This is a genomic window from Aquitalea aquatica, assembly GCF_013911085.1.
GTDB lineage: Bacteria > Pseudomonadota > Gammaproteobacteria > Burkholderiales > Chromobacteriaceae > Aquitalea > Aquitalea aquatica.
The window spans coordinates 168686-281621 of record NZ_JACERN010000030.1; the positions used below are offsets into that span (position 1 = coordinate 168686).

The 112936-nt window shown below is 59.5% G+C and carries 110 protein-coding genes and 5 tRNA genes (2 of these 115 cut by a window edge); 66 read left to right on the forward strand and 49 right to left on the reverse strand.

The features are described 5' to 3' along the window. The 3 genes from hflK to H2Z84_RS11075 form a co-directional block, all read right to left on the reverse strand. A protein-coding gene (gene hflK / locus H2Z84_RS11065; protein WP_309545469.1) for an FtsH protease activity modulator HflK crosses the window boundary here: on the reverse strand, positions 1 to 616 show its 5' portion. It extends 437 nt beyond the left edge of the window; only the first 616 of its 1053 coding nucleotides appear in the window; the start codon lies at positions 614 to 616; the stop codon falls past the left edge of the window. Positions 617 to 755: 139 nt separating this feature from the next. Further along, positions 756 to 1427, reverse strand: a complete 672-nt coding sequence (locus H2Z84_RS11070; protein ID WP_181836024.1) for a DUF4337 domain-containing protein — start codon at positions 1425 to 1427, stop codon at positions 756 to 758. A gap of 206 nt (positions 1428 to 1633) precedes the next feature. Further along, on the reverse strand, positions 1634 to 2923 hold the full coding sequence (locus tag H2Z84_RS11075; protein ID WP_181836025.1) for an NAD(P)/FAD-dependent oxidoreductase: 1290 nt from the start codon (positions 2921 to 2923) through the stop codon (positions 1634 to 1636). 467 nt (positions 2924 to 3390) lie between these two features. Here H2Z84_RS11075 and H2Z84_RS11080 point away from each other — a divergent pair. Then, positions 3391 to 3464 (forward strand) — tRNA-Gly (locus tag H2Z84_RS11080). Positions 3465 to 3713: 249 nt separating this feature from the next. Here the strand turns inward: H2Z84_RS11080 and H2Z84_RS11085 are convergent. From H2Z84_RS11085 to H2Z84_RS11100, 4 genes are read right to left on the reverse strand one after another with little or no spacing between them, the layout of a single operon-like run. Next, positions 3714 to 4820: an agmatine deiminase family protein gene (locus tag H2Z84_RS11085; RefSeq protein WP_181836026.1), complete on the reverse strand. Its 1107-nt coding sequence runs from the start codon at positions 4818 to 4820 to the stop codon at positions 3714 to 3716. Between the two features lie 55 nt (positions 4821 to 4875). Further along, positions 4876 to 5973, reverse strand: a complete 1098-nt coding sequence (locus tag H2Z84_RS11090) for a polyamine ABC transporter substrate-binding protein (RefSeq protein WP_181836027.1) — start codon at positions 5971 to 5973, stop codon at positions 4876 to 4878. After that, a complete protein-coding gene (gene aguB, locus H2Z84_RS11095; RefSeq protein ID WP_181836028.1) occupies positions 5970 to 6902 on the reverse strand; it encodes an N-carbamoylputrescine amidase in 933 nt (310 codons plus the stop codon). The genes H2Z84_RS11090 and aguB overlap by 4 nt, the downstream gene beginning before the upstream one ends. 16 nt (positions 6903 to 6918) lie before the next feature. Beyond that, the gene (locus tag H2Z84_RS11100) at positions 6919 to 8052 is read right to left on the reverse strand and encodes an agmatine deiminase family protein (protein ID WP_220272791.1); all 1134 of its coding nucleotides are present in this window, start codon (positions 8050 to 8052) and stop codon (positions 6919 to 6921) included. 21 nt (positions 8053 to 8073) lie between these two features. On the opposite strand from H2Z84_RS11100, the gene H2Z84_RS11105 reads away from it, so the two are divergent. After that, the gene (locus H2Z84_RS11105) at positions 8074 to 8967 is read left to right on the forward strand and encodes a LysR family transcriptional regulator (protein WP_181836029.1); all 894 of its coding nucleotides are present in this window, start codon (positions 8074 to 8076) and stop codon (positions 8965 to 8967) included. Positions 8968 to 9204: 237 nt separating this feature from the next. Here H2Z84_RS11105 and H2Z84_RS11110 read toward each other — a convergent pair whose 3' ends face one another. The 4 genes from H2Z84_RS11110 to H2Z84_RS11125 form a co-directional block, all read right to left on the reverse strand. Further along, on the reverse strand, positions 9205 to 9822 hold the full coding sequence (locus H2Z84_RS11110; protein ID WP_181836030.1) for an alpha/beta fold hydrolase: 618 nt from the start codon (positions 9820 to 9822) through the stop codon (positions 9205 to 9207). Between the two features lie 208 nt (positions 9823 to 10030). Further along, positions 10031 to 10456, reverse strand: a complete 426-nt coding sequence (locus H2Z84_RS11115; RefSeq protein ID WP_181836031.1) for a J domain-containing protein — start codon at positions 10454 to 10456, stop codon at positions 10031 to 10033. Continuing rightward, positions 10435 to 11103 carry a hypothetical protein gene (locus H2Z84_RS11120; protein ID WP_181836032.1) on the reverse strand — a complete coding sequence of 223 codons (669 nt, stop codon included), beginning with the start codon at positions 11101 to 11103 and terminating at the stop codon, positions 10435 to 10437. The genes H2Z84_RS11115 and H2Z84_RS11120 overlap by 22 nt, the downstream gene beginning before the upstream one ends. A gap of 83 nt (positions 11104 to 11186) precedes the next feature. Continuing rightward, complete coding sequence (locus H2Z84_RS11125) at positions 11187 to 12041, reverse strand: DUF2167 domain-containing protein (RefSeq protein ID WP_181836033.1); 855 nt, start codon at positions 12039 to 12041, stop codon at positions 11187 to 11189. 995 nt (positions 12042 to 13036) lie between these two features. On the opposite strand from H2Z84_RS11125, the gene H2Z84_RS11130 reads away from it, so the two are divergent. Next, positions 13037 to 13474 carry a DUF411 domain-containing protein gene (locus H2Z84_RS11130; protein ID WP_181836034.1) on the forward strand — a complete coding sequence of 146 codons (438 nt, stop codon included), beginning with the start codon at positions 13037 to 13039 and terminating at the stop codon, positions 13472 to 13474. A gap of 319 nt (positions 13475 to 13793) precedes the next feature. On the opposite strand, the gene H2Z84_RS11135 is transcribed toward H2Z84_RS11130, so the two are convergent. Beyond that, positions 13794 to 15038 carry an ammonium transporter gene (locus tag H2Z84_RS11135; RefSeq protein ID WP_220272792.1) on the reverse strand — a complete coding sequence of 415 codons (1245 nt, stop codon included), beginning with the start codon at positions 15036 to 15038 and terminating at the stop codon, positions 13794 to 13796. Positions 15039 to 15743: 705 nt separating this feature from the next. On the opposite strand from H2Z84_RS11135, the gene H2Z84_RS11140 reads away from it, so the two are divergent. Beyond that, the gene (locus tag H2Z84_RS11140; RefSeq protein ID WP_181836035.1) at positions 15744 to 17894 is read left to right on the forward strand and encodes an AsmA family protein; all 2151 of its coding nucleotides are present in this window, start codon (positions 15744 to 15746) and stop codon (positions 17892 to 17894) included. A gap of 78 nt (positions 17895 to 17972) precedes the next feature. Here H2Z84_RS11140 and H2Z84_RS11145 read toward each other — a convergent pair whose 3' ends face one another. Then, positions 17973 to 19940 carry a monovalent cation:proton antiporter family protein gene (locus H2Z84_RS11145; RefSeq protein WP_137009337.1) on the reverse strand — a complete coding sequence of 656 codons (1968 nt, stop codon included), beginning with the start codon at positions 19938 to 19940 and terminating at the stop codon, positions 17973 to 17975. Positions 19941 to 20160: 220 nt separating this feature from the next. Between H2Z84_RS11145 and H2Z84_RS11150 the strand changes: the two genes are divergently transcribed. The 15 genes from H2Z84_RS11150 to H2Z84_RS11220 all read left to right on the forward strand — a co-directional run bounded on the left by H2Z84_RS11150 (position 20161) and on the right by H2Z84_RS11220 (position 34238). Continuing rightward, positions 20161 to 21141, forward strand: a complete 981-nt coding sequence (locus tag H2Z84_RS11150) for a KpsF/GutQ family sugar-phosphate isomerase (protein ID WP_181836036.1) — start codon at positions 20161 to 20163, stop codon at positions 21139 to 21141. 28 nt (positions 21142 to 21169) lie between these two features. After that, the gene (locus H2Z84_RS11155) at positions 21170 to 21694 is read left to right on the forward strand and encodes a KdsC family phosphatase (RefSeq protein ID WP_181836037.1); all 525 of its coding nucleotides are present in this window, start codon (positions 21170 to 21172) and stop codon (positions 21692 to 21694) included. After that, positions 21691 to 22251 carry an LPS export ABC transporter periplasmic protein LptC gene (gene lptC, locus H2Z84_RS11160; protein WP_181836038.1) on the forward strand — a complete coding sequence of 187 codons (561 nt, stop codon included), beginning with the start codon at positions 21691 to 21693 and terminating at the stop codon, positions 22249 to 22251. Before H2Z84_RS11155 ends, lptC begins: the two co-directional genes overlap by 4 nt. Next, positions 22241 to 22798, forward strand: coding sequence for a lipopolysaccharide transport periplasmic protein LptA (lptA, locus tag H2Z84_RS11165; RefSeq protein WP_181836039.1), 558 nt, complete (start codon positions 22241 to 22243; stop codon positions 22796 to 22798). The genes lptC and lptA overlap by 11 nt, the downstream gene beginning before the upstream one ends. Further along, positions 22795 to 23526, forward strand: a complete 732-nt coding sequence (gene lptB, locus H2Z84_RS11170) for an LPS export ABC transporter ATP-binding protein (RefSeq protein WP_124643064.1) — start codon at positions 22795 to 22797, stop codon at positions 23524 to 23526. Before lptA ends, lptB begins: the two co-directional genes overlap by 4 nt. Positions 23527 to 23529: 3 nt before the next feature. Further along, positions 23530 to 24954, forward strand: coding sequence for an RNA polymerase factor sigma-54 (locus H2Z84_RS11175; protein ID WP_181836040.1), 1425 nt, complete (start codon positions 23530 to 23532; stop codon positions 24952 to 24954). Positions 24955 to 25023: 69 nt separating this feature from the next. Next, entirely contained in the window at positions 25024 to 25347 is a 324-nt protein-coding gene (hpf, locus tag H2Z84_RS11180) for a ribosome hibernation-promoting factor, HPF/YfiA family (protein ID WP_103524906.1), read from the forward strand. Between the two features lie 121 nt (positions 25348 to 25468). Then, on the forward strand, positions 25469 to 25933 hold the full coding sequence (gene ptsN, locus H2Z84_RS11185; RefSeq protein WP_181836041.1) for a PTS IIA-like nitrogen regulatory protein PtsN: 465 nt from the start codon (positions 25469 to 25471) through the stop codon (positions 25931 to 25933). Beyond that, positions 25926 to 26882 carry an HPr(Ser) kinase/phosphatase gene (gene hprK / locus H2Z84_RS11190; protein ID WP_059287117.1) on the forward strand — a complete coding sequence of 319 codons (957 nt, stop codon included), beginning with the start codon at positions 25926 to 25928 and terminating at the stop codon, positions 26880 to 26882. The genes ptsN and hprK overlap by 8 nt, the downstream gene beginning before the upstream one ends. Continuing rightward, entirely contained in the window at positions 26863 to 27705 is an 843-nt protein-coding gene (gene rapZ / locus H2Z84_RS11195; RefSeq protein ID WP_181836042.1) for an RNase adapter RapZ, read from the forward strand. Before hprK ends, rapZ begins: the two co-directional genes overlap by 20 nt. An 88-nt stretch (positions 27706 to 27793) precedes the next feature. After that, positions 27794 to 28414 (forward strand): flavin prenyltransferase UbiX, encoded by a 621-nt coding sequence (locus tag H2Z84_RS11200; RefSeq protein WP_181836043.1) that lies wholly within the window; start codon positions 27794 to 27796, stop codon positions 28412 to 28414. Positions 28415 to 28417: 3 nt separating this feature from the next. Next, the gene (locus tag H2Z84_RS11205; RefSeq protein ID WP_181836044.1) at positions 28418 to 29875 is read left to right on the forward strand and encodes an NAD(P)H-hydrate dehydratase; all 1458 of its coding nucleotides are present in this window, start codon (positions 28418 to 28420) and stop codon (positions 29873 to 29875) included. Positions 29876 to 29955: 80 nt separating this feature from the next. Continuing rightward, positions 29956 to 30855, forward strand: a complete 900-nt coding sequence (locus H2Z84_RS11210) for a DMT family transporter (protein ID WP_258869374.1) — start codon at positions 29956 to 29958, stop codon at positions 30853 to 30855. Positions 30856 to 31113: 258 nt separating this feature from the next. Continuing rightward, positions 31114 to 32658 (forward strand): sensor histidine kinase, encoded by a 1545-nt coding sequence (locus tag H2Z84_RS11215; protein ID WP_181836046.1) that lies wholly within the window; start codon positions 31114 to 31116, stop codon positions 32656 to 32658. Continuing rightward, entirely contained in the window at positions 32655 to 34238 is a 1584-nt protein-coding gene (locus tag H2Z84_RS11220) for a DUF3369 domain-containing protein (RefSeq protein WP_181836047.1), read from the forward strand. Before H2Z84_RS11215 ends, H2Z84_RS11220 begins: the two co-directional genes overlap by 4 nt. A gap of 71 nt (positions 34239 to 34309) precedes the next feature. Here the strand turns inward: H2Z84_RS11220 and trhA are convergent, their stop codons facing one another. The 7 genes from trhA to H2Z84_RS11255 form a co-directional block, all read right to left on the reverse strand. After that, positions 34310 to 34927, reverse strand: a complete 618-nt coding sequence (gene trhA, locus H2Z84_RS11225) for a PAQR family membrane homeostasis protein TrhA (protein WP_103524899.1) — start codon at positions 34925 to 34927, stop codon at positions 34310 to 34312. A 217-nt stretch (positions 34928 to 35144) separates the two neighbouring features. Then, the gene (adk, locus tag H2Z84_RS11230; protein ID WP_181836048.1) at positions 35145 to 35801 is read right to left on the reverse strand and encodes an adenylate kinase; all 657 of its coding nucleotides are present in this window, start codon (positions 35799 to 35801) and stop codon (positions 35145 to 35147) included. A 79-nt stretch (positions 35802 to 35880) separates the two neighbouring features. Further along, entirely contained in the window at positions 35881 to 36642 is a 762-nt protein-coding gene (gene kdsB / locus H2Z84_RS11235; RefSeq protein ID WP_181836049.1) for a 3-deoxy-manno-octulosonate cytidylyltransferase, read from the reverse strand. Next, positions 36639 to 36821, reverse strand: a complete 183-nt coding sequence (locus H2Z84_RS11240; protein ID WP_103524896.1) for a Trm112 family protein — start codon at positions 36819 to 36821, stop codon at positions 36639 to 36641. Before H2Z84_RS11240 ends, kdsB begins: the two co-directional genes overlap by 4 nt. Continuing rightward, positions 36811 to 37842, reverse strand: coding sequence for a tetraacyldisaccharide 4'-kinase (gene lpxK / locus H2Z84_RS11245; protein ID WP_181836050.1), 1032 nt, complete (start codon positions 37840 to 37842; stop codon positions 36811 to 36813). Before lpxK ends, H2Z84_RS11240 begins: the two co-directional genes overlap by 11 nt. Next, positions 37839 to 38258, reverse strand: coding sequence for an ExbD/TolR family protein (locus tag H2Z84_RS11250; RefSeq protein WP_181836051.1), 420 nt, complete (start codon positions 38256 to 38258; stop codon positions 37839 to 37841). The genes lpxK and H2Z84_RS11250 overlap by 4 nt, the downstream gene beginning before the upstream one ends. Further along, positions 38255 to 38878 (reverse strand): MotA/TolQ/ExbB proton channel family protein, encoded by a 624-nt coding sequence (locus H2Z84_RS11255; protein ID WP_181836052.1) that lies wholly within the window; start codon positions 38876 to 38878, stop codon positions 38255 to 38257. Before H2Z84_RS11255 ends, H2Z84_RS11250 begins: the two co-directional genes overlap by 4 nt. 382 nt (positions 38879 to 39260) lie before the next feature. Here H2Z84_RS11255 and xseA point away from each other — a divergent pair, with 382 nt between their 5' ends. Further along, entirely contained in the window at positions 39261 to 40616 is a 1356-nt protein-coding gene (gene xseA / locus H2Z84_RS11260; RefSeq protein ID WP_181836053.1) for an exodeoxyribonuclease VII large subunit, read from the forward strand. Between the two features lie 85 nt (positions 40617 to 40701). Continuing rightward, positions 40702 to 41160: a DUF4442 domain-containing protein gene (locus tag H2Z84_RS11265; protein ID WP_181836054.1), complete on the forward strand. Its 459-nt coding sequence runs from the start codon at positions 40702 to 40704 to the stop codon at positions 41158 to 41160. Between the two features lie 36 nt (positions 41161 to 41196). On the opposite strand, the gene H2Z84_RS11270 is transcribed toward H2Z84_RS11265, so the two are convergent. Further along, positions 41197 to 41493 carry an ArsR/SmtB family transcription factor gene (locus tag H2Z84_RS11270; RefSeq protein WP_045845528.1) on the reverse strand — a complete coding sequence of 99 codons (297 nt, stop codon included), beginning with the start codon at positions 41491 to 41493 and terminating at the stop codon, positions 41197 to 41199. A gap of 113 nt (positions 41494 to 41606) precedes the next feature. On the opposite strand from H2Z84_RS11270, the gene gpmI reads away from it, so the two are divergent. From gpmI to ettA, 8 genes are all read left to right on the forward strand, one after another. Then, the gene (gene gpmI / locus H2Z84_RS11275) at positions 41607 to 43127 is read left to right on the forward strand and encodes a 2,3-bisphosphoglycerate-independent phosphoglycerate mutase (protein ID WP_181836055.1); all 1521 of its coding nucleotides are present in this window, start codon (positions 41607 to 41609) and stop codon (positions 43125 to 43127) included. Positions 43128 to 43233: 106 nt separating this feature from the next. Then, positions 43234 to 44562, forward strand: a complete 1329-nt coding sequence (locus tag H2Z84_RS11280) for a murein hydrolase activator EnvC family protein (RefSeq protein WP_181836056.1) — start codon at positions 43234 to 43236, stop codon at positions 44560 to 44562. A 47-nt stretch (positions 44563 to 44609) separates the two neighbouring features. Then, positions 44610 to 46022: a S41 family peptidase gene (locus tag H2Z84_RS11285; protein WP_181836057.1), complete on the forward strand. Its 1413-nt coding sequence runs from the start codon at positions 44610 to 44612 to the stop codon at positions 46020 to 46022. A gap of 152 nt (positions 46023 to 46174) precedes the next feature. Then, entirely contained in the window at positions 46175 to 47482 is a 1308-nt protein-coding gene (gene argA, locus H2Z84_RS11290; protein WP_181836058.1) for an amino-acid N-acetyltransferase, read from the forward strand. A 97-nt stretch (positions 47483 to 47579) separates the two neighbouring features. Further along, positions 47580 to 47852 carry an oxidative damage protection protein gene (locus tag H2Z84_RS11295; RefSeq protein WP_059286551.1) on the forward strand — a complete coding sequence of 91 codons (273 nt, stop codon included), beginning with the start codon at positions 47580 to 47582 and terminating at the stop codon, positions 47850 to 47852. A gap of 70 nt (positions 47853 to 47922) precedes the next feature. Next, entirely contained in the window at positions 47923 to 49980 is a 2058-nt protein-coding gene (gene ppk1, locus H2Z84_RS11300) for a polyphosphate kinase 1 (RefSeq protein ID WP_124643103.1), read from the forward strand. A gap of 99 nt (positions 49981 to 50079) precedes the next feature. Beyond that, a complete protein-coding gene (locus H2Z84_RS11305; RefSeq protein WP_181836059.1) occupies positions 50080 to 50559 on the forward strand; it encodes a DUF456 domain-containing protein in 480 nt (159 codons plus the stop codon). Positions 50560 to 50642: 83 nt separating this feature from the next. After that, positions 50643 to 52310, forward strand: coding sequence for an energy-dependent translational throttle protein EttA (gene ettA / locus H2Z84_RS11310; RefSeq protein ID WP_103524884.1), 1668 nt, complete (start codon positions 50643 to 50645; stop codon positions 52308 to 52310). A gap of 63 nt (positions 52311 to 52373) precedes the next feature. Here ettA and H2Z84_RS11315 read toward each other — a convergent pair whose 3' ends face one another. Next, entirely contained in the window at positions 52374 to 52622 is a 249-nt protein-coding gene (locus H2Z84_RS11315) for a CDGSH iron-sulfur domain-containing protein (RefSeq protein WP_220272793.1), read from the reverse strand. A gap of 102 nt (positions 52623 to 52724) precedes the next feature. On the opposite strand from H2Z84_RS11315, the gene H2Z84_RS11320 reads away from it, so the two are divergent. Further along, positions 52725 to 53396, forward strand: coding sequence for a peptidoglycan DD-metalloendopeptidase family protein (locus H2Z84_RS11320; protein ID WP_181836060.1), 672 nt, complete (start codon positions 52725 to 52727; stop codon positions 53394 to 53396). Here H2Z84_RS11320 and H2Z84_RS11325 read toward each other — a convergent pair. Further along, complete coding sequence (locus H2Z84_RS11325) at positions 53390 to 54313, reverse strand: 2-hydroxyacid dehydrogenase (protein WP_181836061.1); 924 nt, start codon at positions 54311 to 54313, stop codon at positions 53390 to 53392. The two genes, H2Z84_RS11320 and H2Z84_RS11325, sit on opposite strands and share 7 nt — an antisense overlap. Before the next feature lie 198 nt (positions 54314 to 54511). Between H2Z84_RS11325 and H2Z84_RS11330 the strand changes: the two genes are divergently transcribed. Next, complete coding sequence (locus tag H2Z84_RS11330) at positions 54512 to 55726, forward strand: DUF1615 domain-containing protein (protein ID WP_181836062.1); 1215 nt, start codon at positions 54512 to 54514, stop codon at positions 55724 to 55726. A 129-nt stretch (positions 55727 to 55855) separates the two neighbouring features. On the opposite strand, the gene H2Z84_RS11335 is transcribed toward H2Z84_RS11330, so the two are convergent. From H2Z84_RS11335 to fdhD, 5 genes are all read right to left on the reverse strand, one after another. After that, a tRNA-Glu gene (locus tag H2Z84_RS11335) sits at positions 55856 to 55930 on the reverse strand. 2 nt (positions 55931 to 55932) lie between these two features. Next, positions 55933 to 56009: transfer RNA gene (locus H2Z84_RS11340), tRNA-Arg, on the reverse strand. 6 nt (positions 56010 to 56015) lie between these two features. After that, positions 56016 to 56109 (reverse strand) — tRNA-Ser (locus tag H2Z84_RS11345). 59 nt (positions 56110 to 56168) lie between these two features. Continuing rightward, the gene (locus H2Z84_RS11350; protein WP_059286973.1) at positions 56169 to 57395 is read right to left on the reverse strand and encodes an aspartate kinase; all 1227 of its coding nucleotides are present in this window, start codon (positions 57393 to 57395) and stop codon (positions 56169 to 56171) included. Positions 57396 to 57591: 196 nt separating this feature from the next. Continuing rightward, positions 57592 to 58335 (reverse strand): formate dehydrogenase accessory sulfurtransferase FdhD, encoded by a 744-nt coding sequence (gene fdhD, locus H2Z84_RS11355; RefSeq protein WP_220272794.1) that lies wholly within the window; start codon positions 58333 to 58335, stop codon positions 57592 to 57594. Between the two features lie 274 nt (positions 58336 to 58609). Here fdhD and fdnG point away from each other — a divergent pair, with 274 nt between their 5' ends. From fdnG to H2Z84_RS11420, 13 genes are all read left to right on the forward strand, one after another. Further along, positions 58610 to 61666, forward strand: a complete 3057-nt coding sequence (gene fdnG, locus H2Z84_RS11360) for a formate dehydrogenase-N subunit alpha (RefSeq protein ID WP_181836064.1) — start codon at positions 58610 to 58612, stop codon at positions 61664 to 61666. A gap of 9 nt (positions 61667 to 61675) precedes the next feature. Then, positions 61676 to 62551, forward strand: a complete 876-nt coding sequence (gene fdxH, locus H2Z84_RS11365) for a formate dehydrogenase subunit beta (RefSeq protein ID WP_181836065.1) — start codon at positions 61676 to 61678, stop codon at positions 62549 to 62551. Continuing rightward, on the forward strand, positions 62548 to 63177 hold the full coding sequence (locus H2Z84_RS11370) for a formate dehydrogenase subunit gamma (RefSeq protein WP_181836066.1): 630 nt from the start codon (positions 62548 to 62550) through the stop codon (positions 63175 to 63177). The genes fdxH and H2Z84_RS11370 overlap by 4 nt, the downstream gene beginning before the upstream one ends. Beyond that, complete coding sequence (gene fdhE / locus H2Z84_RS11375; protein WP_181836067.1) at positions 63174 to 64094, forward strand: formate dehydrogenase accessory protein FdhE; 921 nt, start codon at positions 63174 to 63176, stop codon at positions 64092 to 64094. The genes H2Z84_RS11370 and fdhE overlap by 4 nt, the downstream gene beginning before the upstream one ends. A gap of 275 nt (positions 64095 to 64369) precedes the next feature. After that, positions 64370 to 64738, forward strand: coding sequence for a response regulator (locus tag H2Z84_RS11380; protein ID WP_181836068.1), 369 nt, complete (start codon positions 64370 to 64372; stop codon positions 64736 to 64738). A gap of 9 nt (positions 64739 to 64747) precedes the next feature. Next, positions 64748 to 65038, forward strand: a complete 291-nt coding sequence (locus H2Z84_RS11385) for an STAS domain-containing protein (protein WP_181836069.1) — start codon at positions 64748 to 64750, stop codon at positions 65036 to 65038. Beyond that, positions 65028 to 67166 carry a chemotaxis protein CheA gene (locus H2Z84_RS11390; protein WP_181836070.1) on the forward strand — a complete coding sequence of 713 codons (2139 nt, stop codon included), beginning with the start codon at positions 65028 to 65030 and terminating at the stop codon, positions 67164 to 67166. The genes H2Z84_RS11385 and H2Z84_RS11390 overlap by 11 nt, the downstream gene beginning before the upstream one ends. Before the next feature lie 2 nt (positions 67167 to 67168). After that, positions 67169 to 68812, forward strand: a complete 1644-nt coding sequence (locus H2Z84_RS11395; RefSeq protein ID WP_220272795.1) for a methyl-accepting chemotaxis protein — start codon at positions 67169 to 67171, stop codon at positions 68810 to 68812. Between the two features lie 10 nt (positions 68813 to 68822). After that, positions 68823 to 69395 carry a chemotaxis protein CheW gene (locus H2Z84_RS11400; RefSeq protein ID WP_181836071.1) on the forward strand — a complete coding sequence of 191 codons (573 nt, stop codon included), beginning with the start codon at positions 68823 to 68825 and terminating at the stop codon, positions 69393 to 69395. After that, positions 69388 to 69903 carry a chemotaxis protein CheW gene (locus H2Z84_RS11405; protein WP_258869375.1) on the forward strand — a complete coding sequence of 172 codons (516 nt, stop codon included), beginning with the start codon at positions 69388 to 69390 and terminating at the stop codon, positions 69901 to 69903. The genes H2Z84_RS11400 and H2Z84_RS11405 overlap by 8 nt, the downstream gene beginning before the upstream one ends. A gap of 69 nt (positions 69904 to 69972) precedes the next feature. Beyond that, complete coding sequence (locus H2Z84_RS11410) at positions 69973 to 70500, forward strand: chemotaxis protein CheD (protein WP_181836073.1); 528 nt, start codon at positions 69973 to 69975, stop codon at positions 70498 to 70500. Further along, positions 70497 to 71558, forward strand: a complete 1062-nt coding sequence (locus tag H2Z84_RS11415; protein WP_181836074.1) for a protein-glutamate methylesterase/protein-glutamine glutaminase — start codon at positions 70497 to 70499, stop codon at positions 71556 to 71558. The genes H2Z84_RS11410 and H2Z84_RS11415 overlap by 4 nt, the downstream gene beginning before the upstream one ends. Positions 71559 to 71571: 13 nt before the next feature. Next, positions 71572 to 72783, forward strand: coding sequence for an EAL domain-containing response regulator (locus H2Z84_RS11420; RefSeq protein ID WP_181836075.1), 1212 nt, complete (start codon positions 71572 to 71574; stop codon positions 72781 to 72783). 16 nt (positions 72784 to 72799) lie between these two features. On the opposite strand, the gene H2Z84_RS11425 is transcribed toward H2Z84_RS11420, so the two are convergent. Then, the gene (locus H2Z84_RS11425) at positions 72800 to 73792 is read right to left on the reverse strand and encodes a serine/threonine protein kinase (protein WP_181836076.1); all 993 of its coding nucleotides are present in this window, start codon (positions 73790 to 73792) and stop codon (positions 72800 to 72802) included. A 100-nt stretch (positions 73793 to 73892) separates the two neighbouring features. On the opposite strand from H2Z84_RS11425, the gene H2Z84_RS11430 reads away from it, so the two are divergent. Both H2Z84_RS11430 and selA read left to right on the forward strand, forming a co-directional pair. Next, positions 73893 to 74120, forward strand: a complete 228-nt coding sequence (locus tag H2Z84_RS11430) for a hypothetical protein (protein WP_181836077.1) — start codon at positions 73893 to 73895, stop codon at positions 74118 to 74120. 9 nt (positions 74121 to 74129) lie between these two features. After that, positions 74130 to 75539 (forward strand): L-seryl-tRNA(Sec) selenium transferase, encoded by a 1410-nt coding sequence (gene selA, locus H2Z84_RS11435; protein ID WP_181836078.1) that lies wholly within the window; start codon positions 74130 to 74132, stop codon positions 75537 to 75539. On the opposite strand, the gene H2Z84_RS11440 is transcribed toward selA, so the two are convergent. Further along, complete coding sequence (locus tag H2Z84_RS11440) at positions 75536 to 75880, reverse strand: GlpM family protein (protein WP_226034197.1); 345 nt, start codon at positions 75878 to 75880, stop codon at positions 75536 to 75538. The two genes, selA and H2Z84_RS11440, sit on opposite strands and share 4 nt — an antisense overlap. Positions 75881 to 76053: 173 nt before the next feature. Between H2Z84_RS11440 and H2Z84_RS11445 the strand changes: the two genes are divergently transcribed. The 3 genes from H2Z84_RS11445 to H2Z84_RS11455 all read left to right on the forward strand — a co-directional run bounded on the left by H2Z84_RS11445 (position 76054) and on the right by H2Z84_RS11455 (position 79031). Beyond that, on the forward strand, positions 76054 to 76992 hold the full coding sequence (locus H2Z84_RS11445) for a cation diffusion facilitator family transporter (RefSeq protein WP_181836079.1): 939 nt from the start codon (positions 76054 to 76056) through the stop codon (positions 76990 to 76992). Next, entirely contained in the window at positions 76989 to 78914 is a 1926-nt protein-coding gene (gene selB / locus H2Z84_RS11450; protein ID WP_181836080.1) for a selenocysteine-specific translation elongation factor, read from the forward strand. Before H2Z84_RS11445 ends, selB begins: the two co-directional genes overlap by 4 nt. A gap of 22 nt (positions 78915 to 78936) precedes the next feature. Further along, positions 78937 to 79031, forward strand: a tRNA-Sec gene (locus H2Z84_RS11455). 926 nt (positions 79032 to 79957) lie between these two features. Here the strand turns inward: H2Z84_RS11455 and H2Z84_RS11460 are convergent. Together H2Z84_RS11460 and H2Z84_RS11465 are read right to left on the reverse strand one after the other, a co-directional pair. Further along, a complete protein-coding gene (locus H2Z84_RS11460; RefSeq protein WP_181836081.1) occupies positions 79958 to 80317 on the reverse strand; it encodes a hypothetical protein in 360 nt (119 codons plus the stop codon). 392 nt (positions 80318 to 80709) lie between these two features. Then, positions 80710 to 81468, reverse strand: coding sequence for an SDR family NAD(P)-dependent oxidoreductase (locus tag H2Z84_RS11465; RefSeq protein ID WP_181836082.1), 759 nt, complete (start codon positions 81466 to 81468; stop codon positions 80710 to 80712). Positions 81469 to 81600: 132 nt separating this feature from the next. Here H2Z84_RS11465 and H2Z84_RS11470 point away from each other — a divergent pair, with 132 nt between their 5' ends. The 5 genes from H2Z84_RS11470 (at position 81601) to H2Z84_RS11490 (ending at position 86737) form a co-directional block, all read left to right on the forward strand. Continuing rightward, on the forward strand, positions 81601 to 82548 hold the full coding sequence (locus tag H2Z84_RS11470) for a LysR family transcriptional regulator (protein ID WP_181836083.1): 948 nt from the start codon (positions 81601 to 81603) through the stop codon (positions 82546 to 82548). Between the two features lie 31 nt (positions 82549 to 82579). Further along, a complete protein-coding gene (locus H2Z84_RS11475) occupies positions 82580 to 83914 on the forward strand; it encodes a methyl-accepting chemotaxis protein (RefSeq protein WP_181836084.1) in 1335 nt (444 codons plus the stop codon). A 62-nt stretch (positions 83915 to 83976) separates the two neighbouring features. Continuing rightward, positions 83977 to 84777, forward strand: a complete 801-nt coding sequence (locus H2Z84_RS11480; RefSeq protein WP_258869376.1) for a (Fe-S)-binding protein — start codon at positions 83977 to 83979, stop codon at positions 84775 to 84777. Then, positions 84774 to 86174, forward strand: a complete 1401-nt coding sequence (locus tag H2Z84_RS11485) for a lactate utilization protein B (protein ID WP_103526166.1) — start codon at positions 84774 to 84776, stop codon at positions 86172 to 86174. The genes H2Z84_RS11480 and H2Z84_RS11485 overlap by 4 nt, the downstream gene beginning before the upstream one ends. Further along, positions 86171 to 86737 (forward strand): LutC/YkgG family protein, encoded by a 567-nt coding sequence (locus H2Z84_RS11490; protein ID WP_181836085.1) that lies wholly within the window; start codon positions 86171 to 86173, stop codon positions 86735 to 86737. The genes H2Z84_RS11485 and H2Z84_RS11490 overlap by 4 nt, the downstream gene beginning before the upstream one ends. Before the next feature lie 141 nt (positions 86738 to 86878). Here the strand turns inward: H2Z84_RS11490 and H2Z84_RS11495 are convergent, their stop codons facing one another. The 10 genes from H2Z84_RS11495 to H2Z84_RS11540 all read right to left on the reverse strand — a co-directional run bounded on the left by H2Z84_RS11495 (position 86879) and on the right by H2Z84_RS11540 (position 96082). Beyond that, positions 86879 to 88318: a DEAD/DEAH box helicase gene (locus tag H2Z84_RS11495; RefSeq protein ID WP_181836086.1), complete on the reverse strand. Its 1440-nt coding sequence runs from the start codon at positions 88316 to 88318 to the stop codon at positions 86879 to 86881. Positions 88319 to 88439: 121 nt separating this feature from the next. Then, positions 88440 to 89360, reverse strand: coding sequence for a CobD/CbiB family protein (locus H2Z84_RS11500; RefSeq protein WP_124643175.1), 921 nt, complete (start codon positions 89358 to 89360; stop codon positions 88440 to 88442). A 111-nt stretch (positions 89361 to 89471) separates the two neighbouring features. Beyond that, on the reverse strand, positions 89472 to 89936 hold the full coding sequence (locus H2Z84_RS11505; protein WP_158604737.1) for a flagella synthesis protein FlgN: 465 nt from the start codon (positions 89934 to 89936) through the stop codon (positions 89472 to 89474). A 25-nt stretch (positions 89937 to 89961) separates the two neighbouring features. Then, positions 89962 to 90264, reverse strand: coding sequence for a flagellar biosynthesis anti-sigma factor FlgM (gene flgM, locus H2Z84_RS11510; protein ID WP_181836087.1), 303 nt, complete (start codon positions 90262 to 90264; stop codon positions 89962 to 89964). A gap of 71 nt (positions 90265 to 90335) precedes the next feature. Next, positions 90336 to 91010 carry a flagellar basal body P-ring formation chaperone FlgA gene (flgA, locus tag H2Z84_RS11515; RefSeq protein ID WP_258869377.1) on the reverse strand — a complete coding sequence of 225 codons (675 nt, stop codon included), beginning with the start codon at positions 91008 to 91010 and terminating at the stop codon, positions 90336 to 90338. Between the two features lie 140 nt (positions 91011 to 91150). Continuing rightward, complete coding sequence (thrC, locus tag H2Z84_RS11520; RefSeq protein ID WP_181836147.1) at positions 91151 to 92560, reverse strand: threonine synthase; 1410 nt, start codon at positions 92558 to 92560, stop codon at positions 91151 to 91153. 2 nt (positions 92561 to 92562) lie between these two features. Beyond that, a complete protein-coding gene (locus H2Z84_RS11525) occupies positions 92563 to 92982 on the reverse strand; it encodes a hypothetical protein (RefSeq protein ID WP_181836088.1) in 420 nt (139 codons plus the stop codon). 27 nt (positions 92983 to 93009) lie between these two features. Next, positions 93010 to 93357 carry a hypothetical protein gene (locus H2Z84_RS11530; protein WP_147456247.1) on the reverse strand — a complete coding sequence of 116 codons (348 nt, stop codon included), beginning with the start codon at positions 93355 to 93357 and terminating at the stop codon, positions 93010 to 93012. 47 nt (positions 93358 to 93404) lie between these two features. Continuing rightward, positions 93405 to 94715, reverse strand: coding sequence for a homoserine dehydrogenase (locus tag H2Z84_RS11535; protein WP_181836089.1), 1311 nt, complete (start codon positions 94713 to 94715; stop codon positions 93405 to 93407). A 137-nt stretch (positions 94716 to 94852) separates the two neighbouring features. After that, positions 94853 to 96082 carry a pyridoxal phosphate-dependent aminotransferase gene (locus H2Z84_RS11540; protein WP_181836148.1) on the reverse strand — a complete coding sequence of 410 codons (1230 nt, stop codon included), beginning with the start codon at positions 96080 to 96082 and terminating at the stop codon, positions 94853 to 94855. Positions 96083 to 96329: 247 nt separating this feature from the next. Between H2Z84_RS11540 and H2Z84_RS11545 the strand changes: the two genes are divergently transcribed. Then, positions 96330 to 96698 (forward strand): Mth938-like domain-containing protein, encoded by a 369-nt coding sequence (locus H2Z84_RS11545; protein ID WP_181836090.1) that lies wholly within the window; start codon positions 96330 to 96332, stop codon positions 96696 to 96698. Between the two features lie 70 nt (positions 96699 to 96768). Here H2Z84_RS11545 and H2Z84_RS11550 read toward each other — a convergent pair whose 3' ends face one another. After that, positions 96769 to 97128 (reverse strand): carboxymuconolactone decarboxylase family protein, encoded by a 360-nt coding sequence (locus H2Z84_RS11550; protein ID WP_181836091.1) that lies wholly within the window; start codon positions 97126 to 97128, stop codon positions 96769 to 96771. Positions 97129 to 97263: 135 nt separating this feature from the next. Between H2Z84_RS11550 and H2Z84_RS11555 the strand changes: the two genes are divergently transcribed. The 5 genes from H2Z84_RS11555 (at position 97264) to H2Z84_RS11575 (ending at position 102591) form a co-directional block, all read left to right on the forward strand. Next, on the forward strand, positions 97264 to 98673 hold the full coding sequence (locus H2Z84_RS11555; RefSeq protein WP_309545471.1) for a sigma-54 interaction domain-containing protein: 1410 nt from the start codon (positions 97264 to 97266) through the stop codon (positions 98671 to 98673). Between the two features lie 276 nt (positions 98674 to 98949). Next, positions 98950 to 100341, forward strand: coding sequence for a GntP family permease (locus tag H2Z84_RS11560; protein ID WP_181836093.1), 1392 nt, complete (start codon positions 98950 to 98952; stop codon positions 100339 to 100341). 54 nt (positions 100342 to 100395) lie between these two features. After that, positions 100396 to 101172, forward strand: a complete 777-nt coding sequence (locus H2Z84_RS11565) for a 3-hydroxybutyrate dehydrogenase (protein WP_181836094.1) — start codon at positions 100396 to 100398, stop codon at positions 101170 to 101172. A 22-nt stretch (positions 101173 to 101194) separates the two neighbouring features. Continuing rightward, on the forward strand, positions 101195 to 101908 hold the full coding sequence (locus tag H2Z84_RS11570; RefSeq protein WP_181836095.1) for a CoA transferase subunit A: 714 nt from the start codon (positions 101195 to 101197) through the stop codon (positions 101906 to 101908). Between the two features lie 2 nt (positions 101909 to 101910). Further along, positions 101911 to 102591 carry a CoA transferase subunit B gene (locus H2Z84_RS11575; protein WP_181836096.1) on the forward strand — a complete coding sequence of 227 codons (681 nt, stop codon included), beginning with the start codon at positions 101911 to 101913 and terminating at the stop codon, positions 102589 to 102591. A 113-nt stretch (positions 102592 to 102704) separates the two neighbouring features. Here the strand turns inward: H2Z84_RS11575 and ubiB are convergent, their stop codons facing one another. The 6 genes from ubiB to queA are packed head-to-tail and all read right to left on the reverse strand — an operon-like array spanning position 102705 to position 107703. Continuing rightward, entirely contained in the window at positions 102705 to 104231 is a 1527-nt protein-coding gene (ubiB, locus tag H2Z84_RS11580; protein WP_181836097.1) for a ubiquinone biosynthesis regulatory protein kinase UbiB, read from the reverse strand. 17 nt (positions 104232 to 104248) lie between these two features. After that, positions 104249 to 104827: a ubiquinone biosynthesis accessory factor UbiJ gene (locus tag H2Z84_RS11585; RefSeq protein ID WP_181836098.1), complete on the reverse strand. Its 579-nt coding sequence runs from the start codon at positions 104825 to 104827 to the stop codon at positions 104249 to 104251. Positions 104828 to 104858: 31 nt separating this feature from the next. Further along, on the reverse strand, positions 104859 to 105488 hold the full coding sequence (locus H2Z84_RS11590) for a LysE family translocator (RefSeq protein ID WP_103524648.1): 630 nt from the start codon (positions 105486 to 105488) through the stop codon (positions 104859 to 104861). A 46-nt stretch (positions 105489 to 105534) separates the two neighbouring features. Beyond that, positions 105535 to 106269 carry a bifunctional demethylmenaquinone methyltransferase/2-methoxy-6-polyprenyl-1,4-benzoquinol methylase UbiE gene (gene ubiE, locus H2Z84_RS11595; RefSeq protein ID WP_103524647.1) on the reverse strand — a complete coding sequence of 245 codons (735 nt, stop codon included), beginning with the start codon at positions 106267 to 106269 and terminating at the stop codon, positions 105535 to 105537. Between the two features lie 2 nt (positions 106270 to 106271). Then, positions 106272 to 106643 (reverse strand): gamma-butyrobetaine hydroxylase family protein, encoded by a 372-nt coding sequence (locus H2Z84_RS11600; protein WP_103524646.1) that lies wholly within the window; start codon positions 106641 to 106643, stop codon positions 106272 to 106274. Between the two features lie 28 nt (positions 106644 to 106671). After that, a complete protein-coding gene (gene queA / locus H2Z84_RS11605) occupies positions 106672 to 107703 on the reverse strand; it encodes a tRNA preQ1(34) S-adenosylmethionine ribosyltransferase-isomerase QueA (RefSeq protein ID WP_181836099.1) in 1032 nt (343 codons plus the stop codon). Between the two features lie 300 nt (positions 107704 to 108003). Between queA and aroQ the strand changes: the two genes are divergently transcribed. The 6 genes from aroQ to H2Z84_RS11635 all read left to right on the forward strand — a co-directional run. Next, positions 108004 to 108453, forward strand: coding sequence for a type II 3-dehydroquinate dehydratase (gene aroQ, locus H2Z84_RS11610; protein WP_059287045.1), 450 nt, complete (start codon positions 108004 to 108006; stop codon positions 108451 to 108453). A gap of 34 nt (positions 108454 to 108487) precedes the next feature. Further along, positions 108488 to 108946 carry an acetyl-CoA carboxylase biotin carboxyl carrier protein gene (gene accB, locus H2Z84_RS11615; protein ID WP_181836100.1) on the forward strand — a complete coding sequence of 153 codons (459 nt, stop codon included), beginning with the start codon at positions 108488 to 108490 and terminating at the stop codon, positions 108944 to 108946. A gap of 100 nt (positions 108947 to 109046) precedes the next feature. After that, the gene (gene accC, locus H2Z84_RS11620; RefSeq protein WP_124643216.1) at positions 109047 to 110405 is read left to right on the forward strand and encodes an acetyl-CoA carboxylase biotin carboxylase subunit; all 1359 of its coding nucleotides are present in this window, start codon (positions 109047 to 109049) and stop codon (positions 110403 to 110405) included. Then, positions 110405 to 111301: a 50S ribosomal protein L11 methyltransferase gene (gene prmA / locus H2Z84_RS11625; protein ID WP_103524642.1), complete on the forward strand. Its 897-nt coding sequence runs from the start codon at positions 110405 to 110407 to the stop codon at positions 111299 to 111301. Before accC ends, prmA begins: the two co-directional genes overlap by 1 nt. Continuing rightward, positions 111298 to 112461, forward strand: coding sequence for a DUF3426 domain-containing protein (locus H2Z84_RS11630; RefSeq protein WP_181836101.1), 1164 nt, complete (start codon positions 111298 to 111300; stop codon positions 112459 to 112461). Before prmA ends, H2Z84_RS11630 begins: the two co-directional genes overlap by 4 nt. A 124-nt stretch (positions 112462 to 112585) precedes the next feature. Continuing rightward, positions 112586 to 112936, forward strand: the 5' portion of a protein-coding gene (locus H2Z84_RS11635; RefSeq protein WP_181836102.1) for a thioredoxin domain-containing protein. The gene runs 222 nt beyond the window's last position; the window shows 351 of its 573 coding nt (coding positions 1-351); its start codon is at positions 112586 to 112588; its stop codon lies off the right edge, out of view.

The following is a 112936-nucleotide window of genomic DNA, read 5'->3' on the forward strand; positions in this document are numbered from 1 at the left end:
TTTCGGCTTCATCCAGCCGGCTTTGCAGCAGGGCACGGGTTTCTTCGGCCACTTGCTGGCGGCGGTTGGACATCACCGCCTGAATCGGCGTGCGCGACACCACCTCGCGCATGGCGCTTTCTGCAGCAATGCGTAGCGAGGTTTCCGGGTTGTTCACCTTGAACAAAAACTGCCCGGCATCCTTGATGCGCCAGAACACCGCACAATCGGCCTCGACGATGTTTTCATCGCCGGTCAGCATCTGTTTTTCACGCGGGTCGCTGGAGTCGGTGGCCGCACCGTCATACAGATTGGCCAGCTTCAATTGCTTGACCTGGGTGACCTTGGGCAGCAGCACGGTTTCAATCGGCCATGGCAGGTGATAATGCAATCCGGCCTGAGTGGTATCCACCCAGCGGCCCAGGCGCAATACCACGCCCTGCTCGTCCGGCTGCACCTTGTAAATGCCGGCCATGATCCAGCCGGTAGCCAGCAGGCCGCCCAGCAGCAGCAGGCCCTTGCCACGCATGCCCATTACGTCCAGATAGTAATCCAGCCGCTGCGACCAGCCATGCTGGCGCGGGGCGCTATCCGCTACTGCGGCCGGAGTGTTTTGTCCGGCTTCATCTTGTTGCACAGCCTTGCCTCTCTCACTATCGGGCGACTAGCGCCCTCGCTTGCCCACCAAGCGATCCGGATGCCGGCCCCTGCCCTGCACCCGTCATTGTCTACAACGCAGCAGGGTTATTGTGGATGACACACCGCCCCGTCATGGCTCAAAACCAGCTGCTAACTGCCAGCCCGATACCGCCCAGCGCCGACAATATCGACACCGCCAGCAGCCAGCGGCGTTGGGTCAGCACGGTGATGGAGGCCATGGCCACCGCGATCTGGATCAGCGTCATCGCCAGTGCCATGCGCTCGTGCGGACGCAATACCCGCTCCGATTCCTCGCTCAGCCGGCGTGACTCTTCCTGCAAGGCTTCCGCTTTTTTCTGTTGCTCCAGCTTCTGCTTTTCCTGCTTTTGCAGATCGGCCTGGAACTGGGCTTTTTGCGCCGGATCGGTCACCAGCACCAGCGCCAGTTGATCCAGATGGGCCTTGGTCGATTTGGCCTGGTAATAGCCCCAGGCGTCCGACGCTTCCGACTGCTTGAGAATGCTCTGATTCTTCAGGAACAGCGCCTCATTCTGTTTGGCACCGCTCTGATAACTGAACACCGCACCAATAGTGGCCAGAATGGCCGTCAGCAAGGCAATCTTCTGTGCCAGCTGGCCTTTTTCCGCCTCTTCCTCCAGCAGCTTTTCGTGCAGACCCGCGATTTCGTATTCTTCTTCCGCCATCACCACCCTCCCTTGCTCGACACGGCTGCCCACCGACGCAAGCGCGCCGATATCCCACAGGCATCGTGCGGAATACTCGCCTGCGCGCAGGGGTAAAACAAGCATAGTTTTGTGCAGATTTTGTATGGCAGACCGTGGGCATGAACCACGGCAGACACGGCGGGCAGCCCCAAATGAGCCACCCGCCGCAGGCAGGACTTAGTGCGACTGACAAAATAGCGGAGCCTATCCGAGCCAGGTGCGCCGCCACAGACAGCACCAAGGTAGGGGCGGCAGGCGCCAGGCCGTAGCAGGGGTGTTGTCAGTGGCTTTTAATGCAGTTTTTCCAGTAGCTGGTAGTAGCACATGCCCAGCGCCAGCAAGCTCTGACCCAGCTTGTCCCCCAGCGGCAGCCGTACATGGCGGAAGTGCTGGAACACATCAAACTGCTCCATGCTGCCGCAGATAGCCTTGGCCATCACCTCGCCCACGATATGCGAAGTAGCCACCCCATGGCCGGAATAGCCCTGGGCATACCAGACATTGGGCGACAGCTTGCCCAGCTGCGGAATGCGGTTGATAACGATGCCCATATTGCAGCTCCACTGGTAATCGATTTTCACGCCCTTGAGCTGCGGGAAAGTACGCTCGATGCAGGGACGCAACTCCGCTGCGATATCACGCGAGGCCTTGCCCGAGTAATTGGCACCACCGCCAAACAGCAGCCGGCCATCGGCCGTCATGCGGTAGTAGTCCAGCACAAAGCGGCAGTCGTAGACCGCGACATCCAGCGGATTGAGCTGACGCGCCAGCGCCCCCAGCGGCTCGGTGGTCACAATGCCGCCAGCGGCAGGAAAAATCATGCCACTCAGCTTGGCGCGCTCCAGCTGATGGTAGACATCGCCCGCCAGCAGCACCTGATCAGCACGGATGCTGCCGGTGGCAGTACGCACCAGCGGCACGGCACCATGGCAGATCTCCAGCACCGGCGAGTTCTCGAAAATCAGGCCGCCCAGGCTGGCCAGCGCCCGCGCCTCGCCCAGACAGAGATTCAAGGGATGCAGATGCATGCAGCGCTGGTTATAGAGGCCGCCAAAATACAGCGGCGTATCCAGAAAGCGCCCCAGCTCGGTAGCCTCCACCAGTTCGACCTCACCTCCCATGCCATGCTGCTGCGCCTCGGCGAAAGCACGGCGCAACTCAGCCATGTGCGCGGGCTTGTAGGCGGTATGCAGGTGGCCAAATTTCAGGTCGCAGGCAATACCATAGCGCTCGATACGCTGGCGGATAATGTCATGGCCACGCCAGCGCAAAAACCAGATGAAATCGTCAGCCGCCTGCTCCCCCACCTGGCGCGCCAACTGGCGGCGGATGGCCCCATCACCGGACAGGCTGCCGGTGACCTGCCCACCATTGCGCCCCGACTGCCCCCAGCCGATACGCTGCGCCTCCAGCAAAGCCACTTTCTTGCCACGCTCGGCCAGCTCCAGCGCACTGGCCAGGCCGGTAAAACCACCGCCAATCACCACCACATCCACACGTACATCGCCCTTCAGCTGCGGGTAAGAGGTATCGCCAAGCATGGTGGCACTGTAATAAGAATGAACTCGTTGACTTGTCATTGCACTGATCCGTTACGAAGCTGATGAAATCCTGCCTCCGCTGCGGGAGACAGCGTGATTTACCGTCAGGTCTTCAGCAAGCGTCCCGACACCGGCAGCGCCATGACGCAATCCGCGGCAATGCGCGATGCGGACAGTGGCGGGCAGTGTGAGGTGGCGAATCCCGGCAGCCTGTCAGGCAGACCCTGCAGACCCTGCAGACCATCGCAGTCTAGCGACAAGCACCGCGATGGCTCAATAGAAATTTGATCAAAAAAATGCAACTTCCTTTATTGGCAATTAAAAATACATCATGGAAACAGCCAAAACAGACATTTTTGCCGGTATGACAATGCAAGCATAAAAATTTATTTGATCATACAAAGACAAATCCACCGCATAAGCGCCAGTCAGCCTTGCTACGTCAGGACCCCGCAGCCACACACAACTACCCAGCACGGCAAAACCCGGTTACAATGCCACCCTTCGCGGGCGTCGTATAATGGTAATACCCAAGCTTCCCAAGCTTGTGCCGTGGGTTCGATTCCCATCGCCCGCTCCACACCGAATTCCTGTAGATCCTTGATCTGCAAAAGAAAAAGCCAACCGTCAGCGGTTGGCTTTTTTCTTGTCTGGTCGATATCTGGTCAGCGTTGGGTCAAGCTGTAGTAAGCAGCATCCGGTGCCATCCAGGTGGGGCCACGGGTCGGCAATCGCCGTTATTCGCCGATCAAGGAAACTATCTGCTCTGGGCTGTAAAGCCGTCTGGAGTTACGTCTACAGGCATTTTGGCTATTCTCAATCCCTAAGGCTACCCAGGCTGTTGCTGAGTCGTACAGTGAATCCCGCCTCCACCTGCAGCAATTGCGTCAATGTTGAGCTGGATAACATCCCGACCAGGAAATAACTCTCGCAGGATCGCTCGACTGTTGCTGTCTGATTTGCTATCACCAAACTGGGGGGCAATAACGGCCTTGTTGCAGACATAAAAATTGATATAGCCGGCGGCAAACTCGTCATTTTCGTATTTTTTACGAATTGACGATGGGCCGGGCATTTCAACAATTTTCAATTTGCGGCCACGGGCATCACTTGCATTGCGCAATATGCCGAGATGACGACGGGTAACTGCATAATCATACGAAGACGGGTCGTTATCCAGCCCTGCCACCACGACGCCCGGGCTGGCAAAGCGGGCATAAAAATCGGTATGGCCATCGGTGATGTCCTTACCGGCAATGCCGGGTAACCAAATGATCTTGTCCAATCCTAGCAGTGTCTTCAACTGGGCTTCACAAGCGGCCTTGCTCACCCCTGGATTGCGGTTTGGATTGAGCACACAACTTTCAGTAATGATGGCAGTGCCCTCCCCATCTACTTCAATACCACCACCTTCCAGTATCAGCTTGCTGCGCAGCAGCGGAACCCCGGCCTTGCTCGCAATCAGCCCGGCCAGCATGGCGTCATCGGCATGAGGCTGCTTGTTACCCCAACCATTGAAATTGAAGCGGACCGCCGCGCGCTCCCCATTAGCCTTTTTTACAAAAACAGGCCCGGTATCGCGCAACCACAAGTCATCCATGGCCGCCTCAATCAACTTGACCTTGTCTCCGCACATGCGCGCTGCCACATCATATTCTTCCGGTCGAACCAGCATGTTTACCGGTTCATACTGCGCAATGGCACCTGCAATTGCGGCCAGCGCGTCTCTGGCGCCTGCTTGCAGACGGCTACCCCATATTTCTTCATCCGGTCCGAATGCCATCCAGGTGGCGGCATGTGGCTCGCCCTCATCCGGCATGCGCCACAAGGCTGGTGCAGCCTGAGAAACGTCAGCCAGCAAACCCATGCTGCCTGAGAGCAAACCGCCACCAGCCAGCATCAGTCCCTGCTTGATAAAATCACGTCGGCTGTTCATCGTGCACACTCCTTGCAAAATACTGCCAACATGGCTGGGCAGTACTGGTTTTCCGTTACTTTCCAGTTTTGAACGCAGTCCATAGTCGGTTTTCCTGTCGACTGCTTTCTGCACTCTGGCTACTGAGTGTGAACAAGGTCCGGCGCACAGATTCTGATGGGTAAACTCCCGGAGTCTGACGCAGCGCCGGGTCAACAAAAGGCTGAGCCTTCAAATTGGCATTGGCGTAGCGGGTAGCATTGGAAATATGCGCCACAACGTCCGGCCGCAAAATGAAGTTGATAAACAGATGGGCATTGCCCGGGTGGGGTGCTGTTCTCGGTATCACCATGCTGTCATACCACATCAGCGTGCCTATGCTGGGGATGCTGTACACCAGTTCTCGTCCCTTGCCCGTTTCACGATTCTTTTGCGCAGCAAGATTGATCGCTCCCGAATATCCGGCGAACACACATAGCTCTCCATCCATCAGCTCATTAGCGTTGGCCGAATTGGCAAACAGACTGATGGCCGGCCGAACCTTCATCAACATGCTGCGCACGGCCTCATAATCCTTGTTGTCCGCATTTTGCACTTTGCGTCCGGCATAGTGCAGGGCAAGCGGCAAAATGGTACTGGCGGAATCCTGCAGCCCCAAGGTGCAGTGGCCAGCCGCCAGTCGTTTCGCAATTGCCGGATTGAACAACAAGTCCAGACTATTTGCCGGCATGTCCTTGCCCAGAATCGACTCTACTTTCTTGCGGTCATAACCGATTCCGACAGTGCCCCACATATAAGGTACTCCGTACAGATTTCCTGGGTCGGAATGCGCCATTATTTTCAATAATGCCGGGTCTAAATTAGATAGATTGGGCAGCCTGCTTTTGTCCAGCTTGCGAAAGGCACCTGCCTCTATCTGTTTTGCCATGAAGTCATTACTTGGCCACACCAGATCGTAGCCACTGTTTCCAGTTAACAGCTTCGCTTGTAGCGTTTCATCACTGTCATAGCTGTCATAACGCACCTTGATACCGGTTTCTTTCTGGAATTGCGCCAGGGTATCCGGCGCAAAGTAGTCGGACCAGTTATAGAGGTTAAGCACCTTCTCCTCTGCCGCGTGTGCAAGCCCTGACGCTATCAGCGTGAAAAGCATGACAAAGTGTCCGGGTTTCATGCCAGTTCTCCCATTTTGCGATAGCAGGAAGTTTGGCCATCACTGGTCAACAAGGTACGGTACATTTCCGGACGGCGATCGCGGAAGAAACCCCAGGACTGACGATCCGTCCTGATGGCATCCAGATCAAAGGTGTGCAGCAAGATGGTTTCATCACTGCGGTTGGCCTCGGCCACTTTGGCACCGGTATGGTCGGCAATAAAGCTGGAGCCATAAAACACTCCCGTCAGCCCTTGCTGCCTGTCATTGCCGTTACCTAAGCCGGTTTCCGTTCCAATGCGGTTGGCGGCGACCAGCGGCAGCATATTGGCGGCGGCATGGCCTTGCATGGTGCGCTGCCAATGACCGGAAGAATCATAATTGGCATCAAACGGTTCGGAACCGATGATGGTAGGGAAGCACAATACCTCTGCGCCCATCAATGCCAGTGCGCGGGCCGTTTCCGGATACCACTGATCCCAGCAAATCCCGATGCCGATGCGGCCAAAGCGGGTATCCCATACCTTGAAACCGGTATCGCCCGGTGTGAAATAGAATTTTTCGGTGTAGCCGGGACCATCCGGTATATGCGTCTTGCGATAGACGCCGAGCACCGTGCCATCGGCATCGGCTACGGCGAGCGAGTTGTAAGCCGCATTGCCGGCGCGCTCAAAAAAGCCAATCGGCAGCACAATACCCAATTCACCGGCCAAGGCCGCAAAGCGGGCAATACGGGCATTACCGGCAAAGGGCTCGGCTAACTCCAGATGGCGGACATTCTGGTCCAGACAGAAGTACGGCATCATGAACAATTCCGGGCATAGCACCAGTTGCGCACCTTGGCTGGCTGCCTGACGAATCAACTGTTCTGCCTTGGCCATATTATCTTCCAGATGCCAGCTACCGGATGCCATCTGTACCGCAGCAACCGTCAGGGTTCGTTGAGTCATGTTTGTATCCTTGTGTTCAATGAGGGGCCACTACACGCGGCTGTTGCTGGGTGGAGCAATGCATGCTGCCGCCGCCGATGGAAATGTGGGGAACTGGTAGCAGAATCACATCCCTGTCGGGAAATGCCTGGGCAAATACCTGTTTTGCCGCCTCGTCTTCAGGGCAGCCAAACGCAGTGGAAATCACTGCGCCATTCACCAGGATGTAGTTGGCGTAACAGTCGCAATAGCGTTCAGAACCATATCGCTCGCGGACAATAGGAGAGGGTAGATCCAATAGCTCAAACCGGTTACCGTGAGCATCACTTGCCAGTTCCAGTGCCCGGCGGTTTTCCCGCATGATGCGGAAGTACTCGCCCTGATCTTCTGTGGCTGACTGGCACAACAATTTTCCCGGTGCAATAAACGAGGCTATGCCGTCAACGTGGCCATTGGTTTCCACCTCGTCCGGGTTGCCCGGCAGCCAGATGATTTTCTCTACGCCCAACATCCGTCGCAGTTCGGTCTCTATTTCGGAACGGCTCCATGCCGGATTGCGGTTGGGATGCAACAGGCAACTTTCCGTGGTCAACAACGTGCCTTGCCCATCCACGTAAAACGAGCCGCCCTCCAGGATCAGGTGGGAGTTGAAAATAGTGGCACTGACATGCCGCGCCATATCCTGAGCCAGCTGCTGGCAGCCGTCGTAAGGTTGGTATTTTTCACCCCAAGCATTGAAGCGGAACACCGCAGCACCCAATTGCCCGTGCTTGCCTTGCAGGAAAATCGGGCCACAGTCGCGTACCCAATTATCTTCTGCCGCCACCGCCAATACCTGCACTGTCGGCCCGCACAGGGCTTGTGCCTGCTCAGCCTGACTGAAATGGGCCGTCACGATACAGGGTTGATAGCGGGCAATGGTCTGGGCGACCAGGGCAAATTCGGCGCAGACCTGTGGGTAATGCTCGCCCCACAGCCCCTCGCGATATTCCGCTACCGGCCATCCCAGCCAGGTGGTCTGCTGCGCCTCCCATTCGGCAGGCATGCGATAACCGTCACGGCGGGCATCAAATGACATCATCTTGTTGTCTCCTTGTTTGTAAGTGGGCAAACGCAGTATGCGACACATTAATCTTGATAAAAATTGATGTTTATTGCTTAAATAGATCAACTTTTCTCATGATTTATCACCATGCACCGTGTCCCTTCCCTCAAGCTGTTGATGGGTTTTGAAACTGCCGCCCGCCTTGGCAGCTTTGCCCGTGCAGCAGACGAGTTGTGCTTGTCGCAATCCGCCATCAGCCACCAGATTCAACAGCTGGAACAGCAAACCGGACAGCTGCTGTTTAGGCGAGTGGGACGTGGTGTTGAGCTGACAATGGCGGGGGAAGTACTGCAAAGAACGGTGCAGCGCTCGCTGGAAACCTTGCGCAGTGGCTTGGGGCGCATTGCCACCTATCTGGACCCGGGGCTAGTGGTACTGGTGTGTCCGGCCCCGCTGCTGCATGGCTGGCTGCAACCACAGCTTGAACAGCTGCAACAAGACCTGCCAGGCTTATGCCCGCTACTGTCTACCGATGAAACAGCCCGCTATGTCGATGAAATCGACGTGGACATCACCATAGGCAGCCGCCCCATCCAGCAACCAGACCTGCTAGAAGTGCCGCTATTGCAGGATGAATGGCTGGTTGTTGCCCGGCAGGATATTGCGCACAAGCTCAATACCAGTTCTGTGGCAGAGCATGCAGCACATTGCCCGTTGATTTGTCTGGAAGAACACCTGACAGGCGAGCAAACCGGGCCGCTATTCAGACAATGGCTGCAAAGCTTTCGCATGGCGGCCATCTATGATGACCAGCGCTGCGTACTGGATGCGGTGGAGCGGGGACGTGGGATGGCATTGGTATCAAAACTGGCGGCCGCGGACAGTTTGCAAGTCGGCCGCCTGGTCAAAGTGGAAGGCTATCCGGCATTGCCCGGACAAAGCTGGTGGCTATCCCGAGTGGCGGGCGAAACGCGTTCTAGCAAGGTCAATCAGGTATATGACTGGCTGATTGCAAAGGCCGCAGCCACTATCGACAAATAGGCAACAGAAAAAAGGCTGCCAGAGGACAGCCTGAAAACAGCATGGCGAGAAGCCTGATGAAGCAATCATGCCGGGAATTACCCTTAACACCCGGTGTGCGACTGGGCCCAGACGAGATAGCGGCGCAGCCTTTTTAAGACACCCAGTTTAAGACACCACGCGCGGCCTCGGTCTGCTTGGCGATGGCGCTAACGACACAAACTGCTTGTGTTGAAGCCGCAAGCAAACCCTGATGAACTAGAGCCGACATCTGGTGAGATGATGATCAGCCAATGGCGCGAGGCTATCAGCATGAACCAATGCCAGGTCATGCTGGCCACCTGCAACAATGTGCAAATCAGCTTTGGGTATCTGCTGTTTCAGGTACTCCCCCACCGCGACAGGGCTTATCGGATCGGCATCCCCCCACAGTAATAATGTGGGTTGTGTTAGTGCGGCTAAATCAGGTTGTAGATTGCTGTGGTCGCACATAAACCAGTTGGGTAACTGTGGATTTGCCATACCGAAATCAGCACGCCAGTCAACAGCATCAAAACGTCTCATATCAATGCCACCAGAGGTAACACTGAGCACCAGATGCGTAATAAGGGAGGGAAACTGCATGGCTAAACTGATAGCAAGAATGCCCCCCATCGACTGAGCAAAAATGGCTGTAGGCTTATCAATGTACCCAGCAATTTGCTGACTGAGGTCTTCAAGGCTGTTAATCAAGCCATCTGCGGGCATATCGCCAAAGCCAGGATAGCGGACAAAATGCCGCTCACCAGGATGGTCCAGCTGGTCGGCAAGTGGCTTCCAGAATTGAGAATTACCCGATGCGCCGGGAAGAAACAATAACTGCATTGCCGTGGACATGGGACAAGCCTTTTCTGTGCCGCAACATGAAGGCCGGCCGTAAGCTATGAATGACAACAGAGATGACTGGTCATTAGCGTTTCATCGACATCCCACCATCACCCAGTAGCTACCAGTTTTGGAGCCCAGCCCTTAATACAAGGACGAGCTGTGCTGCGGTAATCAGCAAATATGCCAAGCTGGCTTATTTTAAGGTGGCGCAGGTGACTTACCGCTTGGTCAATGCCTTTTCGTATGCCGCATTAATCTCTTTGGATTTGCTCTCACACAATGCACGGACCTCAGGTGCCATCCCGTCAACCCTGTCTGGATGGTATTGGCTGATCAGTCCTCGGTAAGCACGTTTGATTTCATCAAGCGATGCGGTGGGGGACACCCCCAAAATCTCATGCCACTCTGCTGGCTTTTCGGCAGCAGGCTCATCGCCACTGGTTTGCTGCTGGCGTTTCTGTTGCTGCCATTGCTCCCGGTCCCACCCCCCGAATTGATCATCGCTGTGCTGGCCCTGGGGGTCCGGTGGCCGCTTATTAGCATCACCATCCCCCCCCGGATCAGAATCCTTCAAAAATTTCGAAACGAACCAATAGCCGAACGCGCCACACAGGGCGATGATTAGGAACTGTGCTGCAGACATATCTGCCGTTCTTCCTGCAAGAAAGTGTTAAATTTTTCCATTGCCCGCACTTCAGCCAAACTACTCGAGGCAAAGTCCAATAGCTCTTGCTGTACTTCGGCAACAGTCGTCACCAATTGACACCACTGCGCCGGCGTCAGCACCCGCGCTGCCAGCTCGATCCCGTCACCTTGTGGGATGAGTCTCAAGCTCAGACGCCTGGCCAGATTGGGGCCGAATGGTGGACAGCAGATTAGCTCGAAACCGAGCGAAAGCACTTGCGCCGTAGTCATGCCCAAACATAGGCGTGCCATCCATATCCTGATGATGGTGGCTACCACCAAACCATAAAACACCACCAAGCCAGCAGCAATGACCGTGATATTCCCCAGCACGATAGCGGCACCCAGCAGCAGCATGGTCAGCGCCATCGCCCAAGCTGCATAACCGACCTGCCGGATCACTGCCGCAGGCTGCTGGCAATCCCATGCGGGTGCAGGCCCGGTGGCACCTGCCGCGTTCCAGTCCAGACGGAATGCCGGCTTGCCCAGATCAAACGGGGAGGCAAGATACCAGCCTTTGCCTAGTAGCTGGATCTGCGTCGAACCAGTAGCCACTTTCCAGCGTGGCCCAGAGCGAATCAGCACTAATTCGTTGCTGTACAGCAAGCAGGCTGACTCATAGACATACAGCCCCACCATAAGCAGCACCAGCAGCCACTCCGGGTGGGGGATGTAGGGGAGAAATCCCATCATTGCTGTTTCTTTTTCCCGAAGAGGGATTTTGCCCAGGCACCAACCGCCACCAGCGCGCCGGCAACGATTTTCCAGCCTGCGGCCAACATGGCGCCCAGCGCACCCCAGAAGCCCTTCTTGGTAGCAACCGCCGCAGCACCACCCACAATCAAGGCACCCAGCCCTAGCTCCGCCACGTGATCCCCGGGTTTGAATTCCGAGTAGCGATGACCACTGGTGAACTGAAAGGTGGTCAGCAGTTCCTTGAACTTGGGCATGTCTTGCTGGAGCCGCTCGGGATCAGTCACCAGAGTGGCATTCATTACCCCTTCACGGCCGAGGATGCGCACCGTGTAGTTGATTCCCTCATGGCCTTCACTGCGCACTTTTACGCCCCACTCCAATAGATGCGTCGCCGGATCATAGTGGGGCGCCACATACCAGTCTTCGATATACAGGGCGGGTAGGCCCATTTTTGCGCGGCGTTCATTGGCGGGGCCATCTGACTCCTTGAGCGATTTCAGGATGGCATCCGGATCGATCTTTTCGTCATCCTTCACATACCCCATGGGGTCAAAGGAAAAATCGGCCCACCAGTTGCCTTCTTTGGAAACGATGATGTAATTGCCCGGATCAGGCAGGTTGTGAGTCAGCTCGAGAAACTTGGTGGAGTCCTGCTCGCTTAAACTGGCAAGGCTAGAATTGGCAAGCTGAATCGTGGCCTTGTCAGCCAGCACTTCTTGTCGGGGTCCAAGCCTCCAGTTAAGGCTGTCAAAACCGGTTTTTGCTGTAGCAGATGGCTCACTGTCAGTCGCTTGTGCAGCCATGGAAAACAACATCGAAACGGCGATAATGATGGAATTGATTTTCATTTAAAATATCCAAAATCTTAAAATATGCATTTTGATTTTCACACGATAAGACTTAATTGTCACAGGCAAAAAAGGTGACTGATTTTAAAAGGGAATTCCACATCACCTCAGCACGCTTGCAATGAATAGCTACTTTCAATTGAAGAAACAGAATCGGTCCTACATTCCCAGGCAATTTCACTACGCAAGCAGACACTACAAACCGGTGAAGCAGTCCGCATTGCCCAGCGGGATACCTCGGCCCAATCCGCCAGCCAGTCACCATGTGGAAAATGTCGTCAGCCACCCGCAGCCCTACTCAATATTCAATGACACACAATGACGCACCGAAATACATTCCGGCGCCAGCAAGCGCCTATTTAGACCAAGCCTTGCACTTGGGGCAGCTGGGCACAGCGACATATCCAGAAAAGGCAGATTGCGGCCGCTGATTACCCCCAACAGGATAAGCCACCGCTGCGACCACCATGCACCTGATGCAGATCAACAATAGCAGAGGCAAGGCCGGTTGCGGGTTCACCGGAACGGCTAAACGGTGCTATCTTGCCGCCTATGCAAGCCTTGTACCGTTTCCTGCTCATGCTTCTGCTCACGTTTCCGGCACTCAGTGTGCTGGCGGCGAGTGCAGACATGGCCATGGCCAACGAGGTGGCTATTTCGGCTAACTGCATGGCGCATGAATCCCATGCTTCCTGCCATCAGGCAGCCGCGCACAAGATACCGACCCATACCAGCAGTGCAGAAGCAACACATGGCATGCCATGCAGTGGTGCTGGTTGTGTACTGCACTGCGCGCCTTCGCTGTTCGCACAGCAGGCCTGGTCGGCCCCCCCGGTAGCGCAGGTCGGTATTTTTGTTCCAACCCAGCCTGCAGCGCTGGCCGGCATCACCCTCTCCCCGCCGCACCGCCCCCCTTTGCCAGTCTGACATTGCTTTGCCATACGCCGGCCTGTCCGGTGATCTGCACCATTGTCATTGCCAGAAGGAGGGCCATCATGGCCACAATCCGTACCCACGTTCTTGCTGTTTGGCTCAGCGCGTTCAGTACTGCCGCTTTTGCCGCCACCCCCGTCACGCTGTACAAGAGCCCCAGCTGCAGCTGCTGCGAGGCCTATATCAGTTATCTCAAGCAAAACGGCTTCGATGTCACCGCCATCAATCGCGACGACATGCAGCCGATCAAGCAGCAAATGGGCGTCACCCCCGGCATGGGTAGCTGCCATACCGCCAAGGTTGGCCGCTACGTCATTGAAGGTCATGTGCCGGTGGCGGCCATCAAGAAGTTGATGGCCAGTAAGGCTGACGTGGTAGGCCTGTCCGCCCCCGGCATGCCGCTGAACAGCCCCGGCATGGGTGAAGAAAAGCCAGGCACCCTGGCGATCTACACCATGACCAAAGACCACCGCACCGGCGTACTGTTCGGCCGCTTCTAAGCCATCGCCCGGCAGGATGTCGCCAGGCTTTGGCCATGGACCATCCTGCCGTCCCGCTTGTTTGCCGAAGGCAGCGTGGCTATGCAGGGCCGCAATCGGCGTGAACAGGTCGGGATGCCCCCCATCTCCACGCCAGAGCACGCGGTGGCAAATCCACCTTCCATGAAAAAAGCCAACCGATCATGGTTGGCTTTTTTATCTGGCCCATATCCGGCCAGCGCTCCGCTCCTGCCTGCATTTCAAGCAAAGCGGCTGTGCACTGCCAGGAATAAGCAGAGCGCTTTAGGCAGACCCGACCCGGCACTGCCAGCCACTCAGCTCACAGCGAACCGCTGTAGGCTTCCTCGCCATGCAGGGTTTGATCCAGGCCGGTTTCCTGCGTGTGTTCGTCAATCAACACGGGGGTCATCTTGTTGATCAGCCAGAGCATGCCGTAGGTAAAGCCGAAGGCCCACAAGCCGGACACCACTGCGGCCACCACCTGTTTCCACAGGAAATCCGGATTACCCATCAACAGGCCATCCGCCCCGGCCGGATTCCAGGCTTTGCTGGCAAACACCCCCAACAGCAATGTGCCCAGCAAGCCGCCCACACCGTGTACGCCCCAGACATCCAGCGCATCATCCCAGCCCAGGCGGTTTTTCAATTGAACTGCGTAGTAGCACACCACCGCAGCAATCACACCAATAACAGCGGCAGTACCCAGCGAGACATAACCCGCCGCCGGCGTAATGGTGGCGAGGCCAGCCACCGCACCAGTCAGCAGACCGATGAACTTGGGTTGCCGCGCATGCGACCACTCCAGGAAAAACCAGGCCGTACCCGCAAACGAAGCGGCAACGTCGGTATTAAGAAAAGCCGATGCAGTAATGTAATCCACCCGCAGTTCCGAGCCGGCATTAAAGCCATACCAGCCAAACCACAGCAGGCCGGTACCCAGGGCAATCAAGGGCACATTGTGCGGTTTGTTTTCCACTACCGAGCGGCGTCCGACATACAGCACGGAGGCCAGCGCAGCAAAACCGGCGGTGTTATGCACCACGATGCCGCCGGCAAAGTCCAGCACACCCCACTTGGCCAGCAGGCCATCAGGACTCCAGATCATGTGGACAAAGGGGAAGTAGACCAACACCAGCCAGCCGGTAAGAAACAGGAAATATGCTTTCACCGTCACCCGGTTGGCAAAAGCCCCGGTGATCAGCGCCGGGGTGATGATGGCAAACATCATCTGGTAGGCCACATGCACGATCAGCGGGATACCGGCATCGTTGCCGGTATACATGGTGTTCAGGGTGACACCGTGCATGAAGGCATAATAGGTGGGGTCACCCACAATGCCGTGCCATGTCGGGCCAAAGCACATCGAATAGCCAAAGGCAAACCACAGCACCGTGGTCCAGCCCAGTGACATGAAGCTTTGGGCCATGATGGTCAGCACATTCTTGCGGCCGACCAGACCACCGTAAAAGAAAGCCAAGCCAGGCGTCATCAACATGACCAGGCTGGCACAGAGCAGCATGAAGCCGGTATTGCCGACATTAAGCGGCATGAGCGAAGTCGTCATCGAACACATCCCCAATCGATAAATAATTATTTACTAATACTGTTGTGGATGGGATGCTGCGCTTGCTCGCACTCAAGGCATTTGCTCCAGATCAACTGAATGCACGACATCGAATCAAGCTGTCAGTGCCTGCCCCTTTCCTACCGCCACTGCGTGGCAAAAATGCTGAAATCACCGCAGTAAGCAGCCGTCAGCCGCCACTCAAATCCGAGTCAGCCCACAAGCAGACCGCCTGCAGCATGACGCATAAGCACCTCACGCCGCGGCCTGCTCACTGACAGCATGGCCATCTGGCAGCAGCCATTTCCAACAAAGCCATTGCCGTGGAAATCCCCTCGCACCTAGTCTGAAGCGGCTCATGCCGACAGCACGCTATCGCCTGAATCTGCGGGCTGCTTGCCTGCCCGTACAGCTTATTTTCATGCATCGCGCCAGCGGCGTATTGCGGCAAGAAGGCCGCCACCTGACTGACCACGACTCAGCGAAAATCCCGCCATGGCCAGCCACGGCACGGCCGATTCCCCGCCAGTGGCCCGCCGATTACGGCCAGCCAGCCAAAGCATGCTAAAATTCACGCTTTACAAATACCGCTTCCCCGGTAATATTTTGGCTTCGCCAAACTTGGGCAAGCGGCTGCCAAGCCCCTGTCAGCCACACCATGCTTGCAAACGACATCATCCTGCTGAGCCCCCCGAAGACGCACTCATGAAATGGAACTCCGGCCGGCTATGGCTTCGTATCTCGGTCTACGGCGCAACGACGCTGCTGACGCTGTTTGTCATCATCCAGGCACTGATTTTCTGGAAATTCGATGAAGCGTCGATTCGGACCACCCTCGCCGCTTCACTGCGCGATACCCAGCGCCAGGTGGTGGTGGAAGGCAAGATCAGCCCCACGCTGTTCCCCTCGCCCGGCCTCAGCATTCACCAGCTCACCATCAGTGAACCCGGCAGCAGCCTGCCCTTTGCCCGGGTAGAACAGCTGGACGTGTATCTGGCCTGGCTGCCGCTATTAACCGGCAACCGCGAAATCAAGGCGCTGGAATTACATGGCGTCAGCGCCAGCATCGTTCGCGCCACCGATGGCCGGCTGTCGATCATGGACCTGTTTCAGCGCCATACCCCAGGCAATGTCAGCATGAAGCTGGACAGCCTGCTGGTGCGCGAAGGTACGCTGGTTTACTCCGACCGGGTAAGCGGCAATGACCAGAAGCTGGATACCATCAGCCTGGACGCCGACGACCTGCGTAGCAGCGCCAACCTGAGCGCTGCGGCTATTCTCAGCAATGGCAAACGCCCCATCCGCCTGGCCATCAGCACCCCGCTCACCATTCAGGACGATCAGGTCAGCCTGGAAAAAGTGGATGCCGTTGCCCTATCCGAACTGCCCGGCTTAGGGGAGAGCAAATTTGCCGCCACTGGCCAGTACAAACTGAACTTCGCCACCCTGCAAACTACCGGCAAGGATCTCAGCTTCAACTTCAGCAGCGAACGCCCCAGCAGCCAGCTGGAGCTGAAAGTGCCGGAGCTGAACGCCAGCTTCAATGAAGTTTCCATGCCTTCCGCCCACCTGGGTGGCAAGCTCAGCTATGCCCACAGCCAGTACCAGCTGGATGCTGGCCTGGACAACCTCAAGTTTACCGAGGGCGGACTGGCGGCGGACAAGGTCAAGGGTGACTTCAACTGGCAGGCCGGCGATACCCGGCTCAACTTCAAGCTGGATGCGCCACTGGCGCTGATGGGCATGAAGCAGCTGCGCATGCAACCACTGAACATGACGGCCACGCTCACCACGCCGTTGTTGCCACGCGGCAAGCTGTTTTCCAGCATGGAAGGCGCGCTGGATGGCGATCTGGACGAGCCGCGGCTGAATCTGCGCGTGGCGGGCAAACTGGATGGCTCCGACCTGTCGGTCACGGTAAGCCAGTTCGGCCTGATGAAACCGCGCCATGAAGCCACCTTGTCGGTCGGCAAACTCGACCTCAACCGCTATCTGCCGGAAAGCAAGGGCGACCCGGTAGCCATCTTCCAGAACAGCAAGCCGATTCCGCTCGACTGGCTCGACTATTTCGACCTGACCGGCAAGATCGCCATCGGTGAACTGGCCATGGGCCGTTTCCGCATGAACAATCTGAGCGCCAGCGTGCGTATCAATCCACGCGAACTGGAGCTGGACCAGATGTCGGCCGACATCTACCAGGGTCGTCTGCAGGGCGATATCCTGCTGGCGCGCCGCGACACGCCGCACCTCGAGGTCAAGCAGACGCTGAAGGACATGAATATCCGTCCGCTACTGGTCGATCTGTTCAACTTCAGCCGTCTGGATGGCAAGGGCAATGGCCAGATCAACATCAGTGCAGATGGCAAGTCCTTCATCGATCTGCGTAATACGCTGACCGGCACGGTGGAAACCAGCCTGAACAAGGGCGCGCTGTCCGGCATCGACCTGGTTGCCGCACTGAAAAACCTGCCAGCCGAGCTGAAAGAGTGGAATACCCAGGCCCAGGCCGATCAGAAAACCACCTTCTCCACCCTGTCAACCGGCTTCCGGCTGGACAAGGGTGTGGCCCGCAGCCAGAACATGCAGCTGGCTTCGCAGCTGGTGAACGTGAAGGGTTCGGGCAAGGTCGACCTGACGCAGAACATCGTCGATTACACCATGGATGTCGAGGCTAACCCGCAGGAGTTCAGCCGGCTGAAGGGGGTCAACGTGCCGCTGAAGATTACTGGCCCGCTGAATGCACCAGTGTATGCGCTGGACTTCAACGCCATGGTCAAGGGCAAGAAGACCGAAGGCGAAAAGCAGCAGGCACTGAAGCAAGAGCTGAAAAAGCAGATCACCACCATTCTGCCCTGAGCCAGCAGGCCGGGCAGACAAGCACAAGGCCGTGTCAATGACACGGCCTTGTTCGTATGAGCAAAGAGCGGTGGCCGCTCAGCCTTCCAGAATGCGCGCCTCGGCCAGCGCCAGCTGTTCTGGTGTACCCAGCAGTACCAGCACATCGTTGGCATCGATTTCAAAATCAGCATCAAAGTCCAGCCGGCGAATGCTGTTACGGCGCACCGACTTCACCTCCACCCCCAGCCCTTCCAGATGCAGCTCACCCAATGGCCGACCAATGGCATGGGCACCGGGGCAAGCCTGAATGCTGAGCAAACGCGGCACCAGCGCCTCGTCCAGCCCCTCGGCATCATCACTGGCACCACGGAAGAAACCACGGAACAGGTTGTAGCGTTCTTCCCGCACCGAGCGGATACGGCGCAGCACCCGGTTCAGCGGCACGCCCAGCACCATCAACGCCTGCGAGGCCAGCATCAGGCTGCCTTCCATTACCTCGGCCACCACCTCGTCGGCACCGGCCTTGCGCAGCAAATCGATATCGCTGTCGTCCACTGTGCGCACAATCACCGGCAGATCCGGCCTGGCGGCCTGTACCGTATGCAAAATACGCAAGGCGGCATGAGTATCGGCAAACGTCACCACCACCACCTTGGCGCGCATCAGGCCACCGGCCACCAAGACTTCCTTCTTGCCGGCATCGCCGAACACCACCGGGTCACCAGCTTCACCCGCCTCGCGTACCCGCTCCGGGTCCATATCCAGCGCAAAAAAGGGAATGCTTTCGGTTTCCAGCAAACGGGCCAGCGCCTGACCGCTACGGCCATAGCCGCAAATCAACACATGGTCGGACTTGCCCATGCTCTCCACCAGCAAGTGGTGCAGGCTGAAGGCCTGCATCATCCAGTCCTGCTTCACCAGCCGGCGGGTAATGGCCTCGCCATGCATGATCATGAACGGTGCCACCAGCATAGACAGCAAGATGGCGGCAATGGCGGCCTGCTCGGTACTTTCGGCAATCAGCCCCAGGTTGCCGGACAGCGCCAGCAGCACAAAGCCGAACTCACCACCCTGCGCCAGCGCCAGGCCAGCACGCATCGAATGGTTGGGCTGATGGCGCAGCAAACGCCCCAGCACGAAGACAATGGCCAGCTTGGCCAGCAACAGCAGGCCCAGCATCAGCGCCACTTCGCCAAAGCGCTCGAACAGCACCGATAACTGCAAGCGCATGCCGACGGTAACAAAGAAAAAACCCAACAGAATGTCGCGGAAGGGCTTGATATCCTCTTCCACCTGGTAGCGGTATTCGGTTTCGGAAATCAGCATGCCGGCCACAAAAGCCCCCAGCGCCAGCGACAAGCCGGACAACTCGGTCAGCCAGGCCACTCCCAGGGTGATCAGCAACACATTGATCATGAACAGCTCGCCGGAGCGCTGGCGCGCCACCAGATGAAACCACGGCCGCACCAGACGCTGGCCAAAGAACAGCAGCAGTGCCATCACCACCACCACTTTCACCGCCGCCAGTCCCAGATCCATCCACAGGGTTTCGCTGCCCCCGGCAAAGGCCGGCAGCAGAATCAGCAAGGGCACCACTGCAATGTCCTGGAACAGCAGCACACCAATCGCCAACTGGCCGTGCTGCTGATTCAGCTCCAGCCGCTCGGTCAACAGCTTGCTAACAATGGCGGTGGATGACATCGCCAGCGCACCACCCACGGCAAAACCGGACAGCGCCGAGCCGGACAACCAGCCCATCACCAGCGCAATAAGCAGCATGGTCGCCAGCACCTGGGCCAGCCCGAGCCCAAACACCAGATGCCGCATCGCCCGCAGTTTGGGTAGGGAAAACTCCAGCCCGATGGAGAACATCATGAAGACAATGCCGATCTCACCAAGAAACTGGGTTTCCTCGCCATCCGGAATCAGGCTGGTCACGCCGGGGCCGGCCAGAAAGCCCACCACCAGATAGCCCAGCATCGGCGGCACCCGCAGGCTGCGACACAGGGTAACGGACAGTACGGCGGCCAGCAGAACCAGCACAATGGGAGCAAGCGAATGCATTGGTGCGACAATCTCCTGTAAAAGCGGGCAAGAAAGTAAAGGGACATGATGCTGACAAGGCCAGCCGGACTCTTAAAGATAAAATCGCGCCCGACCCTGGGATGAAACAGTCGCCACAATGGCTAAAACGCTGCCGCGCAATGATTGTTAATCAGCAGACAAGCAAAAGATGCACCAGCTTGTGACTCCACCGATTATAACCTTTGATATACTTTGCCCCATGGAAAATGCTCAAGCAACATCACGACTCGACCTGGCACGCGAAGTGCTGCAAACCGAAGCCGACGCCATTCTGGCACTGTCGCGCCGCTTGAACGGCGACTTTCTGCGGGCAGTCGAGGCCATTCTGGCCTGCACCGGCCGCATCGTGGTGACCGGCATGGGCAAATCCGGCCACGTCGGCCGCAAGATTGCCGCCACCCTGGCCAGTACCGGCAGCCCGGCCTTCTTCGTTCATCCAGCCGAAGCCGCTCATGGTGACCTCGGCATGATTACCGCGCAGGACGTGGTCATCGCCCTGTCCAACTCCGGCGAATCCGGCGAAGTAGTCGCCCTGCTGCCCGCACTCAAGCGCAAGGGCCTGGTACTGATCGGCATGACCGGCAATCCGGCCTCCTCGCTGGGACGGGAAGCCGACATCCTGCTGGACACCCAGGTGGAAAAGGAAGCCTGCCCGCTGGGCCTGGCCCCCACCACCAGCACCACCGTGCAAATGGCACTGGGTGATGCTCTGGCCGTTACCCTGCTGGACGCACGCCAGTTCGGCCCGGAAGACTTCGCCCTGTCCCATCCTGGAGGCAGCCTGGGCCGCCGCCTGCTGGTGCACGTCAAAGACCTGATGCACAGCGGTGAAGAGCTACCGCGCGTCGCTCCCGGCACCACACTGAAAGATGCCCTGCTGGAAATGTCGCACAAGCGGCTGGGCATGGTGGCCATTGCCAGCGCAGACAATACCATCTGCGGCATCTATACCGATGGTGACCTGCGCCGCACGCTGGAACATTCCGGCAATATCTACGACCTGAATATCAACCAGGTGATGAGCCCCAGCCCGCAAACCATCCTGCACAGCAAGCTGGCCACCGAGGCAGTTCACCTGATGGAGCAGCGGCGCATCACCAGCCTGCTGGTAGTGGACGCTGACGGCAAACTGGCCGGTGCCATCCACATGCACGACCTGCTCAAGGCCGGCGTGGTCTAGCCCCGCTAGCACGCCCACAAGGAAACCCATGCAAGCCATCACCGAACAAGCCCGCAAAATCAAGCTGCTGATCATGGATGTAGACGGCGTCCTCACCGACGGCCGCATCTACTACAACGCCCAGGGCGAAGAAAGCAAATCCTTCTACGTACAAGACGGGCTGGGCCTCAAGCTGCTGCAGTCCACCGGAGTAAGGCTGGCCATCATCTCCGGCCGGGCCGACCGCTGCGTCGAGCATCGTGCCCAGGCACTGGGCATTGACTTCTACTTTGGCGGCATCCACAACAAGCAGGAAGCGCTGAACCAGCTACTGGAACAGGCCGGCGTCACGCTGGAAGAATGCGCCTTCATCGGTGACGACCTCATCGACCTGCCGGTGCTGCGCCGTGTCGGGCTGGCCGTCGCCGTACCGGCCGCCCCCACCCTGGTGCGCCAGCACGCCCATTACGTTACCGGCTTCCCCGGAGGCCAGGGCGCAGTGCGTGAGCTGGCGGAGCTCATCATGCAAGCCCAGGGCAACTTCGATGCCATCCTCGCCAGGTATCTGGCATGATTCGCTCGCACCGGCTGTTTCCCATCCTGCTCGTGCTGATCACCGGCTTGCTCACGGTATGGCTGGATACAGTCTCACGCTGGGAACCCAGCAAGCGCGAACTCGATCCCAACAAACCAGAAGTGGTGGTAGATGGCGTCGTCGCCACCCGCTACGACCCCAAGGGCATGCTGCAGGAAAAAATGATCGCCAGCCGCATGTGGCAGTACCCGGACCGCACCGAGTCCTATTTCGAAACGCCCGACCTGCAAAGCTACAAGAACGGTGTGCTGGCCTACCATGCCATTGGCGAAAGCGGGCGCTATAACAGCAAAACCAGACAGGCGCTGTTTGACAAGAAAGTCACGCTGATCCAGCCGGCCAGCACAGCCCAACCAGAAACCCGCGTAATCAGCAGCAATATGCGTATCGATACCGTGCGCCACGTCGCCCAATCCGCCACGCTGACCCACTTCTATTACGGCAAGTCGAGCGGCAGTGCCGTCGGCTTCATTTATGAACAGCAGACCGGCCAATTGCAGCTGCTGTCCAATGCAAAGGTCACTTATGAAAAATAAATGCCGCACTTACGCCCGCCTGGCTTTGTTGGTACTTTCCCTGTGTGCCGGCCACAGCGCACATGCGGAAAAAGCCGACCGCGACAAACCCATTGAAATCAGTGCCGATCGCGGCAACCTGGACCAGCTCAAAGGTGTTACCGTCTGGCAAGGCAATGTCATCATCGTGCAGGGCACCCTCAAGCTGAATGCCGACCGTGCCACTGTCACCCAGGACAAACAGGGCAACCAGACCATGCAGGCCACCGGCCGCCAGGTCACCTTCCGCCAGAAGCTCGACGGCAAGAATGAGTGGATTGAAGGCCAATCCAACCAGCTGGACTACAACACCGTCAGCCACATGGCTGTCCTCACCGGCAATGCCCGTGTCAAACGCGGCAACGACCTAGTCATCGGCAACGTAATCACCTACAACACCGAAACCGAGCTGTATGAAGTCAGCAGCGGCGCCAGCAGCAATGGCGGCCGCGTCACCGCCATCATTCAGCCCAAGCCCAGGGACACCACAGCCCCTGCCGCCAAGAAACCCGACGGAAACGCACCATGAGCGGCCCCAGCATTCTGAAAGTCGAGCGGCTGAAAAAGCGCTTCAAGAAACGTACCGTCGTCAAGGATGTCGCCCTGCAGATCCAGAGCGGCGAAGTAGTCGGCCTGCTCGGCCCCAATGGCGCCGGCAAAACCACCAGTTTTTACATGATTGTCGGCCTGATCGGTGCCGATGAGGGTGAAATCACCCTGGATGGCAGCAGCATCACCCACCTGCCCATCCACCAGCGCGCCCGCCTTGGCCTGGGCTACCTGCCACAGGAAGCCTCGATTTTCCGCAAGATGACGGTGGAGGAAAACATCACCGCCGTGCTGGAAATCGCCGGCTACAAAGGTGACAAGCTGGAGAAGGAACTGAGCCTGCTGCTGGACGACCTCAATATCGCCCACCTGCGCGAAAGCAATGCCCTGTCGCTGTCCGGCGGGGAAAGACGCCGGGTGGAAATCGCCCGCGTACTGGCTACCCGTCCGCGCTTCATCCTGCTGGACGAGCCTTTTGCCGGCGTCGACCCGATTGCCGTGATCGACATCCAGAAAATCATCACCTTCCTGCAACAACGTGGTATCGGCGTGCTGATTACCGACCACAATGTCCGGGAAACCCTGCGCATCTGCGACCGCGCCTACATCATCAGCGACGGCTCAGTACTGGCCTCCGGCGAACCGGAAGAGCTGGTCAACAACGAGAAAGTGCGCCAGGTCTACCTTGGCGAACACTTCCACCTGTAAGCCATGAAACAGTCACTACAGCTCAGGGTCTCGCAGCAACTCACGCTTACGCCACAACTGCAGCAGTCGATCAAACTGCTGCAGCTGTCCACGCTCGACCTGCAAACCGAAGTCGAGCGCTTCCTGCTGGACAACCCCATGCTGGAACGTGGCGACGATACCCCGGCGCAAGAAAGCAACAGCAGCGACACACCTGCAGCGACAGAGGACAGCCCCACCTCCTCCGACGGCACTGACAACGACAGCAACCAGCGCGACGACAGCAGCGGCGAACTCACCGACTGGGGCAGCGGCAGCCGCCGCAACGACGGCGACGACGAGTTCGACCCCATGCTCAACGTCCCCTGCCCGATCAGCCTGCGCGAGCACCTGCTGGCCCAGCTGGGCGAACTGACGCTGCCCACCCGCGATCAAGCCATCGTGCAATTGCTGATCGAAGAACTGGACGACAACGGTTTTCTCAGCATCGATCTGGACGAACTGGCCAGCCATTTACCGCTTGAACTGGAACTGGAAAGCGACGAATTGATGGTTGGCCTGCGCCTGCTGCAGCAGTTCGACCCGGCCGGCATCGCCGCACGCTCGCTGGCCGAATCGCTCTGCCTGCAGCTTGACCGCCTGCCCCAGCAGGAAAACGGCCATGCACTGGCACGCAAGATCGTGGCAGAACACCTCGGTTTGCTGGGCAATCGCGACTATACCCGGCTCAAACGCCTACTCGGTGTCGACGACGCCGCCATCCGCCAGGCCCAGCAACTGATCGCCCGACTGACCCCTCATCCGGCAGCCGGTTTCGGTGGCGATGACGTGCACTACGTCATCCCCGATGTCACTGTCCGCAAACGCCGCGGCCGCTGGGTGGCCGAACTCAACAACGGAGCCGTACCACGACTGCGGGTCAATCAGCTGTATGCCCAGATGCTATCGGAAAACCGTGCCGGCGCAGGCGAGCTTTCCGGCCGCCTGCAGGAAGCAAAATGGCTGGTAAAAAACATCCAGCAACGATTTGACACTATCCTGAAAGTGTCAGAAGCTATAGTCGAAAGGCAGCAAGCGTTCTTTGAACACGGAGAAGTGGCCATGCGCCCGCTCATCCTGCGCGATATCGCAGACGAGCTGGAGCTGCATGAATCAACCATTTCCCGGGTAACCACCCAGAAATATCTGCTCTGCCCGCGTGGCTTGTTCGAGCTGAAATATTTCTTCGGCAGTTCCCTGGAAACCGATAGTGGCGGCGAATGCTCAGCCACTGCCATTAAGGCCCATATCCGCCGCATGATAGACGGCGAAAATACAGCCAAGCCACTTTCCGACAGCGCCATCGCCGACGAATTGGGTAAACAGGGCATGCAGGTTGCAAGACGTACCGTTGCGAAGTATCGTGAAGCTATGCAGATTCCACCGGTCAACCTGCGCAAGGCACTGTAGGACGCCTTGAAGAATATCCGCTCGCCCGGCCGACCCGACCGGGCAGTCAACACAAGAAGGAGTTAGGGTATGAACCTCAAAGTAACCGGTCTCCACCTCGAAGTAACCCCGGCCCTCCGCGAATTTCTGGAAAGCAAGCTGGAACGTGTCACCCGCCATGTCGATCACGTTATCGACGTTACCGTCACCCTGTCGGTAGACAAGCTGGTGCAAAAGGCGGAAGTCAACGTTCACCTTTCCGGCAAGGACATCCACGTAGAAGCCACCGACTCCGACATGTACGCTGCCATCGACTCGCTGATGGACAAGCTGGATCGACAGGTACTCAAGCACAAGGAAAAACAGAGCGAACACCGCGTGACTCCGCAGGTTCAACCGGAAGCCACCCTGTAATCATCTGACCGACGATGCGGGAACCCAGCGGGTTCCCGTTTTTATTTGCACGGAGCCTTTTTCATTTTGATGAAGGCAACGTAGAATTGGCCAGTTTTTGTAGCCGCGTGCACACACTCCTATGAGCCTGATCGGCAAAATCCTGACACAGGATCACATCCTCCCGGACCTGGATGTCGCCAGCAAGAAGCGCGTCTTCGAGCAGGTGGGCCTCCTTATCGAAAACACCCACGGCATTGCGCGCAGTGAAATTTTCGACTGCCTGTTTGCCCGGGAAAAGCTTGGCTCCACCGGCCTGGGTCAGGGAGTCGCCATTCCGCATGGCCGTGCCCGTGGTCTGAAGGAAGCCGCTGGCGTATTCATCCGGCTGAAGAACCCCATCCCCTTCGATGCCCCGGATGGCAAGCCGGTACAAAGCCTGTTTGTACTGCTGGTACCCGAACAAGCCACCGATCTGCACCTGCAGGTACTGTCGGAACTGGCCCAGCTCTTCTCCAGCAAACAGCTGCGTGAACAATTGCTGACCGCCACCAACCGCGCCGAGCTCTACCAGCTGCTCACCGCATGGAATACCAATAATGCCTAGTATCACCGTGCGCCGGCTGTATCAGGACAATCAGCAAAAGCTCAACCTGACCTGGGTGGCCGGTACTGGTGGTGCCGACAGCCCCATCGGCAATGACGAGCAGCGCCCCACGCTGGCACTGGTTGGTCACCTCAACTTCATCCACCCCAACCGCGTACAGGTGCTGGGCCTGGCAGAAGTCGACTACCTGAACCGGCTAGAACAGTCCGCAGCCAAGACCGCACTGGATCAGCTATTCCACAAGACGATGTCGGTGGTGATGGTGGCCAATGGTCAACAAGTTCCCAAGCTGCTGCGCGACTACTGCCACACCCATAATGTGCCTCTGATGAGCACACCGCTGGAAAGCCCCTACCTGATGGATGTGTTGCGCATCTATCTGGCGCGCGCGCTGGCGGTTTCAACGGTGCTGCATGGCGTTTTTCTCGATGTACTGGAAATCGGCGTGCTGATCATGGGCGACTCGGCCATGGGCAAGAGCGAACTGGCGCTGGAACTGATTTCGCGCGGTCACGGCATGGTGGCTGACGATGCAGTTGAACTCTACCGCATCGGCCCGGAAACGCTGGAAGGCCGTTGCCCGCCGCTGCTGCGCGACTTTCTGGAAGTGCGTGGCCTAGGCATTCTGAATATCCGTACCATTTTCGGTGAAACCGCCGTCCGGCCGAAAAAGGTGCTCAAACTGATCATCCATCTGGTCAAGGCCAACGACCAGGCCATGCAGGCGCTGGATAGACTGAATATCCAGTCCGAAACCCAGGACATTCTGGGGGTGACCGTACGCAAGGTGGTGCTGCCAGTGGCTGCCGGCCGCAACCTGGCCGTGCTGGTGGAAGCGGCAGTACGCAATTACATCCTGCAACTGCGTGGCATCGACAGTACACGTGAATTCATCGAACGCCATACCAACTTCCTCAGAGATCAGGAAAATGCGCCTGATATTGATTAGCGGCCTGTCCGGCTCCGGCAAATCCATCGCCCTGCGCGCACTGGAGGACTCCGGCTATTACTGTGTGGACAATCTGCCGGCCACCATGCTGCATGAAGCCATGTCGCTGTATGCCGACTACGGCTACGAGCAGATCGCCATTAGCGTGGACACCCGCTCCAGCCCTTCATTGGGTGCATTGCCACAGGAAGTGGACAAGCTGCGCCAGCAAGGCGTGGATGTACGGCTGTTATTTCTGGAAGCCAAGCCGGAAACCCTGGTCAAGCGCTTTTCCGAAACCCGCCGTCGCCACCCCTTGTCCGGCAGTGGCTCCACCGTAGAGGAATGCATCCGGCTGGAGCAGGAGTTACTGGCCTCTATCCAGGAAATGGGCATTCGCATCGATACCAGCGAGCTGTCCGCCAATGCATTGAAAAGCTGGATCAAGGAATTGGTAGAAGCCGATAGCAGCCGGCTGACCATCATCTTCGAGTCCTTCGGTTTCAAGCATGGCGTCCCTCTGGATGCCGACTATGTCTTCGATGTGCGCTGCCTGCCCAACCCCTATTACGACCCTGCCCTGCGTCCTCTGACCGGCCGGGATCTGCCGATTGTCGATTTTTTCCTGCAGCATCCGCTGGTAGCAGAAATGACCGAAGACATTCGTCATATGGTGGCCAAATGGCTGCCGGAATTCAGCCGTGAAAACCGCAGCTATCTGACAGTGGCGATTGGTTGCACCGGCGGGCAGCACCGCTCGGTCTACATTACCGAACAACTGGCTCGGGCCTTTCCTGCAGAGCAGGTGCTGCTGCGCCACCGCCAGCTGTTTCGCGAAGCCTGAGCCTGGCACTGGCTGCTCCCCCCTACCTCCCGGCCATTACGGATCCTGCCCACAGCATCGGCAAGATCCCTGCCCATGGAAGATGCTGATGTCCATACCCAAAACCGTTACCGTCGCCCTGACCGGAGCCTCCGGTCTGCCCTATGGCCTGCGCTTGATCGATGCACTGATCGCCGCCGGCATCCGCGTGTGGGTTCTGTACTCACAAGCCGCCCAAGTGGTGGCCAAGCAGGAAATGAATCTGCAACTGCCCTCGCGCCCTGCCGAGGTACAGCAATGGCTATACGAACGCACCGGCGCACAAGCGGAACAGCTGGCAGTGTTTGGCCGTGAAGAATGGTTTGCCCCGGTCGCCTCTGGCTCCAATCCGGCAGATGCCATGGTAGTCTGCCCTTGTTCGATGGGCACCCTGGCTGCCATTGCTCATGGCATGAGCGACAATCTGATTGAGCGGGCGGCCGATGTCAGCATCAAGGAAGGTCGCAAACTGATCCTGGTACCGCGCGAAACCCCGCTGTCGGTCATCCACCTGGAAAACATGCTGCAACTGGCACGGCTGGGCGTGGTCATCCTGCCACCATCGCCAGGCTTCTATACCCATCCAGCTAGCGTCGATGACATGGTGGATTTTGTCGTGGCACGTATTCTGGATCAGCTACGCATTCCCCATCAGCTGATGCCGCGCTGGGGTGAATCGCACAAGGAGTAAGCCATGCGGGAAAACGCGTTGTGGAGTCTGCCGGCCCTGCGTCGGCTGGAAACCGAAGCCGAGCTGCAAGGGCTGGATCTAATGCAACGCGCCGCCCGCGCCACCGCCGACTGGGTGAGACGACAACTGGACAGCGATGCCCGTATCCTGGTGGCAGCCGGCCCCGGCAATAATGGCGGAGATGCGCTGTATGCTGCCCTATTACTGATGCAGGCTGGCTACAGTGTGGACATCCTGCTACCGCAAGCCGCCACCAGCTTACAAAGCCTGGCTGCACTGCATGCCATACGCCAGGCTGGCGGGATTCCGCTGCAGCAGCTGGCAGGTGACTACCCGACGCCAGACCTGCTGATCGACGGCCTGTTCGGCATCGGCCTCAGCCGCCCGCTGTCAGCTGACTGGGCCGCCGTCATGACTCAGCTCAATCAGCTGGACTGCCTGAAACTGGCCCTCGACTGCCCGAGCGGACTGGACCCCTACTCCGGGCAGGCACAACAAGCCTGCATCCGCGCCAGTCATACGCTGACCTTTCTCTGCCACAAACCGGGACTGTTCTTTGCTGCGGGTGCCGACCATGCAGGCCAAATCGAACTGGCCGCACTCGACTGCCCGCAAGCACTGCTTCCGTCAGCCGAGGGCTACCTGAACCGGCAGGATGCCAGCCCACTGCAACGCCAACGCGACAGCCACAAAGGCAGCAATGGCACGCTATGCATCATTGGCGGCAATCGCGGCATGCTGGGTGCTGCCCTGCTGGCTGGCCGCGCAGCATTGGCTGCAGGAGCCGGCAAAGTGCATGTACTGACACTGGATGGCAGCCTGACCGTCGACCCCATCTGTCCGGAGCTGATGCTGCAACATGCCGATCCGGCCATGCCGCTGCCTACCGCCGACGTCCTGGCGCTTGGTCCCGGCCTGGGTCAGGACAAACCGGCCCAGCAATGGCTCAAGCTGGCCCTGGCCAGCCCCCTGCCACTGGTGCTGGATGCCGATGCTCTGAACCTGCTGGCCAGCAATGCCGACCTGCAGCACACACTGGCCAAGCGTCCGGCCGCCACCATACTGACACCCCACCCGGCAGAAGCAGCGCGCCTGCTGGCTTGCCCAACCGCCACCGTGCAAAGCGACCGCCTGGCCGCCGCACGTCAGCTGGCCGAGCGTTTCCAGTGCACCGTGCTGCTCAAAGGTGCCGGTAGCCTGATCGTGAGCGTTGGCCAGCCCTATCTGCTCAATACCAGTGGTGGTCCGGCACTGGCTGCCGCCGGGCAAGGAGACGTGTTGACCGGACTGATCACCGCGCTGCTGGCACAGGGCATGGATGCGCATGCCGCCAGCAGTCTGGCTGCGCGGGTACACGGACTGGCCGGTGATGAATACCAGCAACAGGCAGGTGGTCCTATTGGCCTGACCGCATCGGCCACCAGCCAGCGCTGCAGCCACTGGCTGAACCGCCTGCTTTAGCCCCCGCAGTTTTAACCGCCTTTTTGTATACAATAACGATTCGCACAGCACGCTAGCCGCATGTAAAATGAGCCACCAATATGGTGGAGAATTTTGTCTTGCCTCAACAAAAAAAAGCTTACCTGCTAGGGCTTTCTGCCGTTCTTGCCTGGTCTACAGTCGCCGCTGCCTTCAAAATCAGCTTGCAGCACCTGTCACCTGCACAGCTCGTTTTGTATGCAAGCATTGCCTCGACGCTAAGTCTGTTTTCCATCTTGCTGTGGCAAGGTCGTCTTGCCAGCCTGCTACCCGCCCTGCGCCAACACTGGCGTCGCTCACTGCTGCTGGGTGCAGTCAATCCGCTCGCCTACTACCTGATTCTGTTCCAGGCATACGCCCTGCTTCCGGCGCAAGAAGCACAGGCCATCAACTACACCTGGGCACTGACCATGACCTTGCTGTCAGTGCCCCTGCTCAAACACAAGCTGAGCCGCCATGACATCCTGGCCGCGGTGATTTGCTATCTGGGTGTATTGGTCATCGGCACCCACGGCCAGCTGCTGCAACTGCATTTTTCCAGCCTGAAGGGTGTTGGCTTCGCCCTGGCTTCCACCCTGCTCTGGGCCGGCTACTGGATTTTCAATGCCCGCGATCAACGCGAACCCGTCATCGGACTCACACTCAATTTCCTGCTCTCCCTGCCGCTGACACTGGCTTTTTGTGCCTTTAGCGGCGAGCTCAAACCTGTGGCCTGGCAAGGACTGGCTGGTGCGGCCTATGTCGGCGGGCTGGAGATGGGCTTCACCTTCGTACTGTGGCTGAGTGCAATGAAGCTCACTAGCAGCACTGCGCGCATCGCCAATCTGATTTTCCTGTCACCACTGCTGTCACTGGGATTGATCCATTTCATTGTTGGCGAACCTATCCTGCCTTCCACACTGATCGGGCTGGGGTTGATTCTGGGCGGACTACTGCTGCAGAAACTGGGGAAAATTCACTAAAACTGTCCTTTAAATCAGTTCCCACGCTATATGCGGGAACTGATTGAAACTGAACTACAGTGCAAAAAAACCGCATTTCTCAACGAGTACCTGCTTGTTGTGCTGCCATTTGCAAACATAAACCATTAAATTATCCCCATCACGCACGATAGCCGTGACAGCTCCAGACTGCGATGCCAACATGCTTAGCAAACAGTTGTGGCAATTCCCGGGTTGAGTTTCTAGGATTCAAACAGGGTAAGAGGGATAATAAAAGCAATGAACAGTATTAAATCAAAGCTCCGGCTCTGGCTGATGATAGGGGTGACCGTGATCGTGGCGATCACCGGTCTGTTGTCGTATAACCAGAACCGCAGCCAGGACGAAGCAGACTACCAAGCACAACGCGCCTCATTACAGGCGCGGCTTTCCTTATCCCTGCCACATGGCGTCTGGCAGATGGATGACTCCTATACCCGTCTGACACTGGATGCCGAACTAGGCTGGAACTCGGTAGTGGCCATCCGCATTACCGGGGATGCAGGGCTCAACATCGGCCGCATTCGCAGCGACAGCAACACCCTGCGCGACATGGCACCATCGGAAAAGCCCAGTAGCGATGATGTGCTAAGCCTACCCATCATCTACCAGAATCGTGAAAAGCTCGGTACCGCCACCCTCTATCTGTCGCGCAGCCAGCTGGAACACCGCCAACTGGTGCACTTGCTGGAAATCCTGCTGGAAATCGTGGTCCTGGATGTATTGATCTTCTTCGTGATGACCTACAACCTGAACCGCTTCGTTTTTGATCCGCTCAAACGGCTACAAGATGCGCTGAATCGTGCGGCCAGCAGTGACGATGCCAAGTCTTCCCGCATTTCGCAGCAAACCCAGGATGAGTTCGGCGCAGTCACCCGTAGCTTCAACCGTATTGTCGACCGTATTTCGGCCGACCTCGCCATGCGCACGACGGCCGAGGCGCAGGCCCGCCTGGAAAAAGACAATGCCGAACTGGCCTTGCGCCAATTGGTGCAGACCCAGCAAACCCTGGTCGAGGCTGAAAAACTCGCCTCGCTGGGTAGCCTGGTGGCTGGCGTTGCCCACGAAATCAACACGCCGGTGGGCATTACCCTGACCACAGCGTCGCACTTGGCCACCACGACCCTGCATATCACGGAAAAACTGGATAACGGCGGCATCAAGAAAAGTGATTTCCAGGCTTATCTGGATACCGCCAAGGAATGCTGCGAACTGATTCTGTCCAATGCGGAACGCGCCGCCAACCTCATCCACAGCTTCAAGCAGGTGGCCGTGGATCAAACCAGCGAGCAGCGCCGCGACTTCCAGCTGAATGACTATCTGAGTGAGATCGTCACCAGCCTCAAACCGCGCTTCAAGCGTTCGCAGACCAGCATCGACATTTCCTGCGAAGACGACCTGTTGCTGGACAGCTATCCGGGCGCGGTGTCGCAAGTGATCACCAACCTGCTGGTCAATGCACTCGTGCATGGCTTTGATGAAAAGCCCGGCGGCACCATCAGCATCCATGCCGAACGCAGCAGCAACAATAATGTAAAGCTGAGCATTGAGGATAACGGCAAGGGCATTCCTGCCGAAAACCTCAGCCGCATCTTCGACCCCTTCTTTACCACCCGCCGTGGCAGCGGTGGCAGCGGTCTTGGCTTGCATATCGTCTACAACATCATTCGGCAACGTCTGGGTGGCATCATCGAAGTGCATAGTGAAGTCGGCAAAGGTAGCAGCTTCATCATCACCATTCCCTGCATCGCCCCTGAAATCCAGCACAAGGAGTTCAACCAATGAGCCAGCAGCAAGTAAATGACGACGACTGGCTGCTGGATGATGATCCACCAGACCAGTGCAAGCCTTTACCCCAGTACAGACATCCATGGAAAATCCTGATCGTGGATGACGAGCCAGATGTCCACAGCGCCACGGCACTGGCCATCCGCAATATCCGCTACAAGGATCGCGCACTCGAGCTGCTCAGTGCCTACTCTGCAGCCGAGGCCCTGCAGATGCTGCAACAGCATGCCGATGTAGCACTGATCCTGCTGGATGTGGTGATGGAAACCGATGACGCCGGCCTGCGACTGGTCCGTAATATCCGTGAGGAACTGCAGATCAGCACTACCCGTATCGTGCTGCGCACTGGCCAACCCGGCCAGGCACCGGAGCAGGAGGTCATCCTCAATTACGATATCAACGACTACAAGACCAAGACCGAGCTGACGGTACAAAAGCTGTTCACCACCGTCATTGCCTCGCTGCGGGCCTACGAAAACCTGATTACCATTGAGAAAAACCGCCAGGGTCTGGCCAAGATTCTGGAAGGGGCTGCCGATCTTTACCAGATGTTCTCGCTGAAGGAGTTCGCCTCTGGCGTGCTCAAACAGATCAGCGCCATTCTGGATGTCGGCACCGATGGCATTCTCTGCGTGGAAAGCACGCCGGACATGACGGGCCGGCCGCAACTAGAGATCCTGGCCGCCGCCGGCGCCTATGAATGTCTGCTGGAAAGCGGCAGCCTGGACGACTACCCGGAACTGGCAAGCGCCATCCGGCAGGCCTTGCAGGAAAAACACAACATCTACCAGCATCCCTATGATGTGCTGTGCATTACCGCGCAAAACGGGCGCGAATTTGCCGTGCACTTCACTCCACCCTGGCCGCTGGACGATGTAGAACGCAATCTGCTGGAGGTATTCTGCCAGCGCATTTCCTCGGCCTACGACAACCTCTACCTCTACAATCAGCTACGCCACTCGCAGGAAGCCACCGTGGTAGCCCTGGCAGCCCTGGCCGAATACCGTGATACCGATACCGGCGCTCACGTACTGCGGGTGCAGAAGCTCACCGATGCCATTGCCGGCGAAATCCGCCAGCGCGGGCAGTATCTGGACTTGCTCTCTGCCGAATTCATGGACATGGTAGGTATGGCGAGCATCCTGCACGATGTCGGCAAGGTTGGCACGCCGGATCACATTCTGTTCAAACCCGGCAAACTGGACCCCGACGAACGGCGCATCATGGAGCAACATGCCGGCATTGGTGCCAGCATCCTGGCCAAATCGGCACAAATGGTGGAAGGCCAGAGCTATCTGTCACTTGGTTCTGAAATCGCCGGCGGCCACCACGAACATTTCGATGGCAATGGCTACCCCAACAAGCTGAAAGAGCAGCAAATACCGCTCTCTGCTCGTATTGTGGCGGTGGTGGATGTATTTGATGCCCTGCTGAACAAGCGACCCTACAAGGAACCATGGGAGCTGTCGGAAACGCTGGACTATATCCGCAGCCGCGCAGGCAGCCAGTTTGACCCGGTCGTCGTCAGTGCGTTGTGCGATATGGTGGAAGAAGGACGACTACCCTTCGAGCTATAAGGCCATTCCATGACAAAGCCGCCAGCAGCATGCGCTGTGGCGGCTTTGTCATGATCTGGAGGCGCTAATAATCAGGCCACGTAAAACATCACGCTGACAAACTGGCAGATGCTGCCCCCCAGCACAAACAAGTGCCAGATACCGTGGCCATGGCGGATTTTCTCGTCATTGAGAAACCAGTAAATCCCCACGCTGTAAATCAGGCCACCCAGGGCCAGCCAGAACAGTCCGCCCCAGGACATCGCAGCAATCAGCGGCTGCATGGCAATCACCACCAGCCAGCCCATCACCACATACAAAATCATCGACAGCAGCCGGGTGCGCCGTCCCAGCGTCAACTCCTGGATAATGCCGAAAATGGCCAGACCCCAGCTCAGACCGAACAATGTCCAGCCCCAGGCTCCGCGCAAGGTAACCAGGCAATACGGCGTATAGCTGCCGGCAATCAGCAAATAGATAGCCGAATGGTCGCACTTCTGCAAAATAGCCTTGGCCCGCCCTCTGGCGCTGTGATACAGCGTGGAAATCAGATACAGCAGCACCAAGGTAGAACCGTACAGGCTGAAGCTGACAATTTTCCAGGGATCGCCCTGCTCGGCCGCCACATACACCAGGCTGATCAGCCCGGTAATGGCCAGCACGGTGCCCACCAGGTGGGAAATCCCGTTGAAGCGCTCTCCGTAATACATAACACCTCTTTCTCTTGCCCGGCTGGGCATCCGGCAAAACCAAAGCGGCCATCCGGGACAAGCTTGGGCAAGCAAAACACCATCACAGTTCCAATGTATACCAGCAAGATAGCGTCAATTCATTGCAATACAAGCTCGGGCAAGGCGAAAATGCTGCGACAGCAACAACAAAGCGGGCCGCAGCCCGCTTTGTTTCATCAACAGCTCAGTCTGCAGCTCAGGCGCCCAGCGCCTTCAATACATTGCCGCGCACCACATCTACCGGCTGGGTACCATCGATCTTGACGTACTTGGGAGCCTTGGCATCGCCGCTGGCAGCGCGTTCGCCATAGAAGCCCACCAGCACTTCGGTTTGCTCGTGATATACCGCCAGACGCTTTTTCACGGTTTCTTCGTGGTCGTCATCACGCTGGATCAGGTCTTCACCGGTCTCGTCATCCTTACCAGCTACTTTCGGCGGATTGAAGGTGATGTGGTAGGTACGACCGGAGGTCACGTGCACACGACGGCCAGCCATGCGCTCGACGATGGCCGCATCCGGTACATCGATCTCGACTACGTAGTCGATGTCCACGCCGGCAGCGATCATGGCTTCAGCTTGCGGAATGGTACGCGGGAAACCGTCGAACAGAAAACCGTTGGCACAATCGGCTTCGGCGATACGTTCCTTCACCAAACCGATAATGATGTCATCACGCACCAGGCCGCCGGCATCCATGATGGACTTGGCTTCCAGGCCCAGCGGAGTACCGGCCTTGACCGCCGCACGCAGCATGTCGCCAGTGGAAATCTGCGGAATGCCGAACTGTTCACGAATATAGTTGGCCTGAGTGCCCTTGCCAGCGCCCGGAGCGCCCAACAGAATCAATCGCATAATTACTCCCGTCAGTTTGTATGTCGTTTATTGTGTTTGGTGTTCATCGGCCGTCTTCTGCTGCGGCCTTGCCAGACGCTCAGCGCCCGGCCAGTACGGCACGCACCCGTTCCAGGTCTTCCGGCGTATCCACACCGGCTGCGGGTGCTTCGCTCACCGTGGCCACCATGATGGGGTAGCCATGCCACAGCACGCGCAGCTGTTCCAGTGCTTCGAACTGCTCCAGCGGTGCCGGGCTCAATGAGCTATAGGTCTGCAAAAAGCCTGCCTGGTAGGCATACATGCCGATGTGCCGCAAGACCGGTAGGTCGGCTGGCAAGACGCTTGTATCGTGTGCAAACGCGTCACGGGCATAGGGGATGGGCGCCCGGCTGAAATACAGGGCCCGCCCAGCGTGGTCCAGCACAACCTTGACCACATTGGGATTAAACATGTCTTGTGCAGCATGAAAGGGGTGGGCCACGGTGGCCATCGGCACCTTGGTCTCGGCCATCAGTGCGGCCAGACGGTCGATCAGTGCCGGATCAATCAAGGGCTCGTCGCCCTGTACATTCACCACGATCTGCGCGGCATCCCACTGCATCTGCTGTGCAACTTCCGCCAGGCGGTCAGTGCCGCTGGCGTGATCAACACGCGTCATTACCGCGGCAATGCCATGTGCAGTGCAGGCCTGCAAGATATCGGCATGGTCGGTAGCCACCACCACCTGAGTAGCGGCACTCTTTACCGCCTGTTCGGCCACCCGCACCACCATGGGCTTGCCGGCCAGATCAGCCAGAGGCTTGCCCGGCAAACGGCTGGAGGCCATGCGCGCGGGAATGACGACGGCAAAACCGCTCATTTCACTTCTTCTTCCGGCGGCAGTTCGCGCGCTTCGGTTTCCAGCATCATCGGGATGCCGTCCCGTACCGGAAAAGCCAGACGATCACCCTTGCAGATCAGTTCCTGCTGGGCCTTGTCGAATACCAGCGGGCCTTTGCACAGCGGGCACACCAGAATGTCCAGAAATTTAGCGTCCATGTCTTATCTTCAATCGGGAAAGTAGCCAGCTCGCCAGATCTGGCGTCAGCTGTGCCGTAACCGGCAAGACCCATAGTCTAGCACGCTGCGCCGCATCATGAATCACCCGCCGTAATTTCACCGCATCTTTGCTGGTGACGATGATCGGGCTGTCGCCCGCAGGCAAATCTGCCGGGCTGAAATCGTGATGATCAGGAAAGCTCAGGCAGTGCTGCAGGGAAAATCCCAGGCCTTGCAGGGTGTTGAAAAAACGCTCGGGATGACCGATACCTGCCAGTGCCAGCACCGGCTCGGTTGCGAAATCAGCCACACTGCGACTCCGTGCCGGATCAGCCAGTGACACCAGGCGCTCTGCACTCAGTAGCATCTGAAAGCAGGGCAATGCAGCTGGCAGCGGCAGGGATGAAGCGACGCCATTCACTACCACAGCGTCCACGCTGGCAAGACGGGAGGCCGGTTCGCGCAGCGGGCCAGCCGGCAGCAGATGGCCATTACCCAGACCGCGTCCGCCATCCAGCACCACTACTTCCAGCGTACGCGCCAGCCGGTAGTGCTGCAGGCCGTCATCGGTCAGGATCAGCTGCAAATCGGGATGAACACGCAAGAGCAGCTGGCCAGCGGCCACCCGGTCTCGCCCCACCGCCACCGGAGCACCACTGGCGGCCAGTAGCAGAGGTTCGTCCCCCACCAGCTGCGGGCTACAGTCCGCACTCACCAGGGTTGGCTGCTGGTGCATGCCGCCATAACCACGGCTGACCACCCCCACGCGCACGCCCTGGGCTTGCAAACTGGCCAACAGGCTCAGCGTCAGCGGTGTTTTGCCGACGCCACCCACATTGATATTGCCGATCACCACCACCGGCACCGCCAGCTGATGGCTGCGTAGCAGCCGCAAGCGATAAGCCATGCGCCGCAATGCCGACACCAGTGCAAACAGCCCTTCCAGCGGAGCCAGAAGGGCTGTCAGCCACCATACAGCTTGATACCAGTGGCGTTCGATACGTTGGCTGAGACGACTCACGGTGTGCTGTTTTGCGTGGCGAAAGTCAGCTGGGTCAGGCCAGCAGCCCGGGCGGCCTCCATGACACTCACTACCGACTGATGAGTTGCCTTGGCATCGGCGTTGATGATGATCACCGGGTCTTTCTTGCCGGCAGCCGCATCGCGCAACTGCACCTGCAAGGCCGACTTGTCACCGGCCGCCAGCTTGTGTCCTGCCACTTCCATCTCACCGGAAGCCGCCACCGCTACCGTGATCTCGGTAGCCACAGGCTGACTGGTTTCGGCCTGAGCACTGGGCAGCTTGATCTTCAGCTCGGCAAATTTTGAATAAGTGGTGGTGACCATCAGGAAAATCAGGATCACCAACAGCAAGTCAATCATCGGAATGAAGTTGATTTCCGGCTCCTCGCGTTGCCGTCCACGACGAAAATTCATGACTTGCTGCCATTCTGGCGTTCGCCATGCAGTACTTCCACCAGCTTCACCGCCTGGGATTCCATTTCGACCAGCAAGCCATCCACGTGAGCGCGGAAATGGCGATAGAACATCATGCTGGGAATCGCCACAATCAAGCCAAAAGCCGTGTTGTACAGTGCAATGGAAATACCATGTGCTAGTTGCTGCGGATTGGATGAACCGCCTGGAGCCTGCGAACCGAAAATCTCGATCATGCCGATCACCGTGCCCAGCAGGCCCAGCAAGGGGGCCATGGCAGCGATGGTGCCCAGCGTATTCAGGAAGCGTTCCAGTTGATGCGCCACCACGCGGCCTTCGTCCTCGATGGCGTCTTTCATCACCTCGCGACTGACGCTGACATTACGCAGGCCAGCAGCGAACAGCTTGCCCAGCGGTGAATGGTTGTTGAGTAATTGCAGCAGGTCGGCCGAGGCGCCAACCCGACGATATTCGGTTACAGTCTGCGCCAGCAGGCCATCCGGTACGATCAGCGACGCGCGCAAACTGAACAGTCGCTCGAAGATGATGGCCAGCGAAATGACCGAGGCCAGAATGATGGTCCAGATCGGCCAACCGGCCGCTTCAATGATTGACCACACGAAACATTCTCCAAAGCTTTAGCTAAACGCTAAACTTTAGCGGTTGCCAGGGTTCTCGGCAACCGTAGGCAGAGACTTGCCGCCAATAAAAAAAGACATTTCCCAAACCAATGTAAGGAAATTCGCTAAGAGTCGATTTTCTAAGGGAAATTTGGCCGCATCCACAGATGCTGTGGATAACTTTGTTGATAAGCTTGTGAACAGACCGCTCATATCCTGCTGGCACGGCGCTTTCATCAGGCTGCACGCAATTTGAACAAAACACACAAGTTACTGTTTTTAAAAGAATTTAATCAAAGCAACATACCACCAGCCAAAAGCATTGTCCGACAATTTACAGACGACAAAAAACGGTATTCTTGCTGTGGATGACTTGACAACCATGAATTTCAATACCTCGGCCAACGATGTTATCAGCGTCTCCTCGCTTAACCGCATGGCGCGTGACCTGCTCGAATCAGGTCTGCCTCCCATGTGGATCGGCGGTGAAATATCCAATCTGACCCTGGCGGCTTCCGGTCACGCCTATTTCTCGCTCAAGGATGGCGGCGCACAAATCCGCTGCGTCATGTTCCGCCACAAACTGAGCCTGCTGCCCTTCCGCCTGGCCGAAGGCATGCAGGTGGAACTCAAAGGCCTGGTCACCCTGTACGAAGCCCGTGGCGACTTCCAGATCAATGTCGACACCATGCGCTCGGCCGGATTGGGCCGCCTGTATGAAGCCTTTGAAAAACTCAAAGCCAAGCTGAATGCCGAAGGCTTGTTCGAGCAGGCCCGCAAGCGCGCCTTGCCGCCGCACCCACGCGCCATCGGCATCGTCACTTCCCCTGCGGCTGCGGCACTGCGCGATGTCGTCACCACTCTGGCGCGGCGCATGCCCGGCATTCCGGTCATCCTCTACCCGGCACAGGTGCAGGGGGAAACGGCCGCCCGGCAAATTGCCGCCGCCATCCAGCAAGCCTCGACCCGGCAGGAAGTAGAAGTGCTGATTGTCTGCCGGGGCGGGGGCAGCATCGAAGACTTGTGGTCATTCAACGAAGAGATCGTTGCCCGCGCCCTGGCCGCCTGCACCATTCCCACCGTCAGCGGCGTAGGCCACGAAACCGATTTCACTATCGCTGACTTTGTAGCCGACCGTCGGGCCCCGACCCCTACGGCCGCTGCCGAGCTGGTTTCTCCCAATCAGGAACAACTTCGTCTGCAACTGGAGCAAGGCAAGCGCGGTCTGGAGCGCGCCTTGTCCCGGCTGCTCACTGACAAGTCGCAGCGACTGGACTACCTGGCCCGTCGCCTGGCACACCCTGGCGACAAGCTGCGCCGCCAGGCCCAGACCCTGAACCAGGCCAGCGATCGCATGCAGCGCGGGCTGGACTCCCTGTTCTCACGCCGACGCTGGGCGCTGCAACTAGCCAGCAGCCGCATGCAGCGACACCAGCCCCAACTTGCCCAGCAGCAGCAGCAGCTTGCCCAGTTGGCCGAACGTCTGCAACGTGGAGTCAGCCAGACGCTGCACCGACAGCAGCAATTGCTACAGCAACACCGCGCCACACTCGAAGCGATGAGTCCGGAAGCGGTGCTCAGCCGCGGCTATGCCATTGTGCAAAAGCGCGATGGGCAAACCGTGAAATCACCCCAGGAATTACTGAATCAGGAAAGAGTTCTGCTACGTCTGGCAGAGGGTCTCACCGAGGCTATTATCGACCATCCGCAGGGAGCACAACCGGAGTTGCCATTCTGAAACCTGCGGGGTTAATAAGAGGTTTGCTTGACATGGATCAGCTTTTTGCCGAGCATGCAAATCAAACAACCGTTTGAACGCAACCATGCTGAAACCTTCGCCGCGCCTGATCAAGACCATCATCAACCTGTGGCCGCCCTTTCTGGGAGCCGGCATCAAGGTCTGCCACATCGCTTCCGACTGGAAGCAAGTCGATGTGCGCTTACGGCTAGGCCTGACCAATCGCAATTACGTCGGCGTGCACTTTGGTGGAAGTCTGTATTCGATGACTGATCCATTTTTCATGCTGATGCTGATACAGTCACTCGGTCCGGATTATGTGGTGTGGGACAAGGCGGGTTCCATCGAATATCACAAGCCCGGCACCGGCGTGGTCAGTGCCCGCTTCCAGCTGGACGAAACCCAACTGCAGGACATCCGCCAGCGCACCGCCGGCGGCGAGAAATATCTGCCGGAGCTAAAGGTGGACATCCGGGACCAGGCTGGCGACATTGTCGCCACCGTCAACAAAACACTGTATGTAAGACGCAAAAAAGGCCGCTGAGCGGCCTTTTTTTATTGGCATTGCCTGACAGATGGGTCAGTCGACAAAACCACAGAATACTTCACGCATCATCTTGAGCACTTCCAGTGTCCGGATATCACCGACACGGTAATAAACCCGGTTGGCATCCTTGCGTGTTCGCAGCACACCTTTGTCGCGCATGATGGCCAGATGCTGGGAAATGTTGCTCTGCGAGGTTCCTACCTGCTCCACAATATCCTGCACACTGACTTCCTGGTCGCCCAGTACCGAAATGATCTTCAACCGCAAGGGATGCGACATTGCCTTCATCGCCCTTGAGGACTGTTCGATCTGGTCATCGTTGAACAGCAAGCTCTGCTCCTAAGTAGATTGCAATGCGTATTTATATTGGTTTGACTACGGTACAATACTAACTAAAAAAATCAATACCATCAAGAATTTCTAATATTCTGATTGTGGACATCATGACAGCTATCACACCGGTATTACTCCTCATCCTCGACGGCTTCGGACACCGACTGGAAGGCGACGACAACGCCATCCTGCATGCCAACACTCCCACCTGGAACGCACTGAAACAGGCGTTTCCCTACGGCGTAATCGATGCCTCCGAAGGCTTTGTCGGCCTGCCCAAAGGACAGTTTGGCAACTCGGAAGTCGGCCACCTCAACATCGGCGCCGGTCGGATTGTCCAACAAGACATCAGCCGCATCGACTGCGATATCGAAGAAAATCGTTTCGACCAGAATCCCGTCCTGCAACAAGCCATCCAGCAAGCAAAAACTTCGGCCTTGCACGTGATGGGTCTGTTGTCCGATGGCGGTGTACATAGCCACGAAAATCACATTTTCGCCCTGATCCGCGCCGCACAGACCGCAGGCGTCAGCAAGATTTACGTGCATGCCTTCCTGGATGGCCGCGACACTCCGCCGCGTAGCGCTGAAACCTACCTCAAGCGCCTGGATGACGTGCTGGCTGACTGCCCGGCGGCCCGTCTGGTATCGGTTACCGGTCGCTACTGGGCCATGGATCGCGACAAACGCTGGGAGCGAGTAGAGCCTGCCTATCGACTGCTGGTGGAGGGCGAAGGCCTGCACCATGCCGACAGTGGCCTGGCCGCTTTGACTGCTGCCTATGCACGTGACGAGAACGACGAATTCGTGGCAGCAACCAGCATCGGCGAACCGGTGAAGATGCAGGACGGCGATGTTGCCTTGTTCATGAATTTCCGTGCCGACCGCGCCCGCCAGCTCACCACCGCGCTGACCGATCCGGCTTTTGCCGGTTTCAAGGCTCGCCAGCCCCAACTGGGCCTGTTCGCCACCCTCACCTCCTATGGCGAGGCCTACAGCAACCCGGTGGCCTATGCACCACAGAAAATCAGCAATGGTCTGGGCGAATACCTGGCAGCGCAAGGCTTGAAGCAACTGCGCATTGCCGAAACTGAAAAATACCCGCACGTTACCTACTTCTTCAACGGCGGCGAAGAGCAGGTTTATCCGGGTGAAGACCGCATTCTGGTCCCCTCGCCCAAGGTAGCCACTTACGATCTGCAGCCGGAAATGAACGCAGCCCAGGTGACCGACCACATCGTGGAAGCCATTGCCTCGGGCAAATACCAGGCCATCATCTGCAATTACGCCAATGGCGACATGGTGGGCCATACCGGCAAGTTCGATGCGGCTGTGAAAGCCGTGGAAGCACTGGATGGCTGCATCAAACGCTGCGTGGATGCCATGCGTGCCGCCGGTGGCGAGGTGCTGATTACCGCCGATCACGGGAACTGCGAGCAGATGTTCGACTCTGTGCATCACCAGCCGCACACCCAGCACACGCTGGACAAGGTGCCCTTCCTCTACATCGGCCGCAAAGCCACGATCAAGGAAGGTGGCGCACTACGAGACATCTCGCCGTCGCTGCTGGCCATGATGGGTCTGCCCCAGCCGGAAGAAATGACCGGCCGTTCGCTGATCGACTTCCAGTAAGTCACTGCGCCGGTCTGCCATGCAGACCGGCGGTCTCTCCATCCCCATCCCTCCGCATTCGCCTGTTATCATGCAGGCCACAGGCTTAATCCGAAGCGATAATGGAATGAAACCGATACTGCTGTTCGCCCTGCTGGCCGGCGCGGCCCAAGCTGCGACACCTACCGCCTCCCCTCCCCTGTCTACCGCACCACAGCAGCAGAATCTGCAATCGGTGCGCAAGGAAATCGACAGCCTGAAAAAGGACCTCGCGCAGAAGCAGGTGGTGCAGCAGGAAGCCAAATCGGCCATTCAGGAGTCGGAACAGGCCATCGCCAAGACCAGCAAGGTCATTGCCACGCTGGAAAACAAGCAAAGCAATTCGGCACAACAACTGGCCGAGCTGCGCAAACAAGTACAAGACACTGCAAACAAGCTGGCCACCACCCGGCAACATGTCGCACAGATGCTGGCCAGGCAGTACAAAAATGGCGATCACGACGCCATGAAACTGATGCTGAATGCCGATGATCCCAACCAGACCTCGCGGGACATGGTGTACTACCAGCACATTGCCAAAGCCCAGCAGCAGATGGTGGCGCAGCTGATTACCCACCAGCACGAACTGGAAGCGCTGACCTACCAGCTGGAACAGGAGCTGGCTCGCCTGGACGCCCTGTCCAATCATAAGAGCCGGGAAAAAAACGCCCTGCTCAACAGCAAGACCAACAAACTGGCCCAACTGAACAAGCTGTCCGGAGAAATCCAGGCCGGGCAAAGCCGACTGGGCAAGCTGCAAGAGGATGAAAAGCGGCTGACCAACCTGATTGCCCAGATCAATCAGGAAATCGAACGCCGTCGTAAAGAAGCCGCCCGCAAGGCGGCAGAAGAACGCAAGGCCAGACAGGCTGCGGCCATTGCGGCCAAGAAGGAAAACGAACGCCGTCGCAAGCTGGCCGAAAGCGCGCGCAAGCAAGGCAAACCAGTGCCAGAAGTAGCCAAGAAAACCGTACCGGTTCCACAGGAAAAACCCGTCGACGATGTGGCAGACAACAGCGCTGCCGGCAAGGCGTTCACCAGTCTGCAGGGCCGCATGAAAATGCCGGTGTCCGGCGTACTGGCCGGCCGCTTTGGCAGCGCCCGTAGTGAAGGGACTTCGTGGAAGGGCCTGTTCATCAAAACCGCGCCGGGGCAGGCCGTACATGCGGTCGCCGACGGCAACGTAGTGTATGCTGATGCGCTACGCGGATTCGGCAACGCCGTGATCATTGACCATGGCGGCAATTACCTCACGGTGTATACCGGCCTGTCCTCCATCGGCAAGAGCGTGGGCAGTTCGGTCAAGGCCGGTGAAACACTTGGCAACACAGGGGCACTGGACAGCGGCGAATCCGGCCTGTACTTTGAAATCCGGCACATGGGACGACCTCTCAACCCGCAAACCTGGGTACGCTAAGCCACCCGCGGTATCGGAGACCAACACACAATATGACTAGTCATCGCATGAAAAAAATTGCCTGGCTCGCGGCCGGTGCTCTGGCCGGCGGCGCCCTTACCCTCAGTGTGCAGGCTTTTGCCGGCAAAGAACCCACCGCACTGCCGCTGAATGAATTGCGTACCTTTGCCGAAGTATTCGGCCGCATCAAGCAGGATTATGTTGATCCGGTCGATGACAAAAAGCTGATTACCGAGGCCATCAAGGGCATGCTCAGCGGGCTGGACCCGCATTCCGATTACATGGATGCCGATGCCTTCAAGGAATTGCGTGAAGGTACCCAAGGCGAATTCGGTGGTCTGGGCATTGAGATCGGTGCCGAAGACGGCTTGGTAAAAGTCGTCTCGCCGATTGAAGACACCCCGGCACAAAAGGCCGGCATCAAGAGTGGCGACCTCATCATCAAGATCGACGACACCCCGGTACGCGGCCTGTCGCTGAATGATGCGGTCAAACGCATGCGTGGCAAACCCGGCACCAAGGTCACGCTAACCATTGCCCGCAAGAGTGAAACCAAACCGCTGGTCTTCACCCTCAACCGCGCCATCATCAAGACCAAGAGCGTCAAGTTCAAGCTGCTGGAACCGGGCTACGGCTATGTCCGCATCACCCAGTTCCAGGAGCACACCACGGAAAATCTGGCGGAAGCCGTGGCCAGCATGACCAAGCAGAACAAGCAGCCGCTCAAGGGCCTGGTGCTGGATTTGCGTGATGACCCAGGTGGCTTGCTGACCAGCGCCGTTGGCGTATCCGCCGCCTTCCTGCCCAAGGATGCGCTGGTGGTCTACACCGAAGGCCGCACTGCAGATGCCAAGATGAAGCTGACAGCCACGCCGCAGAACTACGGCCGCCCGGGCATGCCCGATCCGCTGTCGGTACTGCCGCAGGAAACCCACAAGGTACCGCTGGTGGTGCTGGTCAACGGCGGCTCGGCCTCGGCTTCGGAAATCGTCGCGGGTGCGCTGCAAGACCACAAGCGCGCCGTGCTGGTGGGTACGCAGACCTTTGGCAAGGGCTCGGTACAGTCCATCCTGCCGCTGGGCAGTGCCGGGGGCATCAAGCTGACCACCGCCCGCTACTTCACACCAAGTGGCCGCTCCATCCAGGCCAAGGGCATTGTGCCGGACGTGGCGGTGGAAGACGCTACCGTGACAGCTGCCGACCAGGCCCTGCGCGTACGCGAGGTGGATCTGGAAAACCATCTGGCCAATCCGAATGGCGACGAAGCCCCGTCCAAATCGGCCAAGCCAGTGAAGCCGGCAACACCGCCTGTGATCAAACAGGAAGCGCCCAAGCCACAGGACGACAAGAACGCCAGCCCGGAAAACCCGCGCGAGCCGAATCCGAAGCAGGATTACCAATTGTCCCAGGGCCTGAACATCCTCAAGGTGCAGCAACTGCTGATCAAACAAGGCAATTGATAGCACTTAAGGCAGCCACCCCGTCATGTGCGGGGTGGCTGTTTTCATTTCAGCTCGCAGAAAAGCAGGCGGCAAAAGCCCTGCCCATCCAGCCCTATTCCTGCTAGGCTTGTCACTTCTGAAGTCCTTCCATGGCGGGAGCCAATCCAACAATGCTGAATCGGGAATTTGTCCTCTCATTCCGTGAAGCCGCCCCTTACATCAATACCTTTCGCGGTAAAACCTTCGTGCTCGCCATCAGCGGCGAAGCCGTGATGGAGGGTGGTTTTTACAATCTGTCGCAGGATATCAATCTGCTGGTCAGTCTGGGCGTGCGCGTGGTGCTGGTACATGGCATTCGCCCCCAGATCGAAGCCTTGCTCAAGCGCTTCGGCCTGAACCGGCTGTTCCATCGCGACCGACGAGTGACCGATGCCAGCACCATGGAAATCGTCAAGCAGGCCTGTGGCGTTACCCGGCATGGCATCGAAGCACAACTGTCGATGGGCATGCCCAACTCGCCCATGTTCGGAGCCCATCTGCGCGTGGCCGGCGGCAATTTCATCACGGCCCAGCCGCTGGGTGTGCTGGACGGCGTGGACATGCAGTACACCGGGCAGGTACGGCGCATCGATGTGGATGGCATCAACACCCGGCTGACCGCTGGCGAACTGGTCTTGCTGTCGCCAGTCGGTTATTCCGTCACCGGCGAAGCCTTCAATCTGACTATGGAAGAAATGGCTGCCCAGCTGGCTTCTGCACTGAAAGCCGAGAAGCTTATCTTCGTGATCGAGGGACGTGGCGTCACCAACGAACAAGGCCAGCATGTCAGTTCGCTCACGGCACAGCAGGCTGAAGACCTGCTGCAGGCCGGTCACTTGCAACGCGACGTCACCGCCTACCTGCCCTATGCGGTGAAAGCCACCCGCGACGGCATACCGCGCGCCCATCTGGTCAGCCACCATGAGGATGGCTCCCTGCTGGCCGAGCTGTTTACCAATGGCGGCACCGGCACCATGATTGCCCGCGATTCGCTGGTGAAGGTCCGCAGCGCCAGCATTGACGATGTCGGCCCCATACTCAACCTGATTCGTCCGCTGGAAGAACAAGGCATTCTGGTCAAGCGCAGCCGCGAACACCTGGAAATGGAAATTTCCCAGTATTCGGTGCTGGAGCACGACGGCAAGATTTATGGTTGCGTGGCCATGCACGCCTTCCCCGAAGCCGGCATGGCCGAGCTGGCCTGCCTGGCGGTGGCACCCGAGCGACGTGAAGGCCGCTTTGGCGAAACCCTGCTCAAGCATGTGGAATACCAGGCGCGTACCCAAGGTCTGAAAGCCTTGTTCGTACTAACTACCCAGACCGCACACTGGTTTGTGGAGCGCGGCTTCGCCGAAGCCGGTCGTGGCCAGCTGCCGCTGGCGCGCCAGGCCTTCTACAACAATCAGCGCCGCTCGAAAATATTCGTCAAACAGCTGTAAACCCATCTTCAGCCACAGCCGTGGCATGGTTGGAAGGGTTTCATGTCTGTGACACAATACTGCAGTATATTCGGTTTAACTTTTGCAAGGATTCGCAATGGCAAGAAACGTCAATTGCATCAAGCTGGGTCGTGAGGCTGAAGGCCTCGACTTCCCCCCGCTGCCGGGCGAGCTGGGCAAGCGTGTGTATGAAAGTGTTTCCAAAGAAGCCTGGCAAGGCTGGTTGCGTTATCAGACCATGTTGATCAACGAAAACCGTCTGAGTCTGGCCGATGCCCGTGCCCGCCAATACCTGGCAGCACAGCTGGAAGCCTACTTTTTCGGCGCAGGTGCCGATGCACCGGCCGGCTACACGCCGCCGCAGCAGTAATCAATACGCAGAGCCCTCCTGACCGAGGGCTTTTTTGTCTCAATCACTCTCATCATTGGCGCGAAACCGTATGTCACAAACCCACGAGTTGCTGCTCAACCGTGAACTGGGCCTGATCGAATTCAACCGCAGAGTACTGGCTCAGGCCGAAGACCCAAGCCTGCCGCTGCTGGAGCGCCTGAAGTACCTGTGCATCGTCTCCTCCAATCTGGACGAATTTTTCGAAGTGCGCATGGCCTGGCTGAAAGATACCGCCCTGCTCACCCCCAGCCGCATTCTGGCCGACGGCTCAACGCCGGCACAGATCATGGCCAAGGTATCAGCCGCCTCGCACGAACTGGTTCGCCAGCAATACGCCGTGATGAGTGATGTACTGTTCCCGGCGCTGCGCCAGGAGGACATCATCTTCCTGCGCCGTACCGAATGGACCGAGCAACAACAGCAATGGGTGCATGATTTCTTCAGCAACGAGCTGCTGCCCATCCTCACCCCCATTGGACTCGACCCGTCCCACCCCTTCCCCAAGGTGTTGAACAAATCGCTCAACTTCGCGGTGGAACTGGAAGGACGCGATGCCTTTGGCCGCCAGTCCGACATCGCCATCGTGCAAGCCCCGCGTATCCTGCCTCGGGTGATCAAGGTGCCGCCGGAAGTGTGCAACGGCCACCCGCACACCTTTGTCTTCCTGTCCTCCATCCTGCACTCGCATGTGCACGAGCTGTTTCTTGGCATGACGGTCAAGGGCTGCTACCAGTTCCGCGTTACCCGCGACAGCGAACTGACTGTGGAAGATGAAGACCTGAAAAACCTGCGCACCGCCCTGCAAGGCGAATTGCGCCAGCGCCAGTTTGGCGATGCGGTACGGCTGGAAATCGCCGATACCTGCCCGCCGCACATGGAAGAATTCCTGCTCACCCAGTTCAACCTGAAAAAGCAGGATGTCTACCGCGTCAACGGCCCGGTCAATCTGGTACGCCTGATGCAGGTGCCGGATCTGGTGGACCGCCCGGACCTGAAATTCCCGCCCTTCGTACCTTCCCTGCCCGACCAGCTGGACAAGAAAGTGCCGCTGTTCGATGCCATTCGCAAGGGTGACATCCTGCTGCACCACCCCTTCCAGAGCTTCCAGCCGGTCATCGACATGCTGAATCTGGCGGCCACCGACCCGCAGGTGGTAGCCATCAAGATGACGGTATACCGCACCGGTACCGACTCGGTGCTGATGGAATCGCTGATCGCCGCCGCCCGTGCCGGCAAGCAGGTCACCGTGGTACTGGAACTGATGGCGCGCTTCGACGAAGAAGCCAACATCAGCTGGGCCAGCCATCTGGAAGATGCCGGCGCACACGTGGTGTATGGCGTGTTTGGCTACAAGGTCCATGCCAAGATGCTGATGGTGATCCGCCGCGAAGACAAACGTCTGCGCCGCTACGTGCATCTGGGCACCGGCAACTACCATCCGCGTACCGCCCGCTTCTATACCGATCTGGGCTTGCTCACCTGCAACGAAGACATCGCCAGCGATGTGAACGATATCTTCGTGCAACTGACCGGTCTGGGCCGCGCCAGCCAGCTCAAACAGCTCTACCAGAGCCCGTTTACCCTGCACAGCCTGCTGCTCGACTCCATCGAACGCGAAATCGAACACGCCCAGCAAGGCCGTCCGGCGCAGATCATCGCCAAGATGAATGCCCTGCTGGAACCGCAGGTGATTCATGCCCTGTACCGTGCCAGCCAGGCCGGGGTGAAGATCCAACTGATCATCCGTGGCGTGTGCGCCCTGCGCCCAGGCGTGCCGGGCCTGTCGGAAAACATCACCGTGCGCTCGGTAGTCGGCCGCTTCCTGGAACATCCGCGCGTCTACTACTTCTATAACGACAAGCAGGAAAACCTCTACATCGCCAGTGCCGACTGGATGGGCCGCAACCTGTTCCGCCGCATTGAAACCTGCTCGCCCATCCTCGACCCCAAGGTCAAGCGCCGCATCATCAAGGAAGCGCTGCGCCTGTACCTGGAAGACAATGTCAACGCCTGGGACATGCAATCCGACGGCAGCTACAAGCGTCGCCCCAGCCGTGGCAAGGAGCGCTGCGCGCAGAACGTGCTGCTGGAAGAATACGCCCGCTAATACCTGAAACACGTGTTTAGATGGCACAGCGGCCGGCCGACGGAACTTCCGTCGCCTGGCCGCTTTCTCATGGTGTTGCCGCTATTCCTAGGAGCCCACTTGACTATCCTGCTCAACCTGCTGGCCAGCCTGCTGATCCTCATCGGCATGGCCGGTATCCTGTTTCCCGCCCTGCCCGGCCTGCCACTGATGCTGGGTGGTTTTCTGCTGATCGGTTGGGTCGATGACTTCCAGCACCTGGGCAGCCTCGCGCTCACCATCCTGACCTTGATCACCCTGTGTGGCGTTGCCGTGGATTTTCTCGCCGGCCTGCTGGGAGCCAAAATGACCGGCGCCAGCAAACAGGCATTGTGGGGGGCCTTTATCGGCAGTATTGCCGGCCTGCCCATGGGGCTGGCTGGCGTGATCCTGGGGCCGCTGGTCGGGGCCATGATTGGCGAATTCATTGCCCGGCGCGACGCCTGGCAGGCCGGGCGCGTGGGCCTGGGCACGCTGGCCGGCTTTCTCGTCGGCACCGCCGCCAAGATCGGCTGCGCCTTCGCCATGCTGACCACAGCGATCCTGGCCTGGTTCTGGTAAACCGCAGCGAAAGCAGGCAACGCCAGCACGGCCTGCTTTTGGTAGAATCCCCCCATTAACGATTACCTTCTGCGTGGTCCCTCATGGCTCAATATGTAATGTCTATGCTCCGCGTGAGCAAAGTGGTGCCGCCCAAGCGCCAGATCATCAAGGATATTTCGCTGTCCTTCTTCCCCGGTGCCAAGATCGGCCTGCTGGGCCTCAACGGCTCCGGTAAATCCACCGTGCTGCGCATCATGGCCAATGTGGACAAAGAATACGATGGCGAAGTGCAGCATCTGCCGGGCGTGAAAATCGGCTACCTGCCGCAGGAACCGCAGCTGGACCCGGAAAAAACCGTGCGCGAAGAAGTAGAAAGCGGCATGGGTGATGTGATGGGCGCGCAAAAGCGTCTGGAAGAAGTGTATGCCGCCTACGCCGAAGAAGATGCCGACTTCGACGCCCTGGCCGAAGAACAAGCCAAGCTGGAAGCCATTATCTCTGCCGGCGCCGGCGACAATGTACAGCTGCAACTGGAACTGGCTGCCGATGCGCTGCGCCTGCCGCCGTGGGACGCCAAGATCGGCCCGCTGTCCGGTGGTGAAAAGCGCCGCGTGGCGCTGTGCAAGCTGCTGCTGTCCAAGCCGGACATGCTGCTGCTGGACGAACCCACCAACCACCTGGACGCCGAATCAGTTGAGTGGCTGGAACAATTCCTGGTGCGCTTCCCCGGCACCGTAGTAGCCGTGACTCACGACCGCTACTTCCTCGACAATGCCGCCGAATGGATTCTGGAACTGGACCGTGGCGAAGGCATCCCGTGGAAGGGCAACTATTCCAGCTGGCTGGAGCAGAAGGAAGAGCGCCTGGAGAAGGAAGCCAAGAGCGAAGGCGCCCGCATGAAGGCGATGAAGCAGGAACTGGAATGGGTGCGCCAGAACCCCAAGGGCCGTCAGGCCAAGTCCAAGGCGCGTATTGCCCGCTTCGAAGAACTGTCCAGCTACGAAACCCAGAAGCGTAACGAGACCCAGGAAATCTTCATCCCGGTGGCCGAGCGCCTGGGTAATGAAGTGATCGAATTCGACGGCGTATCCAAGGGCTTTGGCGACCGCCTGCTGATCGACAACCTGTCGTTCAAGGCGCCGGCCGGTGCCATCGTCGGCATCATCGGCCCCAACGGTGCCGGTAAATCGACGCTGTTCAAGATGATTGCCGGCAAGGAGCAGCCGGACTCCGGTACCGTGAGTATCGGCCAGACTGTGCAGATGGCCTTTGTCGAACAGAGCCGCGAAGGCCTGGAAGACGACAAGACCGTATTCGACGACGTGTCCGGTGGTGCCGACATCCTGACGGTTGGCCGCTTTGAAATGTCCAGCCGCGCGTATCTGGGCCGCTTCAACTTCAAGGGGGCCGACCAGCAGAAGAAGGTGGGCATGCTGTCCGGTGGTGAGCGTGGCCGTCTGCATCTGGCCAAGACCCTGCTCAAGGGCGGCAACGTGCTGCTGCTGGATGAACCGTCCAATGACCTGGACGTGGAAACCTTGCGCGCGCTGGAAGATGCGCTGCTGGAATTCGCCGGTACCGTGTTCGTGATCTCCCACGACCGTTGGTTCCTCGACCGTATCGCCACCCACATCCTGGCGGCGGAAGGCGAATCGCAGTGGACCTTCTTTGACGGCAACTACCAGGAATACGAAGCCGACAAGAAAAAGCGTCTGGGCGAAGAAGGTGCCAAGCCCAAGCGTATCCGCTACAAGCCGATCATCCGCTGATCTGCCTGCGGCAAAACAAAACCCCCGCATGCGGGGGTTTTGTCATTCAAGTACACCAACAGCTCAGGACAACTGGCTGTGCGAACCATCGCACAAGGGCTTGCCCTCACTCAGCTTGCAGCCACAGAAATACACCAGCCCGCTTTGCTCGGCCACATACTCCACCGGGCTGAAACAGGAGCCGGCATGACTGCCATCGCAGAACGGCTGCTTGTCGCTTTGTCCACAGGCACACCACCAGTAATGCTTGCCGGCCTCCACTTCTACGGCATAGGGAAAGCTCTGCGGCGAGAACGGTTCATCGGCCATCATGCACTCCTTTCAAAACTGCAGCGGGGCTTTCAGCTTAGTGGGCAAACGGCACGAAAACCAGCCAACTCCGCCGGTAGTGCATGGCAATGCTAAAATGCCCGCATGCAATCCCTTCTACGCCTCTGCGGCCTGCTGCTGATACTGGTGATGACCGCCTGCAGCACGCTGCCAGACTACCCGCCAGCACCGGCAGGCTTCTACCGGGTCCAGCCTGGTGACACCCTGTACCGCATAGCCCTCAAGCATCGTCAGAGCGTTGGCAATCTGGTGAGCTGGAATCAACTGAAAGACCCTTCCAGTATCAATGCGGGCCAGTTGCTGCGCATCAGCCCGCAGGCCACCAGTAGCACCCAGGCCAAGCCACCAGTCAAACCGGCCCCCAGCACGCCAGCACGCCCGGCAGCCTCTGCCATCGCACTGCAATGGCCGGCCACTGGCCAGGTAATTGGCAAATTCAATGGCAGCAGCAACAAGGGGATAGACATCGCGGGCAAGGCAGGCGACCCGGTACGCGCAGCCGCCAGTGGCACCGTCGCCTATGCCGGCAAAGGCATCCGCGCCTATGGCAACCTGCTCATCATCAAGCATGGCAATGATTACCTCACTGCCTATGCCCACAATCAGACGCTGCTGGTAAAAGAAGGCCAGGCAGTGAAAGCCGGGCAGCAAATTGCCACACTGGGCCGCTCCGGCAGCACACGCGACATGCTGCATTTCGAGCTGCGCCGCCAGGGCAAGGCCATCGATCCGCTGTCGGCGCTGCCTGCTCAATAACCGCGCGTTCTCGACACCAGGCCCTGCGGCAGCAAACCTTGCTGCAGCGCCTGCAGATTGGCCACAATCTGCGCCACTGCCGGCTCGGCCAGTGTCATCGCCGCAATATGCGGCGTGAGCAGCACCGCCGGGTGGCTCCATAATGGATGCACACTTTCCAGCGGTTCCACCACAAACACATCCAGCAAGGCAAAGCGCAGATGGCCGCTGTCCAGCATGCCCAGCAGGGCCGCTTCGTCCACTTGCTCGCCACGTCCGGCATTGATCAGCGCCGCACCACGCGGCAACTGCCGTAATAGCTGATTGTCGAGCAAACCACGGGTTTCTGCCGTGGCTGGCAGCAGATTGACCAGAATGTCACTGCGCGCCAGCAAGGCAGGCAAGCCCTGCTCACCGACAAAATCAGTCACACCCGGCAACTGCCGACCCTGCCTGCTCCAGCCAGCCACCTCATAGCCCATTGCCGCCAGGCCTTGCGCCACCTTGCCGCCGATCTCGCCCAGCCCGAGCACGCCAATCCTGGTTTTGTCAGCGGCAGTAGCCGCCACCACCTGCCACTGCCGATGCTGTTGCTGGCGCTGATACTGGTCCATGCGACGCTGCACATGCAGCACACCATAGAGCACATATTCCAGCATCTGCTGCGCCATGCCGGCATCGCTCAGCCGGACCACTGGTATTGCCGGGTCCAGATCATCACGCTGCAGAATGCGGTCGACCCCTGCACCCAGAACGAAGACAGCTTGCAGATTCACCATGCCCCGAAAGAACCCCGCAGGAGGATTCCACACCACCGCGTATCGTACCTGTTCCGCATCCACCGGCTGCGGCCAGCAGCATACCTGCTGCTGCGGCAGCGCCTGCTGCAGCAACTGCCGATACTGCTCGCTATCCTGCGCGCTATATAGATAAATCATCTGTTTCTCCGAAGTATGGCCTGTTGCTGGGCGCTGATGTTGGCGCCGGCCCGGTCATGCATTGTAAATAACAGCGCCAGTCGCAACAGTATTTTTAGCGTGTTCGACACCAGCTTCCCCATATCACAAGACTGCAGCCATTGCCGCACCGCCACAGATAGCCTAAGGTTCCGGCTTGGCCTCTTGGACTTTATCCGTATGACCCGTCATCTTTTCAGCCTGGCGCTGCTGGCCGGGCTTTGCGCCTGTAGCACCACACCGACCAGCCTGCCTCCGGCACCAGTACCTGCACCCACCATCCCTGCCGCAGCCAGCGAACCCGCCGCCACGGCAGTGATCACACCTCCGCCAGTCACCACCACACCGGTCAACCCGGTCACTCCGCCTGGCAGCAAAGCAGCGCTGACAGACAGCCAGGCACGCGCCTTGTTGAACCGGCTGCTGCCGCAGGGCATCGCTGATCGTCAGGGCTGGAATAACGACATCCTGAGTGCCTTTACCGCACTCAAGCTTCCCTACCGCGCCGACAACTTCTGCGCGGTAGCCGCAGTGATCGAGCAGGAATCCAGCTGGCAAGGCGACCCGACCGTGCCTAATCTGCCCGCCATCGTCTGGGGCAAGATTGGCGAGCGGGCCAACAAATACCTGGTACCGCTACCGGTGGTCAAAGCCGCTCTGCTGAAAACCTCGCCCAATGGAAAAAGCTACAAATCGCGCATCGACAATCTGCGTACCGAGCGCGAGATGAATCTGCTGTTCGAAGACATGTCGGCCGAAGCCAGCAAGCTGGGGCTGCCGATGAATATGAAGAACCCCATCCGCACTGGTGGCCCGATGCAGGTGAGCGTGGAGTTCGCCGAAGCCCACGTCAAGATCTGGCCCTACCCCTACCAGACCAGCAGCAGCATCCGCAATGACGTGTTCACCCGCCGTGGCGGCGTGTATTTTGGCAGCGCCATCCTGCTGCAATACCCGGCCCCTTATCAGGACATGCGCTATCGCTTCGCCGACTTCAATGCCGGGCGCTACAGCAGCCGCAATGCGGCATTCCAGGCCGCGCTCAGCCAGCTCACCGGCCGCAAGCTGGCACTGGATGGTGATTTGCTCAGCTACAGCGGCAAGCAGGCCAGCGGTAGCACCTACCGGGCACTGCTGGAACTCAAGACGAAACTGGACATGAAACAAGGCGAGATCGAACGGGATTTGCAGCAGGAAAAGAATAGTACTTTTGCGCAAAGCGAGCTGTACCGCAAGCTGTTTGCACTGGCAGACAAGCAGGCCGGCAAGCCCCAGCCGCGTGAACGCATGCCGCAGATCGACCTGCACAGCCCCAAGATCAGCCGCAAGCTGACCACTCAATGGTTTGCCGACAAGGTGAATGTGCGCTACCAGGCCTGCATGGCACGGCAATAGCGATGATCAGGCAAGCAGGCCATGTATGGTCTGCTTGCGCAACAGGAAGGAATGAGCCGCACGGTAGTGAACACCGCAAGCGGAAAAACGAAAAAGCCCAGTCTTGCGACTGGGCTTGATCTTGAATCCTGGCGTCCCCACGGGGAATCGAACCCCGGCTACCGCCGTGAAAGGGCGGTGTTCTAACCGCTAAACTATAGGGACTTTGGTGCACCCGGAGCGATTCGAACGCCCGACCCTTTGGTTCGTAGCCAAATACTCTATCCAACTGAGCTACGGGTGCAGATTCTGGCGGAGAAAGAGGGATTCGAACCCTCGATACAGGTTTAAGCCCGTATGCTTCCTTAGCAGGGAAGTGCCTTCGACCACTCGGCCATTTCTCCGTTCAGAGAGCGCTATATTAAGCAAGCTGGCGCACCCTGTCAAGCATCTACCTGAAAAATTATGCCGGCTGATCCAGACCAAATACCTTGTGCAGGACGCGTACGCCCAGCTCCAGATATTTCTCGTCCACCAGCACCGATACCTTGATTTCCGAAGTGGAAATCATCTGGATATTGATGCCCTCTTCCGCCAGGGTGCGGAACATGGTGGAAGCCACGCCACAGTGCGAACGCATGCCCACGCCAACGATGGAGATCTTGGCGACCTTGTCGTCAGCATCGATCTTGGCGGCGCCGATATGGGTTTGCACTTCGCGCAGGATGTCCATGGTGCGCGGGAATTCGCCGCGCGGCACGGTGAAGGAGAAATCGGTGGTGCCGTTTTCGCCCACGTTCTGGATGATCATGTCGACTTCGATGTTGGCATCGGCAATCGGGCCCAGAATCTGGTAAGCGATACCCGGTTTGTCGGGTACGCCCTTCACATTGATGCGTGCTTCGTTACGGTCAAACGCGATGCCTGCAACTACGGCCTTTTCCATGTTTTCATCTTCCTCGAACGTAATCAGCGTGCCTTCCCCTTCCTCTTCGAAGCTGGACAGTACACGCAGACGTACCTTGTATTTCCCGGCGAATTCCACCGAACGGATCTGCAATACCTTGGAGCCCAGCGAGGCCATCTCGATCATTTCTTCGAAAGTAATGGTCTTGAGGCGGCGGGCATCCGGCACGACGCGCGGATCAGTGGTGTAGACACCGTCGACATCGGTGTAGATCTGGCATTCGTCAGCCTTCAGCGCAGCGGCCAGCGCCACGGCGGAAGTGTCGGAACCACCACGACCCAGCGTGGTGATGTTGCCGTTTTCATCAATGCCCTGGAAGCCGGCCACCACCACGACCGAACCGGCCGCAAGGTCGGTCCGCATAGCGGCTTCGTCGATGGATTGAATACGTGCCTTGTTGTGCGAGTCGTCGGTGGTCACGCGCACTTGCCAGCCGCAGTAGCTCTTGGCGTCGACACCGATTTCCTTGAGTGCCATGGCCAACAGGCCGATGGTGACTTGTTCGCCGGTGGAAATGATCACGTCCAGCTCGCGCGGGTCCGGATAGGCCTGGATCTCTTTGGCAAGGGCAATCAGTCGGTTGGTTTCGCCACTCATGGCAGATACCACTACTACGACATCATGTCCCTGCGCTTTCCATTTGGCGACACGGCGGGCCACGTTCTTGATGCGCTCCGCAGAGCCCATCGAGGTACCGCCGTACTTTTGTACGATGAGTGCCATGCTTGCTTCTTATATAGAAAGGTTGATATGTCGGACTTCGATTCTGGCCCGATCTGCGCCATAAAAGCAAGGCCATTGTTCGACAATGCCCATCGGCCTTTGCGCAATGCAACAAATCATTGCCGTGGCGCTATCAGCAAGCGCTGAAGCTCAACCAGAATCTGCCTGCCAAACCGCACAATCGACGACGCCAGGCTTAGCTGGCCAGCAGCCGTTGCGGATGGGTGTAAACATTCACCCTGCCCGGCCTGGCAAAACCCAGCAGGGTCAGGCCGTATTGTTCAGCCATCTGCACCGCCAGCGCTGTCGGTGCGGCCACGGCGATCAGGATTTCAATGCCGGCGGCGGCGGCCTTTTGCACCATTTCGTAGCTGGCGCGGCTGGTCACCAGTGCCACCCCGGTGCCCCAATCGCTGACGGCACGCCGGCCGATCAGCTTGTCCAGCGCCACATGCCGGCCCACGTCTTCGCACACATGCAGCAAGCTGCCCTGCAGATCGAGCCAGGCTGCCGCATGGGCGCAGCCGGTCTGCTGCGACAGGGTTTGCCGCTCGGGTAGGGCCTGCAGCGCCCGTTTCAGCGCGGGCCAGCCCAGCCGCACCGTATCCGGCAAGGCTGGCAGCGGACGGAAGATTTCCGCCAGTTGCTCCACACCGCACAAGCCGCAACCGGTACGGCCAGCCAGTTGGCGACGGCGCTCTTTCAGTGCCGTGAAACAGGCAGTGGCCAGTTCCACATGCACCTCGATGCCGCTGGCGGCATTGCGCACTTCGATGTCGTAGATATCCGCCAGCTGCCGGGCAATGCCCTCGGCCAGCGAGAAGCCGCGGGCAAAGTCTTCCAGTTGCTGCGGGCTGGCCATCATCACTACATGCGCCAGGCCGTTATACACCAGCGCCACCGCTACTTCGCAGGCCAGGGCATCGGCCTGAGACAGCATGGGCTGAGCCTCCTGCCACTGGATTCGATCAATTTGGCAGGCGATATCAAAGCCTTCGGGAGCGGAATCGGTCATGGATTAGGATTTTTTAGGGGTTTCATTGTCACTCGCTATTTGAGCTTACAGAAATTGCTGACGATAATGGAGCCAGGCTACAACTCTCAGGGTTGGCCAGACCCGTCTTTTTGTCCTGTATCACGTCGCACAGCCATGCTGCTGCATTTGACGGCCAGAACAGAAAGTCAGTCAACATTCCACCCATGAAGGAGACCCCATGCAGGTCAATCGGCGGCAGTTCTTCAAGCTGTGCGCCGGGGGTATGGCAGGTTCCACGATTGCAACGCTGGGTTTATTGCCGGAAAAGGCAATGGCTGATGTGCGCAGCTACAAGCTGATGCGCGCCAGTGAAACCCGCAACACCTGTCCGTACTGCTCGGTAGGCTGTGGCATTCTCATGTACAGCCTGGGCGATGGTGCCAAAAACGCCAAGTCCGAAATTTTCCATATCGAAGGTGACCCGGACCATCCGGTCAACCGTGGCGCACTCTGCCCCAAGGGCGCTGGCCTGGTGGATTTCATCCACAGCCCCAACCGCCTGAAGTACCCGGAAGTGCGCGAAGCCGGCAGCAATGAATGGAAACGTCTCAGCTGGGACGAAGCGTTTACCCGCATCGCCAAGCACATCAAGCAGGACCGCGATGCCAACTTCACCGAAAAGAACGCCGATGGCGTAACAGTAAACCGCTGGCTGTCCACCGGTTTTCTGGCGGCCTCCGCCTCCAGCAACGAGGCTGGCTGGCTGACCCACAAATTCACTCGCAGCCTCGGAATGCTGGCTGTCGACAATCAGGCGCGTGTATGACACGGACCAACGGTGGCAAGTCTTGCCCCAACATTTGGTCGCGGTGCCATGACAAACCATTGGGTCGACATCAAGAACGCCAATCTGATCGTGGTGATGGGTGGCAATGCCGCCGAAGCACACCCGGTTGGCTTCCGCTGGGCCATTGAGGCCAAGACCCGCAACAAGGCCAAGCTGCTGGTCATCGACCCGCGCTTTACCCGTACTGCCTCGGTGGCAGACTTCTACGCGCCCATTCGTACTGGCACGGACATTACCCTGTTGTCCGGCGTAATCCGCTATTTGCTGGAAACCGGCAAGTACAACAAGGAATACACGCTCGCCTATACCAATGCGGCCTTGCTGGTACATCCGGGCTTCAGCTTTGAAGACGGCCTGTTCAGCGGCTATGACGCGGACAAGCGCAAATACGACAAATCCACCTGGGCCTACCAGCTGGATGAGAAGGGCATGGCCAAACGGGATGACTCGCTGAGCGACCCGCGCTGCGTGATCAATCTGCTCAAACAGCATGTCTCACGCTACACCGCCGATGTTGTGGCCAATATCTGCGGCACGCCCAAAGAAGCCTTCCAGGCCATTTGCGAGCATCTGGCAGAGACCAGCGCACCGGACAAAACCACCTCCTTCCTGTATGCCCTGGGCTGGACCCAGCACTCCATCGGTGCGCAGAACATCCGTACCATGGCGATGATCCAGCTATTGCTGGGCAATATGGGCATGGCCGGTGGTGGCATCAACGCCTTGCGCGGTCACTCCAATATCCAGGGCCTGACCGACCTGGGCCTGCTGTCCACCAATCTGCCGGGCTACATGACCATGCCGTCGGAGAAAGAGCCGACGCTGGACAGCTATCTGACCAAATACACCAGCAAGCCGCTGGCGGATGGCCAGATGAACTACTGGCAGAACTATCCCAAGTTCTTTGTTTCCTTCATGAAATCCATGTGGGGCGACAAGGCGACGGCGGACAACAACTGGGGTTATGACCTGCTGCCCAAGTGGGACAAAGGCTACGATGTGCTCCAGTACTTCGAGCTGATGCATCAGGGCAAGGTGAATGGCTATTTCTGCCAGGGCTTCAACCCGGTGGCGTCCTTCCCCAACAAGAACAAGATCGTGGCCTCGCTGTCGCGACTCAAGTTCCTGGTGATCATGGACCCGCTCACCACCGAAACCTCCACTTTCTGGCAGAACCACGGCGAACAGAATGATGTGAAGACGGCGGACATCAAGACCGAAGTATTCCGTCTGCCCACCACCTGCTTTGCCGAGGAAGACGGCTCCATCGTCAACTCCGGCCGCTGGCTGCAATGGCACTGGAAGGGCGCGGAAGGGCCAGGCCAGGCGCTGACCGACCCGCAAATCCTCGCGGGTATCTTCCTCAAGCTCAAGGCCATGTACGCCAAGGACGGCGGCACCTTCCCGGATGCCATCAACAGCCTGTCCTGGGCCTATGGCGACCCGCACGAGCCCAAGCCGGAAGAACTGGCCAAAGAGCTGAACGGCAAGGCGCTGGCTGATCTGCCCGACCCGAAAAACCCCGGCCAGTTCCTGGCCAAGAAGGGTGAGCTATTGCCTGGCTTTGCCCTGCTGCAGGCCGATGGCAGTACGGCATCCGGTTGCTGGATTTTCGCCGGCAGCTGGACCCAGGCTGGCAACCAGATGGCACGGCGCGACAACAGCGACCCGTCCGGCCTGGGCAACACGCTGGGCTGGGCCTGGGCATGGCCGGCCAACCGCCGCATCCTGTACAACCGCGCCTCCTGCAAGCCTGATGGCACGCCATGGGACAAGAAGCGCACGCTGATCAAGTGGAATGGCGAAAAGTGGGTGGGCGTGGATGTGCCTGACTTCAAGGCCGACGAGCCGCCGGGCAGCGCCATGGCCCCCTTCATCATGCAGCCGGAAGGCCTTGGCCGACTGTTTGCGCTGGACAAGATGGCCGAAGGCCCCTTCCCCGAGCATTACGAGCCGTTCGAGACGCCGCTGGGTACCAACCCGCTGCATCCCAAGGTGATTTCCAACCCGGCAGCACGGCTGTTCAAGGGCGACAAGGAGCAGCTGGGCCAGCATCAGCAGTTCCCCTATGCCGCCACCACCTACCGCCTGACCGAACATTTCCACTACTGGACCAAGCATGCGCGGCTGAACGCCATCATGCAGCCGGAACAGTTCGTGGAAATAGGCGAGGAGCTGGCCAAGGAAAAAGGCATTGCCCATGGCGACCTGGTCAAGGTGTCGTCGCAGCGGGGCTATATCAAGGCCAAGGCGGTGGTCACCAAGCGCATCAAGGCACTGAAAGTGAACGGCCAGTCGGTGCACCATGTCGGCATTCCGATTCACTGGGGCTTTGAGGGCTTGACCAAGAAGGGCTTTATTGCCAATACGCTGACGCCGTTTGTCGGGGATGCCAATACCCAGACACCGGAGTTCAAGTCCTTCCTCGTCAACGTTGAGAAAGCATAAGGAGCGACCATGTCACTGCAATCGCAAGATATCCTGCGCCGCTCCGCCAGCCCCACCCAGCCGCCGATTGCGCGCGAGCACAAGGCGGAAGTGGCCAAGCTGATCGACGTGTCCACCTGCATCGGCTGCAAGGCCTGTCAGGTGGCCTGTTCGGAATGGAATGACCTGCGCGACGAAGTGGGCAACAACGTCGGGGTGTACGACAACCCGGCCGACCTGTCCGCCGAAAGCTGGACGGTGATGCGTTACAGCGAAACCGAGCAGAACGGCAAGCTGGAATGGCTGATCCGCAAGGACGGCTGCATGCACTGCGCCGAGCCGGGCTGCCTGAAAGCCTGCCCCTCGCCCGGTGCCATCATCCAGTACGCCAACGGCATCGTGGACTTCCAGTCCGAGCACTGCATTGGCTGTGGCTACTGCATTTCCGGCTGTCCCTTCAATGTGCCGCGCATCAACCAGAAGGATAACAAGGCCTACAAGTGCACCTTGTGTTCCGACCGGGTGAGCGTGGGCCAGGAGCCGGCCTGTGTGAAAACCTGCCCCACCGGCGCCATTCGCTTTGGCAGCAAGGAGGACATGAAGGAATACGCACAGGAGCGGGTAGACGAGCTGAAAACCCGTGGCTATGCCAATGCCGGGCTGTACGATCCGCAAGGCGTGGGCGGCACCCATGTGATGTACGTGCTGCACCATGCCGATCAGCCCGAGCTGTACCACGGACTGAAGAAGGATCCGCAAATCAGCCCGGTGGTCAGCCTGTGGAAGGGCATACTCAAGCCGCTGTCCACCATTGGTCTGGCAGCTTCGGTGCTGTTCGGCTTCTTCCACTACATCGGCGTCGGCCCCAACAAGGCCGAAGATGACGAAGAGGAGGACAAGGCATGAGCAAGGAAAAGCTGATCAAGCGCTACAGCGCGGCCGAGCGCATCAACCACTGGATCGTGGCGGTGTGCTTCGTGCTGCTGGCCATCTCCGGCCTGGCGTTTTTCTACCCGGCCTTCTTCTGGCTCACCGGGGTGTTCGGCACACCGCAGCTGGCGCGCATCGTGCACCCCTTTGTCGGGGTGCTGATGTTCCTGGGCTTTGCCCGCCAGTTCTTCCGCTACTGGCATCACAATTTCATCGACAAGGAAGACATCAAGTGGATGAAATCGGTGAAAACCGTGCTGGCTGGCCATGAGGTAGGTGACATCGGCAAGTACAACGGCGGCCAGAAAGGCATGTTCTGGATGATGACAGGCTGCCTGCTGGTGCTGATCTGTACCGGTGTCATCATCTGGCGGCCCTACTTTGCCTATTACTTCCCCATCGAGCTGATCCGCGTGGCCCTGCTCTTGCATGCCTGGAGCGCTCTGGCGCTGATTGCCGGCATCATCGTGCATGTCTACGCCGCCATCTGGGTACGCGGCACCATCCGCGCCATGGTGGAAGGCGTGGTCACCCATGCCTGGGCCAAGAAGCACCATCCGCGCTGGTATCGCGAAATGACAGGAGACAAGAACAAGTCATGAGCATTCGCATTGTGCCAGTAGAACAGCTGGCAGAGCGGCAAGCAGCCAGCCTGGACATCATCCCGCTGCTGCTGCCACAGCCAGCCACGCTGTATCGTCAGCGTGCGGCCCGGCTGCAGCAGCTGGCGGCGGGGCATGTCATGGCCGATTACCTGCAACTGGCCAGCCGCATTGCCGAGGCACAACAGCAGCTGGTACACAGCCAGCCGGTGTTGCTGCCATTGCGGGAGGACTACTTCCGGCAGTGCGCCGAGCACGGCCTGCCGCCCTTGGGCGCCATGGCCTGGCAACGCGATGGTCAGTGGCGGCAACTGCTGCTGGCCCTGTGCCAGCAACTGTCTGCCACTGCCAGCCCGGCCGTGCAGCAGGTGCTGGCACAGTTGCAGGCAGCCCCGGCAGAGCAGCACGAAAAGGCCGCCCAGGCACTGTTGTCCGGTGACCTGGCGGCAGTGGACAGCGGGCAGGCTCCCTTCATCTGGGCGGCCTTGTCGGTGTATTTCAGCCAGCTGGCCGGCCAGCTGAAAATCGCCGCCGTCGCCGAACCGGGTGATGCCCGTCATCTGTGCCCGGTATGCGCCAGTGCGCCGGTGGCCAGCATCGTGCATCAGGGCAATGAAGCCGGCCTGCGCTATCTGCACTGCAGCCTGTGCGAAAGCGAGTGGCATATGGTGCGGGCAAAGTGCAGCAACTGCGAAGCCACCCGCGATATCGGCTACTGGTCGCTACAGGAGGCGCATGATGCCGTGCGCGGCGAATCCTGCGGCGATTGCGGCAGCTATCTGAAGATTCTGTCACTGGACAAGGATCAGCAGGCTGAAGCGGTGGCGGATGATCTGGCCAGCCTGGCGCTGGATGCCGCGCTGGAAGAACAGGGCTTTGCCCGCAGTGGCCTCAACCCGCTGCTGTTTCCCGGCTGATTAGCTTATTACCCGTCAGCAACCGGCCTGCATGGCCGGTTTTTTTATGCCTACAAGAGAAAATGTTTAAAAAGAAATGACTAGTAATAATAAATAAAATGCATCGTCCAGCCATTCCCCTTTGCATTCGACAAAGGCAACAACTACAAAAATAGAAAGACCAACGAGCAGTAGCGACCAAAAAAACCGCCCGCACGGGTGCAAGCAGCCTGCCAGCCGTGGTCATGCGCCGGCAGCGGCGGGCCGCAACGTCAGCGACGCATTAAGGGGAAAATATGGCCAAGACCATACTAGTCGTGGACGACTCCACCAGCCTGCGGCTGGTGGTGAAGATGACACTGGAAGGTGCCGGCTACGATGTCATTGAGGCGGCCGATGGCCAGCAGGCACTGGCCTTGCTGGACGGGCGCAAGATCCATCTGGTGCTGTCGGACCTCAATATGCCGGTGATGAATGGCCTGAGCCTGCTGGCACAGATCAAGCAACACCCCGACTATCGCTTCACCCCGGTCATCATGCTGACCACTGAAACCGCCGAGCATCTGCAGCGGCAGAGCCAGCAAAGCGGTTCTTGCGCCTGGGTCATCAAGCCATTCGAACCCCCGCAACTGCTGGACGCCATCGCCCGGCTCATCCTGCCCTGAGCCATTAACATGCCCCACCTCATCACCCTGGCTGCCGAGCAGACCATCTACCAGGCGCCGGCCCTGCACCAGCAATTGGCAGCAGCACTGCGCGAGCATCCACAGCTGGAGATCGATCTGTCGCAAATCGAGGAAATCGATAGTGCCGGCGCACAGGTGCTGCTGTGGCTGCAGCTGGCCGCAGCACAACAGTCCTGCCAGCTGACACTCAGCCGGCCAAGCCAGGCCGTGCTGGAGTTCATCCGGCTACTGGGATTGCAACAGCTGCAAAACGCACTGGAGGCCGCGGATGGATCTTGAACTGGCCATGCAGTCTTTCCTGCAAGAATCTGCCGAGCTGCTGGAGCAGATGGAAAGCATTCTGCTGGACGCCGAAGCCGACAGCATTACCGCCGAACAGCTGGGCGCACTGTTCCGCAGCATGCACACCATCAAGGGGTCGGCCGGACTGTTCGGGCTGGACGAGATTGTCCATTTCACCCATCAGGCAGAAAACCTGCTGGACCAGCTACGTGATGGCCACTTGCAGCTGGATGCCGAGCTAAGCGGCGTCTTGCTGCGCAGCCACGATCACGTCAAGGCCCAGCTGGCGGCAGTGGCTGCCGGGCAGCCCATTGCGCCTGGTGAACAGGACAACATTCTGGCGGACATCGCCGCCCTGTTGCCGCCTGCGGATATGCCGCCCCCCTCTGCCGAGGCCTACGCCAGCAGCAGCGAGCCGGCCACCGACAGCGAATGGCTGCTGTCGCTGCGCTTTGGCCCGGATGTCTTGCGCAATGGCATGGACCCGGCGTCCTTTGTGCGCTACCTGGCCACGCTGGGCCAGATACAGGCGATTGCCAGCTGTTGCAGCAGCCTGCCAGCCGACGACAGTTTCGATGCGGAACGCAATTACCTGCGGCTGGAAGTCCAGTTCTGCGGCGCGGTAGATGGTGAGCAACTGGCCAGCGTATTCGCCTTTGCCTGTGAGGGCAGCCAGTTCATCATCAGCCCGCGCACCGAGCTGGCCAGCCATCTGCAACAAGCTCTACAGGCCGGCGACGCCGCCGAGCAGCAAAGCTGCCGTGACATCTGGCAGCAATGGGGGCTGTGGCAGCCGCTGGCAGACAGCGCGCCACTGCCCACGGCCAGCGTGGCAGCAGACAGCCTGCCGACCGTGGCCACCACCGCCGACAGCAAAGCTCGCAACAGCGAAAGCAGATTCATCAAAGTGGAAGCCGGCAAGCTCGACAGCCTGATCAATCTGGTGGGCGAACTGGTGATTGCCGGCGCGGCGACCAATCTGCTGGCGCGCAGCCATGGCAACAGTCCCTTGCTGGAATCCACCGTGGTGATGGCCGGGCTGATCGAGCAGATCCGCTCGCATACGCTGGCCATGCGCATGGTGCCTATCGGTGAAACCTTCAGCCGTTTCCCGCGCGTGGTGCGCGACGTCGGCCACGAACTGGGCAAATCCATCAAGCTGGAAATCAGCGGCGCGGAAACCGAACTGGACAAATCCATGGTCGACAAGCTGGCCGACCCGCTCACCCACCTGGTGCGCAATGCCATCGATCATGGCATCGAAGACGTGCAGCAGCGCCGTGCCGCCGGCAAGCCAGAGCAAGGCCATGTCTGGCTGAATGCCTATCATGAATCGGGCAGCGTGGTGATCGAAGTAGCCGATGACGGCGGCGGTCTCGACCCGCAGCGCATCCTGGCCAAAGCCATACAGCGCGGCATCATCAGCAGTGACGCCATGCTTGGCGAGCAGGACATCTACCGGCTGATCTTTGCCGCCGGTTTCTCCACCGCCGAGCGCATCAGCAATCTGTCCGGCCGTGGCGTGGGGCTGGATGTGGTGCAAAAGAATATCGAGACGCTGCGCGGTACGGTGGAGATAGACAGCGAAATCGGGCTGGGTACCACCTTTCGCCTGCGTTTGCCGCTGACCCTGGCCATCATCGATGGCTTTCTGGTGGAAGTTGGCAGCTCCACCTTTGTCATTCCGCTGGAAACCGTAGTCGAGTGCATGGAGCTGCCAGCCAGGCCGGGCTGCACAGATATGCCGGAACGGCTGCAACTGCGCGGTGAAATCCTGCCACTGCTGTATCTGCGCCAGTTCCTGGAGCTGGACGGCCAAGCCGGCCGCCGCCAAAACGTGGTGGTGATCCAGACCGGTGCCAGTCGCGTCGGACTGGTGGTCGACGCGCTGCAAGGCGAATTCCAGACGGTGATCAAACCACTGGGCAGCCTGTTCCGCCATCTGAAAGCCATCAGCGGCTCCACCATTCTGGGCAATGGTGCGGTGGCGCTGATACTGGATGTGCTGGCTCTCATCCAGCATGCCACCCAGCAGGAAGCAGGCCGCTACACGCTGGAGCAAGACCCATACCAACCGGCTGGCAACCGTCAGCCACATAACAACGATATGTCTTCGGGGAAATGACCATGAGCAAATCTGCACCCATGAGCATAGCCATGCGGCTGGGACTGGGCTTTGGCAGCCTGTTACTGCTGCTGGTGCTATGTGTCTCTGTCGCCTTGTTCGGTTTCGTGCGCATCAGTGGCATGCTGGGCGACATGCGCATCAACGACCGCGATGCCACCCGCGTGTCCACCCTGATCGAGCAGGTACAGGAGCTGCGGATCAACTATCGCAACATCATCATCTATCCCGATCTGCATGCCATCAATGGTGCCATCGAACGCTATAACGATGCCAAGCGCCGCTATCTGGACAGCGAACAGCTGCTGATCCGCGACATGCTGGCCGAGCCGGCACTGAGCCAGCGTGAACGAGAGCTGATCGCACAGATCCAGTCCATCCGCCCGCTGGCCTTCATCGCCATGGACAAATCCGAAGCACAGGCCGCCATCAATGAAAAAGACAGTGCCATCAAGCTGATGCAGTCAGAAGCCAACCCGGCCATGAGCCGCTTCACCGAAGTGCTGCGCCAGTTGTACGACACCGAGCTGCGGCTGAACGAGCAATCGCGCCTGGAAAGCGAGGCCGGCATCCAGCAGGCGCACAACATCATGCTGCTGCTATCAATAGCGGCCCTGCTGCTGGGCAGCCTGCTGGCTGCGCTGATCATCCGCTCGCTACGTCGCACCCTGGGCGGTGAGCCGCATGCCGTCGCCGACATCATGCAGCAGCTGGCCAGCGGCCGGCTGGATACCCAATTACCGCTACGCCAAGGTGATACCAGCAGCATGGTGTACTCGGTGGCACAAACGGTCAGCACCCTGGCCGGCCTGATGACCGAAGTGAAAAACGGCGCAGCCAACCTGGCCTCGGCCTCCCAGCAGCTGAATGCCACCTCGCAGTCGCTATCGCAATCGGCCAGCGAATCGGCAGCCGGCATCGAGGAAACCACCTCGGCCATCGAGGAAATGTCCGCCGCCATCAACCAAACCAATGACAATGCCCGTGTTACCGAAGGTATTGCCGAACAAGCCGCGCGCGAGGCTGCTGAAGGCGGCGAGGCCGTGCGCCAGACCGTCAATGCCATGCGCCAGATTGCCGACAAGATCGTCATCATCGACGACATCGCCTACCAGACCAATCTGCTGGCCCTGAATGCCGCCATCGAAGCGGCACGTGCCGGCGAGCACGGCAAGGGCTTTGCCGTGGTGGCGGCAGAAGTACGCAAGCTGGCCGAGCGCAGCCAGATCGCCGCCCAGGAAATCAGCCAGGTTGCCGCCGGCAGCGTCGGGCTGGCCGAACAGGCCGGCAAGCTGCTGGGCGAAATGGTGCGCTCCAGTGGCCGCACTGCCGATCTGGTGCAGGAAATCGCCGCCGCCTCCAATGAACAGGCCAGCGCGGTCAACCAGATCAGCAGCGCTGTGCAGCAACAGAACTCCACCACCCAGCAAACCGCCTCGGCCAGCGAAGAGCTGGCCTCCACTGCCGAGCAGATGAGCAGCCAGGCGGAAAATCTGCTGGAGTTGATGAGCTTCTTCCGGATGCACGACAGCGCAGCCGTGCGCACCGCACCACCGGCCGGCCGTGCCGGGCAGTACGGCATGCCACAGCAGCTGCGCCGCGTCGGTAGCACACAGGTCGACGAATCCGACTACATCCGTTACTAGGCACCGCCACATGGGCGCACAACAACACTGGCGCAAAGCCAAACACGCCGCCGTCGCTCCCCCGCCGCCGCAGCAGCGGGTGCAATACCTGCGGCTGCGTGCCGGGCCACACCAGCTGGCCATCGGTATCGATTTCGTGCGCGAGCTGCTGGAATACCAGCCGCTGACCACGCTGCCCCAGATGCCGCCACCGCTGTGCGGCATGCTCAATCTGCGTGGTAGCGGCGTGCCGGTGATCGAACTGGCACAGTGCCTGGGTCTGCCCGCTGCCGCAGCGCAACGCCGCAGCTGCATCATCATCCTGTACCGGGCCGACAGCCAGCCTGCACAGGAAATCGGCATGCTGGTCGACGAGGTCTACGCGGTGCAGGAGCTGGCGTGCAGCGAGATCGAAGCCGCACCGCAACTGGGAGGGCTGCTGCCCGATCACTTCATCGCCGGCCTGCTGCGCGAGCCACAGGGGTTTACTGTGCTGCTGGATGCCAGCCGCCTGCTGTCGCTGGACGAGCTGGCGCACTTGTTTCTTCCACCTGCGCCATCAGCCCAGTCCGACCTGCTGCTACAGGAGGATGGCCATGACTAAACCGGCCGAACCGGAGCAGTACCTCAGCTTCCAGCTGGGTGCCGATGTCTTCGCCTGCAATATCCTGCAGGTGAAGGAAATCCTGGAATACCACCGGCTGACCAGCGTGCCGCAAATGCCCGCTTTTGTGCACGGGGTGATGAATCTGCGCGGCACGGTGGTGCCGGTCATCGACCTGGCCTTGCGCTGCGGCCGCCCTGCCAGCGCCATTCTGCGCCGCAGCTGCATTGTCATTCTGGAAGCCGGCCATGAAGCACCACGCCAGTACATAGGCATGCTGGTGGATGCGGTACACGAGGTCATCAGCCTGTGCGCCGACGACATCCTGCCCGCACCAGCCTTTGGCAACCATCTGCGGCCGGATTTCATTGCCGGCGTAAGCCACTGGCAGCAGCGCTACATTCTGCTGCTGCACATGGACAAAGTGCTGTCGATTGAAGAAATGGCCAGCCTGTCCTCGCCACCTGCTGTACAGATAAAGGCGGAAAGCGCCTGCCTGATGAGCTAGATTGGAAAAGCGCCTGCCCACCGGTTTGCGCAGGGAATCCGCTGCGATGCAGCAGCCAAGTGAAAGCACATGACCAGCAGCCCGCGCAAAGAAGTGTTTCTGCACCCCGGCGAATGGCTATTCGCCGACCGGGAGCATGTCATCAGCACCTTGCTGGGTTCCTGCGTTTCCATCGTGTTGTGGCACCCGCAGCTGCAAGTGGGCGGCATGTGCCACTACCTGCTGGCACACCGCAATGAGCGGGGCAGCCGCGAGTTGTCCGGCCGCTATGGCGACGAGGCCATGTTGCTGTTGTTGCGCGAAGTGCTGGCCACCGGACGACCACTGCAGGAGTTTCGGGCCAAGCTGATCGGTGGCGCAGCCATCCTGGCCACACTGGAAGGAGAACACGGCAGCAACGATGTTGCTGCACGCAATGCCGACATGGCCCGTTTGCTGGCACGGCAACTGGGGCTGACGGTGCAGACAGAGGATCTGGGCGGGGCGAGTCCCAGAATGGTGGTATTTGATGTGCAATCCGGCGATGTCTGGGTGCGCCTGTCGCAGGATCACGATACGGGCGCAACCCTGGCCGGTACAAAAAGGAAAAAAGCATGAGCATCAAGGTCATGATTGTCGACGACTCCGCCGTGGTACGGCAGGTATTGAGCGAAGTCTTCAACGCCAGCAGCGGTATCGAGGTGATGGATGTGGCCACCGACCCCATCGTCGCCATGGAAAAAATGAAGCAGCACTGGCCGGATGTCATCGTGCTGGATGTGGAAATGCCGCGCATGGACGGCATTACCTTCCTCAAGCAGATCATGGCCAGCCGCCCTACCCCGGTGGTGATCTGCTCCTCGCTCACCCAGAAGGGGGCCGACATCAGCATGCAGGCCATGGCTGCCGGTGCGGTCGAGGTCATCGCCAAACCGCATGCCGGGGTGAAGCAGTTTTTGCAGGACAGCAACAATCTGCTGATCCAGGCGGTCAAGGGCGCGGCGGCGGCCCGCATGAGCCGCATGCGCAGCCTGCCGCCCACACCGCTGGAAAGCCGCCCCAAATTGTCGGCCGATGCCATCCTGGCCGCGCCCACCGGGCAGCAGATGTTCCAGACCACCGAACGCATCGTCGCCATCGGCACCTCCACCGGCGGCACCCAGGCGCTGGAGGCCATTCTCACCAAGCTGCCTCGCACCTGTCCGGGGCTGGCCATCGTGCAGCATATGCCGGAAAAATTCACCGCTTCCTTTGCCGAACGGCTGGACCGGTTGTCGGAAATTGAAGTCAAGGAAGCAGCCACGGGCGACCGCATCCTGCCAGGCCGGGCACTGATCGCCCCTGGCGGCAAGCACATGATGATCAAGCGCAGTGGTGCTTACTACCAGGTAGAAGTGGTGGACGGGCCACTGGTCAGCCGCCACAAGCCCTCGGTCGATGTGCTGTTTCGCTCGGCCGCCAAATTCGCCGGCAAGAATGCGCTGGGCATCATCATGACCGGCATGGGCGATGATGGAGCCAAGGGCTTGAAGGAAATGCACGATGTCGGTGCCCGTACCATCGCCCAGGACGAAGACAGCTGCGTGGTGTTCGGCATGCCCAAGGAAGCCATCAAGCTGGGGGCCGCTGATGAGGTCATCCCTTTGGATGCCATGGCCAAGGCCATATGCCGCTAAGGGAGAGCCACTGATGCAGTTGACCACCATGCAGGATGTGCTGATCGTCGACGACAGCCACCTGCACCGACAGCTGGCCAGCGAACTATGCCGCCAGCTGGGCTTTACCAGCATCCGCCATGCAGCCAACGGTGAGGAAGGCATGGCGCTGGTACGCCAGCACGTGCCGGCGCTGATGCTGCTGGACCTGGAAATGCCGCGCATGGACGGCGTACAGGTCATGCAACAGCTGGCGCTGGAGAAACTGACGCCCTACATCATCCTCACCTCGGGCAAGGATTACATCCTGATTTCCACGCTGGAGCTGATGGGCAGCGGACTGGGGCTGCCAGTACTGGGAGGCTTGAGAAAACCGCTGCAAGCCGGAGAGCTGCAGGACCTGCTGGCACGGCTGAGCCAGCAGTCGGCCAAGAGCAAGGAAAGCTGCGCGCTGTGCGATGCGGCCGAAGTCCGCCAGGCATTGGAACAGCAGCAGATCATTCCCTATTACCAGCCCAAGATCGACCTGGGCAGCGGCCAGCTCAAGGGCGCGGAAATGCTGGCGCGCTGGCTGCACCCCAGTCGCGGGCTGATCATGCCGGGCAGCTTCATCCCGGTCATCGAGCAATATGGCTGGGCCACCGAGCTGACACTCACCATGCTGGAGCAAGGCCTGCAGCAATGGCAGGAATGGGCCCGCCAGGGTCTGCGCCTGCCATTGTCCATCAATCTGTCCGCCCGTTCGCTGCAGGGCAGCACCCTGATCGACGAAATGGCAAGCCGCCTGCAACGTGCCAAGGTTCCCGCCCGCTACATTACCTTTGAAATCACCGAAACCGCCATCGCCGACAATCTGCCGCAAGCCATCGGCATGGCCGCGCGCTTGCGGCTGGCCGGCTTCGGCCTGTCCATCGACGATTTCGGCACTGGCTTTGCCACTTTGCAGCAGCTCACGCACTTTCCCTTCACCGAACTGAAAATCGATCAGTCACTGGTAACCTCGATTGGCAGCAAGCCACATTTGCAAGCCATCGCCAACAGCATCATCGAGCTGGGTCAGCGCATGCAGCTGACCACGGTCGCCGAGGGCATAGAAACCCGGCAGGACATGGAGTTGATGCAGGCACGCGGCTGCAATCTGGGACAGGGTTATTACATTGCCCGGCCCATGGAAGCCGCACTCATGCAGAGTTGGGCCAAACAGCGCCAGCAGATGGTCAGCGAGACGCCGCCGACCATCAGTTAGATGGCGGCAGGCCGGCTCAGGGCAAACGCCACAAGGGCGGCTCGTCCATCAGGGCAATCTGCTCGCGCAGCGACAGAATCTGCTCTTCCCAGAAGCGCGGCTGGGCAAACCAGGGAAAGGCCGCCGGGAAAGCCGGATCATGCCAGCGCCGTGCCAGCCAGGCCGAATAATGCAGCAGGCGCAGGGTACGCAAGCCCTCCAGCAAATACAGCTCGCGCACATTGAAATCGCAGAAATCCTCGTAACCCGCCAGCACATCCGCCAGCTGGGATGACTGCTCCTCGCGCGAGCCGGACAGTAGCATCCACAAATCCTGCAAGGCCGGCCCCATACGGCTGTCGTCGAAGTCGACAAAATGCGGGCCGTCGTCGGTCCACAGCATATTGCCGTTATGGCAATCGCCATGCAGGCGCAGCTGGTGCACCGTACCGGCACGGTCAAAGCAGCGACGCACGCCATCCAGCGCCTGGGCCGCCACGCCGCGATACACCTCGCGCAGATCAGGCGGCAGCAAATTGTTGGCCAGCAGATAGTTCACCGGCTCCACCCCGAAACTGTCGATATCCAGCTGCGGCCGCTGCGCATAATCCTCTATCTGCCCCAGTGCGTGAATCCGCCCCAGAAAACGGCCAATCCACTCCAGCGTACGGCTGTCACCCAGCTCCGGCACCCGTCCGCCACGGCGGGCGAACAGGGCAAAACGGAAACCACCATGCTGATGCAGGCTGGCACCGTCAAACAGCAGCGGCGGCACCACCGGAATCTCGCGCTCGGCCAGCTGCTGGCTGAAAACATGCTCCTCCAGGATTTGGGCATCGCTCCAGCGCTCCGGGCGGTAAAACTTGGCCACCAGTGGCGGGCCTTCTTCCATGCCCAGCTGATAGACGCGGTTTTCATAGCTGTTGAGTGCCAGCAGGCTGCCAGAGGCGCGCAGGCCCAGGCTTTCCACCGCATCCAGCAGCGCATCCGGCGTCAGGCCGGCAAAGGGGGGAGTAGCATCATGTGTCATCGCGCCATTATACGTGTAGTTGCACAGCCGCTACCCATTGCTGCGTCGGCTCGGCTAGTATGCAAGGAGGGAGTCCTCCCACACTTGCAGGAGCCACATCATGCATACCCGTGATCCACAGCAGGACCACAGACTGTTATCGCTCCCCGCTGATATCGCCGAAGCCACCTGGAGCGGCTGGCAATGCATCGCCCATACCCTGCACCGCCAACGCTGCGAACCGGCAAGGGATCAGCACAGCCAGTGGCGGCACATCCTGGGCTGGCTGGCCGGCAATCTGCTACTGGTGGCCCTGCTGTATCTGCTATACCGATTTTCCCGATTCTGAGAAGGCCCCATGGAGCTGAAAAACCTGTACGCCCGCCTGCCCTCGGTAGACCGGCTGCTCAATCACCGCCTGCTGGAAAAGGTCATCGACCGCCATGGCAGCGCCGCATTGGCCGAGGCCGTGCGCCAGACTCTGGATGAAGCACGCCAGCACATCCGCGCCAATAACAGCCTGCCCGACTGGGCCGCAGACGAACAACAACTGGCACAGGCCGCCAGCCAGCGCGTGGCCAGCCGCCAGCAGATGCAGATGCGGCCGGTGTTCAATCTCAGCGGCACCGTGCTGCATACCAATCTGGGCCGCGCGCCGATGGCCGAGGCCGCTGTGGAGGCCGTCAGCCACGCCATGCGCGAGTCGGTGACACTGGAATACGATCTGGATGGGGCTGGACGTGGTCATCGGGATACTGCCATCAGCGAATTGCTGCAGGAGCTGACCGGTGCCGAAGCCGCCTGCGTGGTCAACAACAATGCCGCTGCCGTGCTGATCCTGCTCTCAACCGTGGCGGCCGGACGTGAAGTCGTGGTATCGCGTGGCGAGCTGGTGGAAATCGGCGGTGCCTTCCGCATGCCGGATGTGATGCGCCAGGCCGGCTGCCGGCTGGTGGAGGTGGGCGCCACCAATCGCACCCATCTGCGCGATTACAGCCAGGCCATCAATGCCGAAACCGGGCTGCTGATGAAGGTGCACACCAGCAACTACCATATCGAAGGCTTCACCCACAGTGTCAGCGAAGCCGAACTGGCCGAACTGGCCCGCCACCACGGTTTGCCGGCGGCCACCGATCTGGGCTCGGGTGCGCTGATCGATCTGTCTGCCTACGGACTGCCGGCCGAACCGATGCCGCAGCAGATGATTGCCCAGGGCGTGGATCTGGTGAGTTTTTCCGGTGACAAGCTGCTGGGCGGACCGCAAGCCGGGCTGATCATCGGCAAGAAAAGCTGGATAGACAAAATCCAGAAACACCCGCTCAAACGGGCCCTGCGCTGCGACAAGATGACCTTGGCCGCACTGGAAGCCACGCTGCGGCTCTACCTGCAGCCGGACAAGCTGACACAACAGTTGCCCACCCTGCGCCGGCTGACCCGCCCGCAAACGGAAATGCAAGAACAGGCCACGCGCCTGCTGGGCTGCCTGAGCAGCTTTGCCGGAGCCGAGTTCGATACCGCGACAGCCGCCTGCCTGTCGCAGATTGGCAGTGGCTCACTGCCGGTGGATAGACTCCCCAGCTGGGCCATCACCTTCAGCGCACGCGATGGCCGTGGCAGCACGCTGGAAGCGCTGGCCAGCCGCCTGCGCAGCCTGCCCGCGCCGGTGATAGGCCGGCTATTCGATGGCAAGCTGTGGCTGGACCTGCGCTGCCTGGAAGATGAAGCGGCGTTTCTCGCCAACCTGCAGCCGGCAGACTCAGCCAGCTAGCCGTGCCAGCGGCTCCAGCCCTGGATCAGCACAAAGGCTGCCACCGCCCAGCTCAGCGTGGCGGCGGCCAGTGCCCAGGGCAGGCGCAGGCGATCTACCAGGCAATACAGGCTGAACAGATAGACAAAATACGGCAGCAAGGACCACATGCCGAACAGCACGGTGGTTTTCAGAGCAAGCGCACCGCGCTCGCTACCGACAATGTAGTGGGCAATCAGCGCAAAAGTGGGAAACAGTGGCACCAGGCCGGCAATATAATAATTGCGCGAGCGTGACAGCAGGCTGATCAGCACCACCGCCAGCGCACCGAGCAGAGACTTGAGCAACAGAGCCAAGATCATTCCGTAACAGGATGGATAACAGTGGCTATTCTGACATGATCAGTCACGAACACCTGCGAAATGCAGATCATTCTTATTATTGTTTTTATTTACCGAAAAATAAAATCCAATTAATAAAAACTTAAGCCAGCTATGGCATACTGCACACCCCACCCGCTTTGAACTGTATTGTCATGACCATACACACCAGCCATTCCCCACATGAAACGGTGGATGATGCCGCACGTAACAAGGCAGCCCACCGCAGTACCATGGTCAGCGTCTGGGTCAACATCGTACTGGCCAGTGCGCAGATTCTGATCGGCGTGTTCGCCAAATCCCAGGCGCTGGTGGCGGACGGTATCCACTCGCTATCGGATCTGCTATCCGATTTCGTGGTGCTGCTGGCCGGCCATCACAGCCGCAAGGCACCGGATGCTGACCACCAGTACGGCCACCAGCGCTATGAAAACGCCGCCTCGCTGGTACTGGGCCTGCTGCTGCTGGCCGTGGGCATCGGCATGCTGTGGTCGGCTGCCGTGAAGTTTCACGATCCCTCGGCCATTCCCACCGTACACAGCATCGCCTTGTGGGTGGCGCTGGTGGCACTGGTCTCCAAGGAGCTGCTGTTCCGCTTCATGCTGGCGGTGGCGCAGCGCGTTCGTTCCAGCATGTTGGTGGCCAATGCCTGGCATGCCCGCTCCGACGCGGCCTCCTCGCTGGTGGTCGCCATCGGCATTATTGGCAACCTGATGGGCTATCCCATCCTCGACCCCATCGCCGCGCTGATTGTCGGCTTCATCGTCGGCAAGATGGGCTGGAGCTTCGCCTGGAATTCGCTGCACGACCTGATGGACCGAGCCGCCGATGCCGAAGAAACCGAAGCCATCCGCCAAACCCTGCTCATCGCGCCCGGCGTGCTGGCACTGCATGATTTGCGCACCCGCAAAATGGGTGACCTGATCGTGGTGGATGTTCACCTGGAAGTGGATGGCCACATGAATGTATTCGAAGCACACGACATTGCCGAACGCGCGCGTGACATGGTGATGCAGCAACACCCGGTGCTCAATGTCATGACCCATATCGACCCGGTGGGGCTGGAACATCCGGCCGACCGCTCCATCGCATGATTTTTGCCACTGCCGGCCACATCGACCATGGCAAAACCGCGCTGCTGCAGGCACTGACCGGCCACAATGCCGACCGCCTGCCCGAGGAAAAAAAGCGCGGCATGACCATAGACCTGGGTTATGTCTACCTGCCACTGACGGATGGCCGGGTGCTGGGCTTTGTCGATGTGCCGGGCCACGAGAAATTTCTGGCCAATATGCTGTGTGGCCTGTCCGGCATTCCGCACGCCCTGCTGGTAGTGGCCGCCGACGACGGCATCATGCCGCAGACGCGCGAGCATCTGGCCATTCTGCAACTGTGCGGCATCCCGCAGTTGAGCATTGTCATCAGCAAATGCGATCTGGTCGACCAGGCGCGTCAGCAACAAGTTGACGCCGACATCCGCCAATTACTGCAAGACAGCCGCTGGGCCGATGCCCCGCTGTTTGTCGTCTCCAGCCACAGCGGTGAGGGCATCGCCGACCTGCGCCAGCATCTGCTGCAGCAAAGCAGCCTGCCGGAGGCTGCCGCCGACTTGCGTTTCCGGCTGGCCATCGACCGTGCCTTCACCCTGAGCGGTGCCGGCCTGGTGGTCACCGGTACTGCACTGGGCGGCCGCGTAGCCGTTGGCGACAAACTTTGGCTGACTGGCCGCAACGTGACGGTGCGGGTACGCAGCCTGCATGTGCAAAATGCCAGCACCAGCCAAGGCCAGGCCGGCCAGCGCATTGCGCTCAATCTGGTTGGCGATGTGGAAAAGCAGCAGGTGCAGCGTGGCGACTGGCTGCTGGCCAGCGCGCCACCACCGCCCAGCCAACGCATCACCATCGCCCTGCAAGCCATTGCACCGCTCAAGCACTGGCAGGCCGTGCATATCCACCATGCCGCCCGCCACATTACCGGCCGCCTGGCCCTGCTCAGCCGCAGTCAGCTGGAAGCAGGTGCCCAGACCCTGGCCGAGCTCACGCTGGATCAGCCACTGTGGCTGGCCGATGATGACCGGCTCATCCTGCGCGATGCCAGCGCCCGCGACACCATCGCCGGCGCACAAGTACTGGAACTGCAGCCGCCAACGCGCGGCAAACGCCTGCCTGAACGGCTGGAACATCTGCGCCACTTGCAAGACCCCAGGCTGAGCCTGCCGGCCAAGCTAGCGCTACTCAGCATCCAGCAGGCCGTCATGCTGGACGACTTTGCCTGGGCCAATCAGCAGTCAGCCGCCAGCGTACAAAGCTTGCTGCACCACAGCGCCGGCCAGCAGGTAGCAGGCCGCCTCTACGCGGCCGAGCGCTGGGCCGGCTTGCAGCAGAAACTGCTCGATGGGCTAGCCAGACTGCATCAGCAGCATCCCGACCAACTCGGTGCCAGCCGTGGCCGCCTGCGCCGGCTGGCCTTGCCTGGTGAACCGGAAGCAACGGTCAACCTGCTGCTGGAACAGCTGCTGCAACAAGGCAGCCTGCGCCAGACCCGTGGCTGGCTGCACCTGCCGCAGCATGTGCTGGGATTCACTACTCAGGAAGAAGCGCACTGGCAACAACTGGCCCCCTGCTTTGCCAACAGTAGCGAGCCACACTGGGTCCGCGATCTGGCGGCCATTAGCGAACTCGACGAAGAACAGCTCAGACAGCTGTTACGCAAAGCCGCCCGCCTGGGCCACGTGCTGGCGGTGGTACAAGACCGCTATTTTGCCGCCGCTGCCGTGCAACACATGGCCGACATCATCCGTCAGCTGTGCCAGCAACATGGCCATGCCGATGCCGCCACCTTTCGCAACCAGCTGGGCTGTGGCCGCAAGCTGGCGATACAGATCCTGGAATTCTTTGATCGCAGCGGCTTCACCCGCCGCCTGGCCGACCGTCACCTGCTACGCGAAAACCTGCTGTTCACCAAGCTCAGCGCAAGTAGTCCCCAGGCCACGGACGAAACTTCACCCGGCAGCTGAAACCGGTATAATCGGCCGACACGGAAGAGAGGCATCCCCGGTGGGGTGGCTGGTCTTCAAAACCAGAGGGGGCCGCCAGCGGTCCCGGGTGGGTTCGACTCCCATTCTCTTCCGCCATCAGCAGACCACCGCAAACCACAAAAAATCACCCAGAACTATTGCCCAGCAAGGATTTCAGCCAAGCAGGCCGGCGGCTTGCAGCGGCTTCATGCGGCGTCAAAATTCGCACAAATTTCGCACAATATACGTGGATCAATCCAACATAATCCGGCCGTGGCAATGGTTGCATCAGTGCGCCATTGGCAAACAGTCAAATGCCGCTGCAGAAACCATGCACTATTTGCATGGAATCGCATGATTGCGGATAGGTGACATTGCAGCGCGAAAGCCTTGTCACGGGCCATTTACGGGGAAATCATGCAGGTGCATATTTTTCGGCACATTAAATAGGCTGGCGAACTGGAGCTTCAAGTGTGCAGGCAAAGTATTCACCGGAGTGTTTGGAGTATTTTGGGAATTGACTATGTAGCCGAGTTGAATGCACAGGCAGGTGGATACTCTGGTCTGATAACATCTGCAGCTACCCTTACCGAGGAAAGATGGCTTTATCGATTGCGGTATCGGTGCGAAAGTCCATGGTGCAGATGATACGTTGCAGTCAATTGAGTTAATTGGCTATGCCTCATGAGATGCCAAAGGATTGGTGATCACAATTGCAGAGGCGAGCATGACCGCAACGGCACACAGCTACCATCACGAAGCCAGTTATATCATGTAAAAAAGCCCAGCACATGCTGGGCTTTCCCTATTACACCAAAGCAAACAACTCATCTGTTTCTACTCAAAACTGACAAGTCCAATCCGCATGGGGGTCGCACAATGATTTGCGCCCGAATTTGAAATCATTACCAAATAAATTTACCCCAACAAGACAGCAGGCTCTGTGCTCAGCATACTTTCCAAACACAAACCACTCAAGCCACAATAAAATTATTGGCAGTTGCATGCTGACAATATTGCATAGCCCTTACCCCATGGATAGCTCAGATAAGATTAGCTGTTAGCATTTGACGGTAGTATTCAAGATAGACCGCATAGAGGTGATTCAAAACATTCGCACCACGGCGACCAGACTTTGCCATGCATGCCTGCTTGGCTGCAGTTAGCTCCCTTATTTCGTAAGGCATCAGTACGATTTCATCGCGTGACTGATAAACCGAATAAACTGATTTCAGATTATCGATCACGTGTTGAATCAACCGGGCCTCCGGCGCGTGAACGTTAACATACAGTACGTGAAATGCTTTTAGCAGAGCAATCATCTGAATGATTTTTTCTTCGTCCGCTTTTCCGGAGCAAAGATCCGCACAGCAATTAGTCAAATTTTGTTTGATATTTATCATGATGCGACACTGACCTTGACTGACTATTGCCGAATAACAAGCTGCGCTCACCGGCCAGAATAGAACCGGCTGGTAACTTCAAACTCATTCAAAATGTCAAAAATTAATGGATTAATAACACGGATACCATACGACCAAAGTACTTTTCTTCAGATAAAAACAATTACCCAGTCATGACAAGGCACTGGGTCTAGCCTGCGGGCTGCGCGGACACCAGGGCAAACACCATGGCTTGCTGAAAATTTACAACTCAAGCATATCACTTCAATCTGCCTTGCCAAGTAGGAGCGGCAAATGAAAAGAGCCGCAAGATGCAGCCCTTTATTCGCATTGACTATTAACAATAATTATCAATGCCATTGTATTAATAATATTCTAATCTGTCACGGCCTTCACAGAAACATGCCGCCAGAAGCCTCGACGCGCTGCGCATTGATCCAGCCGGCCTCATCCGACAGCAGCATGGCCATTACCGCACCAATATCATCTGGCTGGCCAACTCGTCCCAGCGCGGTCTGGCTGGCAATAAACTGGTTGAGCTGGGCATTATCGCGTACGGCCCCGCCACCAAAGTCGGTTTCAATCGCACCAGGAGCCAGCACATTCACCGCAATGCCACGCGGGCCCAATTCCTTGGCCAGATAGTGGCTCAATACCTCGACCGCTCCCTTCATCGCCGCGTAAGCCGCAAAGCCAGGCAGCGCAAACCGTGTCAGGCCGGTGGAGACATTCAGGATACGCCCGCCATCAGCCAGCAGTGGCAGCAGAGCCTGGGTGAGGAAGAATACTCCTTTAAACTGGATATTGAGCAACTGATCGAACTGGGCTTCCGAGGTTTCGGCAAAACTGGCATGAATGCCGATGCCCGCATTATTCAGCAGGTAATCAAACTGCTGGCGCTGCCAGCGCAGCTGCAATAGCTGGCGTAACTGCTCGGCAAATGCCGGGAAACTGCTGCTGTGTGCCACATCCAGCTGGATGGCGGCGGCCTGGCCACCGGCAGCGCTAATCTGTGCCGCGACGGCCTCGGCGGCGGCCTGGTTTGCTTGATAGGTCAGTACCACAGCGACACCACGGGCGGCCAGTTTGAGCGCGGCATTCCGGCCCAGACCGCGGCTACCACCGGTGACAAGGGCAATTTTCTGTTGCATGTGAAGCTCCTGATAAGGGGGCAGAAGCAGGCTGCATCTGCAGGACCGCAGTGTATTGTTTTGTTTTATGGCGATAAACAGGCCATATACGATCATACTGTTCGCGATATCAAGACAATGGAGCACTCTGCCGTGGATCAGCTACAAGCCATGCGCATTTACCTGCGCGTCGCCGAGATGGGCAGTTTTACCCAGGCCGCAACACAGCTGTCCCTGCCCAAGGCCAGCGTATCCACTGCGATACAGCAACTGGAAAACAGCCTGGGCGCACGCCTGCTGCACCGTACCACGCGACAGGTCCGCATGACGCCGGATGGGCAAATGTATTACCAACGCTGCAAGGACTTGCTGGATGAAGTCGAGGAACTGCAGGCACTGTTTGCCAGCACACCGGCCCGCTTGTCTGGCCGCTTGCGCGTGGATCTGCCCATTGCCATTGCCCGCCACACCGTGCTGCCCAACTTGCCGGACTTTCTGCAGCAGCATCCGCAGCTGGAAATCGAGCTGAGCAGCACCGACCGGCTGGTCGATCTGCTCAGTGAAGGTTTCGATTGCGTGCTGCGCGTGGGACAGTTGCGCGACTCCAACCTGATTGCCCGCCATCTGGGCTGGCAGCGCCAGATCAATTGCGCCAGCCCGGGCTATCTGGCAGCTCATGGCACACCACATGGCCTGGATGATCTGGCCGGCCATCGGCTGATCCATTACCAAAGCGTGCTGGGTGGACGGCGCAGCGGTTTCGAATATCAGGACAGCAGCGGTAGCCTGCGCCAGTACAGCATGCCGGGCGCACTGACGGTGAATAATTCCGATGCCTACCATGCAGCCTGCCTGGCAGGGATGGGGATCATCCAGGTGCCACAGGTAGGCGTGGCCTCCCAGCTGGCCACGGGGCAGCTGGTGGAAATCCTGCCAGACTGGCAAGCACCACCAATGCCAGTCTCCCTGCTCTACGCCAATCGCCGCCAGTTGCCACAACGCTGCCGGGTGTTCATGCAATGGCTGAGCGAGCTGTTGCAGCCCAGCTTGCATGGCAGCAGCGGCGATGCCGCTGTCAGAGTAGAGGCCGATCCGCTATAACGATTGAAAGCAGGACAATAACGGGGAAAACATGTTCGATCGCAAACTGAAACAAGAAATAGCCGCGCTGCAACAACAGCTCAACGCCGCTCAGCAACTTAGCAAGGCACTTGACCGTTCCCTGGCGGTGATCCGCTTCAGTCCGGACGGCAGCATCCTCGAAGCCAACCAGAACTTTCTCACCACCATGGGCTATCACAGCCAGGCAGAACTGCAAGGCAAAAAACACAGTCTGCTCTGCGATAGCAGCTATGCCACCAGCAGCGATTACCAGCGCTTTTGGGACAAGCTGTGCCGTGGCGAATTTTATCAAGGCCGGGTCAAGCGCCGCAGTGCCGATGGCCGCAGCATCTGGCTGGAAGCCACGTATAACCCGCTACTGGATGAACAAGGCCAGGTGGTCAGCATCATCAAGTTTGCCACCGACATCACCGCCAAGGTCAACGAGGCCGCCCGCAACAACGCCATCCTGCAAGCCATCAACCGCGCCATGGCGGTGATCGAATTCACCCCCGACGGGCAGATCATCAGTGCCAACGACAATTTCCTGCAGGCCACCGGCCATAGCCGCGACAGCCTGATCGGCAAGCCGCACCGCCTGCTGTGCCCGGCGGAATTCGCGGCCAGCCAGGCATACGAAGCGCTATGGCAGCGCCTGCGCAGCGGTCAGCACTATAGTGGACGCATCCAGCGGCTGACCCGTGATGGCCGTACCATGTGGCTGGAAGCCAACTACAACCCGGTGCTGGATGAAACCGGCCAGGTACTCAGCGTCATCAAGTTCGCCACCGATATCAGCCAGCAGGTAGAGCAACAGGTGCTGGAGCGGGATTCGGCACTGCTGGCTTACACCTCATCACAGCAAACCCAGGAACTGGCCAATACCGGCGTATTCGACATCGAGCAAAGCATCGAAGGCATCATGACCATGGCCACCGATATCGAACGCGGCAGCCAGCAAGTGCAGCAGCTGGGTGAGCGCTCGCAGCAGATCGGCTCCATCGTGCAAACCATCAAGGAGATTGCCGACCAGACCAACCTGCTGGCACTCAATGCCGCCATCGAGGCGGCGCGTGCCGGCGAAATGGGGCGTGGCTTTGCCGTGGTGGCCGACGAGGTGCGCAAGCTGGCCGAACGCACCAGCACCTCCACCGGGGAAATCAGCCATATGGTGCGCGATATCCAGGGCCATACCGACACGGCGGTGGCCAGCATGCAAAGCCTGCTGCAACAGGCCAATGGCAGCGTGGAACTATCCCAGCGCGTGGGGCAGACCATTTCGCAGATCAACCAGCAGGCCAAGGGCGTGGTGCAGGTGATCAGCCGCTTTGCCGAGATGAAAAACCAGAACGATCAGGCGAACTGAAGACGGCAGGAGCAGGCTCAAGGGTAATTCCGCATTGGCAGAGCGGGGGAAATGGGGATTAAATGCAGCCAGTCCCCTGCTCCAGCCTGTCGGAGGCGCCGCGCACCATGAAAATCGGCCTGTTCATTCCCTGTTTCATCAACGAACTTTTTCCTCATGTGGCCATGGCCACGCTCGAGCTACTGGAAAGCCTGGGCTGCGAAGTGGCGTTTCCCATGGAGCAGTCCTGCTGTGGCCAGCCGCTGGCCAACAACGGCGACAGCAAGGGCGCCTGTGATGCTGCCCGGCGCTTTACCGGCGTATTCCAGCAATACGACTATGTGGTCGCTCCATCCGGCAGCTGCGTTTCGCACGTCACCCACCACTACGACTGGTATATCGCGGACGATCCGGCCTATCAGCAGCTCAAGCCCAAGGTCTACGAGATCATCGAATTCCTGCAGGACGTGCTCAAGCTGGAAAAACTGCCCAAGCCGGTGTATTTCCCGCACAAGGTCTCCATTCACCAGAGCTGCCACGGCCTGCGCGAACTGCACCACGCCAGCCCGTCCGAACTGATGATTCCTTATCAGTCGCGGCTGGAAAACATCCTCAAGCTGGTTGATGGCGTGGAAGTACTGCTGCCCGAGCGCCGCGACGAATGCTGCGGTTTTGGCGGCACCTTCTGCGTGGATGAACCGGAACTATCCACCGCCATGGGCGAAGACCGCGTGGCCCAGCATGAGGCCACCGGTGCGGAATATATCGTCGGCGCCGACCCCTCCTGTCTGATGCACATGGGCGGCATCATCCGCCATCAGGGCAAGCGCATCCGCCCGCTGCACATTGTGGAAATCCTCACCGGTCGCGGAGCAGGCGCATGAAAGACGACAGCGTAAAACACCCGCAAGCTGCGGCTGAATTCCTCAAGGACCGCGCCCAGGCCAAATGGCACGACAGCGCCATCTGGTGGGTGCGGCAAAAGCGCGATGCCCAGGCCAAACAACTGCCGGAATGGGAAGAACTGCGCCGGCTGGCACGTGAGATCAAGGCCCACACCCTGTCGCAGCTGGATGACTACCTGGCCCAGTTTGAAGCCAATGCCCAGAACAACGGCGTCACTGTGCACTGGGCAGCCGATGCCGACGAACACAACCGCATCGTGCACAGCATTCTGGCAGCGCGGCAGGTGAAGAAGCTGGTCAAGTCCAAGTCCATGCTGACCGAAGAATGCGGGCTGAACCCCTATCTGGAGCAGCGTGGCATCGAGGTGGTGGATACCGACCTGGGCGAGCGCATCGTGCAATTGCGCCACGAAGCCCCCAGCCACATCGTGATGCCGGCCATTCACCTGAAAAAAGAGCAGATTTCCGAGCTTTTCCATAAAGAACTGGGCACCGAGGCCGGCAATAACGACCCGACCTACCTCACCCACGCGGCACGGGCCAATCTGCGCGAACATTTCCTGACTGCGGATGCCGGCCTGACCGGGGTGAATTTCGCCATTGCCGAAACCGGTGGTGTGGTGGTGTGCACCAATGAAGGCAATGCCGACCTTGGCACCAGCCTGCCCCCCATCCATATCGCCAGCATGGGGCTGGAAAAAATCATTCCCAAGCTGGAACACCTGGGGGTGTTCACCCGGCTGCTGGCACGCTCGGCCATTGGTTCCCCGGTGACGACTTATACTTCGCACTTCCACCAGGCCCGCCCTGGTGGCGAGATGCACATCGTCATCGTCGACAATGGCCGCAGCGACATTCTGGGCAATGAAGATTTCTACCAGAGCCTGCGCTGCATCCGCTGTGGCGCCTGCATGAATACCTGCCCGGTCTATCGCCGCAGCAGCGGCTTCAGCTACAGCTACATCATTCCCGGCCCCATCGGTTCTACCCTGGGCCCCAGCCGCGACATGAAGAAGCACGGCAGTATGGCCTTTGCCTGTAGCACCTGCGGCTCCTGCTCCAATGTCTGCCCGGTCAAGATCAATCTGCACGAACAACTGGTACTGCATCGCAAGAAAGCCTTCGACCAGAACCTGCTGCCCACCGGCAAGAAAATGGGCCTGCTGGCCATGCGTTTTCTGACCCAGCATCCGGCCCTGTTCGATCTGGGCGGCAAGGTGATGCGCAAGGTGGTGCCCATCATCCCGGAAAGCCTCACCCGCCACAGCGCCTGGAGCCGCGCAGGCCGTGATCTGCCACCGATGCCAGCCCAGAGCTTCAAGGAACAGTATCAGCAGCGCAGCCAGAATAAGCAGGACAAGGAGGAGCAGCAATGAGCGCCCGTGACAACATACTGGCCCGTATCCGCCAGAACCGCCCGCAAGCCTCGGCGCTGCCCGATATTCACGCCGTCCCCTTCATCCGCTACGACGACCAGTTCGAGGCCTTTGCCACGCTGATCCGCAACCTGGGCGGCGATGCCGTCCAGTTGCAGGATGGCCAGAGCGTGGCCGATATCGTGGCTGCACGCTGGCCGGATGCCGGTCGCACGGTAGACCTGACCGTAGCAGAGCACGAAGAAGTGGATGATCCGCATGCCTGGCACGATGTCGATGTCGCCATCGTCCCCGGTCAGCTAGCGGTGGCAGAAAACGCCACGGTCTGGGTAAGCCACCCGGACAACCGCTTCCGCTCCATCTATTTCCTCACCCAGAAGCTGGTACTGGTGGTGCCGCGTGAGGCCATGGTAGACACCATGCGTGATGCCTATGCCCGCATCGACATAGCGGAGCATGGCTTTGGCGCCTTCATTTCCGGCTCGTCCCGCACCGCCGATATCGAACAAAGCCTGGTGATGGGTGCCCATGGTGCCATGGCTGCGCTGGTGATTTTTGTCTGATTTGTACGCACGGAGCATTGCTTCCTTGGGGCCCCTGCGGGGGCCATTTTTCTGCCCGCCATTTCTATCCAGCCTTTCCATCAGACATGAAAAAACCGCCGGTCTGGCGACGGGCGGTTTTGGGCTGGCAGTGCTCAATACTCAGCGGTTGACTTCCACCTTGTAACGCGGCGGCAGCAGCAAGGCCGGCACTTCGCGCTGTGCCTTGCGGCTACGGCGGCTACCGGCGGTCGGATTGATGGTTTTCAGGCCCTCACCCGATTTTCCCACCATCAGGGCAGAAGCCGGCAAGGACATCGGATCACGCTGCGATTCACGTGGAGCGGCGCGCACCGGGCTGCTGCGGCCTTCGCGGCCGCCCTCGCGACCATAATCACGACCACCCTCGCCACGAGAGGACTCACGGCGCGGTGCGGCTTCTTCACGCGGCGCGGCTGCACCCGGCTGGAAGCCTTCCACCACCTGCGGCTTCAATGTCTGGCGGGTCAGCTTTTCAATCGCCTCATGCTGGCGGGTTTCCGCCGGGCTCATCAAGGAAATGGCGATACCGCTGGCACCGGCACGGCCAGTACGACCGATACGGTGTACATAGTCTTCCGGCGAATTGGGCAGCTCGTAATTCACCACGAACGGCAGTTCGGTAATATCCAGGCCACGGGCCGCCACATCGGTGGCGACCAGCACACGCAGGCTGCCTTCCTTGAAGGAGGACAGGATTTCCAGGCGCGAGGCCTGGGCCTTGTCGCCATGGATGGCTTCCGCCACCAGGCCATCACGCTTGAGATCACGCGCCAGTTGATCGGCACTGATCTTGGTCTTGCAGAACACAATGACCTGGCTCATGTCGCGGGTCTTGATCAGATGGCTCAGCAGATGGCGCTTGCGCCCGGCATCCACCGAATACACCAGCTGTTCCACTTGCTCGTTGGTGGCGTTCTGACGGGCAACTTCAACCGTCTGCGGATCTTTCATGAAGTCAGCAGCCAGGCGTTTGATTTCCGTGGCAAAGGTCGCCGAGAACAGCAGGGTCTGCCGTTCCTTGGGCAACATGCTCATGATCTTGCGGATGTCCTGGATGAAGCCCATGTCCAGCATGCGGTCGGCTTCGTCCAGCACAAGCACTTCCACCTTGTTCAGCTGGATGGTTTTCTGCTGGATATGGTCGAGCAGGCGGCCCGGGGTGGCGATGACGATTTCCATGCCACGGCGCAATTCAGCTGTCTGCGGGTCCATATTCATGCCGCCAAACACTGTGGTGGCACGCAGCGGCAAATACTTGGTATAGGTCTTGACGTTGACGCCGATCTGGTCGGCCAGTTCGCGTGTGGGCGACAGCACCAGCGCGCGCACCGGATGCATGGCCGGCGATACGCTGGTATTGGCGAATTTCTTCATCCGCTCCAGGATGGGCAGCATGAAAGCGGCAGTCTTGCCGGTACCGGTTTGGGCAGCCGCCAGCAGATCGCGACCGGACAGAACCAGCGGAATGGCCTTGGCCTGGATGGGGGTAGGCTCGGTATAGCCTTGTTCTTCAATGGCACGAAGAATCTCGGGCGACAGCCCGAGTTCGGAAAACAGCATGTGTGTGCTCCTGCAATTCGGTTGGGTGATGGCGGCGCAGCGGGCGACGCATCCCCTTGTTCATGAACATGGCCGTGCTGAAATGGCAACGCCGCCCATCACGGGCGGCGGTTGGCAGGCATCAGGCCATGTGATTGGCTACGCTGAGCAACAGGACGACAAACAACCATAACAGGGCCGAGCGCCACACCAGTCCGACAGCACTTTTCAGAAAGCCGGGATCAGCCTCGTCGCCCAGGCCCAGTTCAGGCCGGAACTTGATGGTGTAATCCTGTCGGAGCGGATCGCCCAGTTTGACGCCCAGCGCGCCGGCCGCCGAGGCCAGCAGAATGCCGTTAGCGTAATTACCCCAGGTTTTTGCCTGCGAGCGCCAGCAGTAAACCGCGTCTTCAAAATCGCCCATTACGGCGAAGCTGGCTGCAGTCAGACGCACCGGCAACCAGTCAAGCCAGGCAGCAGCACTGCCGGCAAAGCGACCAAAACGGTCTTCCTCAGCCTGACGACCACCCCATTTCTGGCCCAGCATGCTGCACAGACGGTACAGCAAGGCACCGGACGGTCCCGGTAGCAGTACAAACCAGAACATGGTGCCGAACACGTGACGATAGCTGTCTACCACACCCTGCTCGATGGCCAGCCGTGAAATCTCGCCCACCGACAATTCGGCTGCCGGCAAACCGGTCCAGCGCGACAATGCAGTACGTGCATCCAGATCACGCCCCTCGGCCAAGGCCAGGGATATCTCGGAAAATGCGCTGGAAAAGTGACGGAAGCCCATGGTGAGGTACAGCACCAGCACATTCCACAGGATGGCGAGCAAAGGATTGGCCGCATACAAGGCGTAGTACACCAGCAGGCTCAGCAACACCGGCGGCAGGATGGCCAGCATCCACGCAAACACGCCATGCCGGTTGGCACCGGCATTCAGGTTGCGTTCCAGGTGATTGGCATAACGGGTAAACACATGCCAGACGCGGTTACGGTTGCCCAGTGGGCGCAGCTGTTCAAGTGCCAGCGCAAATATCAGGGAAATCAGGGTCATCAGATTTTTGGATGGTGGTTTGCTCAGGCCTAGCGGCGAAGATACCACATAAGGGGCAGATGCGCCCACCACATCGCAGCAGCAGGCGGGAGAAACAGCGAGAAAACAGACTCAGGCCGAACCGAGAAAGCGGCGACCGCCTACCGGTTGCGGCTGCTGGCCGCCACGATCATAGCTGAGTGTCGCAGCAGCTGCCTGACGCAGTACTGCCAGCGATTCTTCGACCTGCCCCAGTTGCTGCTCGATAAAGCTGCCATTGAGCTGGTTGATGCCCTGGGCGCGGTGAATCTGGTCTTCCAGCGCCAGCCAGGCCTGGCGCTCGGCCGGTTTGTCCGCCAGCCAGATATATACGGTATCGCTATCAGACAGGCCCAGCGTCTTCATCAACTGGCCGCGCTGCTGCGACTGTCTGGCCAACTCGTCCAGCACCTTGCTCTTGCTGTCGGCCAGCGCTTCCAGCAAATGCACCTGACCGGCAATCATCACCTGCTGCTCCTGCTGCAGCAGTTCCACCAGGCGCAGCACATGGGCCGTTTCAGCCTGGCATAGCTCGGCAAAGCCTTGTTGTTGATTCATGGCAGCGTCAACCATTTTGCCGGGCTTACTGGTTCAGCAATTCTTTGGTGGAAGCGATCAGGCTATCGGCAATCTTGCCCGGATCCACCGAGAAGCTGCCGGATGCAATGGCGCTCTTGATGGCATCCACTTTGGCGGCATCGAACGACGGCGCAGTATCGCCAGCCTGCGTTGCCAGTGCGCTGATACGGCTGGCCAGCGGATTGATTTCCACGCTATCGGTCGGGGCTGAGCCGGCAGCAGTGGCTTGCGTGCCAGCATCGCGCCGGGCCAGCTTGCTCTGGCTGGCATAGGCGCCAACCGCACTGCCCGAGTTGTCGATTTTCATGGTGGGGCCTTCCAAACTAACGAGGGGTTTAATCTATTATCGGCTGAAAAAGCAATCTCTTGAAACTTTATTCAGTATGCCAGGCTGACGGTGCCATCCGGCTGTACCATTCCACGCACCACCCTGCCGCTACTGAGCCGGACCGACACAGCTTCGCCAACCGCAGCATTGCCATTGGCCGTGCCTTCGGACAAAACACTGAAACCGTCGCCGCCAGCCGATACCTTGACCGGCTGCCCGGTGCGTACCGCATAAGGTGCATGCAGCATGAAATTGCGCAGCCAGCTACCGGCCGGCGCACCACTGCGCATGCTCTGCCCCACCGCAAGGGCCAGTTCGTTCAACACATTGCGCGCCATCGCCGGATTGGCAATTTCCACCAGCTTGACATCCCCGGCCTGCAACACCTCGCCTGCGGCCACCGAACGGGTCAGTACCACTCCCAGCTGCTTTTCATTGACTGCTACCGGCAGCCGGATGCTCCAGCCGCTGTCGGGGCAGACAATCACCAGGCTGGTATTACCACTGGTCTGGGCGGTATTGGACCAATCCACCTTGGGGCTGGAACATGCAGGCAGCACCAGCCGCCGATCCAGCCGCCCCAGCTTGTAGCTGGCCTGGCGATGGCTGACTTCCTGCTGCATGAAGCGGTCGGCCAGTTTTTCCAGCGCCGCCATGTCCTGGTTGGCAGCAGCGCATACCATGCTGGATAGCAGCATGCTCAGAAACAGATAAGGGAATTTCATCCTGCCATTGTATCCAGTCCGGTTGCCAATGCGTATCGGCGTAAGCCAACTGCCATCAGAGTGGCAAAGCCGGCAACAGTTGCATGCTGCAATGAAAAACAGGCTCCTGACGGAGCCTGTCTGACTGACCTGGGCCGACTTCAGCCAGCCAGCGTCTGTTCAACGAAGGCTTTGACCTTGGCGGCATCGGCGTCGAACACCACCACTTTTTGCGGCAGGTCTTCCAGGCCGTCAAAACCGGCCGGACGCGGCGGATCGCGGTCCAGCGCCTCGCGGATGGTATCGGCAAACTTGGCTGGCAGCGCTGTTTCCAGGCAGACCACGGTTTCACCCGGCAGACGCAACGCGCGCGCCACCTTGATGCCGTCGGCGGTATGGGTATCCACCACCACGCCATCGCTGGCATCCAGTGCACGGATGGTGGCCAGACGGTCGGCATGATTGCTCTTGCCGGACACAAAACCGAACTTGCTGGCTGCATCGGCCAGCTTGGCAGACAGATCGAAGCCCTTGCCGGCATCGACATCGGCCCACAGTGCCTTGACCGCAGTGCCATCACGGCCCAGCAGGTCGAACACGAAGCGCTCGAAGTTGGAGGCCTTGGAAATATCCATGGAAGGGCTGGAAGTCACATAGGTATTGGCCGTGCCACGCGGGCGGTACTGCCCGGTGCGGAAGAATTCGTCCAGCACGTCGTTTTCATTGGTGGCCACGATCAGGCGCTGCACAGGCAAGCCCATCTGGCGGGCGATATGGCCGGCGCAGACATTGCCGAAGTTGCCGGACGGCACACAGAAGCTGACCTGTTCGTCATTGCTGCTGGTGGCGTTGAAATAGCCCTTGAAGTAATACACCACCTGCGCCACTACGCGGGCCCAGTTGATGGAGTTGACGGTGCCGATCTGGTATTTGGCCTTGAAGGCGTGGTCGTTCTGCACCGCCTTCACGATATCCTGACAGTCATCGAACATGCCCTTGATGGCGATGTTGTGGATGTTGGCATCCTGCAGGCTGAACATTTGTGCGCGCTGGAAGGCACTCATCAGGCCATCCGGGCTCAACATGAAGACATTGATACCCTTTTTACCGCGCATGGCGTATTCGGCGGCACTGCCGGTATCGCCCGAGGTGGCACCCAGAATATTCAGCGACTGACCTTTTTTGGCCAGCACATATTCAAACAGGTTGCCCAGCAGCTGCATGGCCATGTCCTTGAAGGCCAGCGTCGGGCCATTGGACAGTTCCAGAATCACCAGGCCATCGGACAGGCGCTTGACCGGGGTAATGTCGGCACTGCCAAACACCGCAGCAGTATAGGTGCGGTCGACGATGTCCTTGAGGTCGGCCTCGGGAATGTCGGTGGCGAACAGGCGGATGATTTCGAAGGCCAGTTCGGCATAAGACAGGCCACGCCAGGCATCCAGCTGGCTGCGGCTGATATGCGGGTAGCTTTCCGGCAACGCCAAGCCACCATCCGGTGCCAGGCCCATGAGCAGGATGTCGCTGAAACTTTGCGGCTGCATGCCGCCACGTGTGCTGAGGTACTTCATGATCAGTTGGTCAACCTGTCCAGACATTGAAAACTGGCCTTGACGATCTTTTTCTTGATCTCGGGTGAAAAGGCCTTGAAGGTATTGCTGCCGCTGCCGGACATGCTATTGGCCACGGCTTCGCTCAGGTCATCCATGGTCAGTGCCTGCATGGCCTTGTCGGCGGCACAGCTACAGTAGCTGCTGCGGTTTTGCTGGGTAATGGCATGTCCAAGCTGCTGCTCCAGCTGCTTGAGCTTGGTACTGTCATTGGCAAAGCTGGTCATGCAGCCCTTGCTGATCAGCTGGCTGAAGTTCTGCACATAGGGTGCCATGCTGGGATCGTCCGCCAGACTGCCACTGGCCGTATCGGCCCAGGCAGACAGTGGCAGCAGCAGCAGCAGCAGCAGTGACAGCAGCAAGCGTTGGGGGAGAGTGGACATGATGTCTTCCATTTTGGTAGCTGGGTCTCAGTCGGCGCTACTGGCATCCAGATGACGGCTACAGGCAGCGGAGGCTTCCGCCAGCCGCTTCTTGCCGCGCGGATCGTCCTTGCGGATCTGCCCGGTCAACACCCCCATCACTTCTTCCGAGGTAAAGGTGTTGGCCAGGTGTTCACTGGCGCACTGGCAGTATTTCTGGACCTGGGCGTCGGAGTGCTCGGCCACCCCGTCAGATGCCGGGGTGCGCTTGAGACAGCCGCGCATCAGGAAGCCCTGCAGCAGATTATGCTGGCCGGGCGTCAGCGGCGTGGCATACAGCGCCGAAGCGGTCAGGGCACAGGCCATGCCTACGCCATTCATCCAGAGTCTTGCCATTGCAACCATCCAGTCGCCGCCCCGTCGGCAATGACGGGGCGAATGCCTTAGTCGTTGAGTTCTTCCATGCGCAGGCGCACTACCTTGCCAGCCACACTGTCCAGTGCCTCGATGGCGGCGATGGCGGCGTTGATGGCTCCTTCCTGCACCCGGTGGGTGAGGATGACCACTTCGGCATTGCCTTCGCTGGCCGAGCCCTTCTGGATCAGCGCTTCGATGGAGATGTCGTTTTCCGCCAGCAGGCCGGTGATATTGGCCAGCACACCGGCGCGGTCGGCAGCGCCGATACGCAGGTAGTAAGAGCTGTATACCTCGTCAATCGGCAGGATACGCAGGTCTTTCAGTTGGTCCGGCTGGAAGGCCAGATGCGGCACGCGGTGTTCCGGGTCTGCCGTCAGCAGGCGGGTCACGTCGACAATATCCGCCACCACGGCCGAGGCGGTCGGCAGCGCGCCGGCACCCGCACCATAATGCAGGGTCTGGCCGACGGCATCGCCCTTGGCCAGCACTGCGTTCATCACGCCGTTGACATTGGCAATCAGCTGGCTTTCCGGAATCAGCGTCGGATGCACGCGCAGTTCCACGCCAGCATCGGTGCGGCGGGTGAAGCCCAACAGCTTGACGCGATAGCCCAGCTCTTCGGCGTACTTGATGTCGCGACCATCTAGCTTGCTGATGCCTTCCAGATAGCAGCTATCGAACTGCATCGGAATACCAAAGGCCAGTGCCGCCATGATGGTGAGCTTGTGGCCAGCGTCGTGACCTTCGATATCGAAGGTGGGATCGGCTTCGGCATAACCCAGGCGCTGGGCTTCGGCCAGTACATCGGCAAAGCTGGCTCCCTTCTCACGCATTTCGGTAAGAATGAAGTTGGAAGTACCGTTGATGATGCCGGCGATCCATTCGATACGGTTGGCCGAAAGGCCCTCGCGCAGCGCCTTGATAATGGGGATACCACCGGCAACGGCGGCCTCGAAGGCTACCATCACGCCCTGCTCCTGGGCGCGGGCGAAGATTTCATTGCCGTGTACCGCCAGCAGCTTCTTGTTGGCGGTCACCACGTGCTTGCCATTGGCAATGGCCTTGAGCACCAGTTCCTTGGCCACGGTGTCGCCACCGATCAGCTCGACCACGATGTCGACTTCCGGATCGTTGACCACGGCAAAGGCATCGGCGACCAATTTGACCTCATCGCCCACCAGCTGGCGTGCCAGCTCCAGATTACGGCGCGAGGCAATGGTCAGCCGGATTTCGCGGCCGGCACGGCGGGCGATTTCCTCGGCATTGCGCTTGAGTACGGTGGCGACACCGCCACCGACAGTCCCCACGCCCATCAGGCCAATATTGATCGGTTTCATTACCATCTCCATGTCTGTCTCTAGTGTTTTGTCCCGGGCCGACGGCCTCTTGGCAAGGCGGCCATACCGGCTTGCCAAGAGGTCTTCACGCGGATGACACAGCCGGCGGGCTGTTACGCCACCGGCTGCATCGGGCATCAGGCCGTGCCGTGACGCTGGCGATAGCGCGCCAGGAAACGGGCAATGCGACCTATCGCTTCGATCAGGTCATCCGAGTTAGGAAGGAATACCACGCGGAAGTGATCCGGCGCAATCCAGTTAAACCCGCTGCCCTGCACCAGCAACACTTTTTCTTCCTGCAGCAGTTCCAGAATGAATTGCTGGTCGTCGCTGATGGGGTAGATCTTGGGGTCCAGTCGCGGGAACAGGTACAAGGCCCCCTGCGGCTTGACGCAAGTTACGCCCGGAATGTCGGTGAGCAGCTTGTGCGCCAGATCGCGCTGGCGGGCCAGCCGGCCGCTGGGCGCCACCAGATCATCAATGCTCTGGTAACCGCCCAGTGCGGTCTGGATGGCAAACTGCGCCGGTACATTGGCACACAGCCGCATCGAGGCCAGCATGTTCAGGCCTTCGATATAGTCGCGCGCATGTTTTTTCTCGCCACACAGAATCATCCAGCCGGCGCGATAGCCACAGGCGCGGTAGTTCTTGGACAGGCCATTGAAGGTAACTACCAGCAGATCCGGTGCCAGCGCGGCGATGGAGGTGTGTTTGACTTCGTCGTACAACACCTTGTCGTAGATTTCGTCGGCGTAGATGATCAGCTGATGCTGGCGTGCCAGCTCGACAATCTGCTGCAGCAAGGCCGGCGGATACACGGCACCGGTGGGGTTGTTGGGGTTGATCACCACGATGGCGCGGGTATTGGGGGTGATCTTGGCGCGGATGTCGTCGATATCGGGGAACCAGCCCTGCTCTTCGTCACAGACATAATGCAGCGCCTTGCCACCGGCCAGGCTGACGGCGGCAGTCCACAGCGGATAGTCCGGTGCCGGCACCAGCACTTCGTCGCCATTGTCCAGCAGCGCCTGCATGGCCATCACGATCAGTTCGGACACGCCATTGCCGATGATGATGTCGTCCATGCTGACATTGGGCAGCTGTTTTTCCTGGGCGTAATGCATGATGGATTTACGCGCGGCAAACAGGCCCTTGGAATCGGAATAACCGGAGGCGGACGGCAGGTTGACGATAACGTCTTCGATGATTTCATCCGGCGCAAAAAAACCGAATGGCGCAGGATTGCCGATATTCAGCTTGATGATGCGATGGCCTTCGTCTTCCATCTTCTTGGCATGCTCAAGCACCGGGCCACGGATGTCGTAGCAAACATTGGCGAGCTTCTGCGATTTGTGTACTGGCTGCATGGTGGCCTGTTTTTCCGTCACGGGCCGCGCCCCGGACACTGCGGCGGTCTTGCGGCGGCGCGGTTTGTTGTCTTTCATTAGAGTCCCTTGTCTGTCCCGGCCATTGGCGACACCGTCTGACAACGGCAGGTCAGGGTATAATCCTATCCCAAACCGTGCTGCACTGCATTACGGAGTGCGCCCTTGCACTGCAGTGCTGCAACACCCGACGCCAGCACCACCATTACCCTTGCAGGAAAGCGAGCCCATGAAAATGCATCAGGCCCTGGGACAGGGCAGAAACCTGTTTACCGGCTATGGCGAAGGCCATGTGCTGATCAATGCCGAACGCCACGACGGCAACCTGATCGTGACGCCGGACAGCGTACAGCCATGGGGTGTCGATGATTTTGCCAGCCTGACAGAGGCTCACTTCAACCTGCTGCTGGATTTGCAACCCGAGCTGGTGCTGTTTGGCTCCGGTGCCAGCCTGCGCTTTTTTCACCCGCGCCTGATGGCCGCGCTGGTTAACGCCGGCATCGGTGTGGATGTGATGGATACCCAGGCTGCCTGTCGCACCTTCAACATCCTGATGGCGGAAGACCGCCGCGTAGTGGCCGCCATTCTGGCGATCTGAAGCTGGCTGCCATGAATAAAGCCCCGCAATGCGGGGCTTTGCTATTGGGGCAGGGGCTTGCGGTGGCCGATCAGGCGGCCGCCGGTTTCTCGCCACCAAACTCCTCGAAAGCCTGCAAGGCTTCGGCTGCGGTCATTAAGGATGGGCCACCACCCATGTAGACCGCCACCTGCAGCATCTCCATGAACTCGGCGCGGCTGCAGCCCAGCTCCACCAGCGCCTTGCTGTGGAAGGCCAGACAGCCCTGGCAACGGCTGGCGATGCCGATGGCCAGCGCGATCAGCTCCTTGGTCTTGTTGGAGAGCGCGCCGTCGGCATGGGCGGCGCGGCTCATCTGGCCAAAGCCCTTCATGGTTTCGGGTATTTCACGGCGGAATTCTGCCAGTTTGCTGCCCAGCTCCTGGGCGAGTCCGGTGTAGTCGTGGCTCATTGCTTGCTCCTCGCAGTATTTAATTCATTTTTATATTATATATTTTTATATAATATTGCAAGCATGCCACGCAGCTTGGCGATGCGCCCGAGCTGCGTGGTAATCTGCCGCATCCACCTTGGCCAAGGACAGACCGTGCCCCACTCCGCTACCGAACTGGCAGATTATGATCACGTCCGGCAATGGGCGATGCAGTCGCTGTTCCAGCATATGGATGATATCTACCAGGGAACGGTGATTGTGGATGCACAGGCGCGCATCATCTGGATCAATGCCCGCTATGCAGGGCGTTTCGGCTTTGCCGACCCGCAAAGCGCGCTGGGCCAGCCGGTGGAAAACGTCATTCCCAATAGCCAGATGCGCGAAGTGTTGCGCACCGGCGAGCCCATGCTGCTGGACATCATGGCTACCGGCGACGACCAGCTGGTGGTGACCCGCCTGCCCCTGAAAGATGCAACAGGACGTACCGTTGGTGCGGTCGGCTTTGCCCTGTTTGACAAGATCCAGTCACTGGCTCCGCTGGTGGCCAAATTCACCCGTCTGGCCGAGGAACTGGCCGCGACCCGTGAATCACTGGCGCAGGCACGCCGTGCCAAATACAGCTTTGAGCATTTTGTCGGCGACAGCCCGCTGATCAGCGAGGTCAAACGCCAGGCGCGCTTGGCCGCACCGCTGGAGGGCGCGGTACTGCTGCTGGGTGAAACCGGCACCGGCAAGGAAGTGCTGGCCCATGCCATTCACGCCGCCTCGCCACGGGCAGGCAAGCCGCTGGTCAGCCTGAACATGGCGGCCATTCCCGATACCCTGCTGGAGGCCGAGCTATTCGGTGCCAGCGCCGGCGCCTACACCGGAGCAGACAAGAAAGGCCGCAATGGCAAGCTGCAACTGGCTGATGGCGGGACACTGTTTCTGGATGAAATCGGCGACATGCCGGCCGCACTGCAGGCCAAGCTGCTGCGGGTATTGCAGGACAAGGAATTCGAGCAGCTGGGCTCCAACCGCGTGCTGCGCGCGGATATCCGCATCATTGCCGCCACCTCGGCCCGGCTGGAAGAAAAAGTCAGCGCCGGCAGCTTCCGGGCCGATCTCTACTACCGGCTGAATGTGCTGACCATCCAGCTACCGCCGCTGCGGGCCCATCTGCAAGATTTGCCCGTGCTGTGTGAATCGCTGCTGCTGCAACTGGCACAGCGCGGCCACATGGGACGCTGCCAGCTGACACCGGCAGCCATGCAGCGGCTGGCCGCCTATCACTGGCCAGGCAATGTGCGCGAGCTGCGCAATATCCTGGAGCGGGCCAGCATGCTCAGCCAGGGCGGCATGCTGGACGAAGCCGACATCAGCAGCCTGCTGGGCCCCCTGCCTGCCGGGCAAGCGGATGCCGGCGATTATCAGCAGCAGATGGCGCGTTTCGAAGCGCAACTGCTGCGCCAGGCCTTGGCCGCCGCCGCCGGCCATGTGCCGACAGCCGCCCGCCAGCTGGGCATGGGCCGCGCCACCCTGTACAAGAAGCTGGCGGCGCTGGGCATCAGCACGACGTCCTAGCCAGCCTCGTCTCGAAACAGAGACAGCGTCTACCAAGCGAGACACACCGTGCGCCCCCTGCCAAGGGCGGCCTTGCCACTGTCCTACACTGCCCTAGCGTCTCCAAACAGAGACAGCAAGCCCTCACTGCCAGCACAATTCACAGCAAGTAATTGATTTAATTACGCATCCAATTCAGGCACGCTTCCTGCTGTTATCCCGTTCAGGGGCCTGGCCATGCGTCAGGTCCGCACAAGGGCCCCGCAGTGGGCCACACAACAATAGAGGAGATGCACCATGAGTTTTATCGTGGTTTTGCTGGCATTGTTCTTCCTGATGCTGGCCGCCTATCGCGGCTACAGCGTCATCCTGATGGCACCGCTAGCGGCACTGGGAGCGGTATTGCTAACCGAGCCATCCGCCGTGGCACCAGCCTTTAGCGGCCTGTTCATGGACAAGATGGTGGGCTTCGTCAAACTGTACTTTCCGGTGTTCCTGCTGGGGTCGGTGTTCGGCAAGCTGGTGGAGCTGTCCGGCTTTTCCAAATCCATCGTCGCTGCGGTTATCCGCTTTATCGGCGAGAAACGCGCCATCGCCGTCATCGTCGCCGTGTGCGCGCTGCTGACTTACGGCGGGGTTTCGCTATTCGTGGTGGTGTTCGCCGTCTATCCCTTTGCCGCCGAGATGTTCCGCCAGAGCAATATTCCCAAGCGGCTGATTCCCGGCACGGTAGCGCTGGGGGCCTTTTCCTTCACCATGGATTCGCTGCCGGGTACCCCGCAAATCCAGAACATCATCCCCACCACCTTTTTCAAGACCACCGCCTGGGCAGCCCCGGTGCTGGGTGTGGTGGGTGCGCTGTTCATCACCCTGGTCGGCCTCACTTATCTGGAATGGCGCCGCCGCAGCCTGATGGCCAAGGGCGAAGGCTATGGCACCGACCTGCGCAACGAGCCGGAGCATGTGGACACCAGCAATCTGCCCTCGCCCTGGCTGGCGATTGCCCCCTTGCTGTTGATCGGCATCAGCAACTTTGCCTTTACCCGCTGGATTCCGGCCTGGTATGGCCCTAGCCACGAGCTGCATCTGGCTGGCATGGCCAAGCCGGTCACCACGCAGATTTCTACCGTCACCGCCATCTGGTCGGTAGAAGCCGCCCTGCTGCTGGGCATTGCCTTCGTTGCCCTCACCGCCTGGCCAGCCATCCGCGAGAAATTTGCCGAAGGCAGCAAGGGCGCGATTGCCGGGGCCATGCTCGCGGCAATGAACACCGCATCGGAATACGGCTTTGGCGCGGTGATTGCCGCCCTGCCCGGCTTCATGGTAATTGCCCATGCCTTGCAGAACATTCCCAATCCGCTGGTCAATGCCGCCGTTACCGTCAGCACCCTGGCCGGGGTCACCGGTTCGGCTTCCGGCGGCATGAGCATTGCGCTGGCCGCCATGGGCGAGCAGTTCATCACTGCCTGCCAGGCGGCTGGCATTCCACTGGAAGTACTGCACCGCGTGGTGGCCATGGCCAGTGGTGGCATGGACACCCTGCCACACAACGGCGCGGTGATTACCCTGCTGGCAGTCACCGGCCTCACCCACCGCGAGGCTTACCGCGATATCTTCGCGGTCACCCTGATCAAGACCCTGGCAGTGTTCTTCGTCATCTGCGTGTTCTACCTCACCGGTCTCGTTTAATTCTCCACAACATTCAGGCTCCGCCGGCTGGCGGGGCCTGACAGGATAAGCATCATGACTTCACTGGCAGGAAAAACCGCGCTGGTCACCGGCTCCACCAGCGGCATTGGCCTGGGCATCGCCCAGCAACTGGCCGAGGCCGGGGCCAATATCGTGCTCAACGGCTTTGGTGATGTGGCGGCAGCACAGGCGCAGATACAGGCCCTGTGCGTGCAGGCCTGGCATCATCCGGCAGATTTGTCCGACCCGGAGCAGATCGACACGCTGTGTGCCTTTACCGCAAACGAATGCGGCGGCGTGGACATTCTGGTCAACAATGCCGGCATCCAGCATGTGGCGCCCATCGAGACCTTTCCCCCGGCGCAATGGGACAAGGTGCTGGCCATCAACCTGAGCGCGGTGTTTCACACCAGCCGCCTGCTGCTGCCCGCCATGCGCGCACGGGGCTGGGGCCGCATCATCAATATCGCCTCCACCCACGGCCTGGTGGCCTCCAGCGGCAAGTCCGCCTATGTGGCCGCCAAGCATGGCGTGTTGGGCCTCACCAAAACCGTGGCGCTGGAAACCGCCCACAGCGCCATTACCTGCAATGCCATCTGCCCCGGCTGGGTGCTCACCCCGCTGGTGGCACAGCAAATAACCGACCGTGCCACGCAGCAGGGCATCAGCCCGCAGCAAGCCCAGCAAGACTTGCTGGCCGAGAAACAACCCTCCGGCCAGTTTGTCACGCCGCAGCAGTTGGGCGCACTGGCGGTGTTCCTGTGCAGCCCGGCGGCCGCCGAAGTACGTGGTGCAGCCTGGGCCATGGACGGCGGCTGGACTGCCCAGTAAAGCAAGCAGACAAGGAAAACCAATGAACAAGCTCTACCCTGATGCCGCCAGCGCCCTGGCCGACATCCTGGCCGATGGCCAGACCATAGCCGTGGGCGGCTTCGGCCTGTGCGGCATCCCCGAAGCGCTGATCGCCGCCCTGCGCGACAGCGGCGTGCGCAATCTCACCGCCATTTCCAATAATGCCGGCGTGGACGGCTTTGGCCTGGGCCAGCTGCTCAATACCCGGCAAATCCGCAAGATGATTGCCTCCTATGTGGGGGAGAACAAGGAATTCGAACGCCAGTACCTGAGCGGTGAGCTGGAACTGGAATTCACCCCGCAAGGCACGCTGGCGGAAAAACTGCGCGCCGGCGGCAGCGGCATTCCAGCCTTTTTCACCCGCACCGGCTACGGCACGCTGGTGGCCGAAGGCAAGGAAGTGCGCGAATTCAACGGCCAGCCGCATATCCTGGAGCAGGCGTTGCAGGCCGATGTGGCGCTGGTCAAGGCCTGGAAGGCCGACCGCGCCGGGAATCTGCTTTACCGGCGCACCGCACGCAATTTCAATCCCAATGTCGCCATGGCCGGACGCATCACCGTGGCCGAGGTGGAAGAGATCGTGGAAAACGGCATGCTGGACCCGGATGCCATTCACACCCCCGGCATCTTTGTGCAGCGACTGGTGCTGAACCCCCATCCCGAAAAACGCATCGAGCAGCGCACCGTGCGCGCTGCCAGTCTGGCGGAGGCATAAGCATGGCCTGGACCCGAGAACAAATGGCCGCCCGTGCGGCACAGGAATTGCAGGATGGCTTTTATGTGAACCTGGGCATCGGCCTGCCGACGCTGGTGGCCAATCATGTGCCCGCCGGCATGGAGGTATGGCTGCAGTCGGAAAACGGCCTGCTGGGCATCGGCCCGTTTCCGACCGAAGACGAGATAGACCCGGACCTGATCAACGCTGGCAAGCAGACCATCACTACCCTGCCCGGTTCGGCCATTTTCAGCTCGGCCGACTCCTTCGGCATGATTCGCGGCGGCAAGATCAATCTGGCCATTCTGGGCGCGATGCAGGTCAGCCAGAGTGGCGATCTGGCCAACTGGATGATTCCCGGCAAGATGGTCAAGGGTATGGGCGGGGCCATGGACCTGGTGGCCGGCGTAGACAAGGTGGTAGTGCTGATGGAGCACACGGCCAAGAAAAAGGACGGCAGCGAAGAAGCCAAGCTGCTGGAGCGCTGCAGCCTGCCCTTGACCGGCGTGGGCGTGGTCAGCCTGATCATTACCGATCTGGGGGTGATCCGGGTGGAGGCCGACGGCCTGCATCTGCAGGAGCTGGCGCCGGGTGTCAGCTTGCATGACATCTGCTCGCGCACCGCCGCACCATTGAAGCTGTCGGCCATGGTCAACAGCGGGCAGGCCGCGCTGGCCTGCTAAGTGGTGTTAGCCGCGCCAGGCGAGTGGCGCAGACAAAAAAGCACGCCGTCGGGCGTGCTTTTTGTTGGCTGGAACGACTAACAACAGCGCAGCAGGGCCTTGCTGAGTGGCGCTTACAACAAGGACTTGGCCAACAAGGCTGTCAGCAGGATGGCAATCAGCGCCAGCAGGAAATTCTGCCGCTTCTGTTCGCGCATCAGCTGGATATAGCCTTCCACCAGCAAGTCGCTCTTGGCGGCAGACAGCGCCTCGTTCAGCTTGCGTGGCAGCGTGGGCAGGGTGGTGGCCCATTGCGGTGCCTCCTGCTTGAGCGTGCGCAGCATGCCACGCCAGCCCATCTGCTCGTTCATCCACTTGGTAAGGAAGGGCTTGGCAGTCACCCACAAATCCAGGTTGGGGTCCAGCTGGCGGCCCAGGCCCTCGATATTGAGCAGGGTTTTCTGCAGCAGGACCAGCTGCGGCTGGATTTCCACATTGAAACGGCGGCTGGTTTCAAACAGGCGCAGCAGCACCAGGCCAAAGGAAATCTCCGACAAGGGCTTTTCGAAGATGGGCTCGCACACCGTGCGCACCGCTGCTTCCAGCTCCTCGGCGCGGGTGGTTTTCGGCACCCAGCCCGATTCGATATGCGCGGTGGCCACGCGGTGGTAGTCGCGATTGAAGAAGGCGAGGAAATTCACCGCCAGATAATGCTTGTCCTCGTCGGTGAGGCTGCCGACGATGCCAAAGTCCAGCGCGATATAGCGGCCGTCTTCCGCCACGAAGATATTGCCGGGGTGCATGTCGGCATGGAAAAAACCATGGCGGAACACCTGGGTGAAGAAGATCTCCACGCCAAAGCGCGACAGCTTGCTCAAGTCCACCCCCTGCTCGCGCAGGCGCTCGATCTGCCCCACCGGCGTGCCATGCATCCACTCCAGCGTCAGTACATTGCGGTTGGTGTAGTCGTAAAACACTTCCGGCACGATCAGCATGTCCGAGCCGGTAAAATTGCGCCGCAGCTGCGAGGCATTGGCCGCCTCGTGCATCATGTCCAGTTCGTCGTGCAGATACTTGTCGAACTCGGCCACCACTTCGCGCGGCTTGAGCCGTTTGCCGTCGATGAAGAAACGCTCCACCCAGCGGGCCAGCGTGGACATCAAGGCCAGATCCTGCTCGATCACCGGCTGAATGCCCGGGCGCAATACCTTGACCGCCACCTCGCGGCCACGGCTGCCATCCGGCTGTTTCAGCCAGGCCTTGTGCACCTGTGCCACCGAGGCACTGGCCACCGGCGTGATATCAAAATCGACAAACAAATTCTCTACCGGCAGGCCAAAGCTCTGCTCGATCACCTGCCGCGCCAGCGCGCCATCAAACGGGGCAACCCGGTCCTGCAGCTGCGCCAGCGCATCGGCGTAGTCGGGCGGCAGCAGGTCACGCCGCGTCGACAACACCTGGCCAAACTTGACGAAAATCGGCCCCAGGCCCTCCAGCGCCAGCCTCACCCGTTCTGGCAAGGGAGCGCTGACATCACGCGGCAGCGGACACAGCTTCAGCAGCGTGTGAACAAAACCCAGCCGCGAATGACCTTCGAAAAAATCATCCAGACCATAACGGTACAGCGTGGAAACAATCTTGAAAAAACGCGAAATCCGCATAGTGACCGGGCTAGCCCTTATTCCTTTGGTTGCACCAGCGCCGCTTCCAGCCGCGCCAGTCTTTTTTCGCTACGCGCCACATCATCGCGCAGGCTGTCCACCGCGCGCAGATAGCTAGCCACTGCTTGCCGGCTGGCCAGCATCGGCGCTTCTTCACGCAAGTGCTCCACCCAGTTTTCCAGCAGACGCCAGGCGATTTCGCCCTTGAAACCGAGCGAGGCACGGGCCACGCGCTGCAAGCGGTTGGCCGCCACATCGCCCATGACCCGCGACAGATCTTCGCCGGCATCCCAGCGCAGACGCGCAATCAGGCGGCCAATGGCCGCAGCCAGCTCGGTATCGCCTTCCAGGCTGACATCGCTCAGCGCCGGATCACGGCCGCTCACCGCGGCCAGCGCTGCGGCATGCTGCAAGCGGATGGTGGCTTCCGGCTCGCCTGCACAGGCGGCCAGCCAGCCTTCATCGGTAATCACCCCGCGCACCGTGAGCGGAGCCAGCACAATGCCAACACGGCGGCCGACATGGGCCGCCAGCTCGGCCCGCACGGCAGGTTGCTGGTTCAGCAGATGATTGAATACGGCAATCTGGATACGCATCAGCAATGCTCCACAAACAAGCGTCCCGGTTTCAGTGTTTAAGCCGGGCAAACAAGAGATTGATACCCAGCAGGATAAACAGGCCGCCACACAGCTGGTCCAGTCGCTGCGCCACACCCTTGCGCCGCAACCAGTCGCCCAGCCGCGCCGACAGCAAGGCAAGTGCCGCACACCACAGCAGGCCGGTTGCCACGAAGGTAAGGCCCAGAATCACAAAGGACACGGCAGTGGCCCCCGGTTTGACAAACTGCGGCAGGAAGGCCAGAAAAAACAGCGCCACCTTGGGATTGAACAGATTGGTGAGGAAGGCCTCGCGCAGGATCTTGCCTGGCCGCGCGGCTTCCAGCCGGGCCGCATCGCTGGTGATGCTGCTGCCGGGTCGGCGCAGCATTTTCACGCCCAGCCACAGCAGATAGCCCGCCCCCAGCAGCTTGACCGCGACAAAGGCCATGGCCGATGTCGCCAGCAGCGCCGACAGGCCAAAGGCCGCCAGCAGGGTGTGGCCCAAGCTGCCAAGGCCAATGCCCAGCGCCGACAGCAGGCCGACACGACTACCCTGTGCCGTGCTGCGGCCCAGAATGTAAAAAGTGTCCGGGCCAGGCGTCAGGTTAAGCAACAGCCCTGCCGCCATGAAGGCCCACAGATTGGTGATGCCGTCCATGGAATCTCCTGCTAATGCTTTGCCCGGCTGACCCGACACCAGGGCTTTAGAGTTTGTAGCCCTTGTGCAGCGCCACCACGCCACCCGTCATATTGTGATAGTCCACCTTGCCGAAGCCGGCTTCCTGCATCATGGCCTTCAGGGTTTCCTGATCCGGATGCATGCGGATGGATTCGGCCAGATACTGGTAGCTGTCGGCATCGCCGGCCACCATCTTGCCCATTACCGGCAGCGCCTTGAAGGAATAGAAGTCATAGATGGGCGACAGCGGTTTCCATACCTTGGAAAACTCCAGCACCATCAGCTTGCCGCCCGGTTTGAGCACGCGGCACATTTCCTTCAGCGCGGCGTCCTTGTGCGTCATGTTGCGCAGGCCAAAGGCCACCGACACGGCGTCAAAATAATTGTCCGGGAAGGGCAGTTTTTCGGCATCGGCCAGCGATACCGGCAGAATCAGGCCCTCGTCCAGCAAACGGTCGCGGCCCACGGTCAGCATGGAGCTGTTGATGTCGGTCAGCCATACTTCGCCCTTCTTGCCCACGCGCTTGGACCAGCCACGCGCCAAGTCGCCAGTGCCACCGGCGATATCCAGCACCTTGTCGCCCGGTTTCACGCCGGAGGTGGTCAGGGTGAAATGCTTCCACACGCGATGCAGGCCACCGGACATCAGGTCGTTCATCACGTCGTACTTCTTGGCAACCGAATGGAAAACATCGGCTACCTTGCCGGCCTTTTCACTCTCGGCCACCGTCTTGAAGCCAAAATGCGTTTCTTGATCCATATTCACTCCCTGCTCGCGCCAGCGGCGGCGAGGCGATTCAGATAATCCTGCCAGTATGCCTGTTGCTGCGCACCCAGCTCGTAAAGGTAAGTCCAGCTGTAGAGGCCGCTATCGTGGCCATCATCAAAGGTAATCTTCAAGGCGTAGTGGCCCACCGGCTCCAGCGCGGTGATCGCCACCTGACGCTTGCCCACCTGCAGCACTTCCTGCCCCGCCCCATGGCCACGCACTTCGGCAGAGGGCGAATACACCCGCAGGTATTCGGCCGGCAGCTGGAAGCGCTCACCATCATCAAAGCTGATTTCCAGCGTACGCGAAACGGCATGCAGGGTGATTTCCTGCACCTGGGCACTATTAGGACTGATTCCTGCCATGTCTGCCTCGTCGTTTTAAAGGGGGGGCTTAACCCTGTTCGTCCTTGCGTTCCAACAGCATGGCATCGCCATAGCTGAAGAAGCGGTATTGCTGCTGTACTGCATGGGCATAGGCCGCACGCATTTCCGGGTAGCCGGCAAAAGCCGAGACCAGCATCAGCAAGGTGGACTTGGGCAAATGGAAATTGGTCAGCAAGCGGTCGACCACGCGGAAGCGGTAACCCGGCGTGATGAAGATGTCGGTCTCGCCACGGCCAGCCACCAGTTCGCCACTGCGCGCGGCAGACTCCAGCGCACGCATGCTGGTGGTGCCCACGGCCAGCACCTTGCTGCCACGGGCATGCGCGGCCTGGATCAGCTCAAAAGTGCGCTGCGGCACTTCGTAGATTTCGCTGTGCATCTTGTGCTCGGCGATGTTTTCCACCCGTACCGGCTGGAAGGTGCCCGCCCCGACATGCAGGGTGACATAGGCCAGCTCCACGCCCTTGGCCTGCAAAGTGGCCAGCATTTCTTCGGTAAAGTGCAGGCCGGCAGTGGGCGCTGCCACCGCACCCTGTTCGCGGGCGTAGACGGTCTGGTAACGCTCGTCGTCGTCGCCTTCCGCGCTTCTCTCTATATAGGGAGGCAGCGGCAGCTTGCCGGAGGCTTCCAGAATGTCGAAAACATTGTCCTCAGCCAGAAAGCGCAGCTTGAACAGCGCGTCGTCGCGCTCGACCATTTCGGCTTCCCAACGTTCGGCAAAAATCAGCCGCGTGCCCGGCTTGGGCGACTTGGAAGAGCGCACATGGGCCAGCACGGTGTGCGCATCCAGCACGCGCTCTACCAGAGCTTCTATCTTGCCGCCACTGGCCTTTTCGCCAAACAGTCTGGCCTTGATGACGCGGGTGTCGTTGAACACCATCACATCACCGGCGTTGAGCTGCTGGGCGAAATCGGCAAACTGCCCGTCGGTAAGGGAAGTGCCGGCAACATGCAGCAAACGGCTGGCACCGCGCACGGCAGGCGGATGCTGGGCAATCAGGTGTTCTGGCAGGTGGTAATCGAAATCAGACAGCAGCATGGCGTGAAGCTCGAATCAAAACCGGCAAATTATACCCGCGCCAGCCAGCCCCGGCACGGACTTGTTCGGCCCGGCCCCGAATTTGAGCTTGATCAAGAGTGCGGCGCAAGAAACTGTAAAAAATTTGCCACCGTTTAAAATGCGGTTCACTGTAGTGCATTCGCTCGAAATGGCGGGCTTTCCGGCCAAATCAGCGGCCCCTGCCAACCATCAAACAACCGTTTGAAATACTCGAAAAGCTAGACATCGTGTCGCTAATTGCGGCAAACTCGCGCCCATGTTGAACTCAGGAGCAAAGCTTTGACCGGAAAAATCCTCGTGCTGCACGGCCCCAACCTCAATCTGCTCGGGACACGGGAACCACAGCACTACGGCCGGGATACGCTTGCCTCCATCAACCAGCGGCTGACCGAACAGGCCAGCGCCGCCGGTTTCGAGCTTGAGGCGCTGCAAAGCAACGCCGAACACCTCTTGATTGACCGCGTCCACGCCTGCATGACAGACGGAACGTCGTTCATCATCATCAATCCAGCGGCCTTTACCCACACCAGCGTTGCCCTGCGCGACGCCATTTCGGGGGTGAAGGTGCCATTCATAGAAGTACACCTGTCCAACGTCCACGCCCGTGAGCCCTTCCGCCAGCATTCGTATTTTTCCGATCTGGCGGTCGGCGTGATCTGCGGCCTGGGCGCGCAGGGCTATGAGCTGGCACTTGCGCACGCCATCCGGCGTTTGTCCGCGCAAGCCTGAGCATAATAAAGTACATCCCATCCGAAGGATTACCATGGATCTGCGTAAACTGAAGAAACTGATCGATCTCGTCGAAGAATCCGGCATCGCCGAACTCGAGGTGACCGAAGGGGAAGAGAAAGTCCGCATCACCCGCGTATCGGCCAACACCCAGATCGCCTACGCCCAGCCGATGATGCAGATGCCGATGCAACAGCAAATGGCCGCACCGGCCGCCGCGCCGGTAGCCGCAGCAGAAGCCCCTGCCGCCGCCAACAACGCCAACGCGCTGAAGTCGCCGATGGTCGGCACCTTCTACCGCTCGGCCAGCCCGGGTTCCAAGCCTTTCGTGGAAGTGGGCCAGAGCGTGAATGCCGGTGATACCCTGTGCATCATCGAAGCCATGAAGCTGATGAACGAAATCGAAGCCGACCGTTCCGGCGTGGTGAAGGCCGCATTGGCCGAAGACGGCCAGCCGGTGGAATACGGCGAGCCGCTGTTCATCATCGAGTAATTCTTCTCTGCCTCGCTAATAGACGCCAGAGATGACAGGGCACGAGACACAGCGTCTGTGCCCTTGTCGTTTGACGCGCCACTGAACGGACGTCCCTACCATGTTTGAAAAAATCCTGATTGCGAACCGCGGCGAAATCGCCCTGCGCATCCAGCGCGCCTGCCGCGAAATGGGTATCAAGACCGTGGTCGTGCATTCCGAAGCCGACCGCGAAGCCAAATATGTCAAGCTGGCCGACGAGTCGGTCTGCATCGGCCCGGCCCCGTCGACCAAGAGCTATCTGAATGTGCCGGCGCTGATCGCCGCTGCAGAAGTGACCGACGCCCAGGCCATTCACCCCGGTTACGGCTTCCTGTCGGAAAACGCCGACTTTGCCGAACGCGTGGAACAATCCGGCTTTGTCTTCATCGGCCCACGCCCTGACACCATCCGCCTGATGGGCGACAAGGTATCGGCCAAGGACGCGATGATTGCCGCCGGCGTGCCCTGCGTACCCGGCTCGGCTGGCGCTTTGCCGGATGATCCGGCCGAGATCGTCAAGATCGCCAAGAAAATCGGCTTCCCGGTCATCATCAAGGCCGCAGGTGGCGGCGGTGGCCGTGGCATGCGCGTGGTGCATACCGAAGGCGCGCTGATCAACTCGGTACAGATGACCCGCACCGAAGCCGGTGCTGCATTCGGCAACCCGACTGTCTACATGGAGAAATACCTGCAGCAGCCGCGCCATATCGAAATCCAGATTCTGGCCGACGAATACGGCAATGCCATCTATCTGGGCGAGCGCGACTGCTCCATGCAGCGCCGCCACCAGAAAATCATCGAAGAAGCACCGGCACCGGGCATTACCGACGAGCAGCGTCAGCGCATCGGTACCGCCTGCGCCGAAGCGTGCAGCCGCATCGGCTACCGTGGGGCCGGCACTTTTGAATTCCTGTTCGAAAACGGCGAGTTCTACTTCATTGAAATGAACACCCGCGTTCAGGTAGAGCACCCGGTGACCGAGATGATTACCGGCGTGGACATCGTGCAGGAACAGATCCGCATTGCTGCCGGCGAAAAGCTGCGCTACAAGCAAAGCGACATCATCCTGCGCGGTCATGCCATGGAATGCCGTATCAACGCCGAAGATCCGTTTACCTTCGTGCCCTCGCCGGGCAAGATCGAAAGCTACCATCCGGCCGGTGGCCCTGGCATTCGCATCGACTCGCACATCTACCAGGGCTATACCGTGCCGTCGCACTACGACTCCATGGTAGGCAAGCTGATTTCCTACGGTGACACCCGCGAACAGGCCATGGCCCGCATGCGTGTTGCCCTGTCGGAAATCTCCATCTCCGGCATCAAGACCAATATCCAGCTGCACCAGGAATTGTTCATGGATGCCGCCTTCCAGCGTGGCAGCACCAGTATTCACTATCTGGAAGAGCGCCTGTCGCAGATGAAAAAGGGAGAGGCATAATGGCTTGGCTACAAGCCACCATCGACACGGATTCGGCCGTGGCAGAACGCCTGGCCGATGCCCTGATGGATGCGGGCGCGCTGTCGACCGCCATTGAAGACGCATTGGCCGGCACCGAGCTGGAACAGCCCATCTTTGGCGAACCCGGCATGCCGGTAGACCAGCTGTGGAATCACAGCCGCATCATCACCCTGTTTGCCGAAGATGCCGACGTTGCGCTGCTGATCGCCGCCGCCTGCACCGCCTGCAAGCTGGCCATGCCGGCATACAAGACCGAGCGCGTGGAAGAGCAGGACTGGGTGCGCCTGACGCAATCCCAGTTCGAGCCCATCCGCATTTCGGACCGACTGTGGATTACCCCCACCTGGCACGATGCCCCGGCGCCTGATGCCATTAACCTGCAGCTGGATCCGGGCCTGGCATTCGGCACGGGCAGCCATCCCACCACGCGGCTGTGCCTGCAGTGGCTGGATGCGCATGTTGCTGGTGGCGAAAGCGTGCTGGACTACGGCTGCGGTTCCGGCATCCTGGCCATTGCCGCGCTCAAGCTGGGCGCAGGCTCGGCGCTGGGCGTGGATATCGATGCCCAGGCGGTGCGTTCCAGTCGCGACAACGCCGACCAGAACAACGTAACTGCCACCTTCTGCCTGCCGGATGCCAATCCGGCCGCCCAGTATGATGTTGTGTTGGCCAATATTCTGGCCAACCCGCTGCGCATGCTCGGTCAGCTGTTGGCAAGCCATGTAAAAACCGGTGGTAGAATCGTGCTTTCCGGTATTCTTGCCGAACAGGCTGATGAACTGTCTGCCATTTATGCGCAATGGTTCACCATGGATACGCCCGTGTTCGACGAGGGTTGGACACGATTGACAGGAACCCGACGCCCAAGCGTATGAGCTATACGACACAGTGCCCCAGTTGCCAGACCCGTTTCAAGGTTAACGACAAGCAGTTATCTGCCGCCAACGGACTCGTCCGCTGCGGGCGCTGTTCGCATGTTTTCAACGCCACCGAGCATTTTGTCAGTACCGACGTACCGCCGGTACTGACGCCGCCAGTGGCACCGCCGCCACCGCCAGTGCAGGCCATGCCGCCGGCCGCAACACCCCAGGTGCAGCAGCCCGCCGACCCGATGGACGATTTCGAGCTGGAACTGCCCGACTTCGACCCGCAAACTGCAGCCAGCCCGGCCACTGCCGATGATTTCGATCTGGAGCCTGCCCCCGCGCTCGCCCCTGCCAATACTATGCAGCCGCCCGATAGCGGCAGCAGCCGCGAAGCCGAAGAGTTCCAGCGCGCACTGGCCGAAGCCTTGCAAACCCGCAAAACCAGCCCGACGCCCAGCCAGAACTATGCAGCCGAGCTGGATGAGCCAGAGCAGCCTCCCCCCCTGCCCGACGTGTTCGGCAACAAACGCCGCCGTGGTGAACAGGCCGACGATATCCCGCCGCCCGCTGCCGCTGCCAGCGCCGAACAAGCTGAAATCCCGGCACCGCCGGCACGCCCGCCACACCCTTATGGTGATCTGGGTGAAGCAGATGAAGAAGTCAGCAGTGAGGAGCCACACCGGCGCAATCCGCTATTGACCATTGTCATGGTATTGCTGGCCATCATCGGCAGCGTGCTGCTGGCCGGCCAGCTGGTTTACTTCAACCGCACCCGCATTGCCGCCGAAGTCCCGGAAGCGCGTCCGGCGCTGGAAGCCTTCTGCCACATTGCCGGCTGCAATGTGCCCTGGCCAACGGATATCGCGCAAATCCGCACCGAATGGTCGGAGCTAGCCTTTGTGCCCGAGCATGCCAATCTGATCCAATTGTCCGCCACGCTGAAGAACCATGCCGCCTTTGCGCAGAACTACCCCATGCTGGAAGTTTCGCTGAAGGATGCCGACGATCAGGTACTGATCCGCAAGGTGTTTTCACCCAAGGAATACCTCAAGGCCGACGACTTCAAGCTGCAGCGCTTCAATGCCAACAGCGAGGTGAAGGTCACCATGCGGCTGGATGCCGGCAAGGTACGCGCCATGGGTTACAGCCTGTACTGGTTCTACCCCTGAGCGGCGACACCCCTACACCAAGCGGCTTCGGCCGCTTTTTTTGTACCTGCTCGTCAACAGAATATCGAATCGGCCTTGTAATTGGCGCAGTGCTGTCCACCATGTAAGGATAAGGAGGCAACACATGCACGATTTCATACTGCAGTACGGCGATGAGGCCATTCCAGTGAGTGGGGAATTTCCGCAGCCAGACAGTTATCTGCCCAGCTTCATGCTGGTGGATGAACACAAACGCGATATTGCACTGGAGGCTTTTGCCGGCCAGCCCAAGGTCATTCTGACCCTGCTGTCGCTGGACGAAGACGAACACGGTGGCCTGGCACTGTTACAGGACACCCGGCGCTTCCTTGAAAGCTGGCCGGCCTTGCAGCTGATCGTGGTGTGCGTCGATTCGCCCTCTTCCCTGCTGCGCAGCCGCCACGAGCACGGTCTGCCCGGCGTCATCCTGCTCTCTACCCTGCGCGGTCGCGACTTT

Excerpts from the sequence above, each read along its gene's own strand:
- H2Z84_RS11460 (WP_181836081.1), bottom strand. The coding sequence starts at position 80,317 with ATGATAAATATCAAACAAAATTTGACTAATTGCTGTGCGGATCTTTGC.
- rapZ (WP_181836042.1), top strand. The coding sequence starts at position 26,863 with ATGCGCCTGATATTGATTAGCGGCCTGTCCGGCTCCGGCAAATCCATC.
- gpmI (WP_181836055.1), top strand. The coding sequence starts at position 41,607 with ATGACAGCTATCACACCGGTATTACTCCTCATCCTCGACGGCTTCGGA.
- H2Z84_RS11105 (WP_181836029.1), top strand. The coding sequence starts at position 8,074 with ATGCACCGTGTCCCTTCCCTCAAGCTGTTGATGGGTTTTGAAACTGCC.
- H2Z84_RS11420 (WP_181836075.1), top strand. The coding sequence starts at position 71,572 with ATGCAGTTGACCACCATGCAGGATGTGCTGATCGTCGACGACAGCCAC.
- selA (WP_181836078.1), top strand. The coding sequence starts at position 74,130 with ATGGAGCTGAAAAACCTGTACGCCCGCCTGCCCTCGGTAGACCGGCTG.
- H2Z84_RS11150 (WP_181836036.1), top strand. The coding sequence starts at position 20,161 with ATGGAAAATGCTCAAGCAACATCACGACTCGACCTGGCACGCGAAGTG.
- H2Z84_RS11350 (WP_059286973.1), bottom strand. The coding sequence starts at position 57,395 with ATGGCACTCATCGTACAAAAGTACGGCGGTACCTCGATGGGCTCTGCG.
- H2Z84_RS11285 (WP_181836057.1), top strand. The coding sequence starts at position 44,610 with ATGAAAAAAATTGCCTGGCTCGCGGCCGGTGCTCTGGCCGGCGGCGCC.
- selB (WP_181836080.1), top strand. The coding sequence starts at position 76,989 with ATGATTTTTGCCACTGCCGGCCACATCGACCATGGCAAAACCGCGCTG.
- H2Z84_RS11590 (WP_103524648.1), bottom strand. The coding sequence starts at position 105,488 with ATGGACGGCATCACCAATCTGTGGGCCTTCATGGCGGCAGGGCTGTTG.
- H2Z84_RS11535 (WP_181836089.1), bottom strand. The coding sequence starts at position 94,715 with ATGAAACCGATCAATATTGGCCTGATGGGCGTGGGGACTGTCGGTGGC.
- fdxH (WP_181836065.1), top strand. The coding sequence starts at position 61,676 with ATGTCACTGCAATCGCAAGATATCCTGCGCCGCTCCGCCAGCCCCACC.
- H2Z84_RS11395 (WP_220272795.1), top strand. The coding sequence starts at position 67,169 with ATGAGCAAATCTGCACCCATGAGCATAGCCATGCGGCTGGGACTGGGC.
- H2Z84_RS11265 (WP_181836054.1), top strand. The coding sequence starts at position 40,702 with ATGCTGAAACCTTCGCCGCGCCTGATCAAGACCATCATCAACCTGTGG.
- ptsN (WP_181836041.1), top strand. The coding sequence starts at position 25,469 with ATGAGCCTGATCGGCAAAATCCTGACACAGGATCACATCCTCCCGGAC.
- H2Z84_RS11205 (WP_181836044.1), top strand. The coding sequence starts at position 28,418 with ATGCGGGAAAACGCGTTGTGGAGTCTGCCGGCCCTGCGTCGGCTGGAA.
- ubiB (WP_181836097.1), bottom strand. The coding sequence starts at position 104,231 with ATGCGGATTTCGCGTTTTTTCAAGATTGTTTCCACGCTGTACCGTTAT.
- H2Z84_RS11545 (WP_181836090.1), top strand. The coding sequence starts at position 96,330 with ATGAAAATGCATCAGGCCCTGGGACAGGGCAGAAACCTGTTTACCGGC.
- ppk1 (WP_124643103.1), top strand. The coding sequence starts at position 47,923 with ATGTCACAAACCCACGAGTTGCTGCTCAACCGTGAACTGGGCCTGATC.
- H2Z84_RS11550 (WP_181836091.1), bottom strand. The coding sequence starts at position 97,128 with ATGAGCCACGACTACACCGGACTCGCCCAGGAGCTGGGCAGCAAACTG.
- H2Z84_RS11370 (WP_181836066.1), top strand. The coding sequence starts at position 62,548 with ATGAGCAAGGAAAAGCTGATCAAGCGCTACAGCGCGGCCGAGCGCATC.
- H2Z84_RS11330 (WP_181836062.1), top strand. The coding sequence starts at position 54,512 with ATGACCCGTCATCTTTTCAGCCTGGCGCTGCTGGCCGGGCTTTGCGCC.
- H2Z84_RS11495 (WP_181836086.1), bottom strand. The coding sequence starts at position 88,318 with ATGCTGTTTTCCGAACTCGGGCTGTCGCCCGAGATTCTTCGTGCCATT.
- H2Z84_RS11500 (WP_124643175.1), bottom strand. The coding sequence starts at position 89,360 with ATGACCCTGATTTCCCTGATATTTGCGCTGGCACTTGAACAGCTGCGC.
- argA (WP_181836058.1), top strand. The coding sequence starts at position 46,175 with ATGCTGAATCGGGAATTTGTCCTCTCATTCCGTGAAGCCGCCCCTTAC.
- H2Z84_RS11415 (WP_181836074.1), top strand. The coding sequence starts at position 70,497 with ATGAGCATCAAGGTCATGATTGTCGACGACTCCGCCGTGGTACGGCAG.
- H2Z84_RS11110 (WP_181836030.1), bottom strand. The coding sequence starts at position 9,822 with ATGTCCACGGCAATGCAGTTATTGTTTCTTCCCGGCGCATCGGGTAAT.
- H2Z84_RS11125 (WP_181836033.1), bottom strand. The coding sequence starts at position 12,041 with ATGAAAATCAATTCCATCATTATCGCCGTTTCGATGTTGTTTTCCATG.
- H2Z84_RS11220 (WP_181836047.1), top strand. The coding sequence starts at position 32,655 with ATGAGCCAGCAGCAAGTAAATGACGACGACTGGCTGCTGGATGATGAT.
- H2Z84_RS11570 (WP_181836095.1), top strand. The coding sequence starts at position 101,195 with ATGAACAAGCTCTACCCTGATGCCGCCAGCGCCCTGGCCGACATCCTG.
- flgA (WP_258869377.1), bottom strand. The coding sequence starts at position 91,010 with ATGAAATTCCCTTATCTGTTTCTGAGCATGCTGCTATCCAGCATGGTA.
- H2Z84_RS11430 (WP_181836077.1), top strand. The coding sequence starts at position 73,893 with ATGCATACCCGTGATCCACAGCAGGACCACAGACTGTTATCGCTCCCC.
- H2Z84_RS11315 (WP_220272793.1), bottom strand. The coding sequence starts at position 52,622 with ATGATGGCCGATGAACCGTTCTCGCCGCAGAGCTTTCCCTATGCCGTA.
- H2Z84_RS11565 (WP_181836094.1), top strand. The coding sequence starts at position 100,396 with ATGACTTCACTGGCAGGAAAAACCGCGCTGGTCACCGGCTCCACCAGC.
- H2Z84_RS11465 (WP_181836082.1), bottom strand. The coding sequence starts at position 81,468 with ATGCAACAGAAAATTGCCCTTGTCACCGGTGGTAGCCGCGGTCTGGGC.
- fdhD (WP_220272794.1), bottom strand. The coding sequence starts at position 58,335 with ATGCTGTCTCAGGCCGATGCCCTGGCCTGCGAAGTAGCGGTGGCGCTG.
- queA (WP_181836099.1), bottom strand. The coding sequence starts at position 107,703 with ATGCTGCTGTCTGATTTCGATTACCACCTGCCAGAACACCTGATTGCC.
- H2Z84_RS11485 (WP_103526166.1), top strand. The coding sequence starts at position 84,774 with ATGAAAGACGACAGCGTAAAACACCCGCAAGCTGCGGCTGAATTCCTC.
- H2Z84_RS11490 (WP_181836085.1), top strand. The coding sequence starts at position 86,171 with ATGAGCGCCCGTGACAACATACTGGCCCGTATCCGCCAGAACCGCCCG.
- prmA (WP_103524642.1), top strand. The coding sequence starts at position 110,405 with ATGGCTTGGCTACAAGCCACCATCGACACGGATTCGGCCGTGGCAGAA.
- H2Z84_RS11440 (WP_226034197.1), bottom strand. The coding sequence starts at position 75,880 with ATGATCTTGGCTCTGTTGCTCAAGTCTCTGCTCGGTGCGCTGGCGGTG.
- ubiE (WP_103524647.1), bottom strand. The coding sequence starts at position 106,269 with ATGGATCAAGAAACGCATTTTGGCTTCAAGACGGTGGCCGAGAGTGAA.
- lptB (WP_124643064.1), top strand. The coding sequence starts at position 22,795 with ATGAGCGGCCCCAGCATTCTGAAAGTCGAGCGGCTGAAAAAGCGCTTC.
- lptC (WP_181836038.1), top strand. The coding sequence starts at position 21,691 with ATGATTCGCTCGCACCGGCTGTTTCCCATCCTGCTCGTGCTGATCACC.
- H2Z84_RS11600 (WP_103524646.1), bottom strand. The coding sequence starts at position 106,643 with ATGGCAGGAATCAGTCCTAATAGTGCCCAGGTGCAGGAAATCACCCTG.
- flgM (WP_181836087.1), bottom strand. The coding sequence starts at position 90,264 with ATGAAAATCGACAACTCGGGCAGTGCGGTTGGCGCCTATGCCAGCCAG.
- H2Z84_RS11445 (WP_181836079.1), top strand. The coding sequence starts at position 76,054 with ATGACCATACACACCAGCCATTCCCCACATGAAACGGTGGATGATGCC.
- H2Z84_RS11175 (WP_181836040.1), top strand. The coding sequence starts at position 23,530 with ATGAAACAGTCACTACAGCTCAGGGTCTCGCAGCAACTCACGCTTACG.
- H2Z84_RS11070 (WP_181836024.1), bottom strand. The coding sequence starts at position 1,427 with ATGCTTGTTTTACCCCTGCGCGCAGGCGAGTATTCCGCACGATGCCTG.
- H2Z84_RS11135 (WP_220272792.1), bottom strand. The coding sequence starts at position 15,038 with ATGACGACTTCGCTCATGCCGCTTAATGTCGGCAATACCGGCTTCATG.
- H2Z84_RS11540 (WP_181836148.1), bottom strand. The coding sequence starts at position 96,082 with ATGCAGCCAGTACACAAATCGCAGAAGCTCGCCAATGTTTGCTACGAC.
- H2Z84_RS11385 (WP_181836069.1), top strand. The coding sequence starts at position 64,748 with ATGCCCCACCTCATCACCCTGGCTGCCGAGCAGACCATCTACCAGGCG.
- H2Z84_RS11240 (WP_103524896.1), bottom strand. The coding sequence starts at position 36,821 with ATGGACGCTAAATTTCTGGACATTCTGGTGTGCCCGCTGTGCAAAGGC.
- aguB (WP_181836028.1), bottom strand. The coding sequence starts at position 6,902 with ATGACTCAACGAACCCTGACGGTTGCTGCGGTACAGATGGCATCCGGT.
- H2Z84_RS11480 (WP_258869376.1), top strand. The coding sequence starts at position 83,977 with ATGCAGCCAGTCCCCTGCTCCAGCCTGTCGGAGGCGCCGCGCACCATG.
- H2Z84_RS11575 (WP_181836096.1), top strand. The coding sequence starts at position 101,911 with ATGGCCTGGACCCGAGAACAAATGGCCGCCCGTGCGGCACAGGAATTG.
- H2Z84_RS11140 (WP_181836035.1), top strand. The coding sequence starts at position 15,744 with ATGAAATGGAACTCCGGCCGGCTATGGCTTCGTATCTCGGTCTACGGC.
- H2Z84_RS11320 (WP_181836060.1), top strand. The coding sequence starts at position 52,725 with ATGCAATCCCTTCTACGCCTCTGCGGCCTGCTGCTGATACTGGTGATG.
- adk (WP_181836048.1), bottom strand. The coding sequence starts at position 35,801 with ATGCGATTGATTCTGTTGGGCGCTCCGGGCGCTGGCAAGGGCACTCAG.
- H2Z84_RS11210 (WP_258869374.1), top strand. The coding sequence starts at position 29,956 with ATGGTGGAGAATTTTGTCTTGCCTCAACAAAAAAAAGCTTACCTGCTA.
- H2Z84_RS11390 (WP_181836070.1), top strand. The coding sequence starts at position 65,028 with ATGGATCTTGAACTGGCCATGCAGTCTTTCCTGCAAGAATCTGCCGAG.
- H2Z84_RS11075 (WP_181836025.1), bottom strand. The coding sequence starts at position 2,923 with ATGACAAGTCAACGAGTTCATTCTTATTACAGTGCCACCATGCTTGGC.
- H2Z84_RS11525 (WP_181836088.1), bottom strand. The coding sequence starts at position 92,982 with ATGTCCACTCTCCCCCAACGCTTGCTGCTGTCACTGCTGCTGCTGCTG.
- lptA (WP_181836039.1), top strand. The coding sequence starts at position 22,241 with ATGAAAAATAAATGCCGCACTTACGCCCGCCTGGCTTTGTTGGTACTT.
- H2Z84_RS11215 (WP_181836046.1), top strand. The coding sequence starts at position 31,114 with ATGAACAGTATTAAATCAAAGCTCCGGCTCTGGCTGATGATAGGGGTG.
- H2Z84_RS11410 (WP_181836073.1), top strand. The coding sequence starts at position 69,973 with ATGACCAGCAGCCCGCGCAAAGAAGTGTTTCTGCACCCCGGCGAATGG.
- H2Z84_RS11145 (WP_137009337.1), bottom strand. The coding sequence starts at position 19,940 with ATGCATTCGCTTGCTCCCATTGTGCTGGTTCTGCTGGCCGCCGTACTG.
- H2Z84_RS11085 (WP_181836026.1), bottom strand. The coding sequence starts at position 4,820 with ATGAACAGCCGACGTGATTTTATCAAGCAGGGACTGATGCTGGCTGGT.
- accC (WP_124643216.1), top strand. The coding sequence starts at position 109,047 with ATGTTTGAAAAAATCCTGATTGCGAACCGCGGCGAAATCGCCCTGCGC.
- H2Z84_RS11530 (WP_147456247.1), bottom strand. The coding sequence starts at position 93,357 with ATGGCAAGACTCTGGATGAATGGCGTAGGCATGGCCTGTGCCCTGACC.
- H2Z84_RS11130 (WP_181836034.1), top strand. The coding sequence starts at position 13,037 with ATGGCCACAATCCGTACCCACGTTCTTGCTGTTTGGCTCAGCGCGTTC.
- H2Z84_RS11115 (WP_181836031.1), bottom strand. The coding sequence starts at position 10,456 with ATGTCTGCAGCACAGTTCCTAATCATCGCCCTGTGTGGCGCGTTCGGC.
- accB (WP_181836100.1), top strand. The coding sequence starts at position 108,488 with ATGGATCTGCGTAAACTGAAGAAACTGATCGATCTCGTCGAAGAATCC.
- kdsB (WP_181836049.1), bottom strand. The coding sequence starts at position 36,642 with ATGAGCGGTTTTGCCGTCGTCATTCCCGCGCGCATGGCCTCCAGCCGT.
- fdhE (WP_181836067.1), top strand. The coding sequence starts at position 63,174 with ATGAGCATTCGCATTGTGCCAGTAGAACAGCTGGCAGAGCGGCAAGCA.
- ettA (WP_103524884.1), top strand. The coding sequence starts at position 50,643 with ATGGCTCAATATGTAATGTCTATGCTCCGCGTGAGCAAAGTGGTGCCG.
- thrC (WP_181836147.1), bottom strand. The coding sequence starts at position 92,560 with ATGAAGTACCTCAGCACACGTGGCGGCATGCAGCCGCAAAGTTTCAGC.
- H2Z84_RS11560 (WP_181836093.1), top strand. The coding sequence starts at position 98,950 with ATGAGTTTTATCGTGGTTTTGCTGGCATTGTTCTTCCTGATGCTGGCC.
- H2Z84_RS11200 (WP_181836043.1), top strand. The coding sequence starts at position 27,794 with ATGTCCATACCCAAAACCGTTACCGTCGCCCTGACCGGAGCCTCCGGT.
- H2Z84_RS11380 (WP_181836068.1), top strand. The coding sequence starts at position 64,370 with ATGGCCAAGACCATACTAGTCGTGGACGACTCCACCAGCCTGCGGCTG.
- trhA (WP_103524899.1), bottom strand. The coding sequence starts at position 34,927 with ATGTATTACGGAGAGCGCTTCAACGGGATTTCCCACCTGGTGGGCACC.
- H2Z84_RS11505 (WP_158604737.1), bottom strand. The coding sequence starts at position 89,936 with ATGAATCAACAACAAGGCTTTGCCGAGCTATGCCAGGCTGAAACGGCC.
- H2Z84_RS11405 (WP_258869375.1), top strand. The coding sequence starts at position 69,388 with ATGACTAAACCGGCCGAACCGGAGCAGTACCTCAGCTTCCAGCTGGGT.
- H2Z84_RS11155 (WP_181836037.1), top strand. The coding sequence starts at position 21,170 with ATGCAAGCCATCACCGAACAAGCCCGCAAAATCAAGCTGCTGATCATG.
- H2Z84_RS11425 (WP_181836076.1), bottom strand. The coding sequence starts at position 73,792 with ATGACACATGATGCTACTCCCCCCTTTGCCGGCCTGACGCCGGATGCG.
- H2Z84_RS11400 (WP_181836071.1), top strand. The coding sequence starts at position 68,823 with ATGGGCGCACAACAACACTGGCGCAAAGCCAAACACGCCGCCGTCGCT.
- H2Z84_RS11090 (WP_181836027.1), bottom strand. The coding sequence starts at position 5,973 with ATGAAACCCGGACACTTTGTCATGCTTTTCACGCTGATAGCGTCAGGG.
- hpf (WP_103524906.1), top strand. The coding sequence starts at position 25,024 with ATGAACCTCAAAGTAACCGGTCTCCACCTCGAAGTAACCCCGGCCCTC.
- H2Z84_RS11280 (WP_181836056.1), top strand. The coding sequence starts at position 43,234 with ATGAAACCGATACTGCTGTTCGCCCTGCTGGCCGGCGCGGCCCAAGCT.
- H2Z84_RS11630 (WP_181836101.1), top strand. The coding sequence starts at position 111,298 with ATGAGCTATACGACACAGTGCCCCAGTTGCCAGACCCGTTTCAAGGTT.
- H2Z84_RS11250 (WP_181836051.1), bottom strand. The coding sequence starts at position 38,258 with ATGAATTTTCGTCGTGGACGGCAACGCGAGGAGCCGGAAATCAACTTC.
- H2Z84_RS11325 (WP_181836061.1), bottom strand. The coding sequence starts at position 54,313 with ATGATTTATCTATATAGCGCGCAGGATAGCGAGCAGTATCGGCAGTTG.
- hprK (WP_059287117.1), top strand. The coding sequence starts at position 25,926 with ATGCCTAGTATCACCGTGCGCCGGCTGTATCAGGACAATCAGCAAAAG.
- H2Z84_RS11295 (WP_059286551.1), top strand. The coding sequence starts at position 47,580 with ATGGCAAGAAACGTCAATTGCATCAAGCTGGGTCGTGAGGCTGAAGGC.
- H2Z84_RS11585 (WP_181836098.1), bottom strand. The coding sequence starts at position 104,827 with ATGCGTATCCAGATTGCCGTATTCAATCATCTGCTGAACCAGCAACCT.
- H2Z84_RS11475 (WP_181836084.1), top strand. The coding sequence starts at position 82,580 with ATGTTCGATCGCAAACTGAAACAAGAAATAGCCGCGCTGCAACAACAG.
- xseA (WP_181836053.1), top strand. The coding sequence starts at position 39,261 with ATGAATTTCAATACCTCGGCCAACGATGTTATCAGCGTCTCCTCGCTT.